A 109,852-nucleotide genomic window follows, 5' to 3' on the forward strand; every position below is an offset into this window, starting at 1 on the left:
GTACGCGGCCGACCTCGCCGCCGTCCGCCTCGCGGCCTGGTTCCACGACGCCGTCTACCTCCCCGACCGCTCCGAGAACGAGGAGCGCTCCGCCCGTCTCGCCCAGCGGGCGCTGACCGAACTCGGCGTGGGCGAGGCGCGCACGGCGGAGGTCGCCCGCCTCGTGCGACTGACCGTGACCCACGACCCCGAGGAGGGGGACGCCGACGGGCAGGTGCTGTGCGACGCGGACCTCGCGGTCCTGGCCGCGGCCCCGGCCGCCTACGCGGCCTACGCGGCAGCGGTGCGCGAGGAGTACGGCTTCGTGCCCGAGGAGCTGTTCCGCGACGGACGCGCCGCGGTGCTGCGCCGGCTGCTGGCCCTGCCGCGCCTGTACCGCACCCCTTACGGGCGGGAGCACTGGGAGGCCCCGGCACGGCACAACCTCACGGTGGAGCTGGAGCTGCTGTCCGCGTCCTGAGACGGTCGGCCCCGGGGGAATGACAGGTACGAAGCACCTGTTGGCACCTGTCGTGCCCGCGCCTTCCGATCACCCGTCACCGCCCGCCCCGCGGACCCCCGGGTCCCCGTTCCCGGCCGGGGACGGAGCACCCCGGCCGGGCCGCTCCCGGATGCCGCTCGCCGTCCACCTCCTGGGGCTGTCCGTGTTCGCCCTGGGCACCAGCGAGTTCATGCTGTCCGGGCTGCTCCCGCCGATCGCCGCCGACATGGGCGTGTCGATCCCGCAGGCGGGCCTGCTGATCTCGGCCTTCGCGATCGGCATGGTGATCGGCGCCCCCCTGCTGGCCGTCGCCACGCTGGGGCTCCCCCGCAAGACCACCCTGGTGGCCCTGATCTCGCTGTTCGGGCTCGGGCAGGTGGCGGGCGCGCTCGCCCCCTCCTACGAGGTGCTGTTCGCCTCCCGCGTGCTCAGCGCGCTGGCCTGCGCCGGCTTCTGGGCCGTCGGCGCGGCCGTGGCCATCGCCATGGTCCCCGTCACCTCCCGGGCCCGGGCGATGGCCGTCATGATCGGCGGCCTCTCCCTCGCCAACGTGCTCGGGGTGCCCGCAGGCGCGTTCCTCGGCGAGCACCTGGGCTGGCGGGCCGCGTTCTGGGCCGTCGGCGCCGCCTCGGCCGTCGCCCTGGCCGGGGTCGCGACCCTGGTGCCGCGCATCCCGCGGCCCGACCGCAGGCCCCGGCTGCGCGGGGAGCTGGCGATCTACCGGGACCGGCAGGTGTGGCTGGCGGTGGCCGCGACCGCACTGGCGGCGGGCGGGGTGTTCTGCGCCTTCTCCTACCTCGCGCCGCTGCTCACCGAGGTGGCGGGGCTGTCCGCGGGCTGGGTGCCGACGGTGCTCGGCCTGTTCGGGACCGGCGCGCTGGCCGGCACCGTGGTAGGCGGCCGGGTCGCCGACGCCCGCCTCTTCGGCGTGCTGCTCTCGGGCACCGCCGCCTCCACGGTGCTGCTGGCGGCGCTGGCGCTGCTCGCCTCCTCCCCCGCCGCCGCGGTCGCGCTCGCGTTCTGCCTGGGGTTCTCCTCGTTCTTCACCGCCCCGGCGCTCAACGCCCGGATGTTCGACGTCGCCGGTGCCGCGCCGACCCTGGCGGGCGCGACGGCCACCGCCGCGTTCAACCTCGGCAACACCGCCGGGCCGTGGCTCGGCGGTGCGGTCATCGACGCGGGCCTCGGCTTCGCGTCGACGGCCTGGGCGGGCGCGGCGATGACCGCGGCGGCGGCGGGACTGGTCGCCCTCTCGCTGCGGGTGCACTCCCGCTCCCGGGTGGTCACGGGGGCGATGGGCGCCTCCGCCGCCCCGGTGGGCGACCGCGCCCGCCGGTGAGCCCGCCGGCCGGACCCCCGGCATGCCGGCCGCCGGTGATCCCGCCGGGCCGCGCGGCAGGACCGGGGTGGGGCCCGGACCGTGCCCGACGGATCCCGCTCGGCGCGCGCCGCCCCGCGGGCGGACAGCGCCCTGTGCCGGAGACGGCCTAGCGGTCGCCGCGGGGCGCCGGGCGGCCCTTCGGGCGGCGCAGCCCCGCTTCCGTGAGGCGCCGGACGAGCTCCTTGGAGCCGATCTCCACCGCCCCGGCCGCCACGGCGTCGGCATAGCGGTGCGAGGGCACGTCGTAGTGGTCGCGCTCGAAGGCGCGGCGCGGGCAGCCGATGCCCTCCGCGAAGGCGTGCAGCTCGTCGAAGGAGGCGTCGCTGACCAGGTGCGACCACATGCGGCCGTGACCCGGCCAGTCCGGCGGGTCGATGAAGACCGTCACCGCAGGCCGCCGACGGGGGCGATCACCACGCCGGCCTTGGCGCAGACCCAGCGCGGGTCCGGCCCGAGCTCCGGTTCGACCTCCAGGGCGTGCGGGTCGCCCTGGTCGCAGACGGGGCACAGCGGCCAGCGCCCGTAGCGCTCCAGCAGGGCGTCCTGCACGTCCTGGGCGACCAGGCCGGCCACGTAGGGGGCCCCCTCGGGCCACTGCTCGACCCACCAGCGGCGGTGGGTGACCGCGTCCTCGACGAGGGAGACGACGTCCGCCTCCGCGACGTCCCGGGCGGCCAGGTCGGCGAGGACCAGGGCCCGCGCGGCGTGCAGTGCCTGTTCCAGCGGGTTCGGGGCGTCCATGGGCCCATTGTCCCCCGGTCGCACGGGGGCCTTGACGGGGCCCGAAGCCCGAAAATACCTTTCACGTGTGACGTATCCAGTGAAGGAAAGTTTCAGCAGCGGGACGCCACCGGCACCGGCGGCCCTGGCGGCGAAGGTGCGCACGCTCTCCCCCTCCATGACGCGCTCCATGCAGCGGGTCGCCGAGGCCGTCGCCGAGGACCCCGCCGGGTGCGCCGCCCTCACGGTCACGGGCCTCGCCGAGCGCACGGGCACCAGCGAGGCGACCGTGGTGCGCACGGCCCGCCTCCTCGGCTACCCCGGCTACCGGGACCTGCGCCTGGCGCTGGCCGGGCTGGCGGCGCACCAGCAGTCCGGACGGGCCCCCGCCCTCACCACCGACATCGCCGTCGACGACCCGATCGCGGACGTCGTCGCCAAGCTCGCCCACGACGAGCAGCAGACCCTCGCCGACACCGCGGCCGGGCTGGACACGGTCCAGCTGGGCGCGGTGGTGGCGGCGGCCGCCACCGCCCGCCGCATCGACGTCTACGGCGCGGGCGCCTCCTCCCTCGTGGGCATGGACCTGGCCCAGAAGCTGCTGCGCATCGGGCTCCTCGCCCACGCCCACGCCGACCCCCACCTCGCCGTGACCAACGCGGTCCAGCTGCGGTCCGGTGACGTGGCGATCGCCATCACGCACTCCGGTTCGACGGACGACGTCATCGAGCCGCTGCGGGTGGCCTTCGACCGGGGGGCGACGACCGTCGCGATCACCGGGCGCCCGGACGGGCCCGTCACCCAGTACGCCGACCACGTGCTGACCACGTCCACGGCCCGCGAGAGCGAACTGCGGCCGGCGGCCATGTCCTCCCGCACCAGTCAGCTCCTGGTCGTGGACTGCCTGTTCATCGGGGTGGCGCAGCGGACGTACGAGTCCGCCGCCCCCGCCCTGGCCGCCTCGTACGAGGCGCTGGCCCACCGCCACCGCCCGCGCAGCCGCTGATCCCGCACCCGCACCACCCGGCACGCGTACGTCCCGAGAAAGCAGAGCCACCTGACATGACCTCCCTCCACGGTGAACTCCGCGCCCAGCTCGACAGCCTCGCGACGGAGGCCTTCCGGCCCGAACTGGCGGACGTCGACCGGCTCCCGACCCTGGAGATCACCCGCCTCATGAACGGCGCGGACGCGTCCGTCCCGGCCGCGGTCGCCGAGCAGCTTCCCGCCATCGCCCGGGCGATCGACGCGGCGGCCGCCCGCATGGCCCGCGGAGGCCGACTGGTCTACGCCGGGGCGGGCACGGCGGGGCGGCTCGGCGTGCTGGACGCGAGCGAGTGCCCGCCGACGTTCAACACCGACCCCTCGGAGGTCGTCGGGCTCCTCGCGGGCGGTCCCGCGGCGATGGTCCGGGCTGTCGAGGGGGCCGAGGACAGCAAGGAGCTGGCCGCCGCCGACCTCGACGCGCTGAAGCTCACCGAGGACGACACGGTCGTCGGCATATCCGCCTCCGGCCGCACTCCCTACGCCGTGGGGGCGGTGGAGCACGCGCGGCGGGTGGGGGCGCTCACGGTGGGCCTCTCCTGCAACGCGGGCAGCGCGCTGGGGGCGGCGGCCGAGCACTCCGTCGAGGTGGTGACGGGCCCCGAGCTGATCACGGGCTCCACCCGCCTGAAGGCGGGCACGGCGCAGAAGCTGGTGCTCAACATGATCTCGACGGTCACCATGATCCGCCTGGGCAAGACCTACGGGAACCTGATGGTCGACGTCCGCGCCTCGAACGACAAGCTCCGGGCCCGCTCGCGGCGGATCGTCGCCCTGGCGACCGGGGCGCCGGACGACCGGATCGAGGCGGCGCTGGAGTCGACCGGCGGAGAGGTGAAGAACGCCATCCTGGTGATCCTGGCCGGAGTGGGGGCGCCGCAGGCCGCGGAGCTGCTCTCCCGTACGGACGGCCGCCTCCGCGCGGCCCTGGCCGCGGGCGGCGCACCCGGCACCGGCCCGGCCGCGGGCCCCGGGCACGGGGCCTCCGAGTGCGCCTGAGCCCCGGCCGCGGCACCCCTGCGCGGCCGCACCGGCACCGACGCACATCCCGCGAAGCCCTGCCGTCCACCGCGCCCCCCGCCTAGCATGTGGTGCACCGCATACGGGGAGTGACTGGGGGTGGACAGTGGCGCACACGGCGGCGTTACGGCTGGTCCTGCACGTCGACGAGGAGGGCGCCGACGACGAGCGGCGGGCCGAGCTGGCGGAGGGCCTGGGGCGGGAGCTGCGGGAACTCGACGCCGCGGTGTCCCCGCTCGGCGGCGGCGAGGCGCCGGAGGGCACCAAGTCGGGCGGCGCGGTCGCGCTCGGCGCGCTGCTGGTCGCGGTGGCGCAGCCGGAGCTGGTGTCGGCCGTCCTGGCGGCCGTCGAGGCGTGGGGGGCCGGGCGGGCGGGCCGGAGCGTCAGGATCGAGATCGACGGTGACTCGATCGAGGTGACGGGCCTGTCCGCGAAGGACAGGCGACGGCTGATCGACTCGTGGCTGGAGCGCCGGAGTACCGGGCCGGACAGTGAGCGGGACACGTAGTGCCCTGATCGTGGCGTGCCATGAGTACGGGGACCCCGGGCTGCGGCGGCTGCGATCACCCGCGGAGGACGCCGAGGCGCTCGGCCGGGTGCTGCGGGACGGCGCCATCGGCGGCTACGACGTCCGGACCCTGGTCAACCAGCCCGCGCACGTGGTCAACCAGGCGCTCGACGACTTCTTCGCCGACCGCTCGCCCGACGACCTGCTGCTCGTGCACTTCTCCTGCCACGGGGTCAAGGACGAGGACGGGCGCCTGCACTTCGCGACCCCGGACACGCGGCTGGGCCGGCTGGACTCGACATCCGTCTCGGCGGATCTCGTCAACCGGCTGATGGGACGCAGCCGTTCGCGCCGGATCGTCCTCTTCCTGGACTGCTGCTACGCGGGCGCCTTCGCCCGCGGCATGGTCGCCCGCGGGGGCACGGCCCTGCCCCTGCGGGAGCAGTTGGCGGGCCGGGGCAGGGCCGTGATCACCGCGTCCAGCGCGATGGAGTACGCCTTCGAGGGCGGCGGCGAGCCGTCCGAGACCTCGCCGTCGCCGGGGCCGTCCGTCTTCACCGGCGCCCTGGTGGCGGGGCTGGAGTCGGGGGAGGCCGACCGGGACCAGGACGGCTGGGTGACGCTCGACGAGCTGTACGACCATCTCTACGAGTCCGTCCGGGCGGTGACGCGGCACCAGACGCCGGGCAAGTGGGCGTTCGGAGTGCAGGGCGGTCTGCGCCTCGCCCGCCGCGGGCGGCCCGTGGAGACGCCCGCCCCGCTGCCTCCGGAGCTCGCCGACGCGATCGGCCATCCGCTGGCCGGGATCCGCGCCGGTGCGGCGCAGGAGCTCGGCCGGTTGCTGGCGGGACGCCACGCGGGGCGGGCCCTGGCCGCGCGACGGGCCCTTCAGGGCCTCGCGGAGGACGACAGCCGCACGGTGTCGGCCGCGGCCGCGGCCCTGCTCGCCGCCCACGGGGGGCACGAGGAGCGGCGCGCGGCGCCCGCCGACCCGGCGGACGCGGCCGAGGACCCCGCTCCGCAGGACTCCTCACCGCCCCGGACGGACCAGGCGGACCAGGCGGACCGGGCCGAGGTCCCCGACGGGCTCGGGAGCCCGACCCCGCCCGGCGCCACCGCCCGGCCCGGCCCCGTGCGCCCGTCGGGCGCCGCGGACCCGCCCGGGGCCCCAGTGGCACTGCCCTCCCCGGCCGGCGCGCCCACCGCCCGCCGCAGGCGGGGCGGCCGTACCCGGCGCACCGCCACCCCTCCCGCACCCACCGCCCCCGCCCCCGCCCGGCGGACCGGGAGCCCTCCCGGAGCACCTCCCGTGACGGACCGTCCGCGGGCGCCCGCGCAGAAGCCCCGGGGAGAGGTCCCGGACGAGCCGGGGAAGCAGCTCCCGCCCCCGCCGCGGCGGCCCGAGGCGGCTGCGGGCGGGCCCCCGCGTCCGGGCGGCGTGGCGACGGGGCACGGAAGCGCGGCGGCCCCCGGCCCGGGGGGTGCGGCCGGACGCCGCAGGCCGCGGCCGGCCGCGGTCTGCGTCCCGGCCCTCGTCGGCGCCGCCCTGCTCCTCGCACGCCTGTTTCCGCCGTACTTCGCCGACGGCTCCACTGCCCTGGTGGACGATCGCTGGCAGGGCCCCTCCGCTCTCGCCCTCGCCTGCCTGGTGGCGCTGTGCGGCGCGGCGGTACTGCGTCCCTCCTGGGAGAGGGCGGCCGCCGGGGGGCTGGCGGGGCTGGGCTGCATGTCGGTGGTGGGAGGGGTCCAGGCGGTGGCGGTGACGCTGTGGAGCCTCTCCCCGGGGTGGGGGATGGTCCTGGAGATCGCCGCCCACGGCACCGTCGTACTCGCCGCGGTCCGGGCCCTGCGGGCGGTGCGGCCGCGCCTGTCCCCCTGGCGGGGTCCGGGGCACGCCCGGGCCGTCACCGTTCTGGGGGTGGCGGCCGCGGCCGGGGACGCGCTGCTGGTCCTGTCGGCGAACGAGTTCCTGGGCTCCGCCCTCGGCACCTTCGCCGCCGTCGCCGCCCTCACGGGTCTCGGGTGCGCCCTGCGGGTGCGGTCGCGGCCGGACCGCCGGACGGCGCGCCGGTGCGGCGCGGTCACGGCCGCGGTCCTGGTGGCCGAGTGGATCATCCTGGTGTCGCTGGGCTTCGACGGCTCCGCGGGATGGCTGATGCTGCCCGTGGCCGCCGTCCCTCCCGCCGCCGTGGCGGTGACCGCGGCCGCGACCCGGGTGTCGCCCCGGGCCTTCGGTCTCACGGCCGTGGCAGCCTGGATCGCCCACCGCGCCGCCGACGTACCGCTGTGGGACCGGGCGCTCGTGGTGGGCGGGCACCCGCCCGTCCTCTACGGCTTCGCCGCGGTGCTGATCGCGCTGGCGGTCTCCACCGCCGGGCTCGCGCGGGCGGATGCCCGCACCCCGGCGCCCGCCGGGGGCGGGTGACCCCCCGGCGGCGGTCCGGCGCCCCCCCTTACGCCACCTGCTCCCTGACGGTCACCCGCCCGTCGCCGATGGTCGCCACGCGCGGTGCGCGGCGGGCCAGCGCCGAGTCGTGGGTGACCATCACGAAGGTGAAGGCGTGCTCCTGCCACAGCGCCTCCAGCACCTCCATCACCTCGTCGCGCATGGACTCGTCGAGGTTGCCGGTCGGCTCGTCGGCGAGCAGCACCGCGGGGCGCTTGACCAGGGCTCGGGCGACGGCGACCCGCTGCTGCTGGCCGCCGGAGAGTTCGCCGGGCACATGGCCCGAGCGGTCCCCGAGGCCCACCGAGGCCAGGGCCTCCCCGGCGCGTTCGCGGCGCTCGCGTGCACCGAGGCGCAGGGGCACCAGGGCGGTCTCCACGTTCTCCTGCGCGGTGAGGGTGGGGATCAGGTTGAACCCCTGGAACACGAAGCCGATCTTCTCGGCGCGGACCCGGGTGAGCCGGGCTTCGGGGAGGGCGGCGAGGTCGGTGCCGTCGAGCACGACGCTGCCCTCGGTGGGCCGGTCGAGGCCGCCGAGCATCTGAAGCAGCGTCGACTTGCCGCCTCCGGTCGGCCCCTGGATCACCAGGCGCCCGCCGTCCTCGATGGTGAGGTCGACGGAGTCGAGGGCCGTCACGGCGTCCTTGCCCCGCCGGTAGCGCTTGGTGACGCCGGTGAGCTGGTACATCGTCAACTCCTGTTGCGTGAAGGGGTTTCCTCGCGGTCCTGCCGTTCCCGGGGTGCCGCCCCCGGGGACCGGTCCGCCCCGCGGCGGGCGGCCGTGCGCGGCGTGGTCGCGCGGTGTGCGGTCGTGCGGTGGGCGCTCACTCCACGCGGCGCAGCGCGTCGGCGGGGCGGAGCCGGGACGCCCGCCAGCCGCCGAAGCCGCCCGCGACGAGGCCGCCGGCCACGGCGAGGGCGACGGCGAGGCCGATCGTGGCGAGGGAGACCGGGGCGGTGAGGGCGATGTCGAGGGTCTGGGGGCTGCCGCCCCCGCCGCCCTGGCCGCCGAAGCGCATCCCGCCGCGCGCCGCGCCACCGGCCGCGCCGCCGCCGCCGAGTTCGGCGGTCAGCGTCGGGCTGAGCGCGGTGATCAGCCAGGCGCCCGCGAGACCGAGTGCGATGCCGAGGGCGCCGCCGACGAGCCCGTTGACGAGCGCCTCGCCCGCCACCTGGCGGGTGACCCGGCCGCTCCGCCAGCCCAGGGCCTTGAGCGTGCCGAACTCGCGCACCCTGCGGCTCACCGCGGAGGAGGTGAGCAGCCCGGCCACCAGGAACGCGGCGCCGAGCACGAGGTAGGACAGCCAGGTGCCGACGCCCGAGGCGAGGTCGGAGGCGGTGGACAGGGAGCCCGAGACGGTGGCGGCGAGGTCCGCGGAGGTGGTGACGGTGGTCCCCGGGATGTTCTTCAGGACGGCCTCCTTGACGCCCTCGATGCGCTGGGAGTCGGTGGCCTTGACGTAGACGGTGGTCACCTTGGCCTCGGCGCCGGCGAGGGCCTGGGCCCGGGCGAGGGGCAGGTAGACGTCGGCCGCCGCGTCGCCGCTGTCGGCCGTCGCGATGCCGATGACCTCGAACTCCGTGCCGGAGACGGTGAGGGTGCCGCCGACGGCCAGGTCCTTCCCGGCGGCCCAGGCGCTGTCGAGCACGGCGACCGCGGCGTCCGTCTCGCCCTCGGTGAAGGTCCGGCCGGAGGTGATCTTCGAGGTGGTGAGCGGGCCGAGGTCCTGGCGCGCGACGTCGGTGCCGTAGGCCGTGTAGGAGTCGACGTCGAAGGCCGCGCCCCCGCCGCGCACGGCCCCGCCGCCCCCGCCGCCCGGTCCGCCCTGCCCCGGGTTCTCCACCTGCCCGCGCCGGAACTCCCCGTCGACCTTCATCACACGGATGCCGAGCCCGCCGACGGCGTCGGCGACGCCGTCCTGGCCCGCGACGTCGTCGACGGTGGAGGCGTCCAGGGACTGGAAGCCCTGGACCATGACGAGGTCCCGGCTCTGCTGCGCCTCCTCGCCTTCTCCGGCGTCGAACTCGAACCGCGGCCTCCGGGTGGTCTGCCCCTCCTCCGGGGGCTCGACGGCCTTGGTGACCGTCATGTCCGTGCCCAGTCCGTAGAGGGATTCCAGGACCTTGCCCTGGGCGCGGCTCATGCCCGAGGAGACCGAGGTGACGACGATGACGAGGGCGATGCCGAGGGCCAGCCCCGAAGCGACGACGAGCGCCGCCTTCCTGCGGCGGCGCAGCTCGCGCCGGAGGTAGGTGAAGAACATGGCGCGACGCTAGGAGCGGGGGGTGATGAGGGGATAAGCCCCGGATGAGAGGCGCATGAGTGTTCCTCGGCGGCCCTCGGCGCGCGCCTGCCCCTGAGCCCTGGCGGCCCTCGGCACGCCCCTCCCCCTGAGTCCCGGCGGCCCTCGGCACGCCCTGCCCCCGCGTGCCCGTGGCCGCCCGGCCCCGCCCGTGCTGCGGGGCTCCGCCCTCCACCTCCGCCCGTACGGCCGGTCTCCGCCCTCCGCCTCCGATTTCGCAGAGATTTTTTTGCAAAAATAGTTTTGCTAAGTGGTCGGGCGGTCCTACGCTCGCCCCATGCCTGCCGAACCCACCCGCCGGGTCCTCGACCCGGGGACCGACACCGCCGCCCTGAAGGCCCTCACCCATCCGCTGCGGATCCGGCTGCTGGGTCTGCTGAGGCAGCTCGGCGCCGCCACCGCCAGCGAGCTGGCCGCGCGGACCGGCGAGTCCTCCGCGTCGACCAGCTACCACCTGCGCGTCCTGGCACGCCACGGCTTCATCACCGAGGCGGAGCACCGCGACGCCCGGGAGCGGCGCTGGCAGGCCGTCCACGCCCTCACCAGCTGGGACGAGGCCCGGATGAACGACTCGGAGGCGGCCCGGGCCTTCGTCGACACCATCCGCCGCGCCCAACTGGACCATCTGGAACGCACGGTGGCGGCCCATGCGGCCGACGCCGCGGCGGGCCGGGTGGGTGCCGACTGGCTGGAGGCGTCCGGCATGACGGACCTGATGCTCCGGATGACCCCGGAGTCCCTCGGGGAGCTGGTGGAGGTCTTCACGCGCACCGCCTACGCCCTGGCAGCCCGGGACGCGGACGACCCGCGCGCCGAGCAGGCGGCGGTGTTCGCGGCCGGGTTCCGCATGCCCGCCGCGTCCGGGGACCCGGAGGCCCCCGACACGGCCACCGGCACGAAGGGCGGGGCGTCCGGCGAGCAGGACGGTCCGGCCGAGGACGGCCGGGGCGGAGCGGAGGGCCTCCGGTGAGTCTGCTGAGCCCCGGGACGGCCCGCCGCCGCTTCACCGCCACCGCCTTCCTCTTCTGGCTGCCCGTCGGCCTCTACCTCCCCTCCCAGGTGCTGCTGCTGACCGAGCGGGGCCTGGCCCTCGCCACCGTCGCGGGCCTGTTCGCGGTGTACTCGCTGACCGTCGCCGCGCTGGAACTGCCCACCGGCGGCCTGTCGGACGTGATCGGCCGCAGGCCGGTGCTCGCCGCCTCGGGAGCGCTCAACCTCGGTGCCCTGCTGCTGGTCTCCACGGCCTCCTCCCTGTGGGTGCTCGGCGCGGCGATGCTGCTGCTCGGCGGCGGCCGGGCGCTCTCCTCCGGCCCTGCGGAGGCGTGGTACGTCGACACCGTGCAGGCCGCCGCTGGTCCGGACGCGGAGCTGCGGACCGGCCTGGCCCGCGGCGGTTCGGCCTCCGCGGCCGCCCTGGCCGTCGGCACGCTGGCCGGGGGATCGCTGCCCCTGCTCCTCGACCGGATCGGCGCGGACCCGTCCCGGATCACCGGCGGCGTGGTGCTGCCCCTGTCGGTCCCGGCGATGCTCGCGGCGGTGGTCTGCGCGGTGTTCGTCGGCTATGTGCTCACGGCTCTGCCCGAGCCGCCGCGTCCGCCCGCCACCGTGGCCGGGATCCTGCGCGGGGTCCCGGACACCGTGCGCACCGGGGTCCGCCTGGGTGCGCGCGACGGACTGGTCCGCAGGCTCCTGCTCACGGCCGCGGCCTCGGGCGCCGCGCTGTGCGCCGTCGAGCTGCTGACGCCGCCCCGGGCCGCCGCGGCGACGGGCGGCTCGGAGTCGGGGGCGGTGCTCTTCGCCGTGCTGGCCTGCGCGGGCTTCGTGTGCACCGGGGCGGGCAGCCACCTCGCTCCGGCGGTCGCCCGGCGGCTCGGCGGGCGGGGCGACCGCGCGGTGCTCCTGTGCATGGCGGCGTGCGCCGCGGGGCTGCTGCTCCTGGGGGCGACGGCGGGGTCCGGCGCTCCGGTGTCCTCGGTGCTGGCCGTGTGCGGATACGCGCTGGTCTACCTGGCGCTGGGCTGCGCGGGGCCGAACGAGAACGACCTGCTGCACCGGCGCGTCGGCGGGACCGTCCGCGCGACCGCGCTGTCGGTCCAGTCCCTCGCCCTCCAGCTGACGGGCGCCCTCGCCGGACTGGCGGCGGGCTCGCTCCCCGCGGGTCCGCTGCCGTGGCTGCTGGCCGGGGCGGTGGTGCTGGGCGGGGCGACGGTGTGGCTCCGGAGCCCGTCCACGGAACCGGAGCGGGAGCGGGACCCGGAGCGGGAGCAGGAGGCCGGCGCGGCGGACACGGCCGTCGCCGCCGTCACCCGGGGGACCGGCCCCTGAGCAGGGCGGTCCCCTCGGCGGCGGGCCCCCTGCCGGCCGGGCGCACCCGGGGTGCCCGGCCGACGCGGGGCGGGGTCGCCGCGACAGAGCACCGGCTCCGGCGTTCAATGGGCCGTATGAGTGACCAGCGGCTCGGAGACCGGCGGGGGAAGCGCAGGACTGCCCGGGGTGCGGTCGCGGCGGGCGCGGCCCTCCTCCTCGCCACCGTCGGCAGCACACTCGTCGGCGTTCCCGGCGCCGCCGCGGCCCCCCGGGCCGAACCCCCGCCGCCCGACCCGCAGCTCACCGCCGAGGACGTCGACTCGGCCGTGTCCAAGCTCGACGGGCAGATCCGGGCGGGCATGGAGGAGAGCGGCGTCCCCGGTGTGGCCGTGGCCGTCGTCCACGACGACCGGGTGGTGTACCTCAAGGGTTTCGGCGAGCGGGAGGCCGGCGAGGAGGGCGGGGTGTCGCCGGACACGGTGTTCCAGATCGCCAGCCTCTCCAAGCCGGTGACCTCGACGGTGATCGCCGATGCCGTCGGGGACGAGGCCATCGCCTGGGACACCCCCGTCGCCGGGCACGTACCGGGCTTCGCCCTCAAGGACCCCTGGGTGTCGCGGCACGCCACCGTCGCCGACCTGCTCTCCCACCGCAGCGGCCTGCCCGACCACGCGGGCGACCTGCTGGAGGACCTGGGCTACGACCAGGAGTACATCCTCAGCCGGATGCGCATGGAACCGCTGTCGCCGTTCCGTGCGAGCTACGCCTACACCAACTTCGGCGTGACGGCCGCGGCCGAGGCGGCGGCCGACGCCAAGGGCACCTCCTGGCAGGAGCTCGCCGAGGAGTCGCTGTTCGAGCCGGCGGGCATGGACTCGACCAGCACCCTGTTCGCCGACTACGAGAAGGCCCCGGACCGGGCGGTCACCCATGTGGAGACCGCGGACGGGACGTGGGAGGCCCGGTTCGTCCGCGACCCCGACGCGCAGGCGCCCGCCGGCGGCGTCAGCTCCACCGCACGCGACATGGCGGCGTGGATGCGGATCCAGCTGGCGAACGGCAGGCTCGGCGACGAGCAGATCGTCCCGGCCGAGCCGCTGGGGCGCACCCATCTGCCGGAGATCGTCTCCCAGCCCCCCGAGAACCCCGCGGGCCGCACCGGCTTCTACGGTCTGGGGTGGAACGTGGGCTACGACGACCAGGGCCGCCTGCGGCTCAACCACTCGGGCGCGTTCGCGCTCGGGGCGAACACCAACGTGACGCTGCTGCCGTCGGAGCGGCTGGGCATCGTGATCCTCACCAACGGCATGCCCGTCGGTCTCGCGGACGCGATCGCCTTCGGCTTCTTCGACACGGCCGAGTACGGCGAGCCCACCCGGGACTGGCTGCCCGCGGTCCGGCAGGTCTACGAGGCGCAGGAGCGCGAGGAGCGCTCCCCGACGGACTACACGCGGCCCCCCGCCGACGCCGCGGACGCCCGCCCTGACGACAGCTACACCGGCACCTACCGCAATGCCTACTACGGTCCGGCGACCGTGACCGCCGACGGCCGGGACGGGCTGGTCCTCCGGCTCGGCCCCGACGGGATGCGGTTCCCCCTCACGCCCTTCGACGGAGACACGTTCAGCTTCGAGACCACCGGGGAGAACGCGGTCGGCCGCACGGGGGTGACGTTCACCGTCGGCGAGGGCGGCACGGCCACCCGCATGACCGTGGAGAGGCTGGACGGGAACGGCCTCGGGACCTTCACCCGCGACTGACCGCGGCCCGGAGGCCGCTCCTCCCCGGGGCCGCCCGGCGCACGGACCGCCCGGGCCGGTCCCGGGAGGGTCCCGGTCCGTGCGGCCGCCTTCAGGCGCGCAGGCGCACGCCGTGCCGCGTGCGCAGGCGCTCGACCTCCCACCACGCGACGCCCGTCACGGACAGCGGGCCGCAGAACACCGCGAGGACCTGGACGAGCGGCGGGCCCGGCGGCATGCCCGTGGCCAGGAGGTTGACGGCGGCCAGCTCCCAGACGAGCACACCCGTGAGCAGCGCGGGGAGCGCCGCGTGGACCGCCGAGGTACCGAAGGCGGTGCGGACCACGGTGGCCGAGCCGAAGCCCACGAAGCAGAGCATCCACAGGACCGGGGCGAGCAGCACCATGGTCAGGAGGGGGGCCCAGACCTGCCCCTGGTAGGTCTCGCTGAGCAGCATCACGCCCGCGAACAGCAGGGGCACCAGGGTGAAGGAGCCGACGTACCAGAGCACCATCCGCACCGGGGGGCGCAGCCGGGACCGCATACCCGGTCGCGCCGCTTCCGGCGCCAGCCGCAGGAGGGCCAGGATCACCACGGGCGCCGTGAGCAGCAGCAGCCAGGGGGTGATGGTCACCCGCAGCAGGAACTGGTCCTGCACCTCGGACCAGTCCTCGCCCGTGCCGTACGCGACGAGGATCGCCAGGGAGGCCGCCAGCGCCAGCCAGGCGCGGATCTTCTGGACCCGCCAGACCTCCGGGTCGTACGGGTAGCGGTGGAGGTCCGCGGGGAACGCGGTTCTCGCCTGCCTGCGGGCGGAGCGGGCCACGGGGTACGCGAGCACGAGCAGCAGCGCGGGCGTGAAGCACATCAGCAGTGGCAGCAGACAGCAGCCGTTGAGGTTCGTCCGGTGCAGCAACTGGCGCAGCGTCGGCCATTCGTCGGCACGGAACTGCTGCCGCAGCGTCGGCCGCGGGGGCGGCACATAGGGCGGCGGGACGGGCGGCCGCGGAGGCGGGTGCGGCCCGCCGCCGTAGGGGCTCCCGCCGTCCGGCGGATGCCCGCCCGGAGCGCCTCCCGGTCCGTACGGGTTGCCCGGCCCGTACCCGTACGGGCTTCCCGGTCCGTGCGGATGCCCCGCCCCGTAGGGGTTCCCCGCCCCGTACGGCCCCTGTCCCCCGAACGCCACTGACATCCCCTCCCGTGTCGTGTACGCGATCATGCCAGACAGCCCGCGGCACCCACCGGCCTCGGCGCGTTGCGCCACCCGGCCGTGGGCACGTGCCGTCCGGGACCCATCGGAACCAGCCAAGTCACCTGCACAGACAGCCACTTGACGGAGCGGCATCGGCATCCGGAGCAGGCTCCGCTAGCCTGTGCGCCATGCATGGGGGACTAGAAAACGGCTCTAGTTTGACGGGGAGCGGGGCCCGGCCACGGGAAGCGGGCGACCCGCGGCGCATCGGCCCCTTCGCCCTGCTCGGCGTCCTCGGCTCCGGGGGGATGGGGCGGGTGTACCTGGGGGCCTCCTCGGGGCGCTACGCCGCGGTGAAGCAGGTGCTGCCGGCGCTCGCCGAGGACGAGGACTTCCTGCGCCACTTCGGGCACGAACTCGACAACCTGGCCCGGCTGCCGGACGGGGTGAGCGCCGCGCTGCTGGCGAGCGACCGCAGCGCCCGACCGCCGTGGCTGGCCACCGGGTACATCCCCGGCATCACCCTCGGCGAGGCCGTCCGGCTCCAGGGGGGCGCCCTGCCCTCCGACACGGTCTGGCGGCTGCTCCGGGACGCCGCCGCCGGGCTGCGTGCCGTGCACGCCGTGGAGATGGTGCACCGCGACCTGAAGCCGTCGAACGTGATGCTGACCGCCGACGGCGCGAAGCTGATCGACTTCGGAGTGGCCCGGGCCGCCGACCAGAGCCGGCTGACCCGTACCGGCATGGTGATCGGCACCCCTGCCTACATGGCACCCGAACAGGCCGTGGCAGAGCGCCGGCTGACCGGTGCGGCGGATGTCTTCGCCCTCGGCAGCCTGCTGCTCTACGCGGCCAACGGGCGTCCGCCCTTCGGGGACGGCTCCGGCCTCGACCTGCTCTACCGCATCGTCCACACCGAGCCGGATCTGGGCGGCCTCGCCCGGACGGCACCGGAGCTGGCCGAGGTGGTCGCCGCCTGCCTGGCGAAGGACCCTGCGGAACGGCCCACGGCAGCCGAGCTGTTCGAGCGGGCCGGGGAGTACACCGTCGCCCTGGTGCCGGGCGCCGCGGCACCCTGGCCGCGTCCGGTGGCGGAACGGATCGCGGAGCGGACGGCGTTCGCCGCGACCCCGCCACCGGAGGCGGACGAGACCGGGGAGCCCGGCACGGCCGAGGACGGGGCCCCCGCCCCGCCCGCGGCCCCCGGCCCACCGCCCGGCGGACCGGCCGCACCGGCGGCCCCGGCACCGGTCACCCCGCCGCCTCCGGACGCCGAAGGCACGCGCCGCACCGGCGCCCGGCGCCGGAGCCTCCTCTTCGTCGCCCTGCCCGTGGTGGTCACGGGCACCACCCTGACCCTCACGCTCTCCCCCTACGGCCTCCCCTTCGGCCAGGACCCCGGGGGCGGCGTCGCGGCCCCCTCGACCGGCACGGCGCCGCAGGTCCCCGGCTCCCCCGCGCCCTCCGGGGGCGCGCCCGGCCCGGGGTCGCCGTCCGTGGACGCCTCGGGCGCCGCACCCGCCGGCAGCTCCTCGCCCCCGCACGGGGTGCCGCGGCCGGACGGCGGCGGGGGCGGCCCAGAGGGAGCGAACGCCCCGGGCTCCCCGGGGGGTTCGGGAGCGGCGGGCGGAACCACCGGCTCCGGCGGGGCGGACGGCACGGCAGGCGGCACAGGGGGTTCCGGGTCCGGCTCCGGCTCCGGCTCCGGGTCCGGGTCCGGGTCCGGGTCCGGGTCCGGGTCCGGGTCCTCCGGAGGGTCGGGTTCCCCGGAGGGATCCGGCGGCTCGGGCTCGGGGTCGACGGGCTCCGGAGGATCGGGCTCCTCCGACGGGACGGGCGGATCGGGCTCCCCGGGAGGCACGGGAGGCACGGGAGGCTCCGGGTCCTCCGGCGGGCCGGGCGGCACGACGCCCCCGCCTCCGTCGGGCTCCTCCCGGCTGCGCGTGACGAGCGACGGCAGGTGCCTGGCCGAGTACGACGCGGGAGTCTTCACCACGGCCTCCCCCTCGGAGTGCGGCGCCCCTTCCACGAACGGGGGACGGCTCTACTACTCCTGGCGCTACTCGGGCTCGGGCCCCTTCCGGATCGTCAGCACCTCCACGGGGCGCTGCCTCACCTCCAAGGGCTTCAGCCAGGCGGTCCCGGCCCCCTGCGACGGCTCCGCGGCACAGAGCTGGCGCATCGGCTCCGGCACCTCCGGCAGCCACACCCTCCGCAGCGGGGCCGACGGCGGCTGCCTGACCATGTCCGGCGCCACCGTCGTCTCGTACACCTGCGACGGATCGGCCTCGCAGCTGTGGCGCAAGGGCTGAGGGGAGACAGCCGGGTGGACACCGATGAGTTTCCCCGCTCCGCGCGGTCGTAGGACACGGCGGTCGGGGAACATGGTGGCCGGCGCGCGGCGGGAACCCCCGGTGCCCGCGCCCACCGAACCGGCCGGGAACCACCCACGAGACACCGAGGAATCCGCTATGCGCACCCTGATCAGCACCGCCTTCGTCTCCCTCGACGGCGTGGTGGAGGCCCCGGGCGGAGAGCCCGGCTACCGCAACTCGGGCTGGACGTTCAAGGACGTCGAGTTCCTGCCCGAGGCCTACGAGATCAAGGGCCGCGAGCAGGAGGAGGCCGCGGCCCTGCTGCTGGGGCGGACCAGCTACGAGGCCTTCAGCCCGGTGTGGCCGGGCATGGAGGAGTTCGCGGGCTACAAGGTGATGCCGAAGTACGTCGTCTCCACCACGCTGACCGAGGACGACCTGGTGCCGGACTGGGGCGAGACCACGATCCTGCGCTCGCTGGACGAGGTCGCGAGGCTGAAGGAGACCGAGGGCGGCCCGATCATCGTGCACGGGAGCGCCACCCTCAACCGGGGCCTGTCGGACGCCGGGCTGATCGACCGCTACCACCTGCTGGTGTTCCCGCTTCTGCTCGGCGCCGGGAAGCGCCTGTTCAGCACCACCGACAAGGACGTGCAGAAGCTGAAGCTGGTCGAGCACGAGGCCTACGCCAACGGCATCCAGAAGAACGTCTTCGACGTGGTGCGCTGACCGGGGCAGCGACCGCCCGGCGGCGGTGCGGGGCGCCCCCCGGGGGAGGGCGCCCCGCCGCGCTCAGCCGAGGAGGTAGTCGCGCAGCGGGGCCGGACTCAGCCCCGCCGCGTCGGCGGCCTCCAGTGCGCGGGTGAGGTCGGCCTCCAGCGTGGGGCCCATGTGCAGCAGCACGATGTCGCCCGCCTTCAGCTCCGGGGTGGGCGGGGTCCAGGAGCCCCAGGTGGTGAGGTCGTAGGTCCACATCACGATGGCCTCGGCGCCGCAGGCCGGGGCCGCCGTGCGCGTGTCGGCGTTGTGGTAGGGCCAGTTGTAGGTGGCCCCGCCCGCGGGGCGCAGCAGCCGGGGGCCGTCGCCGAAGGCCGCGAGCTGGCGGTCGCGCGCCCCGCAGATCTCGGCGCGCTGCTCGGCCTCGGTGAGGGTGGTGAGGTCGGGGTGGGTGGTGGTGTGGTTCTCGATCCGGGAGGGGCCGTGCGCGAGGAGCGTGCGGTAGTAGTCGCGGTCCCGCTCGTAGGCGTCGGGCAGCAGGAACAGCGAGGCGGGGATGCGGCGATCGAGGAGCAGCTGCCGGGCTCCGGCGGCCTCCTCGGTCGCCCAGCCGTCGTCGATGGTGATGAAGACGACCGGGTCGTCGGTCTCCACATGGCTGATGACGGGCGCGGGCGCGGGTGTCCACGCCCCGGCCGCGGCCGGGGCGGCCTGGGCGGGGCCCGTGAGGAACACCAGCGGGGCCAGGGTCGTGAGCACGGCGGCGAGCAGGGGGCGGACGCGGCCGCCCGTACGAGGTCTCGGCATGAACCGCATCATTGGACTAGACCAAATACCGTGTCAAGAGGGCCACTTGAGAGAGCCGCCGCCCGTGACCGAGCGTCGGAAAAGGGCTGCGTGCGCGGTGGGGCCCGGGAACCACCCCGGCCCGGGAAGCGAAACGGCCCGGTGCCGCGTCGGGCGGGGTCCGCGGCGGGCGGACCTCTGCTGACGCGGCACCGGGCCGGTCCTCTGCGATGTGCGCTCGCTACCGGAGCTTGTCCAGGTCCTTGCCGGCCAGCCGGATCAGCTCCCGCTCGACGACCGGGGTGAGCGCCTCGACATAGGCGTCGGCCAGGTGGCCGTAGTCCCGGTACACCATGGTGTTGCCGACCACGATCGGGCAGTTGCCGGAGGGGGCGCAGACCCAGGGGTAGGGGTCGATGACGGTGACGTCCTCCGCCTCGGCCGCCTCGCGGATCGCCTGGGTGACGTCCGGCTTGGGGTCGGCCTCGGAGCGGTCGCGGGCGCAGGAGCCGAGATCGTCCGGGTTGGCCACGGCGCAGTCCACCGCGTTGTTCTTGGGCCAGGGGTTGTCCAGCAGCGTCACCACCGGGATGTCGTTCTCCTTGAACATCCGGTAGGTCTCGGCCTGGCCCTTGCCCCAGGCCGTCGCCGTGTCGCCCTCGCCCCACAGCTTCGCGGAGTTGGAGTTGGAGGTGATGACGAGCTCGGGCTTCATCTCCAGGATCCGCTTGAGCGTGACCTCGCGCCACGCGTCGCAGGTCGAGTACGGGCCGCCGTTGTACTCGATGGTGATCTGGGAGATCTTGCACGCGTTCTTGGTGAGGGAGTACAGCTGCCAGTTGTGCTTGCGGGCGATCGCGTCGAGCGCCGGGAACCACTGGGCGACGTGCGAGTCGCCGAACAGGACCACGGTGCGCTCGGCGTCGGTGTCGCCGTAGAGGCACGGCTGCGTCTGGACCGTGTCGGTCATGGTCAGGGCGCAGTCGTCGGTGTACACCTTGGTCCGCTTGTACGCCACGTCCTTCATGCTGGGCGCGAGGTTGGAGGGCAGCGTCTCGATGCGCTCCTCCAGCATCCGGTTCAGTGCCGCCTGCGGGTCGGAGACGCCGGCGAGCGCCTCCTTGGTGTTCTGCCGGGCGGAGCCCGAGGCCAGGCCGGGCGGGAACTGGGCGGCGACGACCGCGGTCAGCGCGGCGACGGCCGACAGGCCCAGGCCGAAGGCGAGGCCCCGGCCCGCGTGGGCCTTGAACGCGCGGTGGAAGCGCATCGGGTTCTCGACCAGGTGCAGGGTGAGCCAGGCCAGCGGGATGCCGCACAGTGCGGCGATCAGCCGCAGCGGGCCCTCGTGCTCGCCGAACCCGGCGGCGGCCGGGACGATCAGGATCAGCGGCCAGTGCCACAGGTACCAGGCGTAGGAGATGCCGCCGACCCAGACCGCCGGGCGCAGCGAGAGCAGCGCCCCCGCGCCGTAGCGCCCGCCCGCCTCGCCGCAGGCGAGGACGGCGGCGGCGCCGAACACGGGGACGACGGCGTAGTAGCCGGGGAAGCGGGTGCTCTCGTCGAAGGCCACGGCCGCGTAGGCGATGGCGGCCAGGCCCGCCCAGCTGACCACCGCGGCGACCGGCCGGGGGATCTCGGGCAGGCGGTGCGCCACCAGGGCGAGCAGGGCGCCGACGGCCAGCTCCCAGATCCGCCCCTGGGAGGCGAAGTACGCCCAGGACGGAGAGGTCTCGGTGAGGTGGAGGTTCACGGCGAAGGAGGCCGCGGCCAGCACCAGCAGCGGGACGCCCAGCAGGGCGCGGCGCCGGAACAGCTTCAGCGCGACGATCAGCAGGACGGGCCAGACCAGGTAGAACTGCTCTTCGACGGCCAGCGACCAGAAGTGCTGGAACGGCGAGGGCGGTACGTCCGTGTTGAAGTAGTCGGTGCCCGCGTCGGCCAGCCGGAAGTTCACCACGTACCAGGCGGACGCGATGGCGTCCTTGACGTAGTCCGCGAAGCGCAGCGGGCCCAGGAACAGCCAGGAGCCCGCGAGGGTCGCGAGGACGACGAGCGTGGAGGCGGGCAGCAGGCGCAGCGCGCGGCGGGCGTAGAACCGGCCCAGCGCGATCCGCCCCGTGCGGGCGTGCTCGCGGAGCATCAGCGAGGTGATGAGGAAGCCGGAGATGACGAAGAACACGTCCACGCCGACGTAGCCGCCGGCGACCTGGGTGACCCCCGCGTGGGAGAGCGCCACCAGGGTGACGGCGACGGCGCGCAGCCCCTGGATGTCCAGCCGCAGGCCCGCCTTGTCCGTTCGCGCCGCCTGCTTGCCGGGGGAGCCGCCCTCCCCCGTTTCCGTGTCCGGCGGGGCTTCGTCGGCGGACCCGGACGGGCGCGCGGTACGGAGGACGGGCACCGTGTGGTTCTCCTTGTTCGTGGGTGTCGCCGGGGTGCGCAGACGGCGCTGGAGTGCTCAGAGGCACGCGCATGCGCTCGCGTCCGCCCCCCCGTTCGGTCCGGGGACTCGTTCCGCGGCAGGCGCTCGACCCAGCCGGGACCGGCGACCGGCAAAGCCGATAATCACTCCGGAGACCGACGATCGAAGCTACCTCAGCCGGAACCGAGGCCGACTGTACGACAGTCACATAGTGATAACAAAGGGGGGAGATTGCTTTGCATCCAGGTGAACTGTCCCTATTCAGGCGCCCCCTCGGAGTGGGCAAAGTCACGGGGCCCGCCCATGCCCGGGATCGGCTTCCCGTCCGCCCCCGGGCTCGGTGACATCGGGGGCGGCGCCCCGGCGCGCGGCTCGGTGGCATCGGCGCGGCGGGAGCTCGCCGCGGGCCCCCCGGAGCCCGTGGCGCACGGCCGGAGACGGGCCGGACCGGCTCGCCCACGCCGGGCGGCCGCGCGGTGCCGCCACCGCGGTCGGCCTTGCCGCGCGGGCGAGGGCGCGCCCCGGGGCGACCGCGCGCCCGTGCGACGGCGCACGCCCCCGCCGGGAACGGCGGGACAGCCCGTGGGCTCCCCCCGTGGACGGGCAGGCGAAGGAGGACGCCCGGCGCCGGCCCGCCGGGGAGGGCGTCACCGAGCGCGACGACGGGACGTGGGCCGACGCCGCGTGCCCCGGGCGGCGCCTCACCGCCGCCGAGGTCGCCGTAGCCCGTGCCGGGGACGTGTTCGGCGAGGAGTCCGAGCCGCCGGAAGCCCGCGTCTGGCCTTCGGCCTCGTGGACCTGCTCGATGCCTAACGGGTGACCTGCGAGATCCGCTTCACCCTCGCGGACCCGGACGACGGCCTGCCCGCCGAGGCGGTGTGGGACGGCTACCGCGGGCGCCCGGAGGCGCCGTCGGCCGGTGAGGCGGTGCCCTGCTCACTGTGGGTCGACGGGTTCGAGGACCGGGGGACCTCGGCGGCCGCCTTCGAGGAGGCCTTCGGCCGCGACACGACACCGCCCGGCTGCGCGAGGACGCCCCCGGCGCCGCCGCCCCGCCGCGCCCACCGGGTGCCGGAGGCGTCCGGCCCGGTGCCGTGGCCGGTCGAACTGCCCGCGTACCGGGCCGCCGCAGCGGTCGCCGCGCTGCGCCCGGCGGTCTTCCGCGGCCTGCCGGACGGCTACCACGCCGTCTACGGCGGGCTGGACCCGGCGGCGGCGCCGGAACCCTCACGGCGCTCGGCCTCCCCCGGACACCGAGCACCCGCCGGCACCGCGCCGGTCCTGGCGGCCGGGCACGCGAACCACCACCGCGCCCCGCACGCCTGGACGGACGAACCGGCCCCGGCCCGGACGGAGGCCGGGCCGGGGCCGGTGGGTGCCGGAGGGGTGCTCAGGCGTCCTTGGCGCAGATCACGTTGACGAACCCGGCGTTCAGGTCCGTCTGCGCGGGGCCCGACTGCCCCACGGTCAGGACCGCGCGCCAGCCGCGCACCTCGCCGTCGGTGAAGGCCGGGCCCGAGAGGACCGGGCTGACGTGCCGGTAGTTCGAGACGAACCCGCCTCCGGTCGCGTGCCAGCCCTCCTTGCAGAACACGGTGGCGACGCCCTCGGTCTCCCCCTTCTTGATCACGATCGGCGCACGGCCCGCGTAGGTGCCCGGGTCGGCGGCGACCGCCGTCCCCTGCCCCAGGCCGCATGCCACCAGCACACTCAGCGCGATTCCGGCCGCCCGCCGGGCCCTCGGAGAAAGCATGGTCCTCTACTCCTCTGTTCGTTGTGGACCGACCGGCACGGCGTACCCCGGCGCGGTCGGCCGGTGGCCGCCGGACCCGGCGGCCACCCCGAGGTCCAACGGCGGGGGCCGGGCGGGGACACCGCCCGTCCGGGTGACGCCGGGCCGCGCCCCTCGGGCCGCGGAAGGCACCCGGCCAGCCGAAGCACCCCGCTACGGCAACCGGCCCTGCGCGTTGCGCTCCCGCACCCGGGCGCGCAGCAGCTCCGAGAACGAGGCCGCCTTGAGCTCCCCCGGAGGGCACTCCCACTCCCGGCCCCCGCCGAGCGGGCGCAGATAGGCGTCCGGCCCGAGGTAGGCCATCACCCGCCCCACCCGCCCGCTGCGCAGGTCCACGGCGTAGCTGCCGGGCTCGGGCCCGGCGGCCGGGAGGGTCACCGCTCCACCGCCCCGAGCGCGTCCGCGAGGCGGGATGCGGTCTCCAGCGTGCAGCGCCCCAGGTCGACCAGCGGACAGGGGGTCTCGCTCGCGAGCGAGACCACGTCGACCCGCAGCGACGGCAGGGTCACCGAGGCCGCCGCCAACTCGCCCCTGAGCCGGGCGATCACCTCCTCCGCGGCCCGCAACCGCTCCCCCGAACGCACGACCTGTGCCATGACCCGCTCTCCTCCACCACTGGTTGTCAGACTTCCCTCACCCAGAGTGTCGATCACTCGCTAGCCTGGGAAGCGGCGCAGACCCAACAACACCTGCTGCTGCCCCAGGAGCCGCCCCATGCCCGGACCCAAGGACCTCGACCCGTCGGCCTCCCCGCGGGCACTGCTCGGCGCGGAACTGCGCCACGCCAGGACGAGAGCCGGACTCACCCAGGACGAGCTGGGCGAGGCGCTGTTCGTCAGCGGCTCCTATATCGGGCAGATGGAGGCGGGCACCCGGCGCATCCTCCCCGAGCACGCCGCCCGGCTGGACGAGGTGCTGGGCACCGGCTCCTTCTTCGCCCGCAACTGCGCGGCCTGCCACCGCTCGCGCTATCCGGACCACTTCGCCGAGGCGGCGGAGGCGGAGGCCCTGGCGGAATCCCTCAAGGAGTACGCGCCCCTGCTGATCCCGGGGCTGCTCCAGACCGAGCCCTACGCCCGGGCGGTCTTCCGCGCCTACCGGCCGACGGCGGAGGAGACGGCCGTCGACGAGCTGGTGGCGGCCCGGCTGGACCGCGCCGCGCTGCTGGCCGATCCAACACGGCCCCTGTTCTGGGCCGTTGTGGACGAGGCGGTGCTGCATCGCCGGGTCTGCGGCGCGGCGGTGATGGCCGGGGCACTGCGCCATATGACGGGCCTGGCGCGCAGGCGCCGGATCATCCTCCAGCTGCTGCCCTTCTCCGCGGGCGCCCACGCCTCGCTCGAAGGCTCGATCAAGCTGATGACCTTCCCCGACGCACCCCCGCTCGCCTATCTCCAGGGCGTGGGCTCGGGGCGTCTGGAGGACGATCCGGCCACGGTCGCCCGCCATCAGCTCACCTTCGACCTGCTGCGGGCGGCCGCGCTCGCGCCGGATTCCTCCTTGGCGCGGATCGAGGCGGTGGCGGAGGATTACGCGCATGAAGAGCAGCAGCCCTGAGCACGATCTGAGGCCCGCCGTCTGGTCCACCTCCTCCTACAGCGGCGGCAGCGGAGGCGACTGCGTGGAAGTCGCCCTCGCCTGGCGCAAGTCCAGCCACAGCGGCGGCGAGGGAGGGAACTGCCTGGAGGTGGCGGAGGGCCACCCCGGCATCGTCCCCGTCCGGGACTCCAAGGCCCCCGACGGCCCGAAGCTCGTGTTCGGCGCAGACGCCTGGTCGGCCTTCCTCGGGGGGCTCGGCCGCCCCTGACCGGGACCGCCGGGCGGCGCCGCGGGCACACGCGAGACTCGGGATCCGAGCGTCGAGCGCCTTTCTGACGGAAGGGGTGGCCGGGCCTCAACCCGCCCTCCCACCCTGCCCGTTGACATGGACCGGGCACAGAGCGCGAGCGATTTGCCACGCAGCGTCATCTCGCTCTAGCGTGCTGGAAAACGAACGACCCCCGTCGGGTGCTACCAACACCCGCGGGGGCCTGACCGCACGATCGAAAGACCTCGATCCCATGGCTGACACCGAGCTTAGTAGCGCCCCCCATCCGCCCGCCAACCCTGGCTACGGCAAACGTACGACCCCGGGCGGGCATCCGCGCACCGGGGCCGACTTCACCGGTCTGCCGCCGCGCGAGGCGGCCCTCGCCTCCTTCGTCGACCGGCTCCCCGAGGGCAGCGACATCTCCGTGAAGACGCTGGCCAGGCTCACCCCCTACGGCCAGTGCGCCGTCGCCCGCGCCCTCAACAACCTGATCGCGGCAGGCCACTTGAGGCGCGGACGGGAGTGCGTGACGAACCCCTCGGGAAGCCCCGTGTGGGTGACGCGCACCTGGTGGTCGCGCACCGCCCGCGACGACGCCTGGTGGGCCGCCTTCCGGCGCGGCGACGCGGTCGAGGAGCGCCGCCGGACCACCCTGCCGCGGGCCTATGTGGTGCTCGCCGCGCTCGGCCGGGAGAACCCCGCGATGTCCCTGTCGCACGCCGACTGCACGGTGCTGGCACCGCTGGTGGAGGAGTGGTTCGCCCGCGAGGCGACCGACCGTCAGGTGCTGTGCGCGCTCACCGAGGGCCTGCCCCGGCCGGTGCACCACCCGGCCGCGCTGGCCCGGCGGCGCCTGGTCGACAAGCTGCCTCCCGCGCCGCCGCCGAGGCCGCGGCCGGTCCGGGTGCTGGAGTGCGGCGGCTGCGGGGCCCCGGCCCGGGGCGGGGAGCTGGTCCGCGGGGCGTGCCGCCGCTGCCGGGGCCTGGCGGCCGGACCGCCCGCGGCACTGCCGCCCGACCGGGTCCGGGTCCTGGCCGCCGAGGCCCGCGCCGCGGCAGCCCGCTCCGGAGAAGGCACGTCGTCCTCCCCACCCCGGGCGGAAGGGCCGTCATGACCGCACCGGGGCCTGGCGGCCAGGGCTGCCGCCCCGCCTGCGGAGGACGACTCCACCGGGGAGACCGTGCAGGGCGCCCTCACGGGACGAGTACCGGGGTCGGCTCCTCGTGGGTGGGGTGCGGACGGGCAGCCTGAGGTGATGGACGTCGGTCAGCCACTGCCTCGCGAGGTGAAGGCCATCGACTCGGCCTCGCCGCGCCCGGCGCCTGCCTCGGTCCGTCGGCCGCCCGGAGAACGGGAGGGCCGGGGAGCCGGCCGGCCGGCTTTCGTCCGCGGGGAGCCGGGCCGGTCCACCGCCGCCCCCGCCCTCCCGGGAAACGCCCGAGGGCGGCACCCCCTGGGGGTGCCGCCCTCGGTCCGTGCGGACGGGTCCGATCCGGAAGCCGGATCAGAAGTCCATGTCACCGCCCGGCATGCCGCCACCGGCGGGCGCGGCGGCCTTCTCCGGCTTGTCGGCGATGACGGCCTCGGTGGTGAGGAACAGCGCGGCGATCGACGCGGCGTTCTGCAGCGCGGAGCGCGTCACCTTCGCCGGGTCGATGATGCCCTCGGCGATCATGTCGACGTACTCGCCGGTCGCGGCGTTCAGGCCGTGGCCGACGGTCAGGTTGCGCACCTTCTCCACGACGACGCCGCCCTCAAGGCCGCCGTTGACGGCGATCTGCTTGAGCGGGGCCTCCAGGGCCAGCTTGACGGCGTTGGCACCGGTGGCCTCGTCGCCGTCGAGCTCCAGCTTCTCGAAGACCGCGGAGGCCTGGAGCAGGGCCACGCCACCACCGGCGACGATGCCCTCCTCGACGGCCGCCTTGGCGTTGCGCACGGCGTCCTCGATGCGGTGCTTGCGCTCCTTGAGCTCGACCTCGGTGGCGGCACCGGCCTTGATGACGGCCACGCCGCCGGCCAGCTTCGCCAGGCGCTCCTGGAGCTTCTCGCGGTCGTAGTCCGAGTCGCTGTTCTCGATCTCGGCGCGGATCTGGTTCACGCGGCCCGCGACCTGCTCGCTGTCACCGGCACCGTCGACGATGGTGGTCTCGTCCTTGGTGATGACGACCTTGCGGGCGCGGCCCAGCAGGTCCAGACCGGCGTTCTCCAGCTTGAGGCCGACCTCCTCGGAGATGACCGTGCCGCCGGTGAGGATGGCGATGTCGTTCAGCATGGCCTTGCGGCGGTCGCCGAAGCCCGGGGCCTTGACGGCGACGGACTTGAAGGTGCCGCGGATCTTGTTGACGACCAGGGTCGACAGGGCCTCGCCCTCGACGTCCTCGGCGATGATCAGCAGCGGCTTGCCCGACTGCATGACCTTCTCCAGCAGCGGGAGCAGGTCCTTCACCGCGGAGATCTTCGAGTTGACGATCAGGATGTACGGGTCGTCCAGGGACGCCTCCATACGCTCCATGTCGGTGGCGAAGTACGCCGAGATGTAGCCCTTGTCGAAGCGCATACCCTCGGTGAGCTCCAGCTCCAGACCGAAGGTCTGGGACTCCTCGACGGTGATGACGCCTTCCTTGCCGACCTTGTCCATGGCCTCGGCGATCAGCTCGCCGATCTGGGTGTCGGCGGCGGAGATGGAGGCCGTGGAGGCGATCTGCTCCTTGGTCTCGACGTCCTTCGCCTGCTCCAGCAGCGCACCGGAGACGGCCTCGACGGCCTTCTCGATGCCGCGCTTCAGGGCCATCGGGTTGGCACCGGCGGCCACGTTGCGCAGGCCCTCGCGGACCAGGGCCTGGGCCAGCACGGTCGCGGTGGTCGTACCGTCGCCGGCGACGTCGTCCGTCTTCTTGGCGACTTCCTTGACCAGCTCGGCGCCGATCTTCTCGTACGGGTCCTCGAGCTCGATCTCCTTGGCGATGGACACACCGTCGTTGGTGATCGTGGGGGCGCCCCACTTCTTCTCGAGGACGACGTTGCGACCCTTGGGACCAAGGGTGACCTTGACGGCGTCGGCGAGCTGGTTCATCCCGCGCTCGAGACCGCGCCGAGCCTCCTCGTCGAACGCGATGATCTTGGCCATGTGAAGTGGTCCTCCCGGACTGGGGTGGATACATCGGATCGCGCCCGGCGCCCGCGACGGCCGGCCTGCGCGCCCTGTGGTTCCTTGCCCCACACGGCTCGCGGACCTCACCGACCCGATCCAAGTTCTGTCACTCTCACTCGGAGAGTGCTAACCAATGATTAGCACTCGACCCCCTCGAGTGCAAGCGCCTTCGAAGAAGGCTCCGTGAGGGGTGGTGGTCGGGAGACGGGTGGGGGCAAGCGCCTTCGAAGAAGGCTCCGTGAGGGGTGGTGGTCGGGAGACGGGCGGGGGCAAGCGCCTTCGAAGAAGGCTCCGTGAGGGGTGGCGGCCGGGAGACGGGCGGGGGCAAGCGCCTTCGGAGAAGGCCCGGCCGGAGGGCACGGAGGGCGTGCGCCGTCGCGCGCGGCGGGGCGGGGCCGACACGCGCGAGGGGCCCGCGCCCCGAGCGTGTCGGGATGCGGGCCCCTCGGCCTGAGTGCGTCGGTGGCCGAACGCGCCTGGATCGGTCGGATCAGACGGCGAGCTTGACCATGTCCGCCTGCGGACCCTTCTGGCCCTGCGAGATCTCGAACTCGACCCGCTGACCCTCTTCAAGGGTGCGGTAGCCGTCCATCTGGATGGCGCTGTAGTGGACGAATACATCCGCACCACCGTCGACCGCGATGAAGCCGTACCCCTTCTCCGCGTTGAACCACTTGACGGTGCCCTGAGCCATGCCTAACTCCCCTATTACTGGCCCTTGCACAGGACCGCACTTCGCGGACCCGGGTCAGACCTCACCCCGACAGGTGGGGTGTGCGCCGGAACGCGTCGACCGCGGCTGAATGTATCTGCCCAACTGCCCTCTGCAACAGGTCAATCGGACGAGAAATCCGGGCAGGACCGATCGAGTGATCTATGCGAATTCGTGGCTTTCCGGGTCAAGTCGGGCCCGACAAAACAGCACTATCAAGGCATTTCGCGCACAGACTTTGGCCGCTTTCTTGCGGTGGGGAGCCCGTTTCCGCGGAGAAGGCGCAGGGGGCTTCCCAGACTCTACCGCGCTCAACCATGCGGAAATGCCCCCTCCCGACAGCTCGGGGAGGGGGCAGAACGGCCGACTCCGCGGCCCGGGCGCACCAGCGCGCACCGGGCCGTTCCGGACGGGGCTCCCGCGGGGCTCAGCAGCCGCCCGCGACCGCCGGGATGATCGAGACGCCGGCACCGTCGGGGGTCGCCGTCTCCAGACCCTGCTCGAAGCGGACGTCGTCGTCGTTCACGTACACGTTCACGAAGCGGCGCAGCTTGCCCTGGTCGTCCAGGACACGGGCGGCGATACCGGTGTGGTTCTTCTCCAGGTCGGCGATGACCTCGGCGAGGGTGCCGCCCTCGGCGCTGACCTCGGCCCGGCCGCCGGTGTAGGTGCGCAGGATGGTGGGGATGCGGACGTTGACGCTCATGCGAGGCCAGCCTCTCGGAAAGAGTCCAGGTTGGGGCGGATGACAGCGGTCATACCCGTCGTGGGCTCCACCGCGTCGAGGGTCTTCAGGCCGTCACCCGTGTTGACGACGACCGTGGTGAGGGAGGGGTCGATGGCACCGGCCTCGACCAGCTTCTTCGCCACGCCCAGGGTCACTCCGCCGGCGGTCTCCGTGAAGACGCCCTCGGTGCGGGCGAGCAGCTTGATGGCGTCGACGATCTCCGCGTCGGTGACGTCCTCCACCGCACCGCCGGTGCGGCGGCAGATGTCGAGCACGTAGGGGCCGTCGGCCGGGTTGCCGATCGCGAGGGACTTGGCGATCGTGTCGGGCTTCTGCGGGCGCACCACGTCCTGGCCCGCCTTGAAGGCCGCGGAGACCGGGGAGCAGCCCTCCGCCTGGGCGCCGAAGATCTTGTAGGGGCGGTCCTCCACCAGACCGAGCCGGATCAGCTCCTGGATCCCCTTGTCGATCTTGGTGAGCTGGGAGCCGGAGGCGATCGGGATGACGATCTGGTCGGGGATGCGCCAGCCGAGCTGCTCGCAGATCTCGTAGGCGAGCGTCTTGGAACCCTCCCCGTAGTACGGGCGGAGGTTGACGTTGACGAAGCCCCAGCCCTCGCCCGCCGGGTCGCCGATCAGCTCGGAGCAGAAGCGGTTGACGTCGTCGTAGTTGCCCTCGATGCCGACCAGCTCGCCGCCGTAGACGGCGGCCATGACGACCTTGCCCTGCTCCAGGTCGCTCGGGATGAACACGCAGCTGCGGAAGCCGGCGCGGGCCGCGGCCGCGCCGACGGCGCCCGCGAGGTTGCCCGTCGAGGAGCAGGACAGGGTGGTGTAGCCGAAGGCGCGGGCGGCCTCCAGCGCCTGCGCCACGACCCGGTCCTTGAAGGAGTGGGTCGGGTTGCCGGAGTCGTCCTTGACGTGCAGCTTCCCCGGCTCGATGCCCAGCTCGCGGGCGAGGTTGTCGGCCTGCACCAGCTTGGTCCAACCGGGGTTCAGGTTGGGCTTGGAGGCGACGTCGGCGGGGACGGGCAGCAGCGGAGCGTAGCGCCAGATGTTCTCGGGGCCGTTCTCGATCCGCTTGCGCAGCCCCTCGGGGTCGCCCGTGGGGAGGTCGTAGGCGACCTCCAGCGGTCCGAAGCAGACCTCGCACGCGAAGATCGGGCCCAGGGCGAAGCGCTCACCGCACTCGCGACAGGAGAGCCCGGAGGCGGGGCCGAGATCGACGGCGCCCGTACCGGCGGCGGAGGGAGCGGCGGTGGCAGAAGTCTGTACAGCCATGGAGGCGAGGCCCTTTCTCCTCATCTTCCTCATGGCGCATCTCGCCATGAGACGGATTTGGCACCTTCCCTAGCCGGGAGCCTCGCGTCGTACGCAACGAGACCGGCTGGAGGGTTGCCGGGGCTTCAACGGGCCGTTTCCCTCTGCCCCTCTGGATGAGCGGTATGTGATTGTCCGCGCGGTACGACCCCGACATGCGACGGTCATCCGCGTTGTTCAAGACTGTAACCGAACCCCCGGACGGTTGAGCCGGTCGTCCGATCCGCGAGATGGAGATCACGTGCTGGATGAGGTGGAGCGCTGGCTGGCCCGGCGGTCCTGGACGGTGGCGGACCGCCCGATGGGACGGCTGCTCGCCGCCAAGCAGGAGACCACGGTCAGCGTCGTGCTCCCCGCACTGAACGAGGAGGCGACGGTCGGCGAGATCGTCTCCGTGATCCGCGGGGAGCTGATGACGCCTTCCGCACCGCTGGTCGACGAGCTGGTCGTGCTCGACTCCGGGTCCACCGACGCGACCGCCGAGGTGGCCGCCGCCGCCGGGGCGCGGGTGGTCCACCGGGACGCGGTGCTGCCGCGGCTGCCGGCGGTGCCGGGCAAGGGCGAGGTGCTGTGGCGCTCCCTGCTGGTGACCGGCGGCGACGTGGTGTGCTTCGTCGACGCGGACCTGCGCGACTTCTCCCCCGACTTCGTCACCGGGACCGTCGGGCCGCTGCTGACCGAGCCCGACGTCCACTTCGTCAAGGCCATGCACGACCGGCCGCTGGCCGGGGAGCCGGGGCAGGGCGGCCGGGTGACGGAGCTGGTGGCCCGCCCCCTGCTCAATCTGCACTGGCCGCAGCTGGCCGGGTTCGTCCAGCCGCTGGGCGGCGAGTACGCGGCGCGGCGCTCGCTGCTGGAGCGGCTGCCCTTCCCCGTCGGCTACGGCGTGGAGATCGGCCTGCTGGTGGACGCGCTGGCCACGGTCGGCCTGGACGCGCTGGCGCAGGTGGACGTGGGCACCCGCAAGCACCGCCACCAGGACGGGCAGGCGCTGGGGCGGATGGCCGCGGCGATCTACCGCACCGCGCAACTGCGCCTGGCCCGGGGCCATCTGGTGCGCCCCTCGCTCACCCAGTTCGAGCGCGGGGAGCGGGGGTTCGTGCCCCGGACGTACCAGGTGGACACGGAGGAGCGGCCGCCGATGCGGGAGATCGGGGAGTACGCGGCACGCCATGCCGCCTAGCGGCCAATCCACGGTGTGCTTGTCGTTCTTGTCTACCTTTTCACCCTATGGACGCCATGGACGCCTTCCTGTACGCCACTGGCCGCTCCCTCGCCCTGACGGGACAGCACGGCCAGCACCTCGCCCGGACGGGCACCGCCGCCGAGCAGCTCTGGCTGCTCGGCGGAGTCGCGCTCAGCCTCACCGCGGCCGGGGTCGTCGCGCTCGCCGCCGTCCGTGGCCGGAAACGCGACCACTGAACCGCGGCCTTGCCGCACGCACGTTTGAGCCCGGGTGGTACGGGCTACGTTCGCCACATGGTCCACGACGCTGCACAGATCCTCGTCGCGTCCAACCGCGGCCCGGTCTCCTACACGCCGACCGGTGACGGCGGCGTCGAAGCACGGCGCGGGGGCGGCGGAGTCGTCTCCGGGCTCTCGGCGATCGGGTCCGACGCACGGTCCCTGTGGGTGTGCGCCGCCCTCGGCGAGGGCGACCGGCACGCGGTGCGCCAGGGCGTGGGCGAGGATGGTGTCCGGATGCTGGACATCGATCCGGAGGTCCACGCGGCCGCCTACAACGGCATCGCCAACTCGGTGCTGTGGTTCCTCCACCACATGCTCTACCAGACACCCCTGGAGCCCGTGTTCGACCGGGACTTCGAGCGGCAGTGGGAGGCGTACCGGAGCTACAACCGCGCCTTCGCCGAGGCGCTCGCCGCCGAGGCCGCCGACGGTGCGGCGGTGCTGGTGCAGGACTACCACCTGGCGCTGGTGCCGGGGATGCTCCGCGAGCGGCGGCCCGACCTGAGAATCGGCCACTTCTCCCACACGCCCTGGGCGCCCCCCGAGTACTTCCGGATGCTGCCCGACGCCATCGCCGGGGAACTGCTGCGGGGCATGCTCGGCGCGGACCGCCTGGGCTTCCTGACCCGCCGCTGGGCGGACGCCTTCACCGCGTGCTGCGCGCAGCAGCTCGGCGGTACGGACGCGGCGGTCACCGCCGTCCACGCCCTGGGCGCCGACGCGGAGTTCCTGCGCGAGCGCTCCCGCAGGCCGGACGTGGAGGAGCGGATGGCCGAGCTGCGCGAGGCCGTCGGGCCGGGCCGCCGGACGATCGTCCGGGTGGACCGCACCGAGCTGTCGAAGAACATCGTGCGCGGCCTGCTCGCCTACCGCGAGCTGCTCACCTCCCGGCCCGAGTGGCGCGGGAGGGTCGTGCACATCGCGCTCGCCTACCCCTCCCGCCAGGACCTTCCCGTGTACCGCGCGTACACGGCCGAGGTGTCCCGGCTGGCCGCCGCGATCAACGAGGAGTTCGGCACCGGGGACTGGACGCCCGTCGTGCTGCACGTCAGGGACGACTTCGCCCGCTCGCTGGCCGCCTACCGGATGGCCGACGTGGCGCTGGTCAACCCGATCCGCGACGGCATGAACCTGGTGGCCAAGGAGGTTCCGGTCGTCTCGGACGAGGGCTGCGCGCTCGTGCTGTCCCGGGAGGCCGGCGCCCACGAGGAGCTGGGCGAGTTCGCGATCACGGTCAACCCCTACGACGTCACGGCGACCGCCGAGGCACTGCACCGCGGCCTGATGATGCCCGCGGCGGAGCGCGCCGAGCGGACCAAGCACCTCGGTGCCGCGGCCACGGCGCTGCCGCCGCGCCGGTGGTTCCTGGACCAGCTGGAGCCCCTGCGCTCCTGACGGCGGCGCCGTCGACGCGAGGGCACGCGCCCGCGACCACCCCACCCCCGGCAGGTGGCCGCGGGCGCACGGGGCGGCCGCGGCAGCCGCTTCCGCCGCGGCCCGCCGCCCGCGTCACCGCAGGGTGAGCGGGGTCTCCGACCCGACCCGGGTCAGCTTCTCGGGGTTGCGCACGTAGAACAGGCCCGCGATGCGCCCCTCCTCGACCCTGACCGCGAGCACGCCGTCGACCTCGCCGTCCACCCGGACGAGGAGCGCCGGGCGGCCGTTGACCACGGCCGGGTCGCTGGTGACCGCCGCTCCGGTCTTCCGGATGCTGCCGAGGTAGAAGCGGGCCACCTTGTCGGCGCCGACGATCGGCCGCAGGGCGGCCTGCTTGACCCCGCCGCCGTCGCTCACCAGCACGACGTCCGGGGCGAGCACGTCCAGCAGCTCCTGAGGGTCGCCGGTCTCCAGCGCCCGCCGGAAGGACTCCACGGCCGCCCGCGCCTCGCGCGGGGAGGCCACCGTGCGAGGACGGCGGGCCTCCACGTGCTTGCGGGCGCGGTGCGCGATCTGCCGGACCGCCGCCGGGCTCTTGCCCACCGACTCGGCGATCTCGTCGTAGCCGACGTCGAACACCTCGCGCAGCACGAAGACGGCGCGCTCGGTCGGCGCGAGCCGCTCCAGGACGAGCATCATCGCCATCGACAGGCTCTCGGCGAGTTCCACGTCCTCGGCCACGTCCGGCGCCGTCAGCATCGGCTCGGGCAGCCACTGGCCGACGTAGGACTCCCTGCGGCGCTTCATGGTGCGCAGTCTGTTGAGGGCCTGCCGGGTCGTGATCCGCACCAGGTAGGCCCGCGGGTCGGCCACCTGCTCCGGGTCGACCTCGGCCCAGCGCAGCCACGTCTCCTGGAGGACGTCCTCCGCGTCGGCCGCCGAGCCGAGCATCTCGTAGGCGACGGTGAACAGCAGGTTGCGGTGGGCCACGAAGCTCTCGGTGGCCGGGTCGGCGGCGTGCTCGCTCATCTCTCGCCCCTCCTGGGCGGCCGGGGCGCTGGGCCGCCGGGTGCGGTTCGGGTGGTTCGGGTGGCCCTGATGGTCCGGTTGGTTCGGGTGGGCCGGGTGGGCCGGGTGGTTCGGGCCGGCCCCGTGGCGCACGCGGTCGGCGCGGTCCGCGGGGACGGCGTGACCGGCCCGCGGCCCCGCTCCCCGCGGGCGGCCGGGGCCGGGTCGGCGGCGGCCCGGCCGGCCGCCGCGCCCCCGCCGTCGGTGGTCCGGCGGACGCCGCTCACGCGGCCGGTTCGGCGGCGGGCAGCGCCGTGCCCTGCCCGCCTCGGAGGGCCTTGCGGCGAGCGGGCCCGCCGGGGACGCGGTGCAGCTTGTAGGAGCCGGGCTTGGCCGCCTCGCCGGACAGCTGCTTGACGACGCTGTCGCAGACCAGCTCCTTGAGCCGCCCGCCCGGCCGTCCGTCGAGGTGGACACCGACCGCGACGTCCGAGCGGTGAGAGAACTGGAAGATGCCGGTCCGCCGCCCGAGGCTGATGCACTGCCCCGCGAACACCTGGTTCAGCGGTGCGGGCCGCTCGCCCTCGATCCGGGCCACCACCGTGTCCGCGGCCCGGGCCCCCAGCGGCATCGCGGCCTGGCAGCTCATCCGCAGCGGCAGGCCGGAGGGCGCGGCCGAGTCCCCGGCCGCGAGGATGCGCGGGTCGTCGACGGATGTCAGGGTCTCGTCCGTGAGCAGGCGGCCCAGTGCGTCGGTGCGCAGGCCGCTGCGCCGGGCCAGGTCGGGCACCGCGAACCCGGCCGTCCACACGGTCACCCGGCTCGGCAGCTCACGGCCGTCGGCGAGGCGCACGGCCTCGGCCGCCACCTCCGTCACCTGCGCGCCGGGCCCGTCGAGGACCCGCACGCCGAGTTCGGCCAGCCGCCCGGCCACCGCGCGGCGCCCCCGGGGGTGGAGGTAGGGGCCCAGCACCCGGCCGCAGACCAGGGTCACGGGGCGGCCCAGCTCCGCCAGCTCGGCGGCGGTCTCGATCCCGGTCGGGCCGGCACCGACGACCGTCACCGGGGCCGTCGAGGGCTCGGCGTCGAGCACCGGGCGCAGCCGCTGCGCCTCCTCCAGGCCGGCGATCGGATAGGCGTGCTCGGCCGCGCCCGACACCCCGGGATCGGCACTGCCGCTGCCGACGGCGTACACCAGGTAGTCGTAGGTCAGCGTGCCGCCCGATGCCAGTTCCACCCGGCGCCGGGGCGCGTCGATCCGGACCGCGCTGTCCACCACCAGCTCCACGCTCCCGGCCAGCACCTCCCGGTACGCGACGACGGCGTCGCCCGTCCCGCCCGCCAGCTGGTGCAGCCGGACCCGGTGGACGAAGGACGCACGCGGGTTGACGAGCCGCACGGTCACGTCCGCGCGCCGGGTCAGGCGGTTGGCCGCCATCACGCCGGCGTATCCGCCGCCGACGACGACCACCTCGGTGTTCTCGCTCATGGCCTCTCCCTCATTCCCCGGTGGACTTTCCCCATCCCGGTGGGTTCGACCTCAAGACACCGCGGAGGCGGACGCTGTGACAGCCTATGGCGCAGATCACGTCCTACGGGTGGTACAGGGCGCGGGCGCGTGCCGGGTCGGCGGGCCCGCCGCCGTCGCCGAGGTCGAGGAAGTGGCGCACCTGCCACGCCTGGGTGCGCCGGGCCGCCGGGCCGGTCGGGGCGGCCCACGGCGGATAGACGCGGAAGCCGCGCCTGCCGCCGGAGCCTCCCGAGGAGACGATCCCGTGGTCGCGCAGCGTCTCGCGGGGGAACACGAACTGCCCGGAGATTTCGCCGTCGCGGCAGCCGACGACGAAGAGGTCCACCGCGTCGGCCGCGTCGAAGGGCCGGATCGGGCCCGCCTCGGACCTCTGCCACAGGGTGACGAACTGCCCCGCCCTCGCCGGGGTGGTCCTGGCCGCGCGGAACCGGACCGAGCGGCCGTCGAGCGTGAACCCGCAGGCCGCGTACGCCGCGCTCTCCGGTTCGGGCACGGGGAGCGAGCAGGCGAACCCGGCCGGGTCGTACACCAGCGCCTTCGCCGCCAGCAGGTCGCCGTGGAGCCCCGCCCACGCCTCGTCCGTCACCGCGCCGCCGCCATGCCGTCATCCTGTCATCGGGCCGGTGGGCACCGCCCACCGGCGGTGGCCACCGGCGGACTGCCCGGCCCAGGGGCCTCCGGGTGCCCTACAGCCGCTCGGCGAGGGCCGCCAGCAGGTCCGCCACGGCCGGGGGGCCCGGGAGGACCAGGTCCGCGCGCTCCGCCAGCTCCGGCACCTCGCTCCCGCTGCACACGAGCAGCCCCGGCACCCCGTCCGACCGCAGCTTCCCGACCGCGGCGAAGGCCGCGAGGTCGCCGAGGTCGTCTCCCGCGTACAGGACGGCCCCGGCACCGGCCCGGCGCACATGGGCGTCGAGGGCGACGCCCTTGTCCATGCCCGGGGGGCGCAGTTCGAGGACCATGCGCCCCGGTTCGAGGACCAGTCCGTGGCGGGAGGCGAGCGCGGCCATCGGCTCGCGCAGCGCGTCGAAGGCGCCCTGCGGGTCGTCGGCGCGCCGGGTGTGGACGGCCACCGCCCGGCCCTTCTCCTCGATCCAGGCGCCCTGCCGGACGCCGGCGGCCTCCAGGACGCCCGGCAGTCCGGCCCGGGCGGCGGCCACTCCGGGGTGCGCGGCCGGCCCGGTGACCGTGCCGGTGGCGGCGTCCCAGCGCTCGGCGCCGTAGTGGCCGAGCACCACGAGGTGGTCGAGCCCGGGCACTCCCGCGAAGCCCCCGTAGCGGACGGCGACCCCGGCCGGGCGGCCGGTGACCACGGCCACGGAGGCGACCTTCGGGGCGAGCCGGGCGAGCGCGGGGACCACGCGCTCGTGCGCGCGGGCCTGCTCGGGGTCGGGCACGATCTCGGCGAGTGTGCCGTCGAAGTCGAGGGCCACGACGGTCTCGGCGGGCCGGTCGAGGACGGCCGCGAGTCCGTCGCGGCCCGCGGGGGTGGACGGCGTCGGCAGGGTGTGTGCGTACGGGGAGCTGCCCATGCCCCGACCTTAACGGCGGGATCTGCGTGCGTCCCTGACACGGCGAAGACGGTTCACGGTGACCGGATCGTGCACCAGGGCGCGGGGGTCGTCGAGGAGGGCGTTGAGCAGCTGGTAGTAGCGGACCGGGGAGATGCCGAGCTGCTCCCTGATCGCCCGCTCCTTGGCCCCGGGGCCGGACCAGGTGCGCCGCTCCATGGCGAGCACGGACTGCTCGCGGGCGGGCAGCCCGGTGCTCTGCGGCTCCTCGGTCATACGATCCAACCTATCGCCCGGCACCCCCACCCGGCCCCCGGCTCCGTCCGGGCCCGGTCCTGTGCCCGGGCCCGGTCCCGGCCGCGGACCCGGCCTACTCGGCCGCCTCGGCCTCGGCCGCGTCGCCGTCGATCTCGGAGAGGGTCGCCGCCACGCTGCCGCCCGGCTCCATCGCCTTGCCGATCTTCTTCTTGATGGTCTCGCTCACGGCCGCCCAGGAGGTCTTGCCGACCGGCGGGAGGACGGAGGTGGGCAGCGCGTGCAGGAACTCGCGCAGGTCCGCGTGCTCCGGGTCCTTCTCCATCGCCTCGGAGGCGGTGACCGTCGGCGGCAGCAGGTCGTTCTGCCGGGCGAAGGCGAGGACGTTGGCGTCGCTGAAGACGTAGTCGAAGAACGCGCCGATCTCCTTGCGGTGGCCGTTCTCCTTGAAGCCCATGATCCAGTCGGCGACGCCCATCGAGCCCTTGGCCTCGCCCTCGCGTCCCGGCAGCTCGACCTTGCCGACGTCGATGCCCTCCTTCTCGGCGGCCTGCATCAGGGACGGGTGCCCGTTCAGCATGCCGACCTCACCGCGGGTGAACGCGGCGAATGCGTCCTTGCGGTTGAGCTCGCCGGGGGCGACCGGCCCGGTCAGGCCGGGCTTGACCAGCTCGTCGCGGAGCCATTCGAAGGCGCTGATGTTGGCCTGGGAGTCGATGGCGTACTTGTTGACCGCGTCGGTGTAGCCGGTGCCGCCGCTCAGCAGCCACATCAGGGTCTCGGCCTGCGCCTCCTCCGGGCCGAGCGGCAGCGCGAAGGGGTAGCGGACCCCGCTGTCCTTGAGCGCCCGGGCGTCCTCGGCGAGCTCGTCCCAGGTCTCCGGCGTGCCCGTGATCCCCGCCTCGGCGAAGAGCTCCTTGTTGTAGAAGAGCAGCCGGGTGGAGGCCGCGAAGGGGAGACCGTACTGGGTGCCCTTGTACTCGCCCGCGTCGGTGAGCGGCACCAGGAAGTTGGACTGCACCGGCACCGACAGCAGCTGGTCGGCCGCGTAGAGGCGGCCGTCCGCGGCGTAGTCCGCGTAGGCGCCGATCTGGGCGACGTCGGGGGCGTTCCCGGCCTCCACCATCTCGGCGACCTTGCGGTCGACGTCGTTCCAGGACTCGATCTGCACCTCGACCTTGATCCCGGGGTGCTCGGCCTCGAAGGCGGTGGTGAGCTGCTCCCAGTAGACCTTGCTGGTCTGGCCGCCGGAGACGTCGTAGTCGGCGGCGACGAGATGGAGGGTGACATCGCCCGAACCCGTCGCGCCGCACCCTGTCAGCACGGCCGCCATGCCCAGTGCCGCGGTTGCGGCAGTCAGACCTATGAAGGGACGCTGCACTGCTCTCCCCCACCCTCTGCTCGTCGGTTGCGCGCGTCCCCGTCGGCCCCCGTGACGCTCTGCGGATGAACGAAGATTGTCCCACGCATTGCCATGAGGTCTACACCAGTGCCGGTCTCGCTTTCGCAACGTCCTTGCGCAACCCCTTCCGCGTCGCGACGGCCGCGCGCCCCGCACAGGCGCCGGGAAGCCCCTCCGGGCACCGGCGCACGCCCCCGCCTGCGGGCTTCCTCTCGCCCGAACGGGTGGACGAGTTTGTATGGCTTGACAACAATCTCGCCAAGTGGACTAGACCTATTCGGGTCCTCGGGCGAAACTGTTCCCCGTGAAACACGTCATCGCCCTCGATGTGGGCGGCACCGGCATGAAGGCCGCCCTCGTCGCGGCGGACGGGACCCTCCTGCACGAGCTGCGGCGGGCGACCGGGCGGAAGCGCGGCCCGGACGCCGTGGTGGAGTCGATCCTCGGCTTCGCCGAGGACCTGCGGGCCTACGGGCAGGAACACTTCGGGGAGCCGGCGCTCGCCGCCGGGGTCGCCGTGCCCGGCATCGTCGACGCCGACCGCGGCATCGCCGTCTACGCGGCCAACCTCGGCTGGCGGGACGTCCCGCTGCGCAAGCTCCTCAGCGAACGGCTGGGCGGGATCCCGGTCGCCCTCGGGCACGACGTGCGCACCGGCGGCCTCGCCGAGGGCCGCATCGGCGCCGGGCAGGGAGCCGACCGCTTCCTGTTCGTCCCGCTCGGCACCGGCATCGCGGGCGCCATCGGCATCGGCGGCACCATCGAGGCCGGCGCCCACGGCTACGCCGGCGAGATCGGGCACATCGTCGTCCGCCCCGGCGGCCCGGCCTGCGGCTGCGGCCAGCGCGGCTGCCTGGAGGCACTCGCCTCCGCCTCCGCCGTCACCCGGGCCTGGTCCGCCGCCTCCGGCGACCCGGACGCGGACGCGGCGGACTGCGCCGAGGCGGTCGCCTCCGGCGACGCGCGCGCGGTCGCGGTGTGGCACGACGCCGTCGCCGCCCTGGCCGACGGACTCGTCACGGCCCTCACCCTGCTCGACCCCCGGACTCTGATCATCGGTGGCGGGCTCGCCGAGGCCGGGGAAACCTTGTTCACACCGCTGCGGGCGGCGGTCGAGGAGCGCGTCACCTTCCAGAAACTGCCCGCGATCGTCCCGGCGGCCCTCGGGGACACCGCCGGATGCCTGGGCGCAGGTCTGCTCGCCTGGGATCTACTCGCCACGGAGGTAACCGACTGATGGCCGCTCGCGCCACAGCCACCGTGCTGGCCGGAGCCCGTGTGGTGCTGCCGACCGGCGTCGTCGAGAACGGACGGGTCGTCGTCGAGGGCACGCGGATCGCGGGCGCCGCCGACCCCGGCACTCCCGTGAGGGACCTGTCCGGGCACTGGATCGTCCCCGGGTTCGTCGACATCCACAACCACGGCGGCGGCGGGGCCTCCTTCACGTCCGGCACCGCCGAGGACGTGCTGAAGGGCGTCGACACCCACCGCCGGCACGGCACCACCACCCTGGTCGCCTCCACCGTCACCGCGAGCATGGACTTCCTCACCCGGCGGGCCGGGATGCTCTCCGAACTCGTCGAGCAGGGCGACCTGGCCGGCATCCACTTCGAGGGGCCGTTCATCTCCCCCTGCCGCAAGGGCGCGCACAGCGAGGCCCTGCTGCTCGACCCCGACCCGGCCGAGGTCCGCAAGCTCGTCGACGCCGCACGCGGCACCGCCCGGATGATCACCCTGGCCACCGAGCTGCCCGGCGGCATCGACTCCGTGCGGATGCTCGCCGAGCAGGGCGTGATCGCCGCCATCGGCCACACCGACGCCAGCTACGAGCAGACCGCCGAGGCCATCGAGGCGGGCGCCACCGTCGCGACCCACCTGTTCAACGCCATGCCCGGACTCGCCCACCGCGCCCCGGGCCCCATCGCGGCCCTGCTGGAGGACGAGCGGGTCACCGTCGAACTCATCAACGACGGCGTCCACCTCCACCCCGCCGCCCTGGAACTCGCCTTCCACAGCGCCGGCGCCGGACGCGTCGCCTTCATCACCGACGCGATGGACGCGGCGGGCTTCGGCGACGGGCGCTACGAACTCGGCCCGCTGGAGGTCGAGGTGAAGGACGGTGTGGCCCGGCTGGTGGAGGGCGGCTCGATCGCCGGCTCCACCCTCACCCTGGACACCGCCTTCCGACGTGCCGTCACCGTCGACCGCCTGCCCGTCGAGGACGTCGTGCGGGCCATCTCCGCCAACCCGGCCAGACTGCTCGGCGCCTACGACCGGATCGGCTCCCTGGAACCCACCAAGGACGCCGACCTGGTGGTCCTCGACTCCGACTTCGTCCTCCAGGGCGTGATGCGCCGGGGCGAGTGGATCGTCGAGCCGAAGGGCGCCTGACGCCGTCTCCGCACCGGCCCCGGACGAGGGGGGGCCGGTGCGGAGGCGTACCCGGGTCTTGGGCCGACCGCCCTCCCTTTGGCATGATCAGGCCCCGTACGAGCTCCGACGCCGCATTCTCACGAGGTGTGTACGGGTGATCCTGACGGTCACGCTCAACGCCGCCCTGGACATCACCTACCGGGTCCCGGCCCTGACCCCGCATGCGGTCAACCGGGTCGGCGAGGTGCACGAACGACCCGGCGGCAAGGGCGTCAACGTGGCCCGCGTGCTGTCCTCGCTCGGCCACGCCTGCACCGTCACCGGCTTCGCCGGCGGCCACACCGGGGACGTGCTGCGCCACATGCTCGCCCGTCTGCCGCTCCGCGACGCACTGGTGCCCGTCGCGGCACCGACCCGGCGCACCGTCGCCGTGACGGACGCCTCCACCGGCGACACCACGCAGCTCAACGAGCCCGGCCCCGCCGTCACCCCCGAGGAGTGGGCCGCGTTCCTCGCCGCCTACGGCAGCCTGCTCGACGACGCCGAGGCCGTCGCCCTCTGCGGCAGCCTGCCCCCGGGCATCCACGTCGGCGCCTACGCCGACCTGGTGCGCCGGGCCCGCGCGGCCGGTGTACCGGTGCTGCTCGACACCAGCGGGGAACCGCTGCGCCGCGGTATAGCCGCCCGCCCCGACCTGATCAAGCCCAACGCGGAGGAGCTGGCGCTGCTGACGGGCTCCCGGGAACCGCGGCGCGCCGTGCGCGACGCCCGCCGCCGGGGCGCGCACGCCGTCGTGGGCTCCCTGGGCCCCGACGGGCTGCTCGCCGCCACTCCCGAGGGGACCTGGCAGGCCGCCCCGCCCGCCGCCGAGCGCGGCAACCCGACCGGTGCCGGGGACTCCGCCGTCGCCGCGCTGCTGTCGGGCCTCGTGGAGGGCCTGCCGTGGCCGGAGCGCCTGGCCAGGGCGGCCGCCCTGTCGGCGGCGACGGTACTCGCCCCGGCGGCGGGCGAGTTCGACCGCGGCGCCTACGAGAGGCTGCGCGAGCGGGTGACGGTCACCGAGCACACGGACGGCTGACCGCCCGCTGCCCCGGCGCACCGCCGGCGGGGGCGGCTCCGGCAGGTCCGTCCCGGCGGCCCGGACGCGCCACGGCCCCCGCGCGGGGCGCGGGGGCCGGCGGTCGCGTCAGCGGCCCGGGGGGCGGCTCAGCCCTTCTGGCCGGCCTCCAGCCACACCTGGTCCAGGTACGCCTCGCACTTGTTGCCCGGCTCGCAGGAGATCCGCAGGTCGTTCCTGCCCTTGTCGAGGTTGACGAAGACGTAGGTGTTGGTCCACCCCTTCTCCCAGTCGCCCTTCTTCGCCTTGGCGAAGTTCGCCATGTTGATCTCGCGCGGCTCCTGGCCGTTGAGCGTCAGCGAGGTCTTGGCGTCCTTGCCCGGCACGCTGTACGTGATGTACATCGTGTACGCACCGGCCTGGGGCACGTCGACGGACCAGCTCGCCGAGCCGCCCTCCCCGTTGAACATCACATAGGCACCGCCGGTGCCCTTGGCACCCTGCACGGTGTTGGCCGCGCTCGCCGGACCGCCGAGGGTGAGGGTCGCCGCGTCCTGCTTGGGCAGTTCCACCGGCCCCTCGGGCTCCTCGGACGGCCCTCCGCTCGGCTCCGTCGAGGGGGCGGCGGTGGGGCTGGTGGAGGCGCCGGGCTCGGCGCCCGCCGCGTCCTTCTCGTCACCCTTGGACATCACCGCGGCGCCGATACCCACGACCACGACGGCCACCACGGCGATCGCGCCGATGAGCAGGCCCCTGGTGTTGGGGCCGCCCCGGCCCCGTCCGGGCTGAGCCGGCGTCCCCGGCCCACCCGCCGCGGGGGCGCCGCCCGGGTAGGTCTCGGGGGCCGCGTAGGCGGCGGTGGGCTGCTGCGCGTAGCCGGGCGGCGGACCGTAGCCCTGCTGCTGCGGGGGGACCTGCTGGGCGTACTGACGGCGCTCGCCGACCGTGCGGACCTGGTTGTACGAGGTCCGCGGGACACCCGGCGCCGCGGCCGGACCCGGGTAGCCGTAGCCGCGGCCCTGTCCCGGCGGGGTCGCCCCGGCGGCCTGCCCGTCCTCGTACAGGTAGCCGAACGGGTCGTCGTCCTCGGGCGTGCCTGCGGCGTTGTTCGCGGCCGTCATCCAGTCACTCCTCACCTCTCGTCGACAGAATGTCGACGCCAGGCGAGCCTACCCGGTTCCACTCACCCGATCGGGTGTCCTGGGCCTCATCCCGCCCGGCGGTGAACCTTGGCACGCGAGCGCTTCTCCACGTACATGCGCTGGTCGGCCGACTGAAGCACGTCCTCCACCGACATCCCGCAACTGGCCCAGCCGATTCCGAAGCTCGCCCCCACCCGCACACCCCTGCCGTCCACCCGGATCGGCTGGATGATCGCGTTGCGCAGCCGGACGGCGAGGTCGGCGGCGTCCGCCGCCCCGAGGCCGTCGGCGAGGACGACGAACTCGTCTCCGCCGAGGCGGGCCACCGTGTCGCCGTCGCGCACCAGGGTGGTCAGCCGGCGGGCGACCTCGACCAGCACGGCGTCGCCGGTGTGGTGGCCGAAGCGGTCGTTGATCGACTTGAAGCCGTCCAGGTCGCAGAAGAGGACCGCCAGCCCCTTGGCCCCGTCGTCCTCGCCCTCCGGCGCCACCATGTGCACGTGGTGGTCGTAGGGGCGGCCCCCGCCCAGCGCGTCGAAGCCGAAGGCGTCCGCGTGGTGGGCGCCGTCCTCGTAGGCCTCGTCGTAGCCGGCGTCCAGCCCGCCGTAGCCGCCCGGGATGCCCGGGTGCGGGCGCTCGCACAGCCGTGCGCTGAGGCGGGCGCGCAGCTCGGCGCTGTTGGGGAGCCCCGTGAGGGCGTCGTGCGAGGCCCGGTGGGCGAGGTGCAGCTCGTGGCGCTTGCGCTCCTCGATGTCCTCGACGTGGGTGAGCAGGAAGCGGGGCCCGTCGGCGGTGTCGGCGACGACGGAGTTCCGCAGCGAGACCCACACGTAGCTGCCGTCCCGGCGGCCGAGCCTGATCTCCGCCCTGCCGCCCTCCGCCGAGGTCCTCAGCAGGGTCCCCACGTCCTCGGGGTGCACCAGGTCGGCGAAGGAGTAGCGCCGCATCGCGGAGGCCGGGCGGCCGAGCAGGCGGCACAGCGCGTCGTTCGTCCGCAGCAGCCTGCCGTGCTGGTCGCCGCCCATCTCGGCGATGGCCATGCCGCTGGGCGCGTACTCGAAGGCCTGACGGAAGGATTCCTCGCTGGCGCGCAGGGCCTGCTGCTCGCGCTCCAGCCGGACCAGGGCGCGCTGCATGTTGGCGCGCAGCCGGGCGTTGCTGATCGCGATGCCGGCCTGCGAGGCGTACATCTGGAGCGCCTCCCGGCCCCAGGCGGCGGGGCGGCGCCCGTTGCGCGGCCGGTCGACGGATATCACGCCCAGCAGCTCCCGGCCGCTGCCGGAGGCGTACATCGGGGCGTAGAGGCGGTCGCGGGGGTGCCACTCGTCCTCGAAGCGCGGCTCGGGGCCGTCGGTGTGCCACTGGGGCACGTCGTCCTCTATCAGGACCCAGCCCTCGGTGTGCGGTATGAAGCGCAGGTCGCCCCAGGCCTCCCCCATGGACAGGCGGCGCTCCCACGAGGTCCTGGAGCCGACCCGGCCGGTGATCAGGGCCTCGGCGGCGGCGCTCCCGGCGAGGGCGGCGACCACCAGGTCGCCGTCGGGGCGGACGAGGTTGACGCAGGCCAGCTCGTAACCGAGCCCGGTGACGACGCCTTCGACGACGGTCTGGAGGGTGTCGGCCAGACTGCGGGCCGTGTTCAGGTCCGTGACCACCCGGTGCAGCTGCCGCAGGGACGCAAGACGGACATAGGGCTCCGACTCGGTCTCCATTGCTCGCTCGCTCTCCCCGAGACTTCGACAGCAAACTCCAGGGTGGTGATCAGCGTCCTCGTTCGGCCTATCTCGCGTGGTATCCCGGCCACTGAATCACAGCGAGCTGCCCTGTCGGTACACAGGGTCAACAAATACCGGCCTGTGTGAGTCAAGTCACAGCACCTGACGGATCGTTGGCCGGACCCCCGCTCGCTGCGCTCCTCACTCTCTTGAACGCACAACCATTGTGCCGCTTCCCGGACAACTGCCGGGCAGGCGGGAGTTCCACGGGAAACGGTGGGGGACGTTCCGGGCGACGTCCGGGAAATGTACCTCCACCGGGCCGGAAGTCCTAGGTCCCGGCTGGTTCGCCGGTCCGATGCGCCCCGGTGATCGCCGGGGCTACCGTTCCCGGTGTGTTGCCGACGACCACCACTCCCACCCTGTCCGCCGTCCCCCATGCTGAGGGGGTGAGCAACGACGAGTTCCGCGCCGCCATGTCCCGACTGGCGGCGGGGGTGGTCCTGGTCACCGCACGCGACGAGGACCACGGACCGCGCGGCGAGGACGTGGGCATGACGGCCACGTCCTTCCTGTCGGTCTCGCTGGACCCGCCGCTCGTCCTGGTGAGCCTGCGCAACGGGTCGCGGATGGACGACCTGCTGTCCGAGCAGCCCCTGTGGGGCGTGTCCGTGCTCTCCGAGGACCAGCGGCAGATCGCGGGGCGCTTCGCCATGAAGGGCCGCGTCAGCGACCGGCTGCTGTTCGCTGACCTCGCCTGGGAGCGGGGCGGGGTGTGCGGGGCACCGCTGGTCGGAGGGGCGCTGGCGACGCTGGAGTGCCGCACCGAGCAGCGGATCGAGGCGGGCGACCACACCCTGGTCGTCGGGCGCGTCCTGGCGGTCTCCACGGACGGGGCGGAGGGCGGCGGGCCGCTGGCGTACTTCCGGGGGCGCTACCGCAGGCTGGACTGAGACCGGCGGGGCGCGGGGGCGGGGAGGCGGGGCGGGGCGGCGGGGCTCGTGCGGCCTTTGTCCGCGCGGGGGAGCGGTGCTCGCGCCGCGGGGCAGTGCTCACGCCACGGGGCGGGGCTCGCGTCACGGGGCGGGGCACACGACTCGGAGCAGTGCTCACGCCAGGGGGCGGGGCACACGACTCGGAGCAGTGCTCACGCCAAGGGGCGGAGTTCGCCTCCTGGAGCGGTGCTCGCGCCCCGGAGCGGCGCTCGCACATCGAAGCAACGCACACACCCCAAAGCAGGGCTCACGCAACGGACCAGGGCTCGCGCCCCGGAGCAGGCCACACGACTCGGAGCAGCGCTCGCCCCGCGGACCAGCGCTCACGCCACGGAGCGGCGCACACGACTGGGAGCAGCGCTCACGCCGCGGGGCAGGGGGCACGCATCGGAGCACTGCTTCACGGCATCCGCACGGCCCGGGAAGCGGCACCCGGCCCGGGGCGCGACCGGGCCTGCACCGCCGGTGAGCGGCCTCGTGAGGAGCAGCCCCGCCCGGGGCGCGCCCAGCACGCCGCGGGGCTCCCGGTCGCCGCGGCGACTACCAGTCGCGGCCCGAACGGCCCCGCTTGGTCTCCGCGCGCTGCTTCTTCTCCCGCAGGCGCCGCTCGTTGATGCCCCGAGGGATCTTCGTCGGCCTCCGGGCCCGGGGCGGCGGCGCCGTGGCCTCCGCCAGCAGGGAGGCGAGCCGCACCAGGGCGGCCTCACGGTTGCGCCACTGGGAGCGGTGCTCCGAAGCGCGAACGGCGATCACACCACCGACGAGCCGACCCGAAAGCCGCTCCAGCGCGCGCTCCTTCCACACCGGCGGCAGTGCCGCCGTGGACGCGAGGTCGAAGCGCAACTCGACCTGCGAGTCACTGGTGTTGACGTGCTGGCCGCCCGGCCCGGAGGAACGCGAGAAACGCCACATCAGCTCGGCCTCCGGCAGGGAGACCGAACCGCGGATGACATAGGGACCGGACATGCCCTCCATGGTCCCGCGCCCGCGCCGTCCGCGTCACCCTCTTTATCCCGCCCGTGTACGCCGCCCTGTCCCGCCCGTGCACGCCGCGGCCACCCGTGCGGATCCGGCGCACCGCCCGGACCCGCGCCCGGACCCCGCCCCGCGCCCCTGCACGCCGCGGCCGCCCCGGACGGGAACCGCACCGGCGCCGAGGGAACCCGCGGATCCCCTGCCGGCGTTATGACCGGTGACGGTAACGTCGCAAGGACTCGACGGCCATCACCGTCGCCCGCACACGAACCGAAGGGGACTTCCCGATGGCAGTAAGCCTGTCCAAGGGCGGAAACGTCTCGCTCACCAAGGAGGCACCGGGCCTGACCGCCGTCACGGTCGGCCTCGGCTGGGACGTCCGCACCACCACCGGCACGGACTTCGACCTCGACGCCTCGGCCATCGCCGTGAACGGCGCCGGCACGGTCGCCTCCGACGGCCACTTCGTCTTCTTCAACAACAAGTCGACGCCGGACCAGAGCATCGTCCACACCGGCGACAACCGCACCGGCGAGGGCGGCGGCGACGACGAGCAGATCAACGTCAACCTCGCCGCGCTCCCGGCGGACATCGACAAGATCGTCTTCCCGGTCTCCATCTACGACGCGGTCACCCGCTCGCAGAACTTCGGCCAGGTGCGCAACGCCTACATCCGGATCGTCAACCAGGCAGGCGGCGCCGAGATCGCCCGCTACGACCTGAGCGAGGACGCCGCCGTCGAGACCGCCATGGTCTTCGGCGAGCTCTACCGGCACGGCGCCGAGTGGAAGTTCCGCGCGGTCGGCCAGGGCTACGCCTCCGGCCTGGAGGGCATCGCCCGCGACTTCGGCGTCAACATCTGACGTCCCCCGAGGGGCCGGGCGCACGCGCCCGGCCCCTCCGCCCGCCCGGCCACGCAGGCACGCGGCCCCGCCCCGCAGCGCCCGCCCCGGAGCCCCCGGAGCCCCCGCCGCGTCAGTCCGGCAGCCGGGGACGCCCCCGGCCGAACAGCCAGGCGTCCCAGACCTGCGACAACTCGCGCCCGGACCGCCCTTCCGCGTACGCGGTGAACTCCTCGGTGGACGCGGTGCCGTGGCGGTGCTCGGCGGCCCAGCCCCGGAGCAGGGCGAAGAACTCCCCGTCGCCCAGCACGCCGCGCAGCCGGTGCAGGACCATCGCGCCGCGCCCGTACACCGGGGGTGCGAACAGCTCCGCGGGGCCGGGCGGTTCGGCCGGCGGGAAGGCCCAGTTGGCGTCGTCGCCGTATGCCTCGGCGAAGCTCTCCTCCACGGACGGACCCCCCGCATCCGCCTGCCACAGCCACTCCGCGTAGGTGGCGAAGCCCTCGTTCAGCCAGATGTCGGACCACCGGGCGGGGGAGACCGAGTTGCCGAACCACTGGTGCGCCAGCTCGTGGAGGAGCGTCGGCTCGTCGAACCGGTCCAGCGGGAACACCGGCCGCGACTGCGTCTCCAGCGCGTACTCCAGGTCCCCCGAGGGCACGACGATCGCGCCCGCCGAGGAGAACGGGTAGGGACCGAAGCGCTCCTCGCACCACGCGAGTAGCTCGGGGATGCGGCGCAGCAGCGGCTCCGCCCGCTCCTCCGCCTGCGGGGACACCGCCGTCACCACCGGCAGCCCGGAGGACGTGCGGACGGTCTCGACCCGCAGCTCGCCGATGGCCAGCACCGCCAGGTGCCCCGCCATCGGCTCGGTGGAGCGCCACGACTGGACCGTGCGGCGGCCCTCCGTACGCGGGGCGCGCGGCTCCCCGCCCGCGACCGCCCGCAGGCCCCGCGGGACGCTGACGGTGACGTCGTAGGTCGCCTTGTCCGACGGATGGTGGTTCCCCGGGAACCAACTCGCCGAGCCGGCGGGCTCGCCCACGGCCAGCGCCGCGCCGTCCGACCGCAGCCAGCCCTCGCGGGAGCCGTCGGCGTCCGTCACCGTCTCGGGAATCCCCGCGTAGCGGACCACGGTGCGGAAGCGGTCCCCCTCGCGGATGTCGCGCCGCGGGCGGACCGTCAGTTCGCCGCCCGCCCGGTTGGCGGACGCCCGCCGCCCGTCGACGGTGACGTCCGCCACGGTGAGCCCGCGGAAGTCCAGGTGGAAGGCGCTGAGGTCCTGGGTGGCCCGGGCGGTGATCTCCGCGGTGCCCGCCAGGTGGCCGGATGCGGGGTCGTAGTCGAGGTCGAGGGCGTAGTGCTGCACGTCGTACCCGCCGTTGCCGAGCTTCGGGAACAGCGGGTCGCGCAGACCGGCCGCCCCCGGGCTCCCGCGCACGGCGCCCGGACCGGGGACGCACGCCGCCAGGGCCACGGCGGACAGCGCGGAGACCACGGCGACGGCGGCCCGGCAGCGGGCGGACGGATCCACACCGGGATCCTAGGCAGCCGACGGGCCGGGCCCCCGGCCGCCCCGCCCTGCCGGGTTCCCCGACCGCGCGCTCGCGGCGCACCGTCGGCGGGACGCGGCGGGGCGGCCCTCAGCGGCTGATCGCCTCCACGCCCGCCTGCGCGAACTTCTCGTCCAGCGCACCGCTCGGGGCGCCCGCCACGCCGATGCCCGCCACGGGGGCCCCGTCGACCTGCACCGGGGCCCCGCCCGCGAGGAACAGGGTGCCCGGGATGTCCTTGAGGTTGGGCGCCTGCTCCAGGCGCTCGACCAGGGCGGAGGTCGGCGCGTTCCAGGAGGCGGCGGTGAACGCCTTGCGCTGGGCCGACTCGTAGGACTGGGGCCCGGCGCCGTCGCCCCGCAGCGTCACGAGGGTGTTGCCGTTCCGGTCGACGACCGCGACGGTGACCCGCTGGTTCTCCTTCGCGGCCGCCTCGAGCGTGGCCTGGGCGGCCCGGGTGGCGGCCTCGACGGTCAGATGGGTGCTCTGCACGAGGTCGCGGTCGGCGACGCTGCGCGAGACGGCCGCGCGGCTCTCGGCGGCGGGGGCGGCGGCGCTGGCCGACACGGCGCCGACGGTTCCGGCGGTGACGGCGACCGCGGCGGCGGAACCGATCAGGATCTTCTTCATTGGGGACTCCTCGCTGGGTGGTCGGCGGTGCTCCGGGCGGTACCGCCGGTCCTCGGCGGCGCCGTCCTGCCGTCGATCCTCCGGCGGGGCACGGCTCCCGCGGATCGACGGAGCGGATGCCCCCACCGCCCGGTTCGGGCGACGGGCGTGTCGGCCGATCGGTTGATGCCGCGGTGGCCCGGGCGGGTCACGATGGAGGCGTCGCGCCCTCCGGGACCGGCAGCCGCGCACGCGGCCACCGGCGCGGCGCCGCCACCGCGCGACGGCGGGCGCGGTGCCACCCGGCGGGCCCCGCGGCACGGCACACCGCGCGCGCACCGCGCGCCGACGAGGACGGAACGGACGACGGATGGACGGGCAGCACGCGGTCCGCGACGCACACGGCCCGTACGGCGGGCACCCCGCGCACGGCCTCGACGAGCGGACCCCGGACGGCCACCGGCCAGCCCGGGTGATGCACGCGGCGTTCTTCCTGCTCCTCGGCGCCTCCCTCGCGCGCTACCTGCTGCGGCACCCCTGGGAGGCCCGCTCGCCCTGGATCGTGGCGCTGTCCGGGGCCCTGGCGGTGCTCTACGTCCTCGGCCCCGCGTTCGCCTCCCGCGCGGCGCGGGCCACCCCGCGACGGCTGCTCTGGCTGGCCGGGGTGGTCGCCGTGTGGATGGTGCTGGTGGTCCTGGCGCCCAGTTTCGCCTGGTGCGCGGTGCCCCTGTTCTACACGGGGCTGAGGACCCTGCCGCCCCGTGCGGCCGTCGTCCTGGTCGCGCTGCTGACCCTCTTCGTCGTCGCCGCCCAGCTCCGTCTCGCCGAGGACGGCTTCGACCCCAACCTCGTCATCGCGCCGCCGGCCGTGGCCGCGGTGGCCACCGCCGTGTTCGTCCAGTCCGAACGGCTGGCCTCACGCCAGCGGGCCCTGATCGACGACCTCGTCTCGACCCGGCGCGAGCTGGCTGCCACCGAGCGCCGCGAAGGCACCCTCGCCGAACGCCAGCGCCTCGCCATGGAGATCCACGACAGCCTCGCCCAGGGCCTGTCCAGCCAGCAGATGCTGCTCCAGGCGGCGGACCGGGTGTGGGAGGCGGACCCGGGCACCGCACGCCGCCATGTCCGCTCCGCGGAGTCGATCGCGGAGCACAGCCTGGCCGAGGCACGCCGCTTCGTGCACGATCTGGCCCCCGCCGACCTCGCCGAGGGCGGCGGCCTCGAAGCCGCGCTGCTGAGCGCGGCGGAGCGGGAGTCGGCGGGGTTCCGCGTCGACGGCACGCCCGTGCCCCTCCCGGAGCGCGTGCAGTCCGCGCTGCTGCGCATCGCCCAGGGGGCCTTGGCCAACGCCCGTGAGCACGCGGGTGCCGGGACCACCGCGATGACCCTGACCTACCTCGGGGACCAGGTCGTGCTGGACGTGGCGGACGACGGACGCGGCTTCGTCCCCGGGTCCGCGCCGGGCGGCGTCCGCGGGCACGGGCTGCCCGCCATCCGGGCCCGTGTCGAGCAGCTCGGCGGCGTCCTCACCGTCGAGTCCGCGCCCGGGGAGGGCACGGTCCTGTCGGCGGCGATCCCCCTGGAGGACTCGTGACCGTGCGCATCCTGCTCTGCGACGACCACGCGGTGGTGCGTGCCGGGCTGCTCGCCCTGCTCGGCACCGTGGAGGGCATCGAGGTCGTCGGGGAGGCCGGCAGCGGCGAGGAGGCCGTGGCGATGGCGGGCAGGCTGCGGCCCGACGTGGTCCTCATGGACCTCCAGCTCGGTCCCGGCATCGACGGGGTGGAGGCCACCCGCCGTATCGCCTCCCCGGAGGTGCACGTGCTGGTGCTGACCACCTACGACACCGACGCCGACATCACCCGCGCCATCGAGGCCGGCGCGACGGGCTACCTCCTCAAGGCCGAACGCCCCGAGGAGCTGTTCGCGGCGATCCGGGCCGCCGCCCAGGGCCGCACCGCGCTCTCCGCCCCCGTGGCGGGCCGCGTGATGGACCGGATGCGCGGCGCCGCGGGGCCCACGCTCACCGAGCGGGAGCGGGACATCCTCGGGCAGCTCGCCCGGGGGCTCGGCAACCGGGAGATCGCCCGGGCCCTGTTCATCAGCGAGGCGACCGTCAAGACCCACCTGGGACGCATCTACGCCAAGCTCGGGGTCGACACCCGGGCGGGCGCGGTCGCCGTCGCCAAGGAGCAGCGCCTGCTGCCCTGACCCCGGCCCCGCGCCACCGGGCGCCCGGACCGGAACCCCGGGCGGCGGGACCGGCGGCCCCGGGCCGGGTCCGCCGCGCGTCCCTCCCCCGGCGCCCGCGGGGCCCGACGGCCGCGGCACGGGACGGCGCATGACACCATCCGAGGGTGCTCGACATCGGCTACTCGCTCTCCCGGCGCTTCCCGGACCCCCCGCAGACCGACTACCGCCGCGCGGACGTCCACGCGCTGCGCCACGACCTCTTCTGCGGCGACGTCTACCTCGCGGACACCGAGGCGGACCGGGAGGTGTCCACAGCCTGGGGATGGGTGCCGGTGCTCGACTTCGCCTGGGCCCTGTGCGACGTGGTGGAGCGGCTGGACCGCGACCCGCTCGGCAGCCGCTCGGCCACCCGGCACCACGCCGAGATCGACTTCACCGAGTCCACCGACCTGATGCTCTTCGAGCGGCGCTTCGGCTGGGTCGACGTGGAGGCCGACTGGATGCCCGGCGACGAGCCCCCGCTCACCTTCTCCCACGCGGAACTGCGCCGCGAGGCACGGGACTTCCTCCACGACCTGATCGCCGACCTCACCGACATGCACGAGGACCTCGGCGGCAACCCCGCCGTCTGGGACCTCCAGGCCCGCTTCCCGCGCCTGCGCTGACGCCCGGGGGCCCGGCACCGCCCTCCCGGCCCCGCCCTCAGGGCCCGTCCGCCACCCGCAGGCCCGACTGCGCCGCGAACGCGGGTGCCAGCTCCATCAGCTGGGAGGGGCGCACCACGGCCCCGGCCAGCCGCTCCACCCCGCGGGCGATGTCCAGCTCCGCGGCATCGCGCAGGTCCACGTCGGCCATCCGCACGCCCGAGAAGTCCACCGCGCGCAGCACGCAGTCGCGGAAGGCCACCCGCTCCAGCCGCGCCCCGCCGAAGTCCGCCTCCGTGAGGACGCACCCCTCGAAGACGACGTCCGTCAGCCGCGCCTCCCGGAGGTTGGCGTAGTCGAGCTTGCCGCCCTTCACCAGCACGCCGGTGAGCACGCCGCCGTGCAACTGCACCCCGCCCAGACGCGCCTCGCGCACCTCGACGTCGCGCAGCGAGGCGCCCGCCAGGTCCGTCCCGACACCGCGCACCCCCTGCAGCACGCTGTCCACGAACCGCGCCCCCGTCAGCGCCGTCCCGCCCAGTGCGCACTCGCGCAGCGCGCAGTCGATGAACCGGGCGCCGGCGCCGCGCTGGCCGCCCAGGTCGAGGCCGCCGAACTCCAGGCCGTCGTAGTCGCCGTCGGCCTCCAGCTCCCCTCCCCCGAAGGGCTCCAGCGGCGGCAGCCGCACCTCCGTCACGCGGGGCTCCGCCACGACCCGCGCCGCCTTCCTGCCACGTCCGTTCGCCATGCCCCCATGGTGGACCCGACCACCGACAACGCCCCCGAACCCGGCTGCCGGGGCGCGGGCCGTCAGGAGCCGCCGAGGAAGGACTCCACGGCCCTGCCCGTCATGGGTACGACGACGGCCTCCTCCCGCGCGGCGCCGGGGAGGTGGCGGCGGTCCGCCTCCGCCCTCAGCAGCGCCGGACGGTCGCACGGGAGCACGCTCGCGCCGAGGCGGTCCACCAGCGCGGCCAGGAGGTCGGAGAAGTGGCCGGGCGGGAAGCGGGCGACGCCGACGCAGAGCCGGTCGACGTCCACCTCGACCTCGCGCCCGTCGGCCGTGCGGACCAGCAGGCCCTCCAGCGGGTCCGCACCCCCGCCGACGGCGTACGGGCCCAGCACCTCCCGCACCGCGTCCAGGTCCAGGGGCTCCGGCTCCCCGCTCCGGAAGCGGAGCACGAACAGCATCCGGCTCACGGCCCCGCCGCCCCGCCTCCGGCCGCCGCCCCGGAGCGGAGCGCTCCCGGGCGGCGCGCGGCGGGACCGCCGGGCCCCCGGCCCCGTAGGGTCACCCGTTCCCGCGCCCCTGCGCCCCGAGCGAGGCCAGGGCCGCGTCGGTCAGCCGGTAGACCGACCACTCGTCCTGGGGCCTGGCCCCCAGCGACTCGTAGAAGGCGATCGACGGGGTGTTCCAGTCGAGCACCGACCACTCCAGGCGCTCGTAGCCCCGCTCGACGCAGAGCCGCGCCAGCTCCGTGAGCAGCGCCTTCCCGTGTCCCCCGCCGCGCAGCTGCGGCCGTACGTACAGGTCCTCCAGGTAGATCCCGTGGACCCCGCGCCACGTCGAGAAGTTCAGGAACCACAGCGCGAAACCGGCCACCCGGCCGTCGTCCGTCTCCGCGATGTGCGCGAACGCCGCCGGACGCTCGCCGAACAGCGCCTCGCGCAGCTGCTCCTCGGTCGCCCTGACCTCGTGCAGGGCCTTCTCGTAGTCGGCGAGCTCCCGCACCATCGCGTGGATCACGGGCACATCGGCAGGCACAGCATGGCGAATCATGCCCACAGCCTGCCCTGTCCCGGCCGCGCGGCGCGATGCGGGGCTCCCGAACCGCCCGGCCCGTCCGCCGGGAGCCGCCGAGGGCCGCACGGGCCCCGGACACCCGGGATCCGGCGCCCGGCGGGCACCCCGCCCGGGTCGCCAAAGGCCGCCCCCGGCAGTAGATTCCCGCCACACGCAGGCGCACCACCGGCAGGGGAAGCACGCACATGGACACCGTCAACGGCGGCATATCGTTCTGGTACGCACAGGACGGCGCCCCCGCGCCCCGCGAACCCCTCCCCGGCGACATCTCCGCCGACGTCTGCATCGTGGGCGGCGGATACACCGGCCTGTGGACCGCCTACTACCTGAAGAAGGCCGCCCCCTTCCTCGACATCACCGTCCTGGAGGCCAGGTTCTGCGGCTACGGGGCCTCGGGCCGCAACGGCGGCTGGCTCTACAACGGGGTCGCCGGGCGCGGCCACCACGCCCGCCGCCACGGCCACGAGGCCGCCGTCCGGCTCCAGCGGGCCATGAACGGCACCGTCGACGAGGTGATCCGCACCGCGGCGGCCGAGGGCATCGACGCCGACATCCACCGCGGCGGCGTCCTGGAGGTCGCCCGCACCCCCGCCCAGCTCGCCCGGCTCAAGGACTTCCACAGCGTCGAGATCGCCTTCGGGGAGACGGACCGCGTGCTGCTCGGCGCCCGCGAGACGGCCGAGCGCGTCCGCGTCCACGGGGCCGTCGCCTCCAGCTGGACCCCGCACGGCGCCCGCGTGCACCCCGTGAAGCTGCTCAAGGGGCTCGCGGCGGCCGTCGAGGCGCTCGGGGTCACCGTCCACGAGTCCACACCGGTCACGGAGATCCGCCCCCGGCACGCCGTCACCCCCTACGGCACCGTCCGCGCGCCCTACGTGCTGCGCTGCACGGAGGGGTTCACCGCCTCCCTCAAGGGGCACCGCCGCAGCTGGCTGCCGATGAACTCCTCGATGATCGCCACCGAGCCGCTGCCCGCGGAGGTCTGGGAGGAGATCGGCTGGACGGGCCGGGAGACGCTCGGCGACATGGCGCACGCCTACATGTACGCCCAGCGCACCGCGGACGACCGCATCGCGCTCGGCGGCCGGGGCGTGCCCTACCGCTACGGCTCGCGCGTCGACGCCGACGGCAGGACGGCCCCCGCCACCGTCGAGGAGCTGCGCGAGGTCCTGGTGCGCTTCTTCCCCCGCCTCGCGGGCGCCCGCGTCGACCACACCTGGTCCGGCGTCCTCGGCGTGCCCCGCGACTGGTGCGCCACCGTCACCCTGGACCGCTCCACGGGGCTGGGCTGGGCGGGCGGGTACGTCGGGTCCGGCGTGGCCACCGCCAATCTGGCGGCCCGCACGCTGCGCGACCTGATCCGGCAGGACTCCGGCCAGGCGGGCCCCACGGAGCTGACCGCCCTGCCGTGGGTGAACCACCGGGTCCGCACCTGGGAACCGGAGCCGCTGCGCTGGCTGGGCGTCCGGGCGCTCTACGCCGCCTACCGCCGGGCCGACCGCCTGGAGGCCGCCTCCCACACGCCGTCCACCCCGCGGCTCGCCACCCTCGCCGACCGCGTCTCGGGCCGCGGCTGACCCCTCGGGAACGGCGAAGGCCCCCGGTCCTGCGGGACCGGGGGCCGTGGCGCGGAGCCTCCTGTCGGAATCGAACCGACGACCTCAAGATTACAAGTCAAGCGCTCTGGCCAACTGAGCTAAGGAGGCAGCCAGAGCAGTGTAACCAACGCCTCCGGCGGCCCCGCGGGGATTTCTCACCTCGGACACCTGCTGACAGATCCGCGTTCGCCGGGTACCGTCACCGCAGGTCCGCCCTGGTGGACTACACCACTCCCTTACTCGGATCGTCCGGCACGTTCCTGCCGGTGAAGGAGACGCTTCAGCATGGCCACTGTCACGTTCGACAAGGCGACCCGCCTCTACCCGGGTGCCGACAAGCCCGCCGTCGACCAGCTCGAGATCGGGATCGAGGACGGCGAGTTCCTCGTCCTCGTCGGCCCCTCCGGCTGCGGGAAGTCCACCTCGCTGCGGATGCTCGCCGGCCTGGAGGACGTCAACGGCGGCGCCATCCGCATCGGCGACCGCGACGTCACCCACCTCCCGCCCAAGGACCGGGACATCGCCATGGTGTTCCAGAACTACGCGCTCTACCCGCACATGTCCGTCGCGGACAACATGGGCTTCGCGCTCAAGATCGCGGGCGTCAACAAGGCGGAGATCCGCAAGAAGGTCGAGGAGGCAGCGAAGATCCTCGACCTCACGCAGTACCTGGACCGCAAGCCCAAGGCGCTCTCCGGCGGTCAGCGCCAGCGCGTCGCCATGGGCCGCGCGATCGTCCGCGAGCCGCAGGTCTTCCTGATGGACGAGCCGCTGTCGAACCTCGACGCCAAGCTCCGCGTCTCCACGCGTACGCAGATCGCCTCGCTCCAGCGCCGCCTGGGCATCACCACCGTCTACGTCACCCACGACCAGGTCGAGGCCATGACGATGGGCGACCGGGTCGCCGTGCTCAAGGACGGCCTGCTCCAGCAGGTGGACTCGCCGCGCAACATGTACGACCGCCCGGCCAACCTCTTCGTCGCCGGCTTCATCGGCTCCCCCGCCATGAACCTGGTCGAGGTGCCGATCACGGACGGCGGGGTGAAGTTCGGCAACAGCATCGTCCCGGTCTCCCGCGAGGCCCTGTCCACCGCGGCGCAGCGCGGCGACAAGACCGTCACGGTCGGCGTCCGCCCGGAGCACTTCGACGTGGTGGAACTCGGCGGCGCCGCGGCGGACTCGCTGTCGAAGGACGCCCCCGCGGGCCTGGCGGTCTCGGTGAACGTCGTCGAGGAGCTCGGCGCCGACGGCTTCGTCTACGGCTCGACCGAGGTCGGCGGGACGCACCAGGAGGTCGTGGTGCGCGTCGGCGGCCGCAGCGTCCCGCGCAAGGGCAGCGAACTGCACGTCGTGCCGCGCTCCGGCGAGCTGCACGTCTTCTCGACCTCGACGGGCGAGCGGCTGAGCGACTGAGGCCGCCCCACCCGGCACCGGGAGCCGGGTCCCCGCCGTGCGGCGCGGGGCCCGGCTCCCGTCGTTCGGCGCGGGGCCCGGCAGGGGGCGGAGCCCGGCGGCTCGCCTCGCACCCCGGTCCCGCACGGGTCGTACCGTCGTACAAATTCCCTGTGATATCGGGCAGTTCATACCAACACGTCAACAGAGAATTCGAATGACGCTCCCGATCCATCCCCCACGTGAGTGACTGAATGTCGCCTGGCGGTCACCGGCCGCTACGCTCGCTCGCGTGACCCACACAGCCCGCCGAATCGGCCGCACCCTTGCCCTCGTCCTGCCCGTCGTCCTGGTGCTCTCCGGGACCCTCGCGGTGTCCACGGTGCCGTGGGCCGGGCAGGCCTCCCAGTCGCAGATGCTCACGGCCTCCGCCGAGAACGTCGCCGCACCCGCCGAGCCGCTCGCGCCGCAGGACGTGCTGCGCGAGAAGCTGCTCACCGAGCTCCAGGTGAAGGACCCGGCGGTGGCGCTCACCCACCTCCAGCGCGAGGTCGAGGCGCGCCCCTCGCTCGCCGAGCACTGCATGTCCATCGCCCGCGACCTCGGCCGGGCCGCCGTCGACCACTACGGCCCCGCCCGCGCGCAGCGCTTCTCCCGCCCGGTGTGCGACACCTCCTTCGCCACGGGCGTGTCCCAGCAGACCATGGGGCACTGACCGCACCGGCAGGCCCTGGGACACACCGGGGCTGCCGGGCGGACACCCCGCCCGGCCCGCGCCGGCACCCGGACCGGACCCGCACGCAGCGGGTCCGGTCCGCGTCGTGTCCGGGTGTGCGCATATCGTTCACGCCATGCATACGCCTACGTTTCCGACGCAGGCCGTGGTCCTGGCGGGCGGCCAGGGCTCTCGGCTGCGCCCCTACACCGACGACCGCCCCAAGCCGATGGTGGAGATCCCGGGGACGGGCACGCCGATCATCGGGCACCAGCTGGCCTGGCTCGCGGCCGAGGGCGTGACCGACGCCGTGGTCTCCTGCGGCCACCTCGCCGAGGTGCTCCAGGAGTGGCTGGCCCAGGCCCGGCTGCCGCTGCGGGTGACGACGGTCGTGGAGACCGAGCCGCTGGGCCGCGGCGGCGGGCTGAAGTACGCGGCGGCCAGCCTGCCCCAGCCCGACCAGCCCTGGTACGCCACCAACGGCGACATCTGGACCCGCTTCTCGCTCCGCGAGATGGCCGCCTTCCACGCCGAGCGCGACGCCACCGCGACGCTCGCGCTGGCCCGCCCGCGGATCCCCTGGGGCGCGGTCGAGACGGACACCTTCGGCCACATCACGGACTTCGTGGAGTCGCCGCCCTCGCCGTACCTGATCAACGCCGGCGTGTACGTCTTCGCCGCCGAGTTCACGCAGCTGCTTCCCGATGTCGGCGACCACGAGCGCACCACGTTCCCGAGGCTGGCGCGGGAGAAGCGGCTGGCGGGCTACCCGTTGCCGCACGGGGCCTACTGGCGTGCGATCGACACCGCCAAGGACCTGACCGAGGCGGCCAAGGAGCTGTCCGCACAGGCGCGTTGACCCTGCGCGGGCCCGGTCGGGCCGGCGCAGGGCGGCGCGTACGGCCGGGTCCGGCCCCGGGCGGCGGAATCCGCCCGGAGCGCGACCGGCGTTCCCTCCGGCTCAGCCGAGGAGCCCGCCGATGACCCTGCTGCCGCCGTCCTGGGCGCCGCCCGATCCGCTGCCCGACCCGGAGCCGTCGCCCGGGCCGCCCGTGGTCCCGCCGGTGGGGCCCGCGGACCCGGTTCCGCCCGACCCGGTGCCGCCGCTGGAGGTGGGCCCGGCGCTCGTGGACGGCGGCGGGGCCGGCTGGGAGTCCGCGGGGGGCGGCTGCTGCCCGGTGCCCTGCGTGGAGCTGGGGGCGTCCGCCACCCGCCCGGGTTCCGGCGCCGTCTCCTGGGCGGGCGCCGTGGTCGGGGACTCGGTGCTCGCGGAGCGGCTCGCCGAGGGGGTCGGGGTGCTCTTCCGCTCCGCGGGGCGGCGCTGCGTTCCGGACTCCTGCGGCAGCGGCGCGCCCGGCAGGTAGTTGGTCGGGTCCTGGCCGGGCCCGGGGACGGTCACGATCTCCGTCGAGCGGACCGCGCCGCCGAGCATCGAGCCGATGAGCATCGTCAGGCCGACGACCACCGCGGCCACGAGACCACCGCGGCGCAGCACCCTGCGCCGCAGGTCCCAGAGTTCGGAACGGGGGCCGAGGGTGCGCCATGCCTCGCCCGAGAGCCGGGCGTCCACCGAGTAGACCGGAGCCCCCGCGATGATCAGGGGCGACCAGGCGGCGAGGAAAATGATGTCCGGGGCGTCGTAGACCGGGACCGTGGCCCAGCTGACGGTCAGCAGCAGGGCCGCCGACAGCAGGACGCCGACCACCGCCGCGACCCGCTGCCACAGGCCCAGCAGGGTGAGGACCCCGACGATCACCTGGAGGAAGGCGACCGTCAGGCCCGAGCCCACGGGGTGGGCCAGCGCCAGGTCGCGCATCGGCTCGGCCATGGCCCAGGGCTGGAGCGACTCCAGCCACCTGACCAGGGAACCGCGCTCCCCGCCGTCGAAGTAGACGGGGTCGCAGAGCTTGCCCATCCCGGCGTACACGGAGATGAACCCCAGCAGGATGCGCAGCGGGAGCAGCACCACGCCGAGGTTCATCCGGCGGTCGGGGTAGTAGGCGTGGCGCGTGTGGTCGCCGGAGGCCCGGTGGCCGGAGCGCCCCTCGTCCCCGGCCTCGCCGTCGAGCGGTTCGAGGTCGTAGGCGCCGTCGTCGCCCGCCTCGCCGTACTCCTCCGGCCCGAAGGAGGGGGCGTCGTAGGCGCCGACCGCCTGGCGCATGGGCGGCAGCAGGGGGCCCGAGCGCTGCACGGTGTCGCCGACCAGGTCGACACGCGGCATCGCCTGGGTGGCACCGGCGGAGTAGCCGCCCTGCTCCGGTGCCTCCCGGGGGGCGGGAGGAGCCGGAGGCGCCAGCGTCCCGGCGGAGGAGTCGCGTACGGCCTGGAGCAGGCCGGTCGCCCCTGCGTCGCCCGGTACGGACCGGCCGCTCCACACGACGGGGGCCCGGCGCCGGGCGGCTCTGCCCGCCGCGCCCGCACCCGCAGCTCCCGCCGCGGCGGCACCGACGGCGCCGGCCGCACCGGCCGTGCCGAAGGAGGCGATCCGCGCGGTGTCCGCCATGGCCCGCGCGGGGCGGGGGTTCCGCGGCAGCTGTACCCGGAAACTGGCGTGGTTGACGATGACCTGCGCGGGATCGCAGTGCACCTTGACCATGCTCAGCGCAGGCTGGTCGTCGAACCCGGACCGGGGTGTTCTGGTGTCCACACTCATCTAACCGAGTGATGTGTGATTAGGGCACGGCCGCGAGCGTCCCGATCTGTCCGAGACCCGTCAAGAGCATCTCTTGTGCCTTTTTGACCGCACCGTTCCCCACCGGACCCCGGGCCGACGCACGGCGCGCCCGCGGGGCGGGGCCCCGCGGGCGCACGAACCGGCGCCGGCCGGCTGCCTCAGGCGCGCCGGTGCCTCGACGCCTCGTAGAGCACCACACCGGCGGCCACGCCCGCGTTCAGCGACTCGGCACCGCCGGGCATCGGGATGCGGACCAGGAAGTCGCAGGTCTCGCCCACGAGACGGGACAGGCCCTTGCCCTCGCTGCCGACCACGACCACCACCGGGCCGCCGAGCGCGTCCAGCTCCCCGACCTCGGTGTCGCCGTCCGCGGAGAGGCCGACCACGGTGATGCCGGCCTTCTGGTACGCCTCCAGCGCCCGGGTCAGGTTCGTGGCACGGGCGACCGGCGTCCGCGCGGCGGTCCCGGCCGAGGTCTTCCAGGCACCGGCGGTCATGCCCGCCGCACGGCGCTCCGGCACCACCACGCCGTGGCCGCCGAACGCGGACACGGAGCGGACCACCGCGCCGAGGTTCCGCGGGTCGGTGACCCCGTCGAGCGCGACGATCAGCGGGTCCTCGCCGTCGTCGAAGGCCGCCGCTGCCAGGTCCTCGGGGTGGGCGTACTCGTACGGCGGGACCTGGAGGACCAGGCCCTGGTGGTTGAGCCCGTTCGTCATGCGGTCCAGCTCGGGGCGCGGCGCCTCCATGATGTGGACGTCGCCGCGGCCGGTGGCGAGCTGGAGCGCCTCGCGCACCCGCTCGTCGTTGTCGATGAACTGCTGGACGTAGAGGGTGGAGGCGGGCACACCGTCGCGCAGCGCCTCGAAGACCGGGTTGCGGCCGACGACCATCTCGGACGTGCCCTTGCCGCCGCGACGGGCGACGGGACGCCGCTGCGCCTGCTTGGCCCTGGCGTTGGCGATGCGGTTCTTGGCATGCCCCTTACGGGCGGAGGCGGGCGGCGTCGGGCCCTTGCCCTCCAGTCCGCGGCGCCGCTTGCCACCGCTGCCGACCGTCGCGCCCTTCTTGTTGGACGTGCGGCGGTTCCTGCGCTGGCTGTTCCCGGCCATGACCTACCTGATTCCTGCGAAGCTCGCTCAGAGAAACGTGTGTACAAAAGGAAGTGTGCCGCCCGGCGCGCCGGGCGGCACATCGCCTCGGGGTCAGCGGGGACCGAGGCTCCAGCGGGGACCGTCCGGAGAGTCCTCGATGACCAGGCCGGACTGGTTGAGCTGGTCGCGGATCGCGTCGGCCGTCGCCCAGTCCTTGCGCCCGCGGGCCGCCTCGCGCTGGCCCAGCACGAGCCGCACGAGCGTGTCGACCACCCCGTGGAGGTCGTCCTCGCGGTCGCCGCCCCGGCCGCCCCAGCGCTCGTCCAGCGGGTCGAGGCCGAGGACGCCGAGCATGGCCCGCACCTCGGCGAGGTGGGCGACGGCCGCCTCCTTGTCGTCGGCGGCCAGCGCGGAGTTGCCCTGGCGGACGGTGGTGTGGACGACCGCGAGGGCCCCCGGCACACCGAAGTCGTCGTCCATCGCCTCGGCGAAGGCCGCCGGCACCTCCGCGGCGGGCGCCACGGGGCCCCCCGCCTTCTCCACCACGCGCTGGACGAAGCCCTCGATCCGCGCGAAGGCCGACTCGGCCTCGCGCAGCGCCTCCTCGCTGTACTCGATCATCGACCGGTAGTGCGGGGTGCCGAGGTAGTAGCGGAGCACGATCGGGCGCCAGTGCCGGACCATCTCGGAGACCAGCACCGAGTTGCCCAGCGACTTCGACATCTTCTCGCCGCTCATGGTGACCCAGGCGTTGTGCACCCAGTACTGCGCGAAGTCGTCGCCGAACGCCTTGGCCTGGGCGATCTCGTTCTCGTGGTGCGGGAAGACGAGGTCCAGGCCACCGCCGTGGATGTCGAAGGCGGAGCCCAGGTAGCGGTGGGCCATGGCCGAGCACTCCAGGTGCCAGCCGGGGCGGCCGCGCCCCCAGGGCGTCTCCCAGTCCGGCTCGCCCGGCTTGGACGCCTTCCACATGGCGAAGTCGCGCGGGTCGCGCTTGCCGGTGATGCCCTCCTCGGCGGGCTGGCGCAGGTCGTCGATGTCCTGGTTGGACAGCGACAGGTAGTCCGGGAAGGAGCGCACGTCGAAGTAGACGCTGCCGTCGGCCGCGTAGGCGTGCCCGCGCTCGATCAGCCCGCGCATCATCTCGACCATCTCGGTGACGTGGCCGGTGGCGCGCGGCTCGTAGGTGGGCGGGAGGCAGCCGAGGGCCGCGTAGCCGTCGTTGAAGGCGCGCTCGTTGTCGTAGCCGATGGCCCACCAGGGGCGGCCCTGCTCGGCGGACTTGGTGATGATCTTGTCGTCGATGTCGGTGACGTTCCGGACGAAGGTGACGTCGTATCCGCGGTAGGCGAACCAGCGGCGCATGATGTCGAAGTTCAGCCCGGACCGGATGTGCCCGATGTGCGGCGCGGCCTGCACGGTGGCGCCGCAGAGGTAGATCGAGACACAACCCGGCACGAGGGGGGTGAAGTCGCGGATCTGCCGGGCGCTGGTGTCGTACAGGCGAATGGTCACGCGACAAGGGTAGTGGGCGGACGGCAGTGCCCCGCACCCCCTGCGGTACCGGGCAGGGGGTGGGCCCGTGCCGGGGCGCGACCGCGCCGGCACGGGGTGCCGTCAGCGGCTCCGGACCACCAGCGCGGTCGCGAGGGCGGCGAGCCCCTCGGCCCGCCCCGTGAGCCCCAGTCCGTCCGTGGTGGTGCCGGAGACCGACACCGGCGCACCGGCCGCCTCGGACAACGCCTTCTGCGCCTCCGCGCGCCGCTTGCCGATCTTGGGCCGCACGCCGACCACCTGGACCGCGATGTTCCCGATCTCGAAGCCCTCGGCCCGCACGATCCGCGCGGCCTCGGCCAGCAGGGTGACGCCGGAGGCACCGGACCACTCGGGACGCGAGGTGCCGAAGTGCGCGCCGAGGTCGCCGAGACCGGCCGCCGAGAACAGGGCGTCGCAGGCGGCGTGGGCGGCGACGTCGCCGTCGGAGTGGCCGGCCAGGCCCCAGCCGTCGGCCTCCTCCCACAGCAGCCCCGCGCACCACAGCTCGCGGCCCCGCTCGAAGGCGTGCACGTCCGTACCGATGCCGACCAGCGGCAACGCGGGCCGCCCGGCGGGCGGGGCCGCCGCCTCCCGTCCGCCCGGCGCGTCCTGCGGGTGCGGGTCAGAAGCCATCGTGGGCCCTCCTGCGGGCGAGTACGGCCTCGGCCAGGACGAGGTCCAGCGGACGGGTCACCTTGAACGCCTCCTCGTGGCCGGGCACCACGACGACGTCCAGGCCGAGCGCCTCGACCATGCCCGCGTCGTCGGTGACCGCCCCGGCGACCTCCCGGTGGGCGCGGACCAGGGTGGCGTGGGCGAAGCCCTGCGGGGTCTGGACGGCGCGCAGCCGGGCCCGCTCGGGGGTGGCGACGACCCGCTCGGGCCCGCCGCCGGGCGACGGGGCCACCTCCTTGACGGTGTCGGCGAGGGGCAGCGCCGGGACGACGGCGACCGCCCCGTCCCGCACGGCCGCGACCACCAGGTCCACGGTGTCCACCGGGACCAGCGGGCGGGCCGCGTCGTGGACGAGCACCGTGTCGATGCCCTCGGGGAGGGCCTCCAGGCCGAGCCGGACCGACTCCTGGCGGCTCTCGCCCCCGGGGACGACCAGGTAGTCGGTGCGCTCGGGCAGGGAGTGCTCGTCGAGGAGGCGCTTCACCTCGGGGGCCCCGTCGGGCGGTGCCACGACGACGACCAGCGAGACGGCCCGCGAGGCGGCCATGGCGCGGACGGCGTGGACGAGGATGGGTGTGCCGCTCAGCACGCGCAGCGCCTTGGGGGCGCCGGGCCCCAGGCGTACGCCGCGTCCGGCGGCGGGGATCACGACCGCGGTGCGGTGCGGGCGCGTCTCGTCTGACATCGGTTGCTCTCCGGCAGGTTTGTTCGCTCGGCAGACGTGGGTATGGCCTGGGCGTACCCCCGGCCGCGGGTCGGGGGCAGTGCCGGGCGCGGCGCCTTGACCGGACCCTTCCGTGACCCCGTCTGCGCCAGCCGCCCGGGCCCGGCACACCACAGCGGCACCGCCGTCGACGCCCCAGGGGGGGCGTCCACCGCGTTCCGCCGGTGCGGATGCACCGGGGGCGCCGGGGCGGAGGTGGCGTCCGCCGAGGGCCGTTCAGGCGGTCGGCGGGGCGGCGTCATGCCCTGGCACAGGCGCCTCCCGCGGGGGGTGGATACGCCGCGGATACACCGCGGCGCCCGCCGGCGGGCTGGAGACCCCCGCCCGACGTGTCGGGCGGGATGTCCAGCATGCCGGCGGGCACCGCGGTATCAGTGGTGCGTCAGGACGCGAGGACCTCGTCGAGCAGGGCCTCGGCCTTGTCCTCGTTGGTGTTCTCCGCGAGGGCCAGCTCGCTCACCAGGATCTGGCGCGCCTTCGCGAGCATCCGCTTCTCACCGGCGGACAGCCCGCGCTCGCGCTCGCGGCGCCACAGGTCGCGCACGACCTCGGCGACCTTGATGACATCGCCCGAAGCGAGCTTCTCGAGATTCGCCTTGTAGCGACGAGACCAGTTCGTCGGCTCTTCGGCGTAGGGTGCACGCAGCACCTCAAAGACCCGGTCCAGTCCGTCCTGACCGACCACGTCGCGCACGCCGACGAACTCGGCATTGTCAGCAGGCACACGAACCGTCAGGTCGCCCTGGGCGACCTTGAGCACCAAGTAGGTCTTGTCCACGCCTTTGATCTGACGAGTTTCGATGGCCTCGATCAGCGCGGCCCCGTGATGGGGATAGACCACGGTGTCGCCAACCTTGAACGTCATGTGACAGGTACCCCTTCCGTGGCTATCCAGGGTAACACGGAAACAGCGCGTTCTGAATGGCGTTTTCGCAGGTCAGGGCATATCTCGGGGCTTGACAACAGAGACGGGGACGTGCTGCGGCCGCCATCCGGAAGGGGGTATTCGCAGGTGGGAGGCGCTGCACGGGCACACGGAAACGCACACCGTACCCATCCGGGACCCCCTCCGCCAGGGGTCCGAACGTCCTGTTTCGCCCGGTTCCTGAGAGGTGGATCACACCACCCGTTCGACTGCCGACCACCCGTCCGGGGGACCGGCCCCCGCGAATCACGCAGCCCGGGAATCACGAATTGATCAACCGGCGCAATTCCCGGGATAAGGACCGTGCCACGAAATTGATCACCCCTCTTATGCGAACGGCGCGGTAAGCACCGCGGGCCACCGGGTGTCCGGAAGCCGTACGGAAGCGCCCGCCGGCGCCCGGTCGGGGGCGCTCCGCCGTCGCCGCGGGCGCGGGTCACCCCGAAGGGCGGGTCGGGTGCGGGGCGTGACGGGCCGCTCGGTAACCTAAGCCCCGAGCTGATCGCCCGGGGTGTCACCGCACAGGCGGCAGCCACCCCAAACCGTCCGCACGTCCGTACGTCCAAGGAGATGCCGCCGCCGTGAGCCGCAGCCTTCGACGCGGTGCCCTTGCCGGCGCTGCCATCGTCTTCTCGATCGCCTCGCTCGCCGCCTGCGGTGCGGGCAACAACGCGCAGACCCTCGGCGTGCGGCCGGACAACGCCGCGACCGCCGTCGACAGCCTGAAGCTCCAGAACGGCACCGTCATCACCCAGCCCGAGGCCGGGGCCGAGGGCCCCGCGGTCGTCTCGGTGACCGTCTTCAACGACGGTGCGCGCGACCAGACCCTGGAGTCGATCACCCTCCCGGGCACCGACGCCGCGGTCGAGCTGTCGCCCGCCAGCGGCTCCGGTCCCCTCACGGTCCCGGCCGGCGGCCGGGTCGTCATCGGCGGCAAGGGCAACGCCTCCGCGGTGGTCGAGGGCGGCGGCGAGGCCCTGCAGGACGGCGGCACCCAGGAGGTCGTCTTCCGCTTCAGCGAGACGGGCGACGTGCGCCTGCTGGCCTTCGTCGTCCCGGGGACCAGCTACTACCAGGGCTTCGGTCCGAGCTCCGCGCCCGAGTCGCCCTCCGAGAGCCCCTCCGAGAGCCCTTCCGGGGAGGCCGCCAGCCCCTCGCCCACCGGCTCCCCGGCCGGTGAGGCCGAGACGGAGGCCGCGGGCGGAGAGACCGGCCCCGAGGCCGGCTGACCGGTCGCACCCGGCGCCCCGCCCGTCCGGACCGCGCGCCGCACCCCGGCGCGCGCCCCGGAGGGCACGGCGGCCGCCGCACACGCAGAACGACGCCGGGGGGCGTCCACCGCGGTACCGCGGTGGACGCCCCCCGGCGTCGTTCTGCCCGCACCGGCGGAGCCGGGCGCGGGCGGGCCTCCTACGGCTCGAACTTGTAGCCGAGACCGCGGACGGTGACCAGGTACCGGGGCGCGCCCGGGTCCGGCTCGATCTTGGCGCGCAGCCGCTTGACGTGGACGTCGAGCGTCTTGGTGTCGCCGACGTAGTCCGCACCCCAGACCCGGTCGATCAGCTGCATCCGGGTGAGGACCCGGCCCGCGTTGCGGAGCAGCATCTCCAGCAGGTCGAACTCCTTCAGCGGCAGGTCCACCTTGCCGCCCGAGACGGTGACGACGTGGCGGTCCACGTCCATCCGCACCGGACCGGCCTCCAGGGCGGCCGGGGCGACCTCCTCCGGCTCGCCGCGGCGGCGCAGCACCGCGCGGATGCGGGCGACCAGCTCCCGCGAGGAGAAGGGCTTGGTGACGTAGTCGTCGGCTCCTATCTCCAGGCCGACGACCTTGTCGATCTCGCTGTCCTTGGCAGTCACCATGATGACCGGGACGTTGGAGCGGCCGCGCAGCTGGCGGCACACCTCGGTGCCGGGCAGGCCGGGCAGCATCAGGTCGAGGAGGACGAGGTCGGCGCCGTTGCGCTCGAACTCGTCGAGCCCCTCGGGCCCGGTGGCCGCCACCGCGACCTCGAAGCCCTCCTTGCGGAGCATGTACGACAGTGCGTCACTGAAGGATTCCTCGTCCTCGACGACGAGCACACGGGTCACGGAAGGACCTCCGGGGCTGGGATCTCGCTGTTCGGATCGGTGTCGTAAGGCCGGTCGTCGCCCTCTTCGACGCGATCCGGTCCGGTGGTGGTACCAGTGGTGCGGTCCCGCGAGGCGCCCGCCTCGGGCAGTCGCAGGGTGAACGTGGAGCCCTGGCCCTCCGAGCTCCACACCGTGACCTCCCCGCCGTGCGAGGCGGCCACGTGCTTGACGATGGCCAGACCCAGGCCGGTGCCCCCGGTGGCCCGGGAGCGCGCCGGGTCGACCCGGTAGAACCGTTCGAAGATCCGCTCGCGGTCCTTCTCGGGGATGCCGATGCCCTGGTCGGTGACGGCGATCTCGACGAACTCGCCGCCGGGTGCGCTGACCCGCCGGGCCGCGATGCCGACCCGGGTGCGGGCCGGGGAGTAGTTGACGGCGTTCTCGACGAGGTTGCCGAGGGCCGCGGCCAGCTTCCCGCGGTTACCCCATATCCGCAGGCCGGCCGAGCCGCCCTCGGCCATGGTGATCTGCTTGGCGGACGCGGTCTGGCGGGAGCGGTCGATCGCCTCGGCGACCAGTTCGTCCACCGAGACCGGCTCGGAGTCCTCCAGCGGGTCGTCGTTCTGGACCCGGGAGAGGTCGATGAGCTCCTGCACCAGGTTGGTCAGCCGGGTCGCCTCGACCTGCATCCGCCCCGCGAAGCGGCTGACCGCCTCGGGGTCGTCGGCGGCGTCCATCACGGCCTCGGACAGCAGGGAGAGAGCGCCGACGGGGGTCTTCAGCTCATGGCTGACGTTCGCGACGAAGTCCCGCCGGACCGCTTCGATGCGCCGCGCCTCGGTCAGGTCCTCCACCAGCAGCAGCACCAGCCGGGACCCCAGCGGAGCCACCCGCGCCGAGACCGCCAGGGCCTCGCCCCGACCGGTCCCGCGGCGCGGGAGGTCCAGCTCCACCTGGCGTATCTCACCGTCACGCCGGGTGTCGCGCGCCATGTGCAGCATCGGTTCGACGGCGAGCTTGCCGCCGCGGACCAGGCCCAGCGCGTAGGCGGCGGAACTGGCCTTGACGACCGAGTCGGACTCGTCGAGGACGACCGCGGAGGAGCGGAGCACGGACAGGACGGTGTCCACGCCGGGGGGCAGCACCGCCTCGGTGTGCAGCGAGCTGCGCGTGGGGCGCCGCTGCTCGCGTTCGCTCCAGCGGAACGCCAGCACCGCGATGACGCCGGTGCACAGACCGGCGATCGCTGCGGCTGCGGCGACCGCCGCGTTCACGTCCATGCTCACCAGGTTATGCGTGCTCCCAGGGCGCCTCCCAGCCGAACGGGTGGCACCCCGAACAGTCGTCGCCCAGAGTTCACCGAGGGGAAAGTACCGGTTCATTTGTGGTGGACCGTACGGACCACTCCGGCCCCGAACGTGGGAGCGTGGGGGCCTCGGAGCCCACCCGGACCCCAGTCGCACAAGAGAGGGACACCCCATGCGGGACGCGTACCACGAGGAACTGGACTCGATCGGCGAGGGCCTGGTCGAGATGGCCCGACTCGTCGGGTCGGCGATCGGGCGCGCCACCACGGCCATGCTCGACGCCGACCTGAAGCTGGCGGAGAGCGTGATCGCCGCCGACCAGAAGGTCGACGACCTGCAGCACGACCTGGAGGCCAGGGCCATCGCGCTGCTGGCCCGCCAGCAGCCGGTGGCCACGGATCTGCGGATCGTGGTGACCTCGCTGCGGATGAGCGCGGACCTGGAGCGCTCCGGCGACCTGGCCCAGCACGTCGCGAAGCTGGCCCGGCTGCGCTTCCCCGAGCGGGCCGTCCCGGACGACCTCCACGCGACGATCCTGCAGATGGGACAGCTCGCCCAGCGCCTGATGGCGAAGGCGGCCGAGGTGATCATCACCAAGGACGTCGACCTGGCCCTGCAGCTGGAGCAGGACGACGACGAGATGGACCTGCTGCACCGCACCCTCTTCCAGCACCTGATGGACGACCGCTGGAAGCACGGCATCGAGACGGCGGTGGACGTGACGCTGCTGGGCCGCTACTACGAGCGCTTCGCCGACCACGCGGTGTCGGTGGCGAAGCGGGTGGTCTACCTGGTGACCGGCGAGCACGCGGACGAGCTCCAGCAGCCGACGCCCGTCGAGGGCGCCTGAGACGTACCGGCCGGGCCGCGGCCCGGCCGGTACGGGCGGCCGGCGTCCACCGGGGCGGTTACTGCGAGGAGGTCGGCGACGGTGTCCCCGGCCCGGTCGGGGACACCGTTCCCGAGCCGCCGGGAGAGGCCGTTCCCGAGCCGCTGGGGGACACCGTTCCCGAGCCGCTCGGGGAGGCCCCCGTTGCGGGCCCCAGGCGGAAGACGTGGTCGGGGGTCGCGACGGTGGTGATGGCCGTCCCGAGGAGCGTGCTCGGATCCGTGCCCTGGTAGGGGGTGTCGCTGTTGAGCAGCACCACCAGGGTGGCCTTCTCCGCGGGGAGGTACAGCGTCAGGCTCTGGTACCCGGGGATGGAGCCGTTATGGCCGATCCACCCCTGCGCGGTGAACAGGCCGAGCCCGTAGGCGGCGCCCGGGAAGTCCGGGCTGGTCGCCGTCCGGAGGCGCTGCCGCTGCGTCGCGGGCTCGATCAGCGGCGCGCCGGTGGCCACCACCGGCGCCCAGGTCCGCAGGTCCTCCAGGTCGGAGATCATCGCGCCCGCGGCGTTGGCGTCGGACGGGCTCCAGTTCGTGGCGTCCGTCTCCTCCCCGTTCGGGGTCTGCGTGGTGTAGCCGTGGGCGTACGGCTCCGGGATCCGCGCGTTCGTCGGGTAGAGCGTGGCGTTCATCTCCAGCGGCCCGAGCACGTGGTCGCGGAAGTAGTCGGCGAGGCTCTGCCCGCTGACCTCCTCCAGCACCCGCCCCAGCAGCACCGTGTTGGTGTCGCAGTACACCAGGCGGGTGCCGGGAGTGAAGACGAGCGGGTGCCTGAAGGAGTAGTCGAGCAGCTCCTGCGTGGTGAAGACCCGCTCCGGGTCCGCCTCCAGTGCGGCGACGAAGTCCGGGTCCTGCGTGTAGTCGTAGAGGCCGCTCTGCATCCGGGCGAGCTGCCGCAGCGTGATCCTGTCCCCGTCCGGCACGCCGGAGACGTAGCGCGAGACGGGGTCGTCGAGGCCGAGTTCTCCGCGGTCCACGAGCTGGAGGATGCCCGTGACGGTGAAGGTCTTCGTCTCGCTGCCGATGCGCATGTGCAGATCCGTCGCCATCGGCGCGGAGGTCTGCTTGTCGGCGACGCCGAAGGCGCGCACGTAGTCCGGCTGCCCCTCCCGCCACAGCCCCGCGATGACGCCCGGCACCCCGGCCGTCCGCATGACCTGCCGGATCGCGGCGTCCAGGCGGGCGGCGGTGGCGGTGTCGGCCGGGGAGGACGTGGCCGTCGGGGAGCCGGAAGCGGCGGTCGGCGAGGACAGGCGGGTGCCCGCGCTCTCGGTCACCTTCCCGCCGGAGCAGGCAGCGCCCGCGAGCAGGGCTGCCGCGGTCGCCACGGACACCGCGACCGCGCGTCGCAGTCGCCGGGGCGCGGCGCGGCGTGCGGGGGTGCTGGTCGGCATGGGGGCTCCCAAGGTGTCGGAGAGGGCGGGGCACGCCACGGGCGGGACGGACGGCCGGACGCTCCCACCCCGCCCGTCCCCGCGGCGGGCCGCGTCCCCGGGCTGCATCCCCCGGGGCGACCCGCGATCCGCCGGGCACCGGCGGACACCACCTCATCGGGTCCCCCCACGACCGCCACACGGCGGACACGCCGGCCGCGACCACCGGTCGTGGCCGTGACGGGTGCGGAGGTCACCGGGGGCCGCCGCGCCGGACTCCTTCCGCCCCCGCTCGCAGGCCGCGCCATGCGGCCCTCAGCCGTTCCAGCTCCGGGCGGGGGAAGGGCCGGCGCCATTCCCGCCGGTAGCCGTCCTCACCCAGCTCGTGCAGGACTCCGTCGAACGCGCGGACGACCGCCCGGCAGAACACGTCGAGCGGCTGGCGGCTGGCGGCTGGACCAGAGGACGACGCCGGAGTCGGCCGGAGCCCGGTAGTCGTCGGCCGTCACGACCGTGATGTCGACCTCGGGCCCGTCGCGGCTGAAGAACCACCGGTACACCTCGGGTTCGGCATCGAACTCGGCTGTGGTCCGCGTGTCCGTCAGGACCAGGCGCACGAGTGCGTACAGGAAGTGGGCGGCTGCGTCCGTGCCTGCGTAGTACGAGGCGGTGGTGTCGACCCCGTCGTACTCGTCCTCGGCCGAGATCCGCGCCCAGCCGGCGCCCTGCACCGTCCAGGTGAACGTCAACGTCGCCGCCATGAGGCCCCCCACCACGTGTGACCACACCCTACGGCGCAGCGATCCGGCGGATTCCCGATCGAGCGGCAGGCCGGACCGGGCGCGGCTCGGAGAGGCAGAAGGCCGTCCGCGAGAAGCACCACCACCCGTTCGGGAACGGCAGGCTCCGGGCGCACCCGCTCTCCGGCTCTCCCGTCACCCCGCCGGCGCCCACGGCGGCGAGAAGCCCCCTGACCGCCGGGAAACAGCGGGCAGGGGGCCTCGTCGTGCCGTCGGGCTACTTCTTGCCCTGGTTCCTGACCGCTTCGATGGCCGCCGCGGCCGCCGTCGGGTCGAGGTAGGTGCCGCCCGCGACGAGAGGGCGGAAGTCGGCGTCGAGTTCGTACACGAGCGGGATGCCGGTCGGGATGTTCAGGCCCGCGATGTCCTCGTCGGAGACGCCGTCGAGGTGCTTGACCAGTGCGCGCAGGCTGTTGCCGTGGGCGGCGACCAGGACCGTGCGGCCCGCGAGCAGGTCGGGGACGATGCCGTCGTACCAGTACGGCAGCATCCGCTCGACGACGTCCTTGAGGCACTCGGTGCGCGGGCGCAGCTCGCTGGGGATGGACGCGTAGCGCGCGTCGTCCGACTGCGAGTACTCGGCACCGTCCTGCAGGACCGGCGGCGGGGTGTCGTACGAGCGGCGCCAGAGCATGAACTGCTCCTCGCCGAACTCGGCCAGGGTCTGCGCCTTGTCCTTGCCCTGGAGCGCACCGTAGTGGCGCTCGTTGAGGCGCCAGGAGCGGTGGACCGGGATCCAGTGGCGGTCGGCGGACTCCAGGGCCAGCTGCGCGGTGCGGATGGCGCGCTTCTGGAGCGAGGTGTGCAGCACGTCGGGGAGCAGGCCGGCGTCCTTCAGCAGCTCACCGCCGCGGACCGCCTCCTTCTCGCCCTTCTCCGTGAGGTTGACGTCCACCCAGCCGGTGAACAGGTTCTTCGCGTTCCACTCGCTCTCGCCGTGGCGGAGGAGGATCAGCTTGTACGGTGCGTCGGCCATGCGTAGGAGCGTAATCGACGGCCGCCGAGGCCCGCGCGCCTGCCCGAAGGGCGGACTCGATTGACGGTGGCCGTCAATTCGGTGGTCCCCCCAAGGCCCACGACCGTAAGGTGCGGGAGCAAGTCCACCACTTACACATCAGGGGGAACCATGTCGGTCGCCGGACTGAGACGCGCGGCCCGCGAGAGCGTCGCCGGCCTCCCCCGGGAGTTCTGGTGGCTGTGGACCAGCACCCTCGTCAACCGGCTCGGCGGCTTCGTCGCCACCTTCATGGTCCTGTACCTGACGATCGAGCGCGGCTACTCCGCCTCGTACGCGGGGCTCGTCGCGGCGCTGCACGGCCTCGGCGGGGTGCTCTCCTCCCTCGCCGGCGGGGTGATGACCGACCGGCTGGGGCGGCGGCCGACCCTGCTGCTCGCGCAGACCTCCACCGCCGTCTCCATCGCCGTCCTGGGCCTGGTGCAGGATCCCGTGGCGATCGCGGTGGTGGCGTGCCTCGTCGGCATGGCGAGCAACGCCTCGCGCCCGGCGGTGCAGGCGATGATGGCGGACATCGTGCGCCCCGAGGACCGCGTCCGGGCCTTCTCGCTCAACTACTGGGCCATCAACCTGGGCTTCGCGATCTCGTCCGTGGCCGCCGGGTTCATCGCCGAGTTCAGCTATCTCGCGGGCTTCCTCGGCGAGGCGGTGATGACCCTCGTGTGCGCGATCGTGGTCTTCGTCAAGCTGCCCGAGTCCCGCCCGCCGAAGGAGGCCGCACCGGAGGCGGGGGCGGCCCCGGTCGCGGAGGTGGGCCTGCGCGACGTGCTGCGGGACCGCCGCTTCATGGCGGTGGTCGGCCTGTCCTTCCTCCTGGCGACGGTCTTCATGCAGGGCCACACCGGCCTGCCGCTGGCGATGGCCTCGGAAGGGTTCACCAGCTCGGACTTCGGTCTGGTCATCATGGGCAACGGGCTGCTGATCGTGGTGCTCCAGATCCCGGTCACCCGGTTCATCGAGAACCGCGACCCCGGGCGGCTGCTGGTCGTCTCGGCACTGCTGGCGGGCTACGGGTTCGGGCTGACCGCCTTCGCCGGGTCGATCGGCCTGTTCGCGCTGACCGTGGCGGTGTGGACGCTCGCCGAGATCGTCAACGCCCCGACGCAGACCAGCCTGGTCGTGCGGTTCTCCCCGGTGCACGCCCGCGGCCGCTACCAGGGCGTGTACACGCTGTCCTGGTCCGCGGCCGCCCTGGTCGCGCCGCTGCTGTCCGGCCTCGTGGTGGACCGCTGGGGTCCGGCGTGGCTGTGGGCGCTGTGCGCCGCCATCGGCACGGTGGCCGCGATCGGGTACTGGTTCGTCGTGCGCGGGGTGCCCGAGATCCCGCGGTCGGCGGACGCGGACGCCCCGGCCGGGAGCCCGGGACCGGCCCCCGGGTCCGTCTCCCCCGCACCGGTCGAGGCGGTCGTCCCCTCGCAGGTCCCCGCCGCCGCGGAGCCCTGTGAGCCGTGCCGCCGCGACGGCACCGCCGTCTGACCCGCCCGGCCCGGCGACCGCCCGGCGCGGGCCCCGCCGGACCGCGCGCCGCCGTCAGCCGCCGGTGCCGCCGCGCTCCGGCCCGCCGCCGTCCCCCGCCGTACCGCCGGTGACCCGGGTGCCCGGGTGCCGCAGCGCGAAGAGGAAGGCGACGGCCAGGGCGACGGCCATCCCGCCGAACACCCACTGGTTGGCCTCGGCGAAGTCCGCGCGGACGGCGTCCGCGGCCCGGCGCATCACCGTCGCGACCGGCCCGTCGCCGCTCGGGGTGCTGCCGTCCGGGTGCCCGGTGACCGCCTCGGCCACCGAGCGCCCCACGTCCTCGGCCGTCTCGCGCGGGACGCCGCGGCCCTCCAGGGTCCCCGCCACCCGGTCGGCGGTGGTGTGGGTGAGGATCGTGCCGAAGACGGCGATCCCGACACTGGCCGCGAAGTACCGCACGGTCTGCGTGATGCCGGTGACCTCGCCGTAGGAGGCGTCGATCGCCCGGTTGACGGCGTCCGTGGCCGCGGGGGCCAGCAGCAGGCCGATGCCCGCGCCCGCGAGGGCCGCGTACGGCCACTGGTCGTGCATGGACAGGTCGGTCAGCTTCGCCGCCCACAGCGCGAAGCCGACGGCTCCGACGGCGGTGCCGAGCAGGAGCGCCGGACGGGCCCCGCGCTTGTCCAGGATGTGGCCGCCCCACTGGGACGCGAGCCCGAAGCCGATGAAGAAGTACAGCAGGTACAGCGCGGCCTGGTTGGGCGAGGCGCTGAGCGAGACCTGGGCGTACACCGAGGCGAAGAAGAACACGGGGACGAAGGCCAGCATCGCGAAGAACAGGACCAGGTTGTCCGTGGCGAACGCCCGGTCGCGGAAGACCCTCAGGGTGATCAGCGGCTGCTCGGTGCGCAGTTCGTAGCGGCAGAAGACGACCAGCACCGCGAGGCCGACGGCGATGCAGGCCCAGGTCGCGGCGCTGCCCCAGCCCCAGGCCGACGCCTGCTGGAGCCCGAGCACGCTCAGCCCCATGCCGACGGCCACCAGGACCGCGCCCGGCACGTCCAGCCGCCCGGCGCGGCGCCGGTCGGGGATGCGGGCCAGCGCGGCGAGCACCAGGGCGACGGCGGCGACGGGCACGTTGACCCAGAACACCGCCCGCCAGGTCCATGCGGTGAGCCAGCCGCCCAGCAGGGGGCCGAGGGCCGTGAGCGCGCCGGAGAGCCCGAAGAACAGGGCGAGCGCCCGGCCGCGCCGCTCCACCGGGAAGACGTTGACGACGACCGCCAGGGCGGCCGGGAACATCAGGGCCGCACCGAGTCCCTGGGTGGCACGGAAGGCGATGAGCCAGGGCTGCGCCGCGTCGCCCGAGGGGACGAAGCCGCAGAGCGCGGAGGAGACGACGAAGACGAGCGTGCCGACGACCATCGTCCTGCGGTGCCCGAGGATGTCCGACAGCCGGCCGCCGAGGGCGAAGAAGGCGGCCAGGGCCAGCAGGTAGGCGTTGACGACCCACTGCATCCCCGAGGCGGAGAGGCCGAGTTCGCCGATGATGCTGGGGGCCGCGATGGCCACGATGGTCTGGTCGATGAAGGTCATCGACACCGCGCACAGCATGGCGGCGAGAGCGAGCGTCTGGTGCGGCGCTCCCGGGGCCGCCTTCCGGGGCCCGGGGTCGGCGGGGGACCGTGTTGTGCCCATGGCACGAGTCTGACCCCGCCTCGCGGGGCCCGCACCTCTGCTCCCCCCGGCCCGCACCCTCGGGGCCGGGGGGCCTTCAGTCCTCGGAGCGCCGCGTCAGATGCGCGAAGGCCTCCAGGTTGCGCGTCGACTCGCCGCGTGAGACGCGCCACGCGTGCTCGCGGCGGATCGCGCTCGCGAAGCCGAGCTCCAGCAGCGGGTTGAAGGCGCTGTCGGCCGCTTCGAGGACGGAGCCGAGCAGCCTGTCCAGTTCCTCGGGTGCGACCACCGACAGGGGAAGCCGGCCCACGAGGTAGACGTCGCCGAGGGCGTCGACCGCGTAACCCACCCCGTACAGCCTGAGGTTGCGCTCCAGCAGCCAGCGGTGGACGCCCTCGGCGTTCTCGTCGGGGCGGCGGATGACGAAGGCGTTGACGGAGAGGGAGTGCCGCCCGATCCGCAGCGAGCAGGTCGTCGACAGCTTGCGCGTGCCGGGGAGGGTGACGACGAACGTGCCCGGGGCCGGGCTCTCCCACTCCAGTCCCGCGTCCTTCAGGGTCTGTTCGACGACCCGTGCCGCCTGCTCCTCGTCAGCCATGCAGGGAGCGTACGTCAGCGGTGGAGGGCCCGCGTGCGGTGGCGGTGGTCGTACATCGCGGCCGCGTACACGTCCGCCGTGGCCGCCGCCGCGGTGCCCCAGCCGAAGGAGCGCGCGTGCCGGGCGGCGGCGGCCCCCATCCGCTCGCTGCGGGCGGGGTCGCGGAGGAAGGGGGCCAGGGCGTCCGCGTAGTGGGCCGGGTCGTGGCCGGGCACCAGGAAGCCGGTCTCCTCGTCGCGCACCGCCACCGGCAGGCCGCCGACCGCGGCCGCGACCACCGGGGTCCCCGCCGCCTGCGCCTCGATGGCCACCAGGCCGAAGGACTCGCTGTAGGAGGGCATGACCAGCACCGACGCGGCCCGGAACCAGTCCGCGAGCTGCTCCTGGCCGACCGGGGGGCGGAAGTGCACGACGTCCGCGATACCGAGGCGCGCGGCCAGCTTCTGGAGCCCCTCGGGCCTGGCCAGTCCGCTGCCGCTCGGGCCGCCGACGACGGGAACGTGCAGACGGCTGCGCAGGGACGGCTCGCGCTCCAGCAGGACGGCGACCGCGTGCAGCAGGACGTCGGGGGCCTTCAGCGGCTGTATGCGGCCCGCGAACAGGGGCACGAAGGCGTCCCGGGGCAGCCCGAGCCGGGCACGGGCGGCGGCCCGGCCGTCGGCGGGGCGGAAGACGTCGAGGTTGACGCCCGGGTGCACGACGGCGGTCTTCGCCGGGTCGGCGTCGTAGAAGCGGGCCAGCTCGTCCGCCTCCTCGGCCGTGTTGGCGATCAGCCGGTCCGCGGCCGCGACGATCTGCGTCTCGCCGATGACCCGCGAGGCCGGTTCGGGGGTGTCGCCCTCGGCGAGGGAGGCGTTCTTCACCTTGGCCATGGTGTGCATGGCGTGGACGAGGGGCACCCGCCACCGCTCGGCCGCGAGCCAGCCCACATGGCCGGAGAGCCAGTAGTGGGAGTGGACCAGGTCGTAGTGGCCGGGCCGGTGGCCGGCCCAGGCCCGCATCACCCCGTGGGTGAAGGCGCACAGCTGGGGCGGCAGGTCCTCCTTGGCGAGCCCCTCGTAGGGGCCGGCGTCGACGTGCCGGACGAGGACGCCGGGCGCGAGTTCCACGACGGGCCGCAGCCCGCCGGTCGTGGCGCGGGTGAAGATCTCCACCTCGATGTTGATCGCGGCCAGGCGCTTGGCGAGTTCGACGATGTAGACGTTCATCCCGCCCGCGTCGCCCGTCCCCGGCTGGTGCAGGGGCGAGGTGTGGACGCTGAGCATGGCGACCCGGCGCGGCTTGCGGTGACCGCCGGGGAAGCGCAGGCGGGGGGCCATCCGGGCGCTGCCGAGGCGGGAGACGTACTGGCTCACGTCGGCGGTCCTCTCACTGCGGGCACGGCGATCTGCGGGACTGGCTCTCGTCTCGCACGCCTCACAACAGCGGAGGGTCATCGTCCATTTCCGCGACCGGGTCGTTTTGCCAAATCATTACCCGCGGGCGGGCGCGTCCGCGTGCGTTCCGGCCCGGGCCGGAGGACCGGCCGGGCGCCGGCTCCTCCGCGGCGGGGCCCCGGGCGCGGCGCCCCGGCCGGCCGGCGCGCGGCGCCGGACGCGCCGCCCCGCACGTCGGACCCCGTACGGGACGCACCCGGGCGGTCCGGCAGTGCGGCGAGGCGCCGCAGCCGCAGCGCACCCGCCGGGGGGCCAGGGGGCAGGCCTTACCCTCGGAGCCATGAACCGCCCCGTCGGCACCGCCACCCGCGGGACGACCAACCCCAACCGCCTGCGCCGCATGGACCGCTGGATCGCCGCCGTCCACGGCGCGGCGCTGCGGCGCAGCGACGCGCCGCCGATCGCCGTCGACCTGGGGTACGGCGCCGCCCCGTGGACGGCCGTCGAACTCCTCGGCCGCCTGCGCACGGCCGACCCCCGCTGCCGGGTCGTCGGCATCGAGATCGACCCCGCACGGGTGGCCGCCGCCGCGCCGTACGCGCGCGAGGGCCTGAGCTTCCGCCACGGAGGCTTCGAGGTGCCCACCGAGCGGCGCCCCCTGCTCGTCCGGGCGGCCAACGTGCTCCGCCAGTACGGCGAGGAGGAGGTGACAGCGGTCTGGGAGCGGCTGTGCGCCCGCCTCGCGCCCGGCGGCCTGCTGGTGGAGGGGACCTGCGACGAGGTCGGCCGGCGCCACGTCTGGGTGGCGCTCGGCCCGGAGGGGCCGCGGACGGTCACCTTCGCCACGCGGCTCGGCTCCCTGGACCGGCCCTCGGACCTGGCCGAACGCCTGCCGAAGGCGCTGATCCACCGAAACGTTCCCGGCGAGCCCGTGCACGCCTTCCTGCGGGACTTCGACCGCGCCTGGGCGGCCGCGGCGCCCTACGCACCGCTCGGCGCCCGGCAGCGGTGGATCAGGGCGGTGGGCGACCTGGCCGCCGACTGGCCGCTGACCGGCGACCGGCGGCGCCGTCGGCAGGGGGAGGTCACGGTGGCCTGGGGGGCCCTCGCACCGGCCCGCTGACCGCCGCGGGCCCCACCCCCGGCCTCCCCGGCCACCGGAACGGGGGCCGGGCGCCCGTACGGGTGAACCCGCGCCCTCCGGGAACGCCGGGAGCCGCCCGCTCGTCAGTGAGGTCGGGCGGCGAGGGGGCGGCCGGGCGCCTGCGCGGCAGGAGCCGGCGGGTGCGGGGAATCCACAGGAAACGAAGGGGCGAGGGCCCTGTCGCTTTGCACGGCGCCGTGGCACTATCACGGACGTCACACAGAAGTTACTGACGGTTAATCAGTTTTTTGGGGTGGGCGCTTGCCCGGAGGGGGAGTCGTGATTCGACGCCGCATCGCCACTGCCGCCGCGATCGCCGTGGTCGGCGCAGTGACCGCGCTGACCGTGCTCGCGGCGCCGGGGCAGGCCGTCGCAGCGCCCGAGCCGCAGCCGCCCGCCTCCGTCACGGTGCCCGGGGAGATGGCGCCTCCGCCGCCGGGCGAGTCGCTCGAGGCCGTGCGCCTGAAGCTCGAAGAGCTGTACCGCCGGGCCGCATCCGCCACGGACGCCTACAACCTCGCCGAGGAGCGCACCGGGAAGCAGGCCGCCGAAGTGGTGCGGCTGGCGCAGCGGATGGCCGAGGGACAGGCCCGGCTGGCCGACCTCAAGGAGCGTGCGGGCGCCGCGGCCCGGGCGCAGTACCGCGGCGGCGGGCTGCCCCCCGAGGCGCAGTTGGCGCTCACCGACGACCCGCGGCTCTTCCTCGACGGCCTGGGCCGCATCCGGCAGGGCCACAAGGCCACCAAGGACCTCATCGCGGAACTGGCCAGGACCCAGGCCGACCTGACGTCCTACAGCGAGAGCGCCAGCGCCGAGTGGGGCAAGCTGGAGGCCAACCGGCTGAAGCGGGACAAGGCCCGCAAGGAGATCGAGACCAGGATCGCCGAGGCCAGGGAGCTTGAGGACAGGCTGGAGCAGGAGGAGCTGGCACGGCTCCTCGAACTGGAGCGCCAGGCCCAGGACCGCGCACAGAGCCGGTGGCTCGGCTCCGGCATCCTCAAGGAGATCAGCGGCCGGGCCAGCGAACAGGGCCGCAAGGCCATCGACTTCGCCACCGACCAGATAGGCAAGCCCTACGTCTGGGGCGCGGAGGGCCCCGGGTCCTACGACTGCTCCGGACTGACCTCGCAGGCCTGGGCGGCGGCCGGCCGCACCATCCCGCGCACCTCCCAGGAGCAGTGGCGGCTCCTCCCCCGGGTCCCCCTCGGGGAGATGCGCCCCGGCGACCTGATCATCTATCACGACGACGCCAGCCATGTCGGCATGTACGTGGGCAACGGCTCGATCATCCACGCGCCCCGCCCCGGGCGCCATGTCACCCTCGCCGGAGCCGGGTCGATGCGGATCCTCGGAGTGGTCCGCCCGGACCGGTAGCCGGCCTCCCGGGCGGTCAGGCGCCGGGTCCCCACGGCCCACGCACACGTCGCACCCCGGACACGTCCCGGGCGCACCATCGGCACGCCCTCCCGGCCCACGTGAGTTGCGACACGCGTCACATGAGGTCAAAACGGGCGCCCCGGAGGGAGCCGGGTGACCTTCGTCATGATCGGGCGGTCAACTACCTCCCCATGCGCGGCATATGCCAGCGCCTCTTCACCGGTCGCCATTCCGTTCCGCCGCCGCCTAACGCTATGGTCCCCGTCTGGCGGATGCCGTTCGGCGCCGTCGCCGCGCCCTCGGGGGGAGGGAAGGAAACCGGATCGATGTCCGTACCCGTACCGCGACAGAGGAACGTCCCCGTCGCGGAGACCGCCCCCGGCGGAGCGCCCGGCGGCGACCTGACGCTGCTGGTCGTCGAGGACGACCCGACGGGCACCTTCGGCGTCCCCGAGGTCCGCGACGCGACGGGCGCCCGGGTGCGCATCCGCACGGCCCGCAACCTCACGGAGGCGGAGCGGCTGCTCACCGACGACGTCCACTGCGTCCTCGTCGACCTCGCGCTGCCCGGCCGCCCCCAGGACGGGGAGCTCGGCGCGCTGAGGCACCTCCTGCACCTCGCCCCCCGCCACGCGGTCCTGGCCCTGACCGGCTCCGGGGACTCCGCGCTGGCCGCCGAGGCCGTCCGCATCGGCGCCCAGGACCACCTGGTCCGCGAGGAGCTCGACGCGCCGCTCCTCACCCGCGCCGTGCGCTACGCCGTCGAGCGCAAGCGCGCGGACACCGCGCAGATGAAACTGGCCGAGTCCCGGCTGCGGGCCCAGGAGAACGCCCGACTGGAGCGCGGCCTGCTGCCCACCCCCCTCCTGGAGGGCTCGGACCTGCGCTTCGCCTCGCGCTACCGCCCCGGACGCTCCCGGGCCCTGCTGGGCGGCGACTTCTACGACACCGTCCGCACCCCGGACGGCACCGTCCACGCCATGATCGGCGACGTCTGCGGACACGGCCCCGACGAGGCGGCCCTCGGCGTCGAGCTGCGCATCGCCTGGCGGGCCCTGACCTTCGCCGGGCTCTGCGGGGACGAGCTGCTCTCCACCCTCCAGCGCGTCCTGGAGCACGAGCGGGAGAGCGAGGAGATCTTCGCCACCCTGTGCACCGTGGACATCGCTCCCGACGGACGGCGGGCGGGCCTGTGCCTGGCCGGGCACCCCGCCCCCCTCATCGCCCGCCACGGCCGCGCCGCCCAGCTCCTCCCCTACGAGGACGGCGGACCGGCCCTCGGCCTGCTCCCCCGCGCCCGCTGGCCGCGCCGCCAGGTGGAGCTCGGCGGCGTGTGGAGCCTGCTGATGTACACGGACGGGCTGATCGAGGGGCGCAAGGGACCGGGCACCCGGCAGCGCCTCGGCCAGGAGGGCATGCTCGCGATGATCAACCGGCAGCTCACCGACGGCCTGGAGGGCGAGGCACTGCTCGAAGCCGCGGTCGGCGAGGTGAGGGAGCTGAACGGCGGCGATCTGACCGACGACGTGGCGGTACTGCTGCTCAGCCGGGCCGCGCAGCGAGGACGCAGGACCGGCTGACGGGAGGGCCGCGGGGTACGCGGCCCCCTACCGCTAGCGGCCGCCGTTCCAGGGGCCGTACGGCCCGTCGCTACTGGAACCGCCGCTGCGGCGACCGCCGCCCGAGACCTCCCGCAGGGCGGGGCGCACGTCGACGAAGAAGACGATGCTCGCGATCAGTCCGGCGATCGACAGCAGCAGCATCGAGAAGAACGGGACGACGTTCACCGCGACCGCCAGGCCGAGGACGATCAGCCAGAAGGACTTGGTCTTCTTGCCCGCGGCACGGTACGCGTCCTCACGCGCCGCCGCGGCCATCACCAGGGCCGTCACGGACGTCACGATGAACACCAGCCGGGTGATCATCATGAGTCCCAGGTCGAAGTTTTGAGCGAGCATCCCCAACACCGCCTCGTCAGTCGTGTGTGCCGCCTCGCGGCCAAGGTACCTCCGGGGCCGCCGCCGACGCGACGAGCCCGCGGGGGCACCGCGTCACCGCGGTGCCCCCGGGGCAGGTCACTCGCCCGCGGGCGGCGTCGCCTTCTTCGCGGCTGCCTTGCGGGCGGGGGCCTTGCGGGCCGCGGGCTTCGCGGCCGCGGGCTCCGCCTTCGCCCGGTCGCCCTCGGAGGCGGACGGGGGCTCGACCGCGACCGCGATCTCGGTGATCTCCTCGGCCGCCTCGCCGCGCCACGCACGCACGGTGTGCTCACCACGCTCGGCGACGCGCTCGTAGGTCTCGCGCGCCTTCACCGCGTACTCGGCGGCCACGCCCACACCGCGCAGCGCCAGGTCCTGGGCGTTCCCGCCGAGCTTCTTCAGGTCGGTGTCGAGCCCGCCGAGGAACTCCGCGACCTTCGCCTGGGCCTCCTTGGCCTGGGCGCCGACCCGGTCCTGGACGGCCTTGGGGTCGGTGTTCCGCACCGCCTCGATCCTCGCGGGCGCCTGCGCGGCGAACTGCTCGACGAGCCCGGGCACCTTCTTCGCCTGCTGCACGGCCAGGTCGGCGGTGCCGGCGGCGAAGTAGAGGGGAGTCGGGTCCTTGAAGGTCTTGCGCAGGTCATCGGTGATGGCCATGACTGTCGTCCTCCCGAACGCAGATGGGTCGTCTAGTTCATGCTCGGACCGGCATCGCCCGCGTCGGCCGTGCGGGGGCCGTCATCGGCGGTGTCCTGGGCACCGGCCTCGGGGCCGGTACCGGGGTCGAGCCCGTTCTCCTTGCGGAAGGACTCGTAGATCTGGAGCAGCACCTGCTTCTGGCGCTCACTGATCGAGGGGTCGGCGAGTATCGCCGCCCGCGTCTCCAGCCGGTCCCGCTCCTGCTCGTCGAGGATCCCGGCACGGACGTACAGGGTCTCCGCCGAGATACGGAGGGCCTTGGCCACCTGCTGGAGCACTTCCGCGCTCGGCTTGCGCAGCCCGCGCTCGATCTGGCTCAGATACGGATTGGACACCCCGGCGGCGTCGGCGAGCTGCCGCAGCGACAGCTGCGCGTTGCGCCGCTGCTCGCGGAGGTAGTCACCGAGGTTGCCGACGTTGAGCGATGCCATGCCCCGATGGTGCCGCACCTCCGCTAACTATTGCAAGCAACTGCTTGCAAAAGTGTTCCGCGCCTCACCCGGCCCGGTTGTGACCGAGCACGCCGGCCGCCACTTGAGCAGGGCACCTGTCACCGCTCGGCTCGGCGGACTCCCGTGCGGGCGAGGAGCGCCTGTCCTGTCGCACTGAAGCTGTCGGATTCTCATTGCGTCGCGCGCTGAGCGACGAAGTTTGCCCCGTTCGTGGGGTTTGATCTTATTTTCCTGGTCCGGTTCTCGGCCTGTTCACGGTCGTTCTCGGCAGGTACGCGGAGCCGGAGGTGGCGATGGATCTGGGGCTTGTCGATGTCGAATGGGCCGAGGTCCTGTCTCGAAGTCGGGGTGTGAGCTTGTGACAAGATCGCGGGATGCTGCGACTCACCGATTTCATTATCGACTGCCCGGACACGATGAAGCTGGCGGCTTTCTACTCCGAGGTGACGGGCCGTCCGATCAAGGAAGGCAGCTCCGGGGACTGGGCTGGAATCCAGTTCGGCGAGATCGAGCTGGCATTCATCCGGGTGGACGACTATCGCGCCCCGCAGTGGCCCGACAGCGAGCACCCCAAGCAGTTCCACCTCGACTTCGAGGTGGACGAGATCAAGTCCGAGCAGCGCCGCGTCCTCGACCTCGGCGCGACGCTGAGGAAGGACTTCATCGGCCCCAACGGCTACGGCTGGCAGGTCTACACCGACCCGATCGGCCACCCCTTCTGCCTGTGCCGCAACAAGGGCGTCATCTGGACCGACCAGGGCCCGGTCTGGCCCAAGCGTGACTAATCAGATTCCGGTCATGGAGAACAGCGACATTACGATCAAGCTCACCCCGGACGAGGCCCTGGTCCTCTCGGACTGGCTGGAGCGAGTACGGATGACAGATCTCAGCCGCCTGGTCGACGATCCGGCAGCCTGGGCCCCGATCCACAAGATCGCGGGAACACTGGACAAAGCGCTCCCTGGAATCTTCGCCGCCGACTACGCCGAACGTCTGGAAGCGGCCCGGCACCGTCTCCGGACGGCCACGGGCAGCCTTGCCGAAGAGCGAGACGGCTGAGCTGCCCTTGCCCACCACCAGCGCGCTTCCGTGAAAGCCGCACGCTGCCCCGCTGTCCGCTCAGTCGTCGAAGTGGAGTTCGGGCCGGGTCCAGAGGGTGAGGTCGCTGCCGGTGGCGACCGCCAGGGTCCGGCCGGAGGGGGAGAACCCGGCCGCGCGGAGTTCCGAGTGCTCGGAGTGGAGGACGTGCCACCACGTCCCTCCCGCCGGGCCCTTGTGGGACCCGCCGTCGGCGGAGAGGATGACGCGGTCGTGGGGCCACTCGGGGCTGACGACGTCCAGGGTCCAGCCGTCCGGCGTGGTGCGGTGCAGTCCGCCGCCGAAGAGTCCGGCTATGCGTACCGGGACGCCCGTGATGGGGCCGAGCCCGGGGCAGGTGAGGTCCGGGTGGGCGTCGGGGGTGCTCGTTTCCGGGTCAGGGTCCCGGTCGCGGGCGATCTTCTCGCCGGTGACCGCGTCGAAGAGTCCATGGCCGTCGCTGGACACGGCCATGACGAGATCGTGGCCGCTGTCGGGATGGACGGCGAATCCGATACCGAGAAGGCCCCCGATGGGAGTCCTGCGGTCCGTCACCGGCTGCCACGGCTCGGGAGCCGACATGACGGGGGCGGCGAGATAGCGCTCGCGCAGCTTCCGCCGGTACTCCGTGATCACGTCGTCTCCTCGGTACGGTCCGCGTCGTGGGCGCGGATCCGTGGCACCCTGCGCACATCGTCTCCCGGCGGTGGAGGGCGCGTCCCCCGGGGCCCACGCGGCGGCTGCCTGCCGTCGGCGCAGCGACGGCGCCGTCCGGCCCGGGCAGGCGCGGCCGGGAACGGCACGACGCGGCCCTCCCGTCCCGCCCGCCGGAGGGACGGAGGGAGGGACGGAGGACCGGCACCGGTCTCCCCGGGCCGTCTGCGCTCGGGTCTCAGCGGAAGGCCGCACCGTGGTCCGACACCCACTGCCGGAACGACCGGGCCGCGGACCCGGTGACCCGGGGAACGGTGTCGCGCACCTTCAGCAGCTCGTCGTTGACGTCACCACCCGTCAGGTCGAGTACGGCGTCGGCGATCTCGTCCCCCAGGAAGGGAGCCAACTGCCGGTGTGCCTCCTCGCGGCCCGTCTCGACGAGGGCCACCTCCCGCCCCAACTCGGCCGCGATGGCCGCCACCTGCCGTCGGACCGTGATGCGCTCCGGCCCGGTCAGCGCGTACGTCCGCCCCCGGTGACCCGGCTCGGTGAGCGCCACAGCGGCCACCGCCGCGACGTCCGCGGGGTGGACGGTCGGGAGACCGACGTCGGGATACGGCGCCCGTACCAGGCCCCGTTCGCGGACCGACTGCGCCCACCACAGGGCGTTCGAGGCGAACTGGGTCGGCCGAAGGACGGTCCAGTCCATGCCGCTGCCCTTGACCAGGCGCTCGACGGCCAGGTTCCCGGCGGCCGCGGGCAGGTGCGGATGGGTCTGCACCGTGATCGACGACACGAGCACCACGTGCTCCACGCCCGCCTGCCGGGCGGCCTCCAGGACCCCCGCCTCCGCGCCCGTGCCCGACAACAGGAACAGCGAACGGGCCCCCTCCAGGGCGGCCTTCAGGGAGTCCGCCCGCGCGAGATCGCCCTGAACGGCTTCCGTGCCGTCAGGGAACGAGGCCCGTCGCACGTCGCGGGTCAGACCTCGCGCCGGCACGGCACCGGCCAGGTGCAGCTCCCGCAGCAGAGCACTTCCGATGTTCCCGGTCGCGCCGGTCACGAGGATCATCGTCGCCCCTTCCTGTTCGTCGGCCGGTGGCCGCGTCCATCGGCACGCTAGGACCTCGTCCGCGCTTGAGGTCAAGGAGCGGTCCGCCCGGACGACGACGCCGCCGTGCCCGGCGGCCACGGCGGCGCCCCGCCCCCGGCACCCCTGCGCAGCCCCCGAGGTTCCCGGGAATCCGCCGCCGACGCCGGATGTCAGTGCCTGCGCCTACTGTCGTCCGCATGGAGCAGCACGACACGGAGCAGCACGAGGCACCCGTCCTCTTCCCTCTGGGCGGGGACTTCCTCCCCGTGGCCGGTATCGAGTCCCTGACCCTGGACGGACGGCGGTACTACTTCGGGTTCGACTACAAGAGCGACATGGTCCTGTCCGTGCTCTTCGAGGACCCCGCGGACATGGCCGCCTACGCGAGCACCTACCTGAGTCTGACGACAGGCCGGCAGGACGCGTCCTTCTGGGCTCGGGAGGCCGCCCGGTCCGAGGGAGCGTCCGGCCTGTGCGAGGACGGCAACGGGGAGTTCACCACCGAGGCGATACGCGGCGGACGGCTGACCCGGGGCCGGGAACGGCACCTGCGCTACCTCCTGTACGCCCTCGACCATGCCCGCCACGTCATCGCCACGGATCCGCCGCTGCCCGGCACCTGGTCGCCGCTCCTCGAAGCGGCCGCCGGTCTCCCGGACGACCCCGACGACTGACGTCCGGCACCCGCCCGGGCGGCCACCGGCCGGCGCTTCCGCGACCGTCCCCGGTGGGCCGGGACGCGGCTCGGGGCTGCCGGTGCCGCACCCCGGTACGGGAGCCGCGGCCGTCCTGCCTCCCCGCGAAATCCGCTGTACCGCACGGCCTGCGGCGTCCGAGACTTGCGGGGTGAAGCTGCACCGGGACGAGATCACCGTCGACGAGTCGCTCGTCGTGTCGCTGCTGGAGCGTCAGCGGCCCGAGTGGGCCCGCCTGCCCCTGGCACCGGCGGGCGCGGGGACGGACAACGTCATGTACCGGCTGGGCGACGAGCTGGTGGTCCGCCTTCCCCGCACCGCCGCCGTGAACGACGCGCTCCGCAAGGAGCGGTACTGGCTGCCCCGGCTGGCTCCCTTTCTGCCGCACGCCGTTCCGGAGCCCGTGCACACCGGAGCCCCCACCCGCGCGTACCCGCTGAACTGGTCGGTCTACCGCTGGATCGACGGCGAGGAGCCCGGTCCCGGTACCGTGCGGGACTGGGAGGCGTTCGGGGCCGACCTGGCGGAGTTCGTCCGGGAGCTGCACGGCACCGCGCTGATGGGTGCGACGCCCCGGGACGGACTGAGCTGGTACCGCGGCGGCCCGCTCGGGGCCTGCGACTCGTGGGTCGGCGAGGCCTTCGACGCGTGCCGGGCCCTCGCCCCCGGGGTGAAGGACACGGAGCCGGGCGCGGCGGGGGACGCCGACGGGGGCGGGCCACTGGACGTCGACGCACTGGAGCGACTGTGGCGCAGGGCGCTCCGGCTGCCCGGCCCCGCCGGCCCGCCGCGCTGGCTCCACGGCGACCTCCGGCCGTCCAACCTGCTGGTCCGGGAGGGCGCGCTGCACGCCGTCATCGACTTCGGCGCGCTCTCGATCGGCTTCCCCGACGCGGAGCACGCGCCGCTGTGGGACCTGCCGCGCGCGGCGCGGGAGAGCTACCGCGCCGCCCTGGACGTGGACGGGGCGGCATGGGAGCGCGCCCGTGCCTGGGCGATCGCCGTCGGCGTCAGCGGGTACTCCCACTACCGCGGCAGCTGGCCCGCCTTCGCCGCCGCGTGCCGCGCTCGACTCGTGGCCGTCCTCACGGACGCGGCGGGCTGAGCAAGCCGGGCGGGTGTTCCGGTGGGCCTCACCGGTGGGCGCGGACCCACTGCGAGAGGACGGCGAAGTCGGCTTCCGTGAGTCCGCGGCGGTGGTCGACCAGGTGCAGCAGCGCGGGGCCCCGGTGGTGGGCCGCGACCCAGGTCCGGTCCGTCCCCGTGAGTTCGTCGTCCACCCAGGCGAAGGCACGGCCCCGGGCGGCGGCGACCAGGGAGCGGGTCTTCCAGTGGAGCCCGGCCCGCAGGTCCGCCTCCGCGGTGTCGGGCCGCTCGACGACCGGCAGGACGCGCAGGGCGGGCAGCCCGAGCCAGGGGGCGATGACCGTGTTGGCGTCGTCGGCCCAGGTCGACGCCCACACCAGCTCGCATCCCAGAGCCTCCAGCCGCCTGCCGTGCGCGGGGTCGATCCGGGAGACGAGGGGATGCTTCTCCGCCGCACGCGGCGCGTACGGCGAGCGGTACCCGGGGTAGCCGCCGGGGCGGAGTTCCGCGGGTGCCCCGAAGGGGATGAGGGGGCCGTCGACGTCGAGGAAGAGGAGCGGCCGGTCCTCCGGGCGGGTCATGCCCGCGCCCCGGGGTCTCCCGCGTCGTCCCCGGTGGGCCGGCGCGGGGAGTCGGGCACCGTGGCTCGCGGGGCGGAGGGCCGCCCGGACACCGCGTGGGCCCGGGCGGTCCCGCGGCGCGGCGAGGCGCCGTGGACGTCGTCCCCGGCCCGCCGCTCCGCCCAGACCTCCCGGGTGAGGGCGTACTCGACCTCGCCGTACTCGGATCCGGGCAGGGGATCGGGCCAGTCCTCGGTGTAGCGGCGGACGAGGGACAGCCCGGCCTTCTCCATCACCCGGCGGGAGGCGGTGTTGACCGCCATGGTGTCGGCCTTCACCCGCCGGACCCCGTACCCGGTGAACCCGGTGTCGATCAGCGCCCGCGCGCCCTCGGTGGCCAGGCCCCTGCCCCAGGCGGCCGTGTGCAGCCGGTAGCCCAGCTCCACGACGGCCGCGGTGTCCTCGGCGAGGGGACGGAACTCGAACCAGCCCAGGAAGGCACCCGTCTCCCTGCTCTCCGCCGCCCAGTAGCCCGGGGTCCCCAGGCAGGGATGGACGTGCATCAGCCGGGGAAGGGTGCGGGTCTCGACGGCCTCCAAGGTCGTCGGCCGCCCGCCGTTGACGAAGCGCATCACGGACGGATCGCCGTCGAGGGCGAGCACCGGACCGGCGTCCCGGGCGGTGAACGGCCGCAGCGCCATCCGCCCGGTCGTGAGGAAGACGTCGTCCATCGCCGCATCCTCCCTCCGGTCGCGGGCCCGCACCAGCGGATTTCCGTCCCCGTGCGGCCCGCTCCGAACGCGGGCGCGGCCGGGCGGCGGGGGCGCCGGGGCCCGGTCGGGCGGGCACGCGGCGCGGCCTGCCGGGGGACGGCCCGGCCCGGGGAACGGCGCGTGGGCCCGTCCCCGGTCCGGCCTCCCGGGAGCCGCGCCGGGCGCCGGGGGCGGGGAGGGCGAACCGTTCCGGCCGAAGGGACCGCGCCGGCGGGGTGATCGCCCGCGTCCGGGTCCGCGGCGCCGGGCGCCCGCCGCTCCTCGCGGCACTGCGGCCGCCGCCGCGCGTCAGAAGACGGCGCGGACCTCCCCGACCTTCGCCCCGCCGCCCAGGAGCGGCAGATGACCGATCCGCTCGACGACCGGGGCGTCCACACCCATCAGCCGCAGCGCCCGGGCCATGACCGGGCCGAGGGCCCGACCGGCGCCGTCGTCGATCTTGAACGCCAGCGCGCGCCCGTCCGCGAGCGCCACCGCCTGCACCGCCTCCGCGCCCATCTTCGACAGGGACCCCGGCAGCTCCCGCATCAGCCAGGTGTCCGGACGGCGGGTGCCCGCCACGTACTCCGGATGGGCCCGCATCGCGTCCGCGACCCGGCGCTCGGGGCTGTCCGGGGCCGCCAGGACCAGGTGGCGGTAGGCGCGGGCCAGGCCGGTCAGCCCGATCGCCATCAGCGGTGCCCCGCAGCCGTCGGTGCCCACCGCCGCGACCTGCTCGCCCGCCGCCTCCTCCACGACGGAGTGCACCAGGCGCTGGAGCGGGTGGGCGGGGTCGAGGTAGCCGGCCCGGTCCCAGCCGTTCAGGGCGCAGGCCGCGAGCATCGCGGCGTGCTTGCCCGAGCAGTTCATGGTGACCTTGTCGCGCACCCGGCCGGCCGCCAGGTACGCCTCGGCCTCGGCGGGGTCGAGCGGCAGGTCGGGCGGGGTGCGCAGGTCGTCGGCGGTCAGGCCGGCCTCGTCGAGCATCCGGCGGACGAGTGCGAGGTGGAACTCCTCCCCGGAATGGCTGGCCGCGGCCAGGGCCAGGCGCTCGCCGGACAGGTCGAGCCCCGCGCGGAGCACGGCGGCCGCCTGGAACGGCTTGTTGGACGACCGGGGGAAGACGGGCGCCTCCGGGTCCCCGACCGCCAGCTCCACGCTTCCGTCCGCCGCCAGCACCACCAGGGAGCCCCGGTGGTGGCCCTCGACGAAGCCCGAGCGCACCACCTCCGCGAGTACCGGGGGCGCGGGCTGCGGGGCTATGCCGGAAGGGGCGGGGGACGGTGTCATGGCAGTCGGCTCCAGTGCGGCGGGACCCGCCCCCCGAAGCCCTCCGGGGGTCGCCCGGAGCACCGCTCAGGTCAGCAGATCGTCTACTTGTGCTTCGCCCTCACGGTACCTGCGGGCAATCTCGGCACTGCAATCGTCGGCCGTGCGCTGGAGCTCCTGCCTGCGGCGGGAGACCTGGCGCTCATAGGAGATCAGGCGCCCCATCGCCGTCCGGAGCTCCTCGTCCGTCCGGGCGTCGAGGTCGGAGAGCGCGATCTCGTCCAGCATCTCGGAGGCGAGGCGCCGGTACTCCTCACCGTGCGGCGTCGACAGGGTGACGTGGCGGGCGGAGGAGCCCCGCCGCGAGGGCGGGTCGGCCAGGATCTCGGAGAGCCGGTCGACCACCGGGGACTCCGGGTCGGCCCGGCGCCCCACCTCGGCCCGCAGGATGTCGAGGCGGCCCTGGACCAGGCGGCGCAGATAGCTGAGGTCGGCCTCGTCCCGCTGGGATTCGCGCCGGAGGGTGCGCAGCTCGGTCAGGCGCAGGGCCCGGAGATCGGGCGGCGGGAGGCCGGGACGGCCCCCCTGGGCGCCGGCCGGGTCCGCGCCGGGCGCCGGGGGCGTCCCGGGGGCGCCGGGCTCCTGTGCCGCGCCGCCCGTGCCGCCGCCGTCCGGCAGGGTGTCCGGTACGGCGCCGAGCCGGCGCCCGGCGCCGGAAGATGTGGTGGTCATGTGCTTCGTCCGTCCCCTCGCGACCGGTGCACGGGCTCCCACGGCCCGAGGGGCCCGAAGTGCACCGCCTGGATGCATCGTGCCATTCGGATCCGCGCCGACGCAGGCGGTCCGCACCGGTTCGGCCCCGAATGGCGGCCGGGTAGTTTTCTCCGCATGCGTGCAGTGGTGCAGAGGGTGGACGGCGCGAGCGTCGTCGTGCCGGGTGAGTCGGGTCCCGAGACGGTCGGCGAGATCACGGGCGAGGGGCTGTGTGTGCTGGTCGGGGTGACCCATGACGACACCCCGGCGAAGGCGGCCCAACTGGCCAGGAAACTATGGTCGGTTCGTATGCTGAAGGATGAGAGGTCCTGTTCGGACGTGGACGCGCCGCTGCTGGTGGTCTCCCAGTTCACCCTCTACGGGGACGCCCGGAAGGGGCGCCGGCCCACATGGAACGCGGCCGCCCCCGGCCCGGTCGCCGAACCGCTGGTCGACGAGGTGGTGGCGCAGCTGCGGGCCCTCGGCGCGACCGTGGCCACGGGCCGCTTCGGGGCCGGGATGCGGGTCTCGCTCACCAACGACGGCCCGTTCACGGTCCTGATCGAGGTCTGAGCCGGGCCGGCGCGGTCCGCCCCCGAGGACGGCCCCCGGGCCGGGGCCGCGCCCGGGGGCGGGCTGCCGCCGGGTGCTACGGCTCGACCACCGTCTCCTGAGCGGCCGCGGTGTCCCCCGCCAGCAGCTCGGCGTCCACGGGCACGTTCCGCTTCACCAGGGCGAGCGCGATGGGCCCGAGTTCGTGGTGGCGGCCGGAGCTCGTGACGAAGCCGAGCTGGCGGCCCTCCTCGCCGTCGGCCGCCAGCCGCACCGGCGCCCCGGGACCGGGCAGGTGCACCTCGCTGCCGTCCAGGTGGAGGAAGACCAGCCGCCGCGGCGGCTTCCCCAGGTTGTGGACACGGGCCACGGTCTCCTGACCCCGGTAGCAGCCCTTCTGGAGGTGGACGGCGGTGCCGATCCAGCCCAGTTCGTGGGGGATGGTGCGGTGGTCCGTCTCGAAGCCCAGCCGGGGACGCCGGCCTTCGATGCGCAGCGCCTCGTAGGCGAGGATCCCGGCCGGCGGGCCGTTGTCCCCGGCGAAGGACTCCAGGTCCGCACGCGGCAGGAACAGATCGCGCCCGTACGCCGTCTCCCGCACCACGACACCGTCCGGCACCTGCGCGATGGACCCGGCGGGCAGGTGCACCACGGCGGTGTCCGCCGTCCGGTCCGCGATCTCGACCCGGTAGAAGAACTTCATCGACTCCAGGTAGGCGAGCAGCGCCTCCCGGGTGCCCGGCTCCACGTGCGCCCAGACGGTCGTGCCGTCGTCGACGAGGTAGAGCGCGTGCTCGATGTGCCCGTTCGCCGAGAGGATCAGGGCCTCGGTCGCCCGGCCCGCGGGAAGGTCGCTGACGTGCTGGGTGAGCAGCAGGTGCAGCCAGCTCAGCCGGTCGTCCCCGGTGACGGTCACGACCCCGCGGTGGGAGAGGTCGACCATGCCCCGGCCGTCGGCGAGTGCGCGCTGCTCACGGAACAGGTCGCCGTAGTGGGCGGCGACCCCTTCGTCGCGTCCCTCGGCCGGTACGGCACCGGGGAGGGACAGGAGAGGGCTCTTCATGCGAACAAGCCTACGACCCGGTAGGCGGGGGCTTTGCGGAGCACGTCGCGCACCGGCCGAAGATCGCGAAGTGCTTCATGTCCGTGTCGAAGCCGAACTCCCGGCGCAGCTTCTCGGTGAACTCGGCCGCGACGGCCACGTCGGCCTCGATGACCTCGGTGCAGTCCCGGCACACCAGGTGCAGATGGTGGTGGCGGTCCGCCAGGTGGTAGGTGGGGGCCCCGTGGCCCAGGTGGGCGTGGGAGACCAGGCCCAGCTCCTCCAGCAGCTCCAGCGTGCGGTAGACCGTGGAGATGTTGACGCCCGACGCCGTCTTGCGCACCTCGCCCAGGATCTCGTCCGGGGTGGCGTGCTCCAGGGTGTCGACGGCCTCCAGGACGAGCTGGCGCTGCGGGGTCAGCCGGTACCCGCGCCTGCGCAGATCGGACTTCCAGTCGATGCTCACCACGCCCCCAGTCTAGGCGGGTACGGCCCGCGGGCGGGCGGGCGCGGGCCCGTCGGGCGGCACACCCGGCGGGATTCCGCCGGGGAGGGGCGCACCCGCGGGGTGGCGGGGGTCCGGACCGCGGGCCTTCGGTGTCCGCGCCGGACGGGGAGGCGCGGGGCGCGGGCGGGCCCGGAGCGGGCCCGCCCCGCGGCGGGCCTACTTGAAGAAGGCGATGCCGTCGTCCGGCAGGTCGCCGAGGTCCTTGGCCCAGGAGGCGACGTCCTCGGGGCTGACGACCTTCCTGAGGTGCGCCGACATGTAGGGCCGCAGCGGGACCTCGGGGGTGGCCTTCTCGCCCACCCACATCAGGTCGCCCTTCACATAGCCGTACAGCCGCTTGCCTCCGCTGTAGGGGCCGGAGGCGGCGGTCCGCGCGACGGCGTCCGTGGCGAGGTCGATCTGCGGCTTCTGGTCGGCCAGCTCGCCGTACCAGATCTCCACGATGCCCTGGTCGCGGACCATGACGACCTCGACCTTGCGCTGCTTGTCGATGCGCCAGAAGCCGCTCTCGGACTCCAGCGGGCGGACCTTGTTGCCCTCCGCGTCGAGCACCCAGCTGTGCGAGACGTACTCGATCACGTCCCGGCCGTCGTGGCTGAAGGTGACGGACTGGCCGAAGTTGCACTTCTCGGCGCCGGGGAAGTCGGAGACGCCGGCCCCCTCCCACGTGCCGAGGAGGAAGGCGAGGGGCACGAGGTCCGGGTTGAGGTCGGACGGGATCTCGATCATGAGCAGCTCTGTCGGTCGGAGGCGGTCGGGCGGAGGAGTCAGCGCTGGCCCTGGTAGAGCTTCTTCACGGCGAGACCGGTGAAGGCGAGCACGCCGACGCAGACCAGGACCAGCAGGGCTTCGAAGAAAACGATCACGGAAGGACTCCTCGACTGAGCGTGACGGCGGACAGGGCCGGGCCCCAGCTTAGTCGCCGGGGGCCCGGCCCGTTCTGCGAGGTGCGCCCGCGGCGGGCGCGGGGCGGGACGGGGCCGCGCGGGGGCGGCGCTCGGCCGCCGTCAGCCCAGCAGCTGGTTCTGGAGGACCAGGCTCTGGTGGAAGGGGACGGCGGGGGCGCCGCCCTTCCGGGCGTGGACGACCAGGGCGAGGGTGTCACCGGCGAGGACGTGGCCGTGCCGCAGCTGCACCTCGCCGTGGGGCTTCGGCTCCTGGTACACCAGGGTCGTGGTGCCGGTGACCTTCCTGGTCGCGTCGTAGTCGACGTCGAGCTCGGACTCCGGGCCGTCCGCCAGCCGCGCGCCCAGTGCGGCGCCCGTCACGAGCCCGTCGGACCTGAAGGTGTCCGCCTGGCCGACCGAGGGGAAGCGCAGCAGGTAGACGCGGGTACGGGTGCCGTCGGGCATGCTCCACCCACGGGCCGCGACATGCCGCAGGCCGAGGTCGAGGAGCTTCTGGCGCAGTTCCTCGCGCTCGTCCTCCTGGAACTCGGCGAGATAGCGGTCGACCGGGACGAACCCGCCGTCCAGCACCTCGTCCGGCTCCGCTCCCCGGGGTGCGGGGAGCACCAGGTCGCGCAGGTCGGCGTGGTGCACCTCGCCGAGGTTGCCCTCGGTGAAGGGCCGCTGCACACCGGCGGGCAGGGCGGGCAGGGAAAGCTCCGGGTAGTCCCAGCGGCCGTCGGACGCGGTCCCGAGGCCCGGCACGTCCGTGCGCTCCAGCCCCGTGATCCCCAGTGCCGTGCCCGTGCCCGCCCCGCCGCACACGAGGGCGGCCGCGGCCCACAGGGCGACGGACCGCCACCGCGGTGAGCGTGCGCGGGGGGCGGTGGCGGGGGGCGCGGGCACCACCGGGTGGTCCGCGGCAGCCGGTTCGGGCCGCTGCTCGGTCGTGGTGGTGCCGGTCATACGTACTCCCCCGGGGACGCGATGTGGTCGAGCTGGTCCTTCATGAGCCGGGCGGCCGCGAGGCGCGGGAACGGCGCGCTGCCGTAGGCCGTCAGCGACACGAAGTACTCGCCTTCGTAGGCCACACAGCGCATCAGGCCCAGGTACGGCTCCCGATCGTCCGGATCCGTGCCGTTGCCCTGCGGAAGCACACAGGAGGCGTTCTCGTGGTCCCGGACCTCCGGTCCCTCGGGCACCCCGGCCTCCTCGTACCAGGCGAGTTCCTCGCGGTACCAGTCGCGGGCGGCGTTCCGGTCCGTCATCTGGCCGACGGAGACCTGCACCACCAGGTCGTGCGAGTCCTTCAGGTACGAGCGACTGGCCAGGCCCTGCAGGCCGAGTGCGTCGATCCGGCGCTCGGCCTCCCGGCGCTCCCTGCCGTACAGCCCGTCCAGGGACGCCTTCAGCTGCGCACCGGCCTCCTGACGCGTCAGAAGGACGTCGTTCCCCGATCCTTCGAGGTCGGGCCCGAGGCCGTAGCCGCCGGGTACGGGCAGCAGGAGCTTGCTCAACTCGTTGTCGGTGCGCCCGCGGTGCGCCGAGGCCGCCGGGTCCTCGGAGCCTTCGTCCGTGGAGCCGTCGTCCCCGGACGCGGCCCAGATCGTGGTGGGCACGTGCGTATCGGCCCCGCGGACGGTGACCCCTGTGAACACCAGCCCCGCACCGACGGCGGCCAGCACGCCCACCGCGGGCAGGACGGTGAGCGCCTTGCGGCGCCTGCCGGAGGGCGTCGCGGCGCCGGACGCGGGACCGGCGGCCGCGTCGGCTGCGGGGGCGTCGTCCGGGCCGGACGCGGGGACGGAGGTGCGGTCGTCGTTCGTCACAGGCGCCCCAGTTGCCGTTCGGCCAGCGTTCGGATGTCCTTCTCCGTGATCGGAGCACGGTCGAAGACGTAGATCTCCATCGCCACGTCGCCCCGGTAGGCGAGCGCCTGCGCCAGGCTGCCCTGCGGGCCGCCCTCGTAGGGGGTGCCCTTCTCGATCACGAAGCGGCCGTTGCCCGATCCGGGAACGGGCTTCCCGACGCGTCCCGTGCGGTCCTCGTCGAGGTAGTCGAGCTGCTCCTCGACGTACACCCGCGCGCCCGTGGCGCCGCCGCGGCGGAACTGGACGAGGTTGACGACGACCAGCCGGTCGCCCTTCTCCCAGGCCCTGGTGACGGCCCGGCGGAAGCCCGTTCTCGCGAACTTCTCGAAGGCGAAGTCGGGGAACTCGAACTGGGCGGCGAACTGGTCGAGGCGGACCCAGCCGTCGGGAAGGGCCGCGGCCTCCGACGCGCGCGCCCCCTTCGGTACCGGCAGGAGGAGCTTGCGCAGGTCGCCCGAGGTGCGGGCCCCGTGGTCCTCCTCCTCGGGGAGGGGCTCGATCGTCTCTCCCCCGGGCAGCGGCTCCGCCGGGTGGGTGAGCCCCTGCTGCGCGAGCGGCGGGAGCGGGGTCGGCGCCCGGTCGGCCTGCACGGCGTAGCCGACGGCCGTGCCGCCGACGACGCCGAGGACGAGGGCGGCCGCCAGGACGGCCACCGCGCGCCGCTTCCGGCGCGGGCGCGGGCCGGGGGTTCCGGCGGCGTCCGGCTCGGGGGTGTCCGCGGCAGGTTCCGGGGCCTCCGGCGGCGCCGGCGCCGTGTCCGGGGCGGGCTGGGCGGGGGAAGCCTGCTCACCGTCCGGCTCCCGGCGGCCCTCGGCGGGCGGCGCCGCGTCGGCCCCGTCCGGGGTGTGCGCGCCGGGCGCCGCCCCCGGGGCGGGCTCCGGTGCCGTGCCCGGGACACGAGAGAGCTCGTCCGGCGGTGCGCCGGACGAGCCCGTGGGCGGCGGTGCTTGCGGTTCCAAGAGTCCCCTCCACTGCTTGACGAGCCGCGGACCGGCTGTCCGCGCACCGAGCAGACCGCCGAGTACGGCGGAGGGTTGCGGCCCCGGGGATTACAGTTCGGCATATGCCGAAGAAGCTCGTGATCAAGGTGACCGCGGGGGCCGACGCTCCCGAGCGCTGCTCCCAGGCCTTCACCGTGGCCGCCGTCGCCGTCGCCAGCGGTGTGGAGGTCTCGCTGTGGCTGACCGGGGAGTCCTCCTGGTTCACGCTGCCCGGGCGCGCCGCGGAGTTCGAGCTGCCGCACGCCGCCCCGCTGCCGGAGCTGCTCGACGCGGTGCTGGCGGGCGGTTCGGTGACGCTGTGCACCCAGTGCGCGGCCCGGCGCGGGATCACGGAGGAGGACGTGCTGGAGGGCGTGCGGATCGCGGGCGCCCAGGTGTTCGTCAGCGAGGCCGTCCAGGACGGGGCGCAGGCGCTGGTCTACTGACGGCTGCGGCCCCGGGGGCGGCGGCCGGGCCCCACCCGGCGCTCATCCCGGCGGGCGGCGGCGCTTGCCGTCGAGCTCGTCCCACCACTCGTCGGACTGCGGGTCCCCGGACGGGTCGTCCCACCAGCGGTCGTCGGGGCCGCGCCGGTTCGCCATCATGGCGGCGACCGGCGGGATGACCATGGCGACGACGCACATGCCGACGGCCACGGGCACGGACCACAGGCGCACCACGGCCCAGGCGGAGACGAACAGCACGAGGCACCCGCTCATCATCAGCAGGTAGGTGCGGCGCCTCCGGGCGAGCATGCCTCCAGCCTACGTCCGGCGGCCCCGGCGCGGTCCGCGCCGGACGCGGCGTGCCGAAGGGCCGAAGGGCCGCACCCCGTTCCCGGTAAGCGTCCAACCCCCGGGAGGTGCGGCCCTTCGGCCGGTCGTTGCCCGCGTCTCAGACCGCGATGGCCACCTCGGCGAGGCCGCCCTGCTGCGCGACGACGGTGCGGTCCGCGGTGGCACCCGGCACGAGCGCGCGCACGGTCCAGGTGCCCTCGGCCGCGTAGAAGCGGAACTGCCCGGTCGCCGAGGTCGGGACCTCGGCCGTGAACTCGCCGGTCGAGTCCAGCAGGCGCACGTAGCCCACGACGGGCTCGCCGTCCTTGGTCACCTGGCCCTGGATGGTGGTCTCACCGGGCTTGATCGTCGAGGCGTCGGGGCCGCCGGCCTTCGCTCCACACATGCTGCTCTCCTGAGGGGGTTCGGTTCGGGATTACTTGGCGGCGCCGAGCTCGATCGGCACGCCGACGAGGGAGCCGTACTCGGTCCAGGAGCCGTCGTAGTTCTTGACGTTCTCGACGCCGAGCAGCTCGTGGAGCACGAACCAGGTCAGCGCGGAGCGCTCGCCGATGCGGCAGTAGGCGACGGTGTCCTTGGCCAGGTCCACCTGCTCCGCGGCGTAGAGGGCCTTCAGCTCCTCGTCCGACTTGAAGGTGCCGTCGTCGTTGGCGTTCTTCGACCACGGGATGTTGCGGGCGCTCGGCACGTGGCCCGGGCGCTGCGACTGCTCCTGCGGAAGGTGGGCCGGGGCGAGCAGCTTGCCGCTGAACTCGTCGGGCGAGCGCACGTCGACCAGGTTCTGCGTGCCGATGGCCGCCACGACGTCGTCGCGGAAGGCGCGGATGGAGGTGTCCTGCGGCTGGGCCTTGTAGGCGGTGGCCTCGCGGACGGGGACCTCGGCGACCAGGTCGCGGGAGTCGAGCTCCCACTTCTTGCGGCCGCCGTCGAGCAGGCGGACGTCGCCGTGGCCGTAGAGCTTGAAGTACCAGAAGGCGTACGAGGCGAACCAGTTGTTGTTGCCGCCGTAGAGCACGACCGTGGAGTCGTTGGCGATGCCCTTCGCCGAGAGCAGCTTCTCGAAGCCCTCCTGGTCGATGAAGTCGCGGCGGACCGGGTCCTGGAGGTCCTTGGTCCAGTCGATCCGGATCGCGTTCCGGATGTGGTTCTTGTCGTAGGCCGAGGTGTCCTCGTCGACCTCGACGAGGACGACCTTCGGGTCGTCGAGGTGGGCCTCGACCCAGTCGGCGTCTACCAGGACGTCGCTGCGGCTCATGCTTCTTCTCCTCCGGGGCAGTGTGCGGCGGTGGTGCGCGAGGGTGGTGCGCTGCGGATGCACGGACGGGCGCGTCGGCGCGCCGGTCGGCACGGGGCGGCCCCGACAGAGGTCGAAGGGCCTGAGGGATACGGGGTCGGGAACCCGCTCAGACGAGGCGACAGAGCATGGCGGCGACGCGGCACAGGTCTACTGCCCGCCGCTTCGTGAGATCCGCCTGTCGCTGCTTCATGGCACCGATCGTAGGGACGAGACGGCGGCCGTGTCACCGGCGTGTCATATTCTGAGACGAGATCGTCCAGTATTCGAAATGAAGAAGGGCCCGACGACCTCCCCGCCCGGCCGCCGGCGGCGCCCGCTCCCCACCCTTCTACCCACCGGACACCCGTGTCTCACCATGCGGCCGCACCGGGTTCCAGTGGCCCTGAGGGGGCGCGCTCGGCCACCGCCCCGCCGCCGGACCGACCCCCGTCCGGACGCACCGCCCCGGCGCCCCGCCGTCTGCCCGAATGCCCGCCTGCCGCCTGCCGCCTGCCGCCTGCCGCCTGCCGCCTGCCGCCACGGGAGCATCCCCGCGGCCCGGGAGAGCCGCGCGGCCGGGCCACGGCCCTCACCCGGTCAGGGTGACGTCCGTCCCCCTGCCGGAGAAGCTCAGACCGCCCTCGCCCGCCCGGACCGTGTCCAGCTCGATCCCGGTCGGCAGGCCGCCGATCTCCAGGTCGTAGTCGACGACCCTGCGCAGCCGCTCCCCGAGACCGGGCACCGGCAGCTCGGGCAGCGCCTCCGCCCGGAGGCGCACCGTGCTGCCCTCGACCAGCGTCACCGTGCTGTAGGTGCTCACCTCGCGGTCGCCCAGCAGCGCCTCGACCGCGCCGGGCACCGGCACCCCGGCGCCCTCCAGCACCTCCACGAGCCGGCCCCTCAGCTCCACCTGCCCCTTCGCCGCGCGCTCGGCGCCCGCGTAGCCCACCACGGCGCCTTCGGGTGCCGCCTCGCTGAGGTCCTCGTAGGAGATCCGGGCCGACCCCTCCGCGCTCCCCGCGACCGCCGAGGAGAAGCCGCTGCCGATCCGCACGTCCCGCAGCTTCGCGCGCACCTCGGTGACGTCGACCTCGCGGCCGTCGGCGGTGGCCGTGATCCCGGCCATGGAGACCTCCACCTCGTGAAGCTCCCCGCCCGCCAGCTGGGTGAGGAAGGGGAAGCCGTGGATCGACACCTCGGGGGTCGAGGCCAGCTGCCGGCTCGCCCTGATGCGGTCGGCGGCCTCCGACTCCGCGAAGCCGACCGCCAGCCGGTCGGCGGCGGCGAAGAGGCCGCCCAGGACCACGGCGATGACCAGAAGTATCCGCAGTGCTCGCATCTCTCGGTGTCCCCCACCCCTGTCCGTGGCCCCGGCCGCACGGGCGGGATTCGCTGCCGGACGACGCCGTCCGGTCCGTTCAATGATCGACGTCCCGGGACCACCGTTGGTTCCGGGACGTCCGCCTCCTCACAGGGTGCCGCCGGCGGCGGCCCGCGGCACCCGCCGGCTCAGACCACCGCACGCCCGAGCAGGTAGACCGCGGGAGCGGCGACCGCCAGCGGCAGGGCCACGCCCGCCGTCATGTGGACGAAGCGGGACGGGTAGTCGTAGCTCGCCACCCGCAGGCCGATCAGCGCGCACCCGCCGGCCGCGGCACCCAGCAGCGCGCCCGGGGCCCCGATGCCGAGGGCGGCGCCCGCGGCGAAGCCCGCACCGGCCGCGGCCGCAAGGGCCGCGGGGAGCGACAGCGCACCCGGCAGCGGCAGCGCGCGGGCCGGGGTGGCGGCGGCGACCGCCACGGCACCGACCACGACCGCGTCCGGGGCGGCGGCGAGATGGCCCGCCGCCAGGATCGCCAGCGCCGCCGAGACGGCCGTGGCCATCAGCCCGTACAGGCGCTCGTCCGCGTCCGCCCGGCTGCGCAGCTGCATCACCAGGGTGAGCAGCACCCAGACGCCGAGCGCCCCGAGCGTGGCCGCTGCCGCGTGGGAGCGCCCGGCCGCGAGCAGCGCGGCGTCGGCCGCGAGGCCGCCCGCGAAGGCCAGGGCGATGCCCTGGCGGGCCGGCCACATCCCGTTGAGGCGGAACCAGCCGGCGGCCGTGACCGCCTGGAGCAGCACCAGCGGCACCAGCAGGCCGTAGGTGCCGAGCACCGCGCCGCCCGCCATCAGCAGGGCCAGCAGCGCGGTGAGGCCGGCCGGCTGCATCCCGGGCGGGATGACGGGCGAGCGCCCCTCGGCGCGCGCCCGCTGCGCGTCGGTGATCCGCCGGTTCCCGGCGACCGTGGCCGGTCCGTACTCCTCGGGGGCACCGCCCCCCGGAGCGGCCCCGGGTCCGGTCCCGGGACCGGACTCCTCCGGCGGCAGCGGGACCCCCGCGGTCCCGGACCCCGGGGCGGGCGCGGGGCCGCCGTGCTGCCACGGGGCGGCCGGGGCAGCCGGGGCCGGGTGGGCGGCGGGGGCCGGGTGGGGCGCCCCGGGTGCCGCCGCGGCCTGCGGGAAGGCTCCCGCGGGAGCTCCGGCGGGGGCCTGGGGCCGGACCGCGGGCTGGTACTGCGTGTCCCAGGTCTCGCCCTGCCAGGTCTGCGTGGCCGCGGGGTCGGCGACGGGCGGCCCGCCCGACGGGCCCTGCGGGGCGGGCGCCTGCGGGTGCGGGGCCCCCGCGTAGGCGCCCGGCGCTGCATACCCCTGGGCGTCGTACGGACCCGGCGCCGCATACCCCCGGGCGTCGTACGGACCCGGCGCCGCGTACCCCTGGGGGCCCGGTACCGGCCCGCCCTGCGAGCCCGGCGCCGCGTACCCCCGGGCGTCGTACGGACCCGGCGCGGCATACCCCTGGGGCTGCTGCCGGGAGTCGGCGCCGCCCTGCGAGGCGGGGTCGGCGCCGCCCTGCGGGACGCTCCCGTACGGGCCCTGCGGTCCGCCGTACGAGCCCGGTGCGCCACCGTACGGGGCGGAGGCCGCCTGCGCACCGCCCTGCGCGCTGCCGTACGCGCCCGGCGGGGCGGCGTCGTGGACGCCGTACGGGTGGGCACCCGCGCCGGTGGCCGCGTACCCCCCGGCCGCGTACCCGCCGTGCCCCTGCGCGGGGGGATCGCCCGGACCGGGACGGGGCCCGCCGCCGCGGCCTCCCCCGGACGGCGCACCGGGGTCGGACGGGTACTGCTGATCGCTGCTCATACTGTGGGGTTCACCCTCCTGCGAACGGCGGGAGCACCTCGACCGTGCCGCCCTCGGCCAGCCGTACCGTCTCATGGCTGCGGGTGCCGACCGGATCTCCGTCCACGAGGAACGAACACCGCCGGAGCACCCGGGTCAGCTCTCCGGGGTGCCGTTCGCGCACCGCGTCGAGCGCCTCGGCGAGCGTACCGGCCGTATACGGCTCCTCCGCCGTCCCGGCCGCCGCCTTGGCCGCTGCCCAGTAGCGGATGGTCACCGCTGCCATGGCGGGACTCCTCTCGTTCGTGTCGCACCGCCCTCCATCATGGGCGATGCCCCCGGTCGGCCCCCCGGAGGAGGGCGCTCCCGCACCGCCCGGGGCTCCCCGCCGGGGCGACCCGGGCGGCGCCCGGGAGACGGCACGGCATCGCGCACTTGTCCGCAGTGTGAAATCGGCCCTCTTCCCCCCACCGCGATCTGGGCTATTCTGCTGGCGAAGGATCCGGGCACAGCAGCCCCCGGGTCCTTTTGCGTTTTCCGGCCGTTGTTACAGGCGGGTGAACACAACCTCACACTGGCTCTCAGGCGCGCGAGAGCCGATGGACGAAGCAGTGCCGCAGGCGTCCTCGCAGGGACCGAGGAGGAACCGACGTCATGGACGAGCGAACCGAGCACAGGACCACGGGCCACCCAACCGCACACGACGACCGCATGGCGATCCGGGCAGGTGGTACGCGATGAGCTCGCTGCTGCTCCTGACCAACGCGCTCCAGCCCTCGACGGAGGTGCTGCCCGCCCTCGGGCTGCTGCTCCACAGCGTCCGGGTCGCCCCCGCCGAGGGCCCCGCCCTGGTCGACACCCCGGGCGCCGACGTGATCCTCGTCGACGGCCGCCGCGATCTGCCGCAGGTGCGGTCGCTGTGCCAGCTGCTCCGCTCCACCGGCCCGGGCTGCCCGCTCGTGCTGGTGGTCACCGAGGGCGGGCTGGCCGCGGTCACCGCCGACTGGGGCATCGACGACGTCCTGCTGGACACGGCCGGCCCCGCGGAGGTGGAGGCGCGGCTGCGGCTGGCGATGGGCCGCCAGCAGATCACCTCCGACGACTCCCCCATGGAGATCCGCAACGGCGACCTCTCGGTCGACGAGGCCACCTACAGCGCCAAGCTCAAGGGCCGGATCCTGGACCTCACCTTCAAGGAGTTCGAGCTCCTGAAGTACCTGGCCCAGCACCCGGGCCGGGTGTTCACCCGGGCCCAGCTGCTGCAGGAGGTCTGGGGCTACGACTACTTCGGCGGCACCCGCACGGTCGACGTCCACGTCCGGCGGCTGCGCGCCAAACTGGGCCCCGAGCACGAGTCGCTCATCGGGACCGTCCGGAACGTGGGCTACCGCTTCGTGGTCCCGGAGAAGGTCGAACGCGCTGCCGAAGAGGCCAAGGCGGGCTCCTCCCCTGCCGTCCCCCGGACGGAGGAAGAGCCTGTGACCGAGGAAGCAGGCGTACGCCCTGCCCAGAGGTAGGTCACCCCGCGTAGACTTCGCGCCGTGGCCAAGGTGACGCGGGACGACGTAGCGCGACTGGCGGGTACTTCGACCGCCGTCGTGAGCTATGTCATCAACAACGGACCCCGGCCGGTCGCCCCGGCCACGCGCGAGCGGGTACTCGCGGCGATCAAGGAGCTGGGCTACCGCCCCGACCGGGTCGCGCAGGCGATGGCCTCGCGGCGCACGGACCTCATAGGCATGATCGTCCCGGACGCCCGGCAGCCGTTCTTCGCCGAGATGGCGCACGCGGTCGAACAGGCCGCCGCCGAGCGCGGGAAGATGGTCCTGGTCGGGAACTCGGACTACCGCGACGAGCGCGAGGTCCACTATCTGCGCGCCTTCCTCGGCATGCGGGTCTCGGGACTGATCCTGGTCAGCCAGGGACCCAGCGAGCGGGCCGCCGCGGAGATCGAGGCCTGGGACGCACGGGTGGTCCTGCTGCACGAGCGGCCCGAGGCCATCGACGACGTGGCCGTGGTCACCGACGACATCGGCGGCGCCCAGCTCGCCACCCGGCACCTGCTGGAGCACGGCCACGCCTACGTGGCCTGCCTCGGCGGCGTGGAGAACACCCCCGAGGTCGGCGACCCGGTGGCCGACCACGTCGAGGGCTGGAGACGGGCCATGCGGGAGTCCGGGCGGTCCACCGAGGGCCGCCTTTTCCAGGCCCCGTACAACCGCTACGACGCCTACCGGATCGGTCTGGAGCTGCTGTCCGGGCCCGACCGGCCGCCGGCGATCTTCTGCTCCACCGACGACCAGGCCTTCGGTGTGCTGCGCGCGGCCCGCGAGCTGCGGATCGACGTGCCCGGGGAGCTGGCGGTGGCCGGCTTCGACGACGTCAAGGAGGCGGCGCTGACCGACCCGCCGCTGACCACGGTCTCCTCCGACCGCCCCGCGATGGCCCGGGCGGCGGTCGACCTGGTCCTCGACGACGGCCTGCGGGTGGCGGGCTCGCGGCGCGAGCGGGTCAAGCAGTTCCCGTCCGGTCTGGTGATCCGGCGCTCCTGCGGCTGCGGCTGACGGCGAGCCCGGGGCGCACGCCCACGGGCCGGCACCTCCGGGTCCCCCGGTCACGCCGAACGGCGTGGCGCCACCGGTACCGCGGGCAGCCGCCCGGCGGCCGCGCCCCCCGGCCCGCTCCGCCGCGCTCCTCACCGAGGGCGGGGACCTCGTCCCGGGATGCCGCCGCCGCACGACCCGCCCCGCGGGGGCCTCCGGGGAGTCCGCACCGGCGGCCCGCGGCAGGATCCCGTCCCCGCCCTTATATGGGGCATACAGGGTTCTGTCGGGCTTCTCAGTGCGCGCTCAGACTCCTCTCATCCACGCCCCCGAGGCTCGATGACATGAGCGACCACGACCGCCGGAGCGGCGACCACCCCCCGTACCCCCACGACCCCCGCCCGCAGGGGACCGATGCCCGCGAGGTCCCCCGCCCGCAGACCGCCGGGGGCTTCCCGCCGCCCCCGCCGCACGAGCCGCCGCGCCCCCCGGTGACGGTCTGGCCCGGCGACGGCGGCGCCGCCTACGTGCCCGGGGAGCTCCGGCCCGCGGCGGCGACGGCACCCGCCGTGGCGCCCGCCTCGCACCGGCGGCGCGCGGGGCGCCCGGTCGCCCTCCTCGCGGCCGTGGCCCTCGCCGCGGGAGCGGTCGGCGGCGGGGCCTCGTACCTGGTCGGCACGCTGGCGGGCGGGCAGGAGGACGCCGCGGCCACCGGTGTCAGCGGCACCAACGTCGCGGCGTCCAGCAAGGGCACGGTCGCGGGCGTGGCCCAGGCCGTCTCGCCGAGCATCGTGGAGATCAACGCCGCCTCCGCCGCCGGGCAGTCCACCGGCTCCGGCGTGATCATCACCTCCGACGGCGAGGTCGTCACCAACAACCACGTGGTCTCCGGATCCGACACGGTGACGGTGCGGCTCGACGACGGGCGGACGTACACCGCGGACGTGCTCGGCACGGACCCCGGCAAGGACCTCGCGCTGATCAAGCTGCGCGACGCCTCCGGGCTGCCGCCCGCCGCGCTGGGCGACTCCGAGGACGTCAGGGTCGGTGACGAGGTCGTGGCCATCGGTTCCCCCGAGGGGCTGACCGGCACCGTCACCAGCGGCATCGTCTCGGCCCTCGACCGCGACGTCACCGTCGCCAAGGAGGAGTCGCCGCGGCAGCAGGACCCGCGCCAGAACTGGCCCTTCGAGTTCGGCGGCCGGCAGTTCAACGGCGACACCGGGGAGTCCACCACCACGTACAAGGCCATCCAGACCGATGCCTCGCTCAACCCCGGCAACTCCGGAGGCGCCCTGATCAACATGAACGGCGAGGTCATCGGCATCAACTCGGCCATGTACTCGCCTGGTTCGGCCTCCGGCTCGATCGCCGGGAGCGTCGGGCTCGGCTTCGCCATCCCCGTCGACTCGGTCAAGGCCGACCTCGCCACCCTCCGCTCCGGCGCGGACGTCTGAGGCCGTGCAAGGCTGGACCCATGAGTGAAGGCGAGCGCATCCTGATCGTCGACGACGAACCCGCCGTACGCGAGGCGCTGCGGCGCTCCCTCGCCTTCGAGGGGTACGCCACCGAGACCGCCGTCGACGGGCTGGACGCCCTCGCACGGGCACAGGACTGCGCGCCGGACCTCATCGTCCTCGACGTCCAGATGCCGCGGATGGACGGGCTGACCGCCGCACGCCGCCTGCGGGCGTCCGGCTCCCGGGTGCCCGTCCTGATGCTCACCGCCCGGGACACCGTGGGCGACCGGGTCACCGGCCTGGACGCGGGCGCGGACGACTACCTGGTCAAGCCCTTCGAACTGGACGAACTCTTCGCCCGCATCCGGGCCCTGCTGCGCCGCAGCGCCTACGCCTCCGCGGACGGCCCCTCCGGCGAGGGCGAGGTGCTGTCCTTCGCCGACCTGCGGATGGACCCGGCCACCCGCGAGGTGACCCGCGGCGGGCGCACCGTGGAGCTGACCCGCACCGAGTTCACTCTGCTGGAGCTCTTCCTGGCCCACCCCCGCCAGGTCCTGACCCGCGAGCAGATCCTCAAGTCCGTCTGGGGCTTCGACTTCGAGCCCACCTCCAACTCCCTGGACGTGTACGTGATGTACCTGCGGCGCAAGACGGAGGCGGCGGGAGAGCCGCGGCTCGTGCACACCGTGCGCGGAGTCGGCTACGTCCTGAGATCGGACGCGGCCGAGTGATCCGTCGGCTGCGTGCCCTGCCGCTGCGCTCCCGGCTCGCCCTCCTCGTGGCGACGGCCGTGGCGGTGGCCGTGGCGGTCGTCTCCACGGCCTGCTGGTTCGTGGTGCGCGGCAAGCTCTACGACGAGGTCGACGACAAGCTGCGCACCCAGTACGAGACCCTCAACCTGCGGGCCGCGGGGGTCGCCGCCATCCTGCGCGCCTGCCCCTCGGAGGCGGAGCCCGCGAACGAGTTCGCCCCGCCGCGCGACTACTACTACCAGCTGGTCCGGGCGTCCTCCGGCGAGCCGTGCGTGATCTCGGCGGACTCCGTGGGCGCCGTGCGCGTCACCGCCGCCGACCGGGAGGTGGCACGGCGCTCCGATCCCCGCGAGCGGAGCCTGCGCAACGGCACGGACACCGAGGGCAACCCGGTGCGGGTGCTGACCGTCGCCGCGGTCCTGGACCGGCGCCCGGACGGGGCGCCCGGCGTGGGCGTGGTCCAGGACACCGCCCTGTCGATCGGCGTACCGCTGCGGGACACCGAGCGCACCCTGGGGGACCTCGCCCTGCTGCTGCTCGTGGTCTCCGGGATCGGCGTGCTCGGCGCCGGGGCGACCGGGCTGTGGGTGGCCCGCACGGGCCTCGCCCCCGTGGACCGGCTCACGGGGGCGGTGGAGCACGTGGCGCGCACCGAGGACCTGAGCGTGCGCATCCCGGTGGAGGGCGACGACGAGATCGCCCGGCTGTCGCGGTCCTTCAACGCCATGACGGCCGCGCTGGCCTCTTCCCGCGACCTCCAGCAGCAGCTGATCGCCGACGCCGGACACGAGCTGCGCACCCCGCTGACCTCGCTGCGGACCAACATCGAGCTCCTGGCCCGCAGCGAGGAGACGGGCCGGGCCATCCCCGCGGAGGACCGCAGGGCCCTGCTGGCCTCGGTGACCGCCCAGATGACCGAGCTGGCGGCGCTGATCGGGGACCTCCAGGAGCTCTCCCGCCCGGATGCCTCGGCCCCCCACCAGGTGCAGGTGGTGGCACTGCACGAGATCGCCGAGGGGGCCCTGCGGCGGGTGCGCCTGCGCGGTCCGGAGCTGCGCTTCACCGAGGACCTCGCCCCCTGGTTCGTCCGGGGCGAGCAGGCGGCCCTGGAGCGGGCGCTGGTCAACGTCCTGGACAACGCCGTGAAGTTCTCGCCGCCGGAGGGCCGGATCGAGGTGGTGCTGCGGGAGGGCGAGCTGAC

At 74.4% G+C, this 109,852-nt stretch carries 112 protein-coding genes, 1 tRNA gene and 1 riboswitch (2 of these 114 running past the window's edge); of the genes, 48 read left to right on the forward strand and 65 right to left on the reverse strand.

The features are described 5' to 3' along the window. Positions 1-460 carry the 3' portion of a hypothetical protein gene (locus NPS70_RS12010; RefSeq protein ID WP_256524157.1) on the forward strand. It extends 239 nt beyond the left edge of the window, so only the last 460 of its 699 coding nucleotides appear in the window; the start codon falls outside the window, past its left edge; it ends in the stop codon at positions 458-460. 151 nt (positions 461-611) lie between these two features. After that, positions 612-1,820: a Cmx/CmrA family chloramphenicol efflux MFS transporter gene (locus NPS70_RS12015; RefSeq protein WP_256524158.1), complete on the forward strand. Its 1,209-nt coding sequence runs from the start codon at positions 612-614 to the stop codon at positions 1,818-1,820. A 148-nt stretch (positions 1,821-1,968) separates the two neighbouring features. Here NPS70_RS12015 and NPS70_RS12020 read toward each other — a convergent pair whose 3' ends face one another. Both NPS70_RS12020 and NPS70_RS12025 read right to left on the reverse strand, forming a co-directional pair. Beyond that, positions 1,969-2,250: a DUF4031 domain-containing protein gene (locus NPS70_RS12020; protein ID WP_256524159.1), complete on the reverse strand. Its 282-nt coding sequence runs from the start codon at positions 2,248-2,250 to the stop codon at positions 1,969-1,971. After that, the gene (locus tag NPS70_RS12025) at positions 2,247-2,603 is read right to left on the reverse strand and encodes a hypothetical protein (RefSeq protein WP_256524160.1); all 357 of its coding nucleotides are present in this window, start codon (positions 2,601-2,603) and stop codon (positions 2,247-2,249) included. The genes NPS70_RS12020 and NPS70_RS12025 overlap by 4 nt, the downstream gene beginning before the upstream one ends. 67 nt (positions 2,604-2,670) lie before the next feature. Between NPS70_RS12025 and NPS70_RS12030 the strand changes: the two genes are divergently transcribed. From NPS70_RS12030 to NPS70_RS12045, 4 genes are all read left to right on the forward strand, one after another. After that, positions 2,671-3,588: a MurR/RpiR family transcriptional regulator gene (locus tag NPS70_RS12030; RefSeq protein WP_256524161.1), complete on the forward strand. Its 918-nt coding sequence runs from the start codon at positions 2,671-2,673 to the stop codon at positions 3,586-3,588. A gap of 56 nt (positions 3,589-3,644) precedes the next feature. Then, the gene (gene murQ, locus NPS70_RS12035) at positions 3,645-4,625 is read left to right on the forward strand and encodes an N-acetylmuramic acid 6-phosphate etherase (RefSeq protein ID WP_256524162.1); all 981 of its coding nucleotides are present in this window, start codon (positions 3,645-3,647) and stop codon (positions 4,623-4,625) included. A 127-nt stretch (positions 4,626-4,752) separates the two neighbouring features. After that, entirely contained in the window at positions 4,753-5,154 is a 402-nt protein-coding gene (locus tag NPS70_RS12040; protein ID WP_256524163.1) for a hypothetical protein, read from the forward strand. A 10-nt stretch (positions 5,155-5,164) separates the two neighbouring features. Further along, a complete protein-coding gene (locus NPS70_RS12045; protein ID WP_256524164.1) occupies positions 5,165-7,579 on the forward strand; it encodes a caspase family protein in 2,415 nt (804 codons plus the stop codon). Between the two features lie 28 nt (positions 7,580-7,607). Here NPS70_RS12045 and NPS70_RS12050 read toward each other — a convergent pair whose 3' ends face one another. Both NPS70_RS12050 and NPS70_RS12055 read right to left on the reverse strand, forming a co-directional pair. Next, positions 7,608-8,288: an ABC transporter ATP-binding protein gene (locus NPS70_RS12050; protein ID WP_256524165.1), complete on the reverse strand. Its 681-nt coding sequence runs from the start codon at positions 8,286-8,288 to the stop codon at positions 7,608-7,610. A 136-nt stretch (positions 8,289-8,424) separates the two neighbouring features. Further along, positions 8,425-9,864: an ABC transporter permease gene (locus NPS70_RS12055; RefSeq protein ID WP_256524166.1), complete on the reverse strand. Its 1,440-nt coding sequence runs from the start codon at positions 9,862-9,864 to the stop codon at positions 8,425-8,427. A 316-nt stretch (positions 9,865-10,180) separates the two neighbouring features. Between NPS70_RS12055 and NPS70_RS12060 the strand changes: the two genes are divergently transcribed. From NPS70_RS12060 to NPS70_RS12070, 3 genes are all read left to right on the forward strand, one after another. Continuing rightward, positions 10,181-10,873 (forward strand): helix-turn-helix domain-containing protein, encoded by a 693-nt coding sequence (locus NPS70_RS12060; protein ID WP_256524167.1) that lies wholly within the window; start codon positions 10,181-10,183, stop codon positions 10,871-10,873. Next, complete coding sequence (locus NPS70_RS12065) at positions 10,870-12,228, forward strand: MFS transporter (RefSeq protein ID WP_374211988.1); 1,359 nt, start codon at positions 10,870-10,872, stop codon at positions 12,226-12,228. Before NPS70_RS12060 ends, NPS70_RS12065 begins: the two co-directional genes overlap by 4 nt. Before the next feature lie 116 nt (positions 12,229-12,344). Continuing rightward, complete coding sequence (locus NPS70_RS12070) at positions 12,345-13,970, forward strand: serine hydrolase (RefSeq protein ID WP_256524168.1); 1,626 nt, start codon at positions 12,345-12,347, stop codon at positions 13,968-13,970. A 91-nt stretch (positions 13,971-14,061) separates the two neighbouring features. On the opposite strand, the gene NPS70_RS12075 is transcribed toward NPS70_RS12070, so the two are convergent. Beyond that, positions 14,062-15,135, reverse strand: coding sequence for a hypothetical protein (locus NPS70_RS12075; RefSeq protein ID WP_256524169.1), 1,074 nt, complete (start codon positions 15,133-15,135; stop codon positions 14,062-14,064). A 224-nt stretch (positions 15,136-15,359) separates the two neighbouring features. Here NPS70_RS12075 and NPS70_RS12080 point away from each other — a divergent pair, with 224 nt between their 5' ends. Beyond that, positions 15,360-17,453: a protein kinase gene (locus NPS70_RS12080; RefSeq protein ID WP_308315006.1), complete on the forward strand. Its 2,094-nt coding sequence runs from the start codon at positions 15,360-15,362 to the stop codon at positions 17,451-17,453. Positions 17,454-17,612: 159 nt separating this feature from the next. After that, entirely contained in the window at positions 17,613-18,185 is a 573-nt protein-coding gene (locus NPS70_RS12085) for a dihydrofolate reductase family protein (RefSeq protein WP_256524171.1), read from the forward strand. A 63-nt stretch (positions 18,186-18,248) separates the two neighbouring features. Here NPS70_RS12085 and NPS70_RS12090 read toward each other — a convergent pair whose 3' ends face one another. Together NPS70_RS12090 and NPS70_RS12095 are read right to left on the reverse strand one after the other, a co-directional pair. Continuing rightward, positions 18,249-18,980, reverse strand: coding sequence for a polysaccharide deacetylase family protein (locus NPS70_RS12090; protein ID WP_305885771.1), 732 nt, complete (start codon positions 18,978-18,980; stop codon positions 18,249-18,251). A gap of 220 nt (positions 18,981-19,200) precedes the next feature. Then, positions 19,201-21,357, reverse strand: a complete 2,157-nt coding sequence (locus tag NPS70_RS12095) for an acyltransferase family protein (RefSeq protein ID WP_256524172.1) — start codon at positions 21,355-21,357, stop codon at positions 19,201-19,203. Between the two features lie 616 nt (positions 21,358-21,973). On the opposite strand from NPS70_RS12095, the gene NPS70_RS12100 reads away from it, so the two are divergent. Both NPS70_RS12100 and NPS70_RS12105 read left to right on the forward strand, forming a co-directional pair. Next, positions 21,974-22,198: a hypothetical protein gene (locus NPS70_RS12100; RefSeq protein ID WP_256524173.1), complete on the forward strand. Its 225-nt coding sequence runs from the start codon at positions 21,974-21,976 to the stop codon at positions 22,196-22,198. Then, positions 22,195-22,797: a hypothetical protein gene (locus tag NPS70_RS12105; protein ID WP_256524174.1), complete on the forward strand. Its 603-nt coding sequence runs from the start codon at positions 22,195-22,197 to the stop codon at positions 22,795-22,797. The genes NPS70_RS12100 and NPS70_RS12105 overlap by 4 nt, the downstream gene beginning before the upstream one ends. On the opposite strand, the gene NPS70_RS12110 is transcribed toward NPS70_RS12105, so the two are convergent. The 3 genes from NPS70_RS12110 to NPS70_RS12120 form a co-directional block, all read right to left on the reverse strand. Continuing rightward, the gene (locus tag NPS70_RS12110; RefSeq protein ID WP_256524175.1) at positions 22,769-23,131 is read right to left on the reverse strand and encodes a hypothetical protein; all 363 of its coding nucleotides are present in this window, start codon (positions 23,129-23,131) and stop codon (positions 22,769-22,771) included. The genes NPS70_RS12105 and NPS70_RS12110 overlap by 29 nt on opposite strands. Before the next feature lie 192 nt (positions 23,132-23,323). Further along, positions 23,324-23,548 carry a hypothetical protein gene (locus NPS70_RS12115; RefSeq protein ID WP_256524176.1) on the reverse strand — a complete coding sequence of 75 codons (225 nt, stop codon included), beginning with the start codon at positions 23,546-23,548 and terminating at the stop codon, positions 23,324-23,326. Next, positions 23,545-23,766, reverse strand: a complete 222-nt coding sequence (locus tag NPS70_RS12120) for a hypothetical protein (RefSeq protein WP_256524177.1) — start codon at positions 23,764-23,766, stop codon at positions 23,545-23,547. The genes NPS70_RS12115 and NPS70_RS12120 overlap by 4 nt, the downstream gene beginning before the upstream one ends. A gap of 118 nt (positions 23,767-23,884) precedes the next feature. On the opposite strand from NPS70_RS12120, the gene NPS70_RS12125 reads away from it, so the two are divergent. The 3 genes from NPS70_RS12125 (at position 23,885) to NPS70_RS12135 (ending at position 26,094) form a co-directional block, all read left to right on the forward strand. Then, on the forward strand, positions 23,885-24,727 hold the full coding sequence (locus tag NPS70_RS12125; protein ID WP_256524178.1) for a helix-turn-helix transcriptional regulator: 843 nt from the start codon (positions 23,885-23,887) through the stop codon (positions 24,725-24,727). Next, positions 24,708-24,977 (forward strand): DUF397 domain-containing protein, encoded by a 270-nt coding sequence (locus NPS70_RS12130; RefSeq protein ID WP_256524179.1) that lies wholly within the window; start codon positions 24,708-24,710, stop codon positions 24,975-24,977. Before NPS70_RS12125 ends, NPS70_RS12130 begins: the two co-directional genes overlap by 20 nt. 253 nt (positions 24,978-25,230) lie before the next feature. After that, the gene (locus NPS70_RS12135; RefSeq protein ID WP_256524180.1) at positions 25,231-26,094 is read left to right on the forward strand and encodes a hypothetical protein; all 864 of its coding nucleotides are present in this window, start codon (positions 25,231-25,233) and stop codon (positions 26,092-26,094) included. 390 nt (positions 26,095-26,484) lie between these two features. Here NPS70_RS12135 and groL read toward each other — a convergent pair whose 3' ends face one another. The 4 genes from groL to thrC all read right to left on the reverse strand — a co-directional run bounded on the left by groL (position 26,485) and on the right by thrC (position 30,850). After that, positions 26,485-28,107 (reverse strand): chaperonin GroEL, encoded by a 1,623-nt coding sequence (gene groL, locus NPS70_RS12140; RefSeq protein WP_256524181.1) that lies wholly within the window; start codon positions 28,105-28,107, stop codon positions 26,485-26,487. A 514-nt stretch (positions 28,108-28,621) separates the two neighbouring features. Further along, positions 28,622-28,825: a cold-shock protein gene (locus tag NPS70_RS12145; RefSeq protein ID WP_005315736.1), complete on the reverse strand. Its 204-nt coding sequence runs from the start codon at positions 28,823-28,825 to the stop codon at positions 28,622-28,624. A 445-nt stretch (positions 28,826-29,270) separates the two neighbouring features. Beyond that, a complete protein-coding gene (locus NPS70_RS12150; RefSeq protein WP_256524182.1) occupies positions 29,271-29,549 on the reverse strand; it encodes a MoaD/ThiS family protein in 279 nt (92 codons plus the stop codon). Continuing rightward, positions 29,546-30,850, reverse strand: coding sequence for a threonine synthase (gene thrC / locus NPS70_RS12155; protein WP_256524183.1), 1,305 nt, complete (start codon positions 30,848-30,850; stop codon positions 29,546-29,548). The genes NPS70_RS12150 and thrC overlap by 4 nt, the downstream gene beginning before the upstream one ends. A gap of 17 nt (positions 30,851-30,867) precedes the next feature. Next, a riboswitch (SAM riboswitch) is annotated at positions 30,868-31,012 on the reverse strand. A gap of 118 nt (positions 31,013-31,130) precedes the next feature. Here thrC and NPS70_RS12160 point away from each other — a divergent pair. From NPS70_RS12160 to NPS70_RS12170, 3 genes are read left to right on the forward strand one after another with little or no spacing between them, the layout of a single operon-like run. Then, positions 31,131-32,072, forward strand: coding sequence for a glucosyl-3-phosphoglycerate synthase (locus tag NPS70_RS12160; RefSeq protein ID WP_256524184.1), 942 nt, complete (start codon positions 31,131-31,133; stop codon positions 32,070-32,072). Between the two features lie 47 nt (positions 32,073-32,119). After that, complete coding sequence (locus tag NPS70_RS12165; protein WP_256524185.1) at positions 32,120-32,311, forward strand: hypothetical protein; 192 nt, start codon at positions 32,120-32,122, stop codon at positions 32,309-32,311. 57 nt (positions 32,312-32,368) lie between these two features. Then, a complete protein-coding gene (locus tag NPS70_RS12170; RefSeq protein ID WP_256524186.1) occupies positions 32,369-33,751 on the forward strand; it encodes a trehalose-6-phosphate synthase in 1,383 nt (460 codons plus the stop codon). Between the two features lie 114 nt (positions 33,752-33,865). On the opposite strand, the gene NPS70_RS12175 is transcribed toward NPS70_RS12170, so the two are convergent. The 6 genes from NPS70_RS12175 to NPS70_RS12200 form a co-directional block, all read right to left on the reverse strand. Continuing rightward, positions 33,866-34,762, reverse strand: coding sequence for an RNA polymerase sigma-70 factor (locus NPS70_RS12175; protein ID WP_256524187.1), 897 nt, complete (start codon positions 34,760-34,762; stop codon positions 33,866-33,868). 262 nt (positions 34,763-35,024) lie between these two features. After that, entirely contained in the window at positions 35,025-36,230 is a 1,206-nt protein-coding gene (locus NPS70_RS12180) for an NAD(P)/FAD-dependent oxidoreductase (RefSeq protein ID WP_256524188.1), read from the reverse strand. Positions 36,231-36,333: 103 nt separating this feature from the next. After that, the gene (locus NPS70_RS12185) at positions 36,334-36,858 is read right to left on the reverse strand and encodes a MepB family protein (RefSeq protein WP_256524189.1); all 525 of its coding nucleotides are present in this window, start codon (positions 36,856-36,858) and stop codon (positions 36,334-36,336) included. Between the two features lie 100 nt (positions 36,859-36,958). Beyond that, on the reverse strand, positions 36,959-37,804 hold the full coding sequence (gene otsB / locus NPS70_RS12190; protein ID WP_256524190.1) for a trehalose-phosphatase: 846 nt from the start codon (positions 37,802-37,804) through the stop codon (positions 36,959-36,961). Between the two features lie 9 nt (positions 37,805-37,813). Beyond that, entirely contained in the window at positions 37,814-38,059 is a 246-nt protein-coding gene (locus NPS70_RS12195; RefSeq protein WP_256524191.1) for a DUF3263 domain-containing protein, read from the reverse strand. A 94-nt stretch (positions 38,060-38,153) separates the two neighbouring features. Beyond that, entirely contained in the window at positions 38,154-39,419 is a 1,266-nt protein-coding gene (locus NPS70_RS12200; protein WP_256524192.1) for an extracellular solute-binding protein, read from the reverse strand. A 364-nt stretch (positions 39,420-39,783) separates the two neighbouring features. Between NPS70_RS12200 and NPS70_RS12205 the strand changes: the two genes are divergently transcribed. From NPS70_RS12205 to NPS70_RS12215, 3 genes are all read left to right on the forward strand, one after another. Next, positions 39,784-40,677, forward strand: a complete 894-nt coding sequence (locus tag NPS70_RS12205) for an ROK family protein (RefSeq protein WP_256524301.1) — start codon at positions 39,784-39,786, stop codon at positions 40,675-40,677. Then, positions 40,677-41,831, forward strand: a complete 1,155-nt coding sequence (gene nagA / locus NPS70_RS12210; protein WP_256524193.1) for an N-acetylglucosamine-6-phosphate deacetylase — start codon at positions 40,677-40,679, stop codon at positions 41,829-41,831. The genes NPS70_RS12205 and nagA overlap by 1 nt, the downstream gene beginning before the upstream one ends. Before the next feature lie 136 nt (positions 41,832-41,967). Continuing rightward, entirely contained in the window at positions 41,968-42,891 is a 924-nt protein-coding gene (locus tag NPS70_RS12215; RefSeq protein ID WP_256524194.1) for a 1-phosphofructokinase family hexose kinase, read from the forward strand. 128 nt (positions 42,892-43,019) lie between these two features. Here the strand turns inward: NPS70_RS12215 and NPS70_RS12220 are convergent, their stop codons facing one another. Beyond that, on the reverse strand, positions 43,020-43,991 hold the full coding sequence (locus NPS70_RS12220) for a CBM35 domain-containing protein (RefSeq protein WP_256524195.1): 972 nt from the start codon (positions 43,989-43,991) through the stop codon (positions 43,020-43,022). Positions 43,992-44,077: 86 nt separating this feature from the next. Then, positions 44,078-45,724, reverse strand: coding sequence for a diguanylate cyclase CdgB (cdgB, locus tag NPS70_RS12225; protein WP_256524196.1), 1,647 nt, complete (start codon positions 45,722-45,724; stop codon positions 44,078-44,080). 398 nt (positions 45,725-46,122) lie between these two features. Between cdgB and NPS70_RS12230 the strand changes: the two genes are divergently transcribed. After that, entirely contained in the window at positions 46,123-46,680 is a 558-nt protein-coding gene (locus NPS70_RS12230) for a flavin reductase family protein (protein WP_256524197.1), read from the forward strand. Positions 46,681-47,262: 582 nt separating this feature from the next. Here NPS70_RS12230 and arfB read toward each other — a convergent pair. Beyond that, positions 47,263-47,697, reverse strand: a complete 435-nt coding sequence (gene arfB, locus NPS70_RS12235) for an alternative ribosome rescue aminoacyl-tRNA hydrolase ArfB (RefSeq protein ID WP_256524198.1) — start codon at positions 47,695-47,697, stop codon at positions 47,263-47,265. A gap of 287 nt (positions 47,698-47,984) precedes the next feature. On the opposite strand from arfB, the gene NPS70_RS12240 reads away from it, so the two are divergent. Further along, positions 47,985-48,560, forward strand: coding sequence for a TerD family protein (locus NPS70_RS12240; protein ID WP_256524199.1), 576 nt, complete (start codon positions 47,985-47,987; stop codon positions 48,558-48,560). A gap of 112 nt (positions 48,561-48,672) precedes the next feature. On the opposite strand, the gene NPS70_RS12245 is transcribed toward NPS70_RS12240, so the two are convergent. Next, positions 48,673-50,073: a M1 family metallopeptidase gene (locus NPS70_RS12245; protein ID WP_374211989.1), complete on the reverse strand. Its 1,401-nt coding sequence runs from the start codon at positions 50,071-50,073 to the stop codon at positions 48,673-48,675. A gap of 109 nt (positions 50,074-50,182) precedes the next feature. After that, a complete protein-coding gene (locus NPS70_RS12250) occupies positions 50,183-50,722 on the reverse strand; it encodes a heme-binding protein (RefSeq protein WP_256524200.1) in 540 nt (179 codons plus the stop codon). 454 nt (positions 50,723-51,176) lie between these two features. Here NPS70_RS12250 and NPS70_RS12255 point away from each other — a divergent pair, with 454 nt between their 5' ends. The 3 genes from NPS70_RS12255 (at position 51,177) to NPS70_RS12265 (ending at position 53,559) form a co-directional block, all read left to right on the forward strand. Beyond that, a complete protein-coding gene (locus tag NPS70_RS12255; RefSeq protein WP_256524303.1) occupies positions 51,177-52,295 on the forward strand; it encodes a sensor histidine kinase in 1,119 nt (372 codons plus the stop codon). Beyond that, positions 52,292-52,912 (forward strand): response regulator transcription factor, encoded by a 621-nt coding sequence (locus NPS70_RS12260; RefSeq protein ID WP_256524201.1) that lies wholly within the window; start codon positions 52,292-52,294, stop codon positions 52,910-52,912. Before NPS70_RS12255 ends, NPS70_RS12260 begins: the two co-directional genes overlap by 4 nt. A 146-nt stretch (positions 52,913-53,058) precedes the next feature. After that, positions 53,059-53,559: a hypothetical protein gene (locus NPS70_RS12265; protein ID WP_256524202.1), complete on the forward strand. Its 501-nt coding sequence runs from the start codon at positions 53,059-53,061 to the stop codon at positions 53,557-53,559. Between the two features lie 37 nt (positions 53,560-53,596). Here NPS70_RS12265 and NPS70_RS12270 read toward each other — a convergent pair whose 3' ends face one another. The 3 genes from NPS70_RS12270 to NPS70_RS12280 all read right to left on the reverse strand — a co-directional run bounded on the left by NPS70_RS12270 (position 53,597) and on the right by NPS70_RS12280 (position 55,318). Beyond that, entirely contained in the window at positions 53,597-54,286 is a 690-nt protein-coding gene (locus NPS70_RS12270; RefSeq protein ID WP_256524203.1) for a pentapeptide repeat-containing protein, read from the reverse strand. A 62-nt stretch (positions 54,287-54,348) separates the two neighbouring features. Beyond that, on the reverse strand, positions 54,349-54,738 hold the full coding sequence (locus tag NPS70_RS12275; RefSeq protein ID WP_256524204.1) for a hypothetical protein: 390 nt from the start codon (positions 54,736-54,738) through the stop codon (positions 54,349-54,351). Positions 54,739-54,829: 91 nt separating this feature from the next. Beyond that, positions 54,830-55,318: a GNAT family N-acetyltransferase gene (locus NPS70_RS12280; protein ID WP_256524205.1), complete on the reverse strand. Its 489-nt coding sequence runs from the start codon at positions 55,316-55,318 to the stop codon at positions 54,830-54,832. A gap of 209 nt (positions 55,319-55,527) precedes the next feature. Between NPS70_RS12280 and NPS70_RS12285 the strand changes: the two genes are divergently transcribed. Beyond that, on the forward strand, positions 55,528-56,919 hold the full coding sequence (locus tag NPS70_RS12285) for an FAD-binding oxidoreductase (RefSeq protein WP_256524206.1): 1,392 nt from the start codon (positions 55,528-55,530) through the stop codon (positions 56,917-56,919). 55 nt (positions 56,920-56,974) lie between these two features. Here the strand turns inward: NPS70_RS12285 and NPS70_RS12290 are convergent. Then, positions 56,975-57,048 (reverse strand) — tRNA-Thr (locus NPS70_RS12290). A 177-nt stretch (positions 57,049-57,225) separates the two neighbouring features. On the opposite strand from NPS70_RS12290, the gene NPS70_RS12295 reads away from it, so the two are divergent. The 3 genes from NPS70_RS12295 (at position 57,226) to NPS70_RS12305 (ending at position 59,906) form a co-directional block, all read left to right on the forward strand. Next, entirely contained in the window at positions 57,226-58,353 is a 1,128-nt protein-coding gene (locus tag NPS70_RS12295) for an ABC transporter ATP-binding protein (RefSeq protein WP_256524207.1), read from the forward strand. A gap of 271 nt (positions 58,354-58,624) precedes the next feature. Further along, a complete protein-coding gene (locus NPS70_RS12300) occupies positions 58,625-59,047 on the forward strand; it encodes a hypothetical protein (protein WP_256524208.1) in 423 nt (140 codons plus the stop codon). A 136-nt stretch (positions 59,048-59,183) separates the two neighbouring features. Then, positions 59,184-59,906 (forward strand): nucleotidyltransferase family protein, encoded by a 723-nt coding sequence (locus NPS70_RS12305; protein ID WP_256524209.1) that lies wholly within the window; start codon positions 59,184-59,186, stop codon positions 59,904-59,906. 102 nt (positions 59,907-60,008) lie between these two features. Here NPS70_RS12305 and NPS70_RS12310 read toward each other — a convergent pair whose 3' ends face one another. From NPS70_RS12310 to NPS70_RS12335, 6 genes are all read right to left on the reverse strand, one after another. Beyond that, positions 60,009-61,700: a DoxX family protein gene (locus NPS70_RS12310; protein ID WP_256524210.1), complete on the reverse strand. Its 1,692-nt coding sequence runs from the start codon at positions 61,698-61,700 to the stop codon at positions 60,009-60,011. A gap of 179 nt (positions 61,701-61,879) precedes the next feature. Then, the gene (rlmB, locus tag NPS70_RS12315; RefSeq protein ID WP_256524211.1) at positions 61,880-62,833 is read right to left on the reverse strand and encodes a 23S rRNA (guanosine(2251)-2'-O)-methyltransferase RlmB; all 954 of its coding nucleotides are present in this window, start codon (positions 62,831-62,833) and stop codon (positions 61,880-61,882) included. 93 nt (positions 62,834-62,926) lie between these two features. Further along, positions 62,927-64,330, reverse strand: a complete 1,404-nt coding sequence (cysS, locus tag NPS70_RS12320; protein ID WP_256524212.1) for a cysteine--tRNA ligase — start codon at positions 64,328-64,330, stop codon at positions 62,927-62,929. Positions 64,331-64,432: 102 nt separating this feature from the next. Further along, positions 64,433-64,984, reverse strand: a complete 552-nt coding sequence (gene ispF / locus NPS70_RS12325) for a 2-C-methyl-D-erythritol 2,4-cyclodiphosphate synthase (RefSeq protein WP_256524213.1) — start codon at positions 64,982-64,984, stop codon at positions 64,433-64,435. Then, positions 64,974-65,711, reverse strand: coding sequence for a 2-C-methyl-D-erythritol 4-phosphate cytidylyltransferase (gene ispD, locus NPS70_RS12330; RefSeq protein ID WP_256524214.1), 738 nt, complete (start codon positions 65,709-65,711; stop codon positions 64,974-64,976). Before ispD ends, ispF begins: the two co-directional genes overlap by 11 nt. Positions 65,712-66,132: 421 nt before the next feature. Next, positions 66,133-66,615, reverse strand: a complete 483-nt coding sequence (locus NPS70_RS12335; RefSeq protein ID WP_003953493.1) for a CarD family transcriptional regulator — start codon at positions 66,613-66,615, stop codon at positions 66,133-66,135. 641 nt (positions 66,616-67,256) lie between these two features. On the opposite strand from NPS70_RS12335, the gene NPS70_RS12340 reads away from it, so the two are divergent. Beyond that, entirely contained in the window at positions 67,257-67,904 is a 648-nt protein-coding gene (locus NPS70_RS12340; RefSeq protein WP_256524215.1) for a DUF461 domain-containing protein, read from the forward strand. 181 nt (positions 67,905-68,085) lie between these two features. Here the strand turns inward: NPS70_RS12340 and NPS70_RS12345 are convergent, their stop codons facing one another. Both NPS70_RS12345 and NPS70_RS12350 read right to left on the reverse strand, forming a co-directional pair. Continuing rightward, positions 68,086-68,766, reverse strand: coding sequence for a response regulator transcription factor (locus tag NPS70_RS12345; RefSeq protein ID WP_256524216.1), 681 nt, complete (start codon positions 68,764-68,766; stop codon positions 68,086-68,088). Further along, a complete protein-coding gene (locus NPS70_RS12350; protein ID WP_256524217.1) occupies positions 68,763-70,028 on the reverse strand; it encodes a cell wall metabolism sensor histidine kinase WalK in 1,266 nt (421 codons plus the stop codon). The genes NPS70_RS12345 and NPS70_RS12350 overlap by 4 nt, the downstream gene beginning before the upstream one ends. A gap of 199 nt (positions 70,029-70,227) precedes the next feature. Between NPS70_RS12350 and phoU the strand changes: the two genes are divergently transcribed. Next, positions 70,228-70,905, forward strand: a complete 678-nt coding sequence (gene phoU / locus NPS70_RS12355; RefSeq protein ID WP_256524218.1) for a phosphate signaling complex protein PhoU — start codon at positions 70,228-70,230, stop codon at positions 70,903-70,905. 58 nt (positions 70,906-70,963) lie between these two features. Here phoU and NPS70_RS12360 read toward each other — a convergent pair whose 3' ends face one another. The 3 genes from NPS70_RS12360 to NPS70_RS12370 all read right to left on the reverse strand — a co-directional run bounded on the left by NPS70_RS12360 (position 70,964) and on the right by NPS70_RS12370 (position 74,089). Next, the gene (locus tag NPS70_RS12360) at positions 70,964-72,334 is read right to left on the reverse strand and encodes a serine hydrolase (RefSeq protein ID WP_256524219.1); all 1,371 of its coding nucleotides are present in this window, start codon (positions 72,332-72,334) and stop codon (positions 70,964-70,966) included. Positions 72,335-72,687: 353 nt separating this feature from the next. After that, positions 72,688-73,074 (reverse strand): hypothetical protein, encoded by a 387-nt coding sequence (locus NPS70_RS12365; RefSeq protein ID WP_256524220.1) that lies wholly within the window; start codon positions 73,072-73,074, stop codon positions 72,688-72,690. A 256-nt stretch (positions 73,075-73,330) separates the two neighbouring features. Further along, positions 73,331-74,089 (reverse strand): phosphoglyceromutase, encoded by a 759-nt coding sequence (locus NPS70_RS12370; RefSeq protein ID WP_256524221.1) that lies wholly within the window; start codon positions 74,087-74,089, stop codon positions 73,331-73,333. A 150-nt stretch (positions 74,090-74,239) separates the two neighbouring features. Here NPS70_RS12370 and NPS70_RS12375 point away from each other — a divergent pair, with 150 nt between their 5' ends. Next, entirely contained in the window at positions 74,240-75,604 is a 1,365-nt protein-coding gene (locus tag NPS70_RS12375; protein WP_256524222.1) for an MFS transporter, read from the forward strand. Between the two features lie 54 nt (positions 75,605-75,658). Here the strand turns inward: NPS70_RS12375 and NPS70_RS12380 are convergent, their stop codons facing one another. The 3 genes from NPS70_RS12380 to mshA all read right to left on the reverse strand — a co-directional run bounded on the left by NPS70_RS12380 (position 75,659) and on the right by mshA (position 79,216). After that, positions 75,659-77,284 (reverse strand): MFS transporter, encoded by a 1,626-nt coding sequence (locus NPS70_RS12380; protein WP_256524223.1) that lies wholly within the window; start codon positions 77,282-77,284, stop codon positions 75,659-75,661. 76 nt (positions 77,285-77,360) lie between these two features. Next, positions 77,361-77,861: a YbjN domain-containing protein gene (locus tag NPS70_RS12385; protein ID WP_256524224.1), complete on the reverse strand. Its 501-nt coding sequence runs from the start codon at positions 77,859-77,861 to the stop codon at positions 77,361-77,363. 14 nt (positions 77,862-77,875) lie between these two features. Continuing rightward, a complete protein-coding gene (mshA, locus tag NPS70_RS12390) occupies positions 77,876-79,216 on the reverse strand; it encodes a D-inositol-3-phosphate glycosyltransferase (RefSeq protein ID WP_256524225.1) in 1,341 nt (446 codons plus the stop codon). Between the two features lie 361 nt (positions 79,217-79,577). On the opposite strand from mshA, the gene NPS70_RS12395 reads away from it, so the two are divergent. The 3 genes from NPS70_RS12395 (at position 79,578) to NPS70_RS12405 (ending at position 83,338) form a co-directional block, all read left to right on the forward strand. Further along, entirely contained in the window at positions 79,578-80,360 is a 783-nt protein-coding gene (locus NPS70_RS12395; RefSeq protein ID WP_256524226.1) for a class I SAM-dependent methyltransferase, read from the forward strand. A 300-nt stretch (positions 80,361-80,660) separates the two neighbouring features. Then, the gene (locus NPS70_RS12400) at positions 80,661-81,755 is read left to right on the forward strand and encodes a C40 family peptidase (protein WP_256524227.1); all 1,095 of its coding nucleotides are present in this window, start codon (positions 80,661-80,663) and stop codon (positions 81,753-81,755) included. A gap of 329 nt (positions 81,756-82,084) precedes the next feature. Continuing rightward, the gene (locus NPS70_RS12405; RefSeq protein ID WP_256524228.1) at positions 82,085-83,338 is read left to right on the forward strand and encodes a PP2C family protein-serine/threonine phosphatase; all 1,254 of its coding nucleotides are present in this window, start codon (positions 82,085-82,087) and stop codon (positions 83,336-83,338) included. Between the two features lie 33 nt (positions 83,339-83,371). Here NPS70_RS12405 and NPS70_RS12410 read toward each other — a convergent pair whose 3' ends face one another. The 3 genes from NPS70_RS12410 to NPS70_RS12420 form a co-directional block, all read right to left on the reverse strand. Then, positions 83,372-83,716 carry a DUF2516 family protein gene (locus tag NPS70_RS12410; RefSeq protein WP_256524229.1) on the reverse strand — a complete coding sequence of 115 codons (345 nt, stop codon included), beginning with the start codon at positions 83,714-83,716 and terminating at the stop codon, positions 83,372-83,374. Between the two features lie 117 nt (positions 83,717-83,833). Continuing rightward, positions 83,834-84,391: a hypothetical protein gene (locus tag NPS70_RS12415; RefSeq protein WP_256524230.1), complete on the reverse strand. Its 558-nt coding sequence runs from the start codon at positions 84,389-84,391 to the stop codon at positions 83,834-83,836. A 32-nt stretch (positions 84,392-84,423) separates the two neighbouring features. Continuing rightward, complete coding sequence (locus NPS70_RS12420) at positions 84,424-84,864, reverse strand: helix-turn-helix domain-containing protein (protein WP_256524231.1); 441 nt, start codon at positions 84,862-84,864, stop codon at positions 84,424-84,426. Positions 84,865-85,259: 395 nt separating this feature from the next. Between NPS70_RS12420 and NPS70_RS12425 the strand changes: the two genes are divergently transcribed. Together NPS70_RS12425 and NPS70_RS12430 are read left to right on the forward strand one after the other, a co-directional pair. Further along, a complete protein-coding gene (locus NPS70_RS12425; RefSeq protein WP_256524232.1) occupies positions 85,260-85,670 on the forward strand; it encodes a VOC family protein in 411 nt (136 codons plus the stop codon). Between the two features lie 13 nt (positions 85,671-85,683). Next, positions 85,684-85,944 (forward strand): hypothetical protein, encoded by a 261-nt coding sequence (locus NPS70_RS12430; protein ID WP_256524233.1) that lies wholly within the window; start codon positions 85,684-85,686, stop codon positions 85,942-85,944. A gap of 60 nt (positions 85,945-86,004) precedes the next feature. Here NPS70_RS12430 and NPS70_RS12435 read toward each other — a convergent pair whose 3' ends face one another. Beyond that, entirely contained in the window at positions 86,005-86,598 is a 594-nt protein-coding gene (locus NPS70_RS12435; RefSeq protein ID WP_256524234.1) for a hypothetical protein, read from the reverse strand. 256 nt (positions 86,599-86,854) lie between these two features. Next, positions 86,855-87,688, reverse strand: a complete 834-nt coding sequence (locus tag NPS70_RS12440) for an SDR family oxidoreductase (protein WP_256524235.1) — start codon at positions 87,686-87,688, stop codon at positions 86,855-86,857. A 218-nt stretch (positions 87,689-87,906) separates the two neighbouring features. On the opposite strand from NPS70_RS12440, the gene NPS70_RS12445 reads away from it, so the two are divergent. Beyond that, positions 87,907-88,383 carry a hypothetical protein gene (locus NPS70_RS12445; RefSeq protein ID WP_256524236.1) on the forward strand — a complete coding sequence of 159 codons (477 nt, stop codon included), beginning with the start codon at positions 87,907-87,909 and terminating at the stop codon, positions 88,381-88,383. 172 nt (positions 88,384-88,555) lie between these two features. Next, complete coding sequence (locus tag NPS70_RS12450; RefSeq protein WP_256524237.1) at positions 88,556-89,509, forward strand: aminoglycoside phosphotransferase family protein; 954 nt, start codon at positions 88,556-88,558, stop codon at positions 89,507-89,509. A 28-nt stretch (positions 89,510-89,537) separates the two neighbouring features. On the opposite strand, the gene NPS70_RS12455 is transcribed toward NPS70_RS12450, so the two are convergent. From NPS70_RS12455 to NPS70_RS12470, 4 genes are all read right to left on the reverse strand, one after another. Continuing rightward, positions 89,538-90,071 (reverse strand): HAD domain-containing protein, encoded by a 534-nt coding sequence (locus tag NPS70_RS12455; RefSeq protein ID WP_256524238.1) that lies wholly within the window; start codon positions 90,069-90,071, stop codon positions 89,538-89,540. Beyond that, complete coding sequence (locus NPS70_RS12460) at positions 90,068-90,781, reverse strand: GNAT family N-acetyltransferase (RefSeq protein WP_256524239.1); 714 nt, start codon at positions 90,779-90,781, stop codon at positions 90,068-90,070. Before NPS70_RS12460 ends, NPS70_RS12455 begins: the two co-directional genes overlap by 4 nt. 330 nt (positions 90,782-91,111) lie before the next feature. Next, a complete protein-coding gene (locus NPS70_RS12465) occupies positions 91,112-92,092 on the reverse strand; it encodes an asparaginase (protein WP_256524240.1) in 981 nt (326 codons plus the stop codon). A 66-nt stretch (positions 92,093-92,158) separates the two neighbouring features. Then, entirely contained in the window at positions 92,159-92,803 is a 645-nt protein-coding gene (locus tag NPS70_RS12470) for an ABC transporter substrate-binding protein (RefSeq protein ID WP_256524241.1), read from the reverse strand. A 156-nt stretch (positions 92,804-92,959) separates the two neighbouring features. On the opposite strand from NPS70_RS12470, the gene dtd reads away from it, so the two are divergent. Beyond that, positions 92,960-93,397 carry a D-aminoacyl-tRNA deacylase gene (gene dtd, locus NPS70_RS12475; protein ID WP_256524242.1) on the forward strand — a complete coding sequence of 146 codons (438 nt, stop codon included), beginning with the start codon at positions 92,960-92,962 and terminating at the stop codon, positions 93,395-93,397. Positions 93,398-93,473: 76 nt separating this feature from the next. Here the strand turns inward: dtd and NPS70_RS12480 are convergent, their stop codons facing one another. The 6 genes from NPS70_RS12480 to NPS70_RS12505 all read right to left on the reverse strand — a co-directional run bounded on the left by NPS70_RS12480 (position 93,474) and on the right by NPS70_RS12505 (position 98,643). After that, the gene (locus NPS70_RS12480) at positions 93,474-94,439 is read right to left on the reverse strand and encodes a folate-binding protein YgfZ (RefSeq protein ID WP_256524243.1); all 966 of its coding nucleotides are present in this window, start codon (positions 94,437-94,439) and stop codon (positions 93,474-93,476) included. 10 nt (positions 94,440-94,449) lie between these two features. Then, a complete protein-coding gene (locus NPS70_RS12485; RefSeq protein ID WP_256524244.1) occupies positions 94,450-94,887 on the reverse strand; it encodes a transcriptional repressor in 438 nt (145 codons plus the stop codon). Between the two features lie 195 nt (positions 94,888-95,082). Beyond that, positions 95,083-95,655 carry an FABP family protein gene (locus NPS70_RS12490; RefSeq protein WP_256524245.1) on the reverse strand — a complete coding sequence of 191 codons (573 nt, stop codon included), beginning with the start codon at positions 95,653-95,655 and terminating at the stop codon, positions 95,083-95,085. 278 nt (positions 95,656-95,933) lie between these two features. Continuing rightward, the gene (locus tag NPS70_RS12495) at positions 95,934-96,779 is read right to left on the reverse strand and encodes a hypothetical protein (protein ID WP_256524246.1); all 846 of its coding nucleotides are present in this window, start codon (positions 96,777-96,779) and stop codon (positions 95,934-95,936) included. Continuing rightward, positions 96,776-97,642 (reverse strand): hypothetical protein, encoded by an 867-nt coding sequence (locus NPS70_RS12500; protein ID WP_256524247.1) that lies wholly within the window; start codon positions 97,640-97,642, stop codon positions 96,776-96,778. Before NPS70_RS12500 ends, NPS70_RS12495 begins: the two co-directional genes overlap by 4 nt. After that, positions 97,639-98,643 (reverse strand): hypothetical protein, encoded by a 1,005-nt coding sequence (locus tag NPS70_RS12505; RefSeq protein ID WP_256524248.1) that lies wholly within the window; start codon positions 98,641-98,643, stop codon positions 97,639-97,641. Before NPS70_RS12505 ends, NPS70_RS12500 begins: the two co-directional genes overlap by 4 nt. A gap of 104 nt (positions 98,644-98,747) precedes the next feature. Between NPS70_RS12505 and NPS70_RS12510 the strand changes: the two genes are divergently transcribed. Further along, positions 98,748-99,110, forward strand: a complete 363-nt coding sequence (locus NPS70_RS12510) for a DsrE family protein (RefSeq protein ID WP_256524249.1) — start codon at positions 98,748-98,750, stop codon at positions 99,108-99,110. Between the two features lie 42 nt (positions 99,111-99,152). On the opposite strand, the gene NPS70_RS12515 is transcribed toward NPS70_RS12510, so the two are convergent. The 7 genes from NPS70_RS12515 to NPS70_RS12540 all read right to left on the reverse strand — a co-directional run bounded on the left by NPS70_RS12515 (position 99,153) and on the right by NPS70_RS12540 (position 104,182). Further along, on the reverse strand, positions 99,153-99,419 hold the full coding sequence (locus tag NPS70_RS12515; RefSeq protein WP_256524250.1) for a DUF3099 domain-containing protein: 267 nt from the start codon (positions 99,417-99,419) through the stop codon (positions 99,153-99,155). A gap of 139 nt (positions 99,420-99,558) precedes the next feature. Beyond that, entirely contained in the window at positions 99,559-99,846 is a 288-nt protein-coding gene (locus tag NPS70_RS12520) for a DUF1416 domain-containing protein (protein ID WP_003991226.1), read from the reverse strand. Positions 99,847-99,876: 30 nt separating this feature from the next. Further along, positions 99,877-100,716, reverse strand: a complete 840-nt coding sequence (locus NPS70_RS12525; RefSeq protein WP_256524251.1) for a sulfurtransferase — start codon at positions 100,714-100,716, stop codon at positions 99,877-99,879. A gap of 148 nt (positions 100,717-100,864) precedes the next feature. Then, positions 100,865-100,948, reverse strand: coding sequence for a putative leader peptide (locus NPS70_RS28880; RefSeq protein WP_360651805.1), 84 nt, complete (start codon positions 100,946-100,948; stop codon positions 100,865-100,867). 378 nt (positions 100,949-101,326) lie between these two features. Further along, positions 101,327-102,076 (reverse strand): DUF2993 domain-containing protein, encoded by a 750-nt coding sequence (locus tag NPS70_RS12530; protein WP_256524252.1) that lies wholly within the window; start codon positions 102,074-102,076, stop codon positions 101,327-101,329. Between the two features lie 170 nt (positions 102,077-102,246). Further along, positions 102,247-103,917 (reverse strand): hypothetical protein, encoded by a 1,671-nt coding sequence (locus NPS70_RS12535; RefSeq protein ID WP_256524253.1) that lies wholly within the window; start codon positions 103,915-103,917, stop codon positions 102,247-102,249. A gap of 10 nt (positions 103,918-103,927) precedes the next feature. After that, positions 103,928-104,182, reverse strand: a complete 255-nt coding sequence (locus NPS70_RS12540; protein WP_256524254.1) for a MoaD/ThiS family protein — start codon at positions 104,180-104,182, stop codon at positions 103,928-103,930. Between the two features lie 451 nt (positions 104,183-104,633). Here NPS70_RS12540 and NPS70_RS12545 point away from each other — a divergent pair, with 451 nt between their 5' ends. The 5 genes from NPS70_RS12545 to NPS70_RS12565 all read left to right on the forward strand — a co-directional run. Further along, entirely contained in the window at positions 104,634-105,413 is a 780-nt protein-coding gene (locus NPS70_RS12545) for a response regulator transcription factor (protein WP_256524255.1), read from the forward strand. Positions 105,414-105,437: 24 nt separating this feature from the next. Then, a complete protein-coding gene (locus NPS70_RS12550) occupies positions 105,438-106,460 on the forward strand; it encodes a LacI family DNA-binding transcriptional regulator (RefSeq protein WP_256524256.1) in 1,023 nt (340 codons plus the stop codon). 323 nt (positions 106,461-106,783) lie between these two features. Next, positions 106,784-107,896, forward strand: a complete 1,113-nt coding sequence (locus NPS70_RS12555; protein WP_256524257.1) for a S1C family serine protease — start codon at positions 106,784-106,786, stop codon at positions 107,894-107,896. Positions 107,897-107,916: 20 nt separating this feature from the next. Then, positions 107,917-108,630, forward strand: coding sequence for a response regulator transcription factor (locus NPS70_RS12560; RefSeq protein WP_256524258.1), 714 nt, complete (start codon positions 107,917-107,919; stop codon positions 108,628-108,630). Continuing rightward, positions 108,630-109,852, forward strand: partial view of an ATP-binding protein gene (locus NPS70_RS12565; RefSeq protein ID WP_374211990.1) — the 5' portion only. 277 nt of this gene lie beyond the right edge of the window; 1,223 of the gene's 1,500 nt are visible here — the first part of the coding sequence; its start codon is at positions 108,630-108,632; its stop codon lies beyond the right edge, outside the window. Before NPS70_RS12560 ends, NPS70_RS12565 begins: the two co-directional genes overlap by 1 nt.

The organism is Streptomyces sp. C10-9-1 (assembly GCF_024497955.1).
Classification (GTDB): Bacteria; Actinomycetota; Actinomycetes; order Streptomycetales; family Streptomycetaceae; genus Streptomyces; species Streptomyces sanyensis.

Bases quoted from the DNA above. Each gene is read 5' to 3' on its own strand.
- NPS70_RS12055 (WP_256524166.1), bottom strand. From the start codon at position 9,864: ATGTTCTTCACCTACCTCCGGCGCGAGCTGCGCCGCCGCAGGAAGGCG.
- NPS70_RS12525 (WP_256524251.1), bottom strand. From the start codon at position 100,716: ATGAGCCGCAGCGACGTCCTGGTAGACGCCGACTGGGTCGAGGCCCAC.
- NPS70_RS12305 (WP_256524209.1), top strand. From the start codon at position 59,184: ATGCATACGCCTACGTTTCCGACGCAGGCCGTGGTCCTGGCGGGCGGC.
- NPS70_RS12180 (WP_256524188.1), bottom strand. From the start codon at position 36,230: ATGAGCGAGAACACCGAGGTGGTCGTCGTCGGCGGCGGATACGCCGGC.
- NPS70_RS12360 (WP_256524219.1), bottom strand. From the start codon at position 72,334: ATGCCGACCAGCACCCCCGCACGCCGCGCCGCGCCCCGGCGACTGCGA.
- cdgB (WP_256524196.1), bottom strand. From the start codon at position 45,724: ATGGAGACCGAGTCGGAGCCCTATGTCCGTCTTGCGTCCCTGCGGCAG.
- NPS70_RS28880 (WP_360651805.1), bottom strand. From the start codon at position 100,948: ATGAAGCAGCGACAGGCGGATCTCACGAAGCGGCGGGCAGTAGACCTG.
- NPS70_RS12310 (WP_256524210.1), bottom strand. From the start codon at position 61,700: ATGAGTGTGGACACCAGAACACCCCGGTCCGGGTTCGACGACCAGCCT.
- NPS70_RS12370 (WP_256524221.1), bottom strand. From the start codon at position 74,089: ATGGCCGACGCACCGTACAAGCTGATCCTCCTCCGCCACGGCGAGAGC.
- NPS70_RS12515 (WP_256524250.1), bottom strand. From the start codon at position 99,419: ATGCTCGCCCGGAGGCGCCGCACCTACCTGCTGATGATGAGCGGGTGC.
- NPS70_RS12335 (WP_003953493.1), bottom strand. From the start codon at position 66,615: ATGACGTTCAAGGTTGGCGACACCGTGGTCTATCCCCATCACGGGGCC.
- NPS70_RS12070 (WP_256524168.1), top strand. From the start codon at position 12,345: ATGAGTGACCAGCGGCTCGGAGACCGGCGGGGGAAGCGCAGGACTGCC.
- NPS70_RS12125 (WP_256524178.1), top strand. From the start codon at position 23,885: ATGCCCGGACCCAAGGACCTCGACCCGTCGGCCTCCCCGCGGGCACTG.
- NPS70_RS12050 (WP_256524165.1), bottom strand. From the start codon at position 8,288: ATGTACCAGCTCACCGGCGTCACCAAGCGCTACCGGCGGGGCAAGGAC.
- NPS70_RS12520 (WP_003991226.1), bottom strand. From the start codon at position 99,846: ATGTGTGGAGCGAAGGCCGGCGGCCCCGACGCCTCGACGATCAAGCCC.
- phoU (WP_256524218.1), top strand. From the start codon at position 70,228: ATGCGGGACGCGTACCACGAGGAACTGGACTCGATCGGCGAGGGCCTG.
- NPS70_RS12085 (WP_256524171.1), top strand. From the start codon at position 17,613: ATGCGCACCCTGATCAGCACCGCCTTCGTCTCCCTCGACGGCGTGGTG.
- NPS70_RS12430 (WP_256524233.1), top strand. From the start codon at position 85,684: ATGGAGAACAGCGACATTACGATCAAGCTCACCCCGGACGAGGCCCTG.
- NPS70_RS12465 (WP_256524240.1), bottom strand. From the start codon at position 92,092: ATGACACCGTCCCCCGCCCCTTCCGGCATAGCCCCGCAGCCCGCGCCC.
- NPS70_RS12060 (WP_256524167.1), top strand. From the start codon at position 10,181: ATGCCTGCCGAACCCACCCGCCGGGTCCTCGACCCGGGGACCGACACC.
- arfB (WP_256524198.1), bottom strand. From the start codon at position 47,697: ATGGAGGGCATGTCCGGTCCCTATGTCATCCGCGGTTCGGTCTCCCTG.
- NPS70_RS12295 (WP_256524207.1), top strand. From the start codon at position 57,226: ATGGCCACTGTCACGTTCGACAAGGCGACCCGCCTCTACCCGGGTGCC.
- NPS70_RS12270 (WP_256524203.1), bottom strand. From the start codon at position 54,286: ATGGCGAACGGACGTGGCAGGAAGGCGGCGCGGGTCGTGGCGGAGCCC.
- NPS70_RS12110 (WP_256524175.1), bottom strand. From the start codon at position 23,131: ATGCTTTCTCCGAGGGCCCGGCGGGCGGCCGGAATCGCGCTGAGTGTG.
- NPS70_RS12420 (WP_256524231.1), bottom strand. From the start codon at position 84,864: ATGGCATCGCTCAACGTCGGCAACCTCGGTGACTACCTCCGCGAGCAG.
- ispF (WP_256524213.1), bottom strand. From the start codon at position 64,984: ATGGCTTCTGACCCGCACCCGCAGGACGCGCCGGGCGGACGGGAGGCG.
- NPS70_RS12460 (WP_256524239.1), bottom strand. From the start codon at position 90,781: ATGGACGACGTCTTCCTCACGACCGGGCGGATGGCGCTGCGGCCGTTC.
- thrC (WP_256524183.1), bottom strand. From the start codon at position 30,850: ATGGCTGTACAGACTTCTGCCACCGCCGCTCCCTCCGCCGCCGGTACG.
- NPS70_RS12395 (WP_256524226.1), top strand. From the start codon at position 79,578: ATGAACCGCCCCGTCGGCACCGCCACCCGCGGGACGACCAACCCCAAC.
- NPS70_RS12380 (WP_256524223.1), bottom strand. From the start codon at position 77,284: ATGGGCACAACACGGTCCCCCGCCGACCCCGGGCCCCGGAAGGCGGCC.
- NPS70_RS12470 (WP_256524241.1), bottom strand. From the start codon at position 92,803: ATGACCACCACATCTTCCGGCGCCGGGCGCCGGCTCGGCGCCGTACCG.
- NPS70_RS12195 (WP_256524191.1), bottom strand. From the start codon at position 38,059: ATGACCGAGGAGCCGCAGAGCACCGGGCTGCCCGCCCGCGAGCAGTCC.
- NPS70_RS12145 (WP_005315736.1), bottom strand. From the start codon at position 28,825: ATGGCTCAGGGCACCGTCAAGTGGTTCAACGCGGAGAAGGGGTACGGC.
- NPS70_RS12530 (WP_256524252.1), bottom strand. From the start codon at position 102,076: ATGCGAGCACTGCGGATACTTCTGGTCATCGCCGTGGTCCTGGGCGGC.
- NPS70_RS12440 (WP_256524235.1), bottom strand. From the start codon at position 87,688: ATGATCCTCGTGACCGGCGCGACCGGGAACATCGGAAGTGCTCTGCTG.
- nagA (WP_256524193.1), top strand. From the start codon at position 40,677: ATGGCCGCTCGCGCCACAGCCACCGTGCTGGCCGGAGCCCGTGTGGTG.
- NPS70_RS12385 (WP_256524224.1), bottom strand. From the start codon at position 77,861: ATGGCTGACGAGGAGCAGGCGGCACGGGTCGTCGAACAGACCCTGAAG.
- NPS70_RS12455 (WP_256524238.1), bottom strand. From the start codon at position 90,071: ATGACCCGCCCGGAGGACCGGCCGCTCCTCTTCCTCGACGTCGACGGC.
- NPS70_RS12120 (WP_256524177.1), bottom strand. From the start codon at position 23,766: ATGGCACAGGTCGTGCGTTCGGGGGAGCGGTTGCGGGCCGCGGAGGAG.
- NPS70_RS12165 (WP_256524185.1), top strand. From the start codon at position 32,120: ATGGACGCCATGGACGCCTTCCTGTACGCCACTGGCCGCTCCCTCGCC.
- NPS70_RS12025 (WP_256524160.1), bottom strand. From the start codon at position 2,603: ATGGACGCCCCGAACCCGCTGGAACAGGCACTGCACGCCGCGCGGGCC.
- NPS70_RS12375 (WP_256524222.1), top strand. From the start codon at position 74,240: ATGTCGGTCGCCGGACTGAGACGCGCGGCCCGCGAGAGCGTCGCCGGC.
- NPS70_RS12285 (WP_256524206.1), top strand. From the start codon at position 55,528: ATGGACACCGTCAACGGCGGCATATCGTTCTGGTACGCACAGGACGGC.
- NPS70_RS12090 (WP_305885771.1), bottom strand. From the start codon at position 18,980: ATGCCGAGACCTCGTACGGGCGGCCGCGTCCGCCCCCTGCTCGCCGCC.
- NPS70_RS12255 (WP_256524303.1), top strand. From the start codon at position 51,177: ATGCACGCGGCGTTCTTCCTGCTCCTCGGCGCCTCCCTCGCGCGCTAC.
- NPS70_RS12540 (WP_256524254.1), bottom strand. From the start codon at position 104,182: ATGGCAGCGGTGACCATCCGCTACTGGGCAGCGGCCAAGGCGGCGGCC.
- NPS70_RS12365 (WP_256524220.1), bottom strand. From the start codon at position 73,074: ATGGCGGCGACGTTGACGTTCACCTGGACGGTGCAGGGCGCCGGCTGG.
- groL (WP_256524181.1), bottom strand. From the start codon at position 28,107: ATGGCCAAGATCATCGCGTTCGACGAGGAGGCTCGGCGCGGTCTCGAG.
- ispD (WP_256524214.1), bottom strand. From the start codon at position 65,711: ATGTCAGACGAGACGCGCCCGCACCGCACCGCGGTCGTGATCCCCGCC.
- NPS70_RS12175 (WP_256524187.1), bottom strand. From the start codon at position 34,762: ATGAGCGAGCACGCCGCCGACCCGGCCACCGAGAGCTTCGTGGCCCAC.
- NPS70_RS12535 (WP_256524253.1), bottom strand. From the start codon at position 103,917: ATGAGCAGCGATCAGCAGTACCCGTCCGACCCCGGTGCGCCGTCCGGG.
- NPS70_RS12425 (WP_256524232.1), top strand. From the start codon at position 85,260: ATGCTGCGACTCACCGATTTCATTATCGACTGCCCGGACACGATGAAG.
- NPS70_RS12280 (WP_256524205.1), bottom strand. From the start codon at position 55,318: ATGATTCGCCATGCTGTGCCTGCCGATGTGCCCGTGATCCACGCGATG.
- NPS70_RS12555 (WP_256524257.1), top strand. From the start codon at position 106,784: ATGAGCGACCACGACCGCCGGAGCGGCGACCACCCCCCGTACCCCCAC.
- NPS70_RS12405 (WP_256524228.1), top strand. From the start codon at position 82,085: ATGTCCGTACCCGTACCGCGACAGAGGAACGTCCCCGTCGCGGAGACC.
- NPS70_RS12350 (WP_256524217.1), bottom strand. From the start codon at position 70,028: ATGGACGTGAACGCGGCGGTCGCCGCAGCCGCAGCGATCGCCGGTCTG.
- NPS70_RS12135 (WP_256524180.1), top strand. From the start codon at position 25,231: ATGGCTGACACCGAGCTTAGTAGCGCCCCCCATCCGCCCGCCAACCCT.
- NPS70_RS12150 (WP_256524182.1), bottom strand. From the start codon at position 29,549: ATGAGCGTCAACGTCCGCATCCCCACCATCCTGCGCACCTACACCGGC.
- NPS70_RS12220 (WP_256524195.1), bottom strand. From the start codon at position 43,991: ATGACGGCCGCGAACAACGCCGCAGGCACGCCCGAGGACGACGACCCG.
- rlmB (WP_256524211.1), bottom strand. From the start codon at position 62,833: ATGGCCGGGAACAGCCAGCGCAGGAACCGCCGCACGTCCAACAAGAAG.
- NPS70_RS12170 (WP_256524186.1), top strand. From the start codon at position 32,369: ATGGTCCACGACGCTGCACAGATCCTCGTCGCGTCCAACCGCGGCCCG.
- NPS70_RS12410 (WP_256524229.1), bottom strand. From the start codon at position 83,716: ATGCTCGCTCAAAACTTCGACCTGGGACTCATGATGATCACCCGGCTG.
- NPS70_RS12130 (WP_256524179.1), top strand. From the start codon at position 24,708: ATGAAGAGCAGCAGCCCTGAGCACGATCTGAGGCCCGCCGTCTGGTCC.
- NPS70_RS12445 (WP_256524236.1), top strand. From the start codon at position 87,907: ATGGAGCAGCACGACACGGAGCAGCACGAGGCACCCGTCCTCTTCCCT.
- NPS70_RS12545 (WP_256524255.1), top strand. From the start codon at position 104,634: ATGAGCTCGCTGCTGCTCCTGACCAACGCGCTCCAGCCCTCGACGGAG.
- NPS70_RS12250 (WP_256524200.1), bottom strand. From the start codon at position 50,722: ATGAAGAAGATCCTGATCGGTTCCGCCGCCGCGGTCGCCGTCACCGCC.
- NPS70_RS12015 (WP_256524158.1), top strand. From the start codon at position 612: ATGCCGCTCGCCGTCCACCTCCTGGGGCTGTCCGTGTTCGCCCTGGGC.
- NPS70_RS12490 (WP_256524245.1), bottom strand. From the start codon at position 95,655: ATGATCGAGATCCCGTCCGACCTCAACCCGGACCTCGTGCCCCTCGCC.
- NPS70_RS12495 (WP_256524246.1), bottom strand. From the start codon at position 96,779: ATGACCGGCACCACCACGACCGAGCAGCGGCCCGAACCGGCTGCCGCG.
- NPS70_RS12510 (WP_256524249.1), top strand. From the start codon at position 98,748: ATGCCGAAGAAGCTCGTGATCAAGGTGACCGCGGGGGCCGACGCTCCC.
- NPS70_RS12415 (WP_256524230.1), bottom strand. From the start codon at position 84,391: ATGGCCATCACCGATGACCTGCGCAAGACCTTCAAGGACCCGACTCCC.
- NPS70_RS12205 (WP_256524301.1), top strand. From the start codon at position 39,784: ATGAAGGCCGCCCTCGTCGCGGCGGACGGGACCCTCCTGCACGAGCTG.
- otsB (WP_256524190.1), bottom strand. From the start codon at position 37,804: ATGGGCAGCTCCCCGTACGCACACACCCTGCCGACGCCGTCCACCCCC.
- dtd (WP_256524242.1), top strand. From the start codon at position 92,960: ATGCGTGCAGTGGTGCAGAGGGTGGACGGCGCGAGCGTCGTCGTGCCG.
- NPS70_RS12480 (WP_256524243.1), bottom strand. From the start codon at position 94,439: ATGAAGAGCCCTCTCCTGTCCCTCCCCGGTGCCGTACCGGCCGAGGGA.
- NPS70_RS12560 (WP_256524258.1), top strand. From the start codon at position 107,917: ATGAGTGAAGGCGAGCGCATCCTGATCGTCGACGACGAACCCGCCGTA.
- murQ (WP_256524162.1), top strand. From the start codon at position 3,645: ATGACCTCCCTCCACGGTGAACTCCGCGCCCAGCTCGACAGCCTCGCG.
- NPS70_RS12240 (WP_256524199.1), top strand. From the start codon at position 47,985: ATGGCAGTAAGCCTGTCCAAGGGCGGAAACGTCTCGCTCACCAAGGAG.